Raw genomic sequence first — 115343 nt, 5'->3', positions numbered from 1 at the left:
ATTGGCGACAGCCATTCCTAGATCATCATGGCAATGGCAGGATAATGATGCCTTATGGATATTTGGAACGTTTTCTCTGATATAGCGGAACATGTAACCATATTCCGCAGGAGTTGCATAACCTACAGTGTCAGGTAGATTTATGACGGTTGCTCCAGCGTCTATGACCTTGGTAATGATTTGAACAAGAAAATCAAGATCTGAGCGGGATGCGTCTTCAGCAGACCATTCGATATGAGGGAATCTTTGTTTTGCATAACTCACCATATCGACAGACGTTTGAATTACTTGCTCAGGTGTTTTGAACAATTTATATTTCATATGAATAGGGGAGGTGGCAAGAAAAACGTGCAACCTTGGTTCTGCTGCATCCTTTAATGCGTCCCACGCAATGTCAATGTCCGACTTGGTTGCTCTTGCCAGGCCTGTGACGGAACTATTTTTAATCGTCCGGGCAATTGCTCTAACAGCTTCGAAATCCCCTTGGGAGGAAGCCGGGAACCCGGCCTCCATAATATCCACGCCAAACCTTTCTAGTTGTCTAGCGATTTCTAGTTTTTCGAGCTGGTTTAAATTTACACCAGGAGACTGTTCACCATCGCGCAGTGTCGTATCAAAGATGTTAACGTGAACCATTTACCACCACTTCTTTCTTTTGGTTTACAGGCTTTTTAATAAATGGCATTAAGGCACGAAGCTCACGGCCGACAACCTCAATTGGGTGATTGTTTTCGCTGCGGTTAATCGCATTGAATTGTGGGCGGTTCGCTTGATTTTCAAGAATCCATCCTTTTGCGAAGGCGCCAGTTTGGATATCTTTTAATACATCTTTCATGCGCGCTTTTGTATCTTCGTTAACAACACGTGGTCCAGAAACGAAATCTCCCCATTGAGCTGTATCAGAGATAGAATAACGCATGTTTTCTAATCCTCCTTCATAAAGAAGGTCAACGATTAATTTTAATTCGTGTAAACACTCAAAGTAGGCAACTTCAGGCTGATAACCAGCTTCAACAAGAGTTTCGAAACCAGCTTTGATTAGGGCAGTAGTACCACCGCAAAGAACTGCTTGTTCTCCAAATAGATCTGTTTCTGTTTCTTCTTGGAAAGAAGTTTCCAATACACCAGCGCGGGCTGAGCCGATACCTTTAGAATAAGCTAGTGCTAGGTCACGCGCTTGGCCAGTGTAGTCTTGGTAAACTGCGTATAGTGCTGGAACACCAGCGCCTTCTGTATATGTGCGTCGAACTAAATGTCCTGGTCCTTTAGGAGCAACTAAGAATACGTCTACATCAGCTGGTGGAACAATTTGTGTAAAATGAACGTTAAAGCCATGAGCAAATACTAGTGCGTTTCCAGCTTCAAGATTAGGTTTAATGCTTTCTTCGTATACCTTTGGCTGCATTTCATCAGGAAGTAATACCATTACAACGTCAGCTTGTGCAGTTGCCTCTGCTACAGAAGTAACTTCAACTCCATCTTCAACTGCTTTATCCCAAGACTTTCCGCCTCTTAAACCAACAACTACGTCAAAGCCGCTTTCCTTTAAGTTAAGTGCATGTGCATGACCTTGAGAGCCATATCCGATTACTGCGATCTTCTTTCCTTGTAAAACTGCCTCTTGAATATCTCCGTTATATAATACTTTTGCCATTATAATCATCCCTTCGAAAATGTTTATTTTATTTGAGAGTAGGTAGTTAACTCGTTAACTTGTGGTTGATGTCCGCGTAAGAAGGCGGTTAATCCTGTTCTAGCAATCTCTTTTATTCCATATGGGCGAAGAAGGTCTATCAATGCGTCAATTTTGTCTGGTCGACCCGTGATCTGAATCGTTAAACTGTCTTTGCTTACATCAATAATTAGAGCGCGGAATGGGTCAATAATTCCGTTGATCTCACTGCGAAGCTGTGAACTGCCCGCCACTTTGATTAAAGCAAGTTCACGCGCGACAATCGCCTTATCCGTAATATCGGAAACCTTTAATACGTCAATTTGCTTGTTCAGTTGTTTCGTAACTTGTTCAAGTCGTTGTTCATCTTCAACTTCAACCACTAGGGTCATTTTTGAAATACCTTCGGTTTCAGTCGGACCAACAGAGATACTTGAAATATTAAATTGTCGTCTTTGCAACAGACCTGTTACTCGATTTAAGACACCACTTCGGTCCTGAACGGTTAAGGAAATAATCCGTTTCATGATGGTTTCACCCCAATCATTTCATGTATACCTTTTCCAGGAGCAATCATTGGGAAGACTTTTTCCTGCTGAAGCACTCGGCAATCCATTAAAACAGGACCATCGTAAGCAAATACTTCAGGGAGCTTAGTGATTAATTCTTCTTGGCTTTCAATCTTTATTCCCCTGATATGATAGCTTTCAGCTAGCTTCACAAAATCTGGCTGTGTTTGAAGAATGGACTCGGAAATACGGTTGCCATGTAATAATTCCTGCCATTGTCGAACCATACCTAGGGCACCGTTATTGACGATAATGATCTTAATCGGTAAATTTTGTTCATAAATAACGGATAACTCTTGCAGAGTCATTTGGAAACCAGCGTCGCCGACAATGGCTACAACTGTGCTTCCTGGTGAAGCCATTTGCGCTCCAATTGCAGCAGGGAAGCCGAAGCCCATCGTTCCAAGTCCTCCTGATGTAACCCAGCGATGCGGTTTTTCAAAATTGTAATACTGAGCGGCCCACATTTGGTGCTGACCAACGTCCGTCGTGACAACGGCATTACCATTTGTTACTTTATGAATGGCTTCAATCAACCATTGTGGGGACATTCCGTTTGGATCGTGTTTATACCATAATGGGAATTCTTCTTTATACTTATTTAGTGTTTCTAACCATCCTTCAGTTTCGGGTGATTCTGCTGTCTGATTGATTAGTTCAACCAATGCTTCCTTTGAATCAGAAACAATTGGAATATTTGTTGGAACATTTTTTCCAATTTCAGCAGGGTCGATATCAATATGGGCAACCTTGGCATTTGGAGCGAAGTGCTTTAGATTTCCTGTAAGCCGGTCATCAAAGCGGGCACCTATATTAATTAGTAAATCTGATTCGTATATTGCCATGTTTGCTGTATATGTTCCATGCATGCCGCCCATCCCGAGAGAGAGAGGATTGTTTGCTGGGAAAGTTCCAAGACCAAGAAGAGTGGTTACAACTGGAATCTTGTGCTTTTCAGCAAAAGCTGTTAACTCTGTAGAAGCTTTACCGTGAAGAATACCAGCACCAGCTAGAATAACCGGTTTTCTTGACTTTGTAATCGCATCGGCAAGTTTTTTGATCTGCAGCGGATTTGGCTTTGTTGTTGGCTGATATCCAGGCAGGTGGATCGTTCCTTCCTCAGGTATTTCGAATAATTCTCCTGCAGATATGTCTTTTGGAACATCAATTAAAACCGGACCTGGACGCCCTGTAGAAGCAATATGAAATGCTTCTTTTACAATCCTAGGCAAGTCAGAAATGGATTGTACCTGATAATTATGCTTTGTGATTGGTGTTGTGATAGCCATAACATCTGCTTCCTGAAATGCGTCTGTTCCGATGACACCTCGTGCAACCTGACCAGTGAAAATGACTAGAGGTAAAGAATCCATCATCGCGTCTGTAATTCCAGTAACCAGGTTGGTTGCCCCAGGACCTGAAGTTGCAATTACAACACCGGGTTTTCCAGTAATGCGGGCATATCCTTCAGCCGCATGAATACTTCCTTGCTCATGACGGAAAAGGACGTGTTTAATGGTGTCTCTCGCACGGTAAATCGCATCATATATTGGCAGAACGGCACCCCCCGGATACCCAAAAAGCGTATCAACACCTTCATTAATTAATAAGTCAATGAGCAGGTCTGCACCCGTTTTTGGTGCCGTACTGGTTTGGAAGTCCGGCTTTGCTTCTACTTTCACCTTGTAATCCCTCCTTGTGAATGTTCGAATCTTTTTTTAAAAAATTTATGGATATCATCCCAAAATAGTAAAAGAAGGCCATAATCTCTCCGAATAAACTGCAGTTACAAAAAACATTAGCAGAATATATCGGGGAGAAAAGGCCTTCCTTTTCTCGGTACCACCCGGTTTTACAGCATCCTCACGAATACTGCCTCTTGAAGCGGCTGAAATGAATCATAACCGCTTCTTTTGGTAACAGGTGCTCCAAAAGAACACCCGATTGAGCCTAATAAGTAAGGACTGTTCAGCTCAATACTCAGGGATGATGTCGGAATAAGGTGTATTACTGGGCTTCCAGCAACCCCAGCTCTCTGAAAATACATTTTCTTATTCCTTTATTCCCGTCATCGATTTTGTCTATGAATTTTTCAAATCTACTGAAATGTCTTTAACCTCGGCGATTAAAAGGGAGCCTAAACCCTAAGTAGGTTAAAGTTACAGTAAAATTTTTTGTTTCTATATCTTCATAACCCCGCCTGTATTAGCGGATGTAACTAACTTTGCGTATTTGGCTAGGTAGCCGGTTTTGATTTTTGGTTCTGGCTTTTGCCATAAGCGTCTTCTTTCCGCTAAAACCTCGTCATCCACAAGCAATTCAATGGACCGAGCCAGTAGGTCGATTAGGATTTTGTCACCATTTTCAACAAGAGCAATAGGTCCGCCTTCTGCTGCTTCCGGTGATATATGTCCGATTGAAATACCGCGGCTGGCACCTGAGAAGCGGCCATCAGTTATTAGTGCAACTTCTTTACCTAATCCACGCCCCATAATTGCGGATGTAGGGGCAAGCATTTCTGGCATTCCTGGACCGCCTTTTGGACCTTCATAGCGAATAACCACAACGTGTCCTGCATGCACAGTGCCATTATTTATATTTTCTTGCGCTTCTTCTTGAGACTCAAAAACGATTGCTTCACCAAGGAATGTTTTAATCGATGGATCAACGGCACCGACTTTGATAACACTGCCATCTGGAGCAATATTTCCATATAGGATGGATAGTCCGCCAACAGGGCTATATGGATTGTCTTTGGTACGGATAACATTCTCATTTGTTATTGTTGCATCCTTCACATTTTCTTGAAGAGTTTTTCCAGTAATCGTTAAGCAATCCTTATGCAGTGCACCTTCAACTTTATAAAGCTCATTGATAATGGCACTAACTCCGCCAGCATGATGAATATCTTCCATAGAATAATCGGACGCGGGCATAATTTTTGCTAAATATGGTACCTTTTCAGCAATTTTGTTGATATCCCGTAAATCATATTCAATACCTGCTTCATGAGCGATGGCTAGGGTATGTAGAACGGTGTTAGTCGATCCCCCCATGGCCATATCCAAAGCAAATGCGTTGTCAATCGCTTCTCTTGTGATAATGTCACGAGGACGAATATCATTTTTTACTAATTCCACAAGATGTCTTGCAGCGTGACGGATTAACTCATGTCTTTCCGCTGAAGTAGCGACAATCGTTCCATTACCAGGAACTGTCATCCCTAAGACTTCCATTAGGCAATTCATCGAGTTAGCAGTGAACATTCCTGAGCATGAACCGCAAGTAGGGCAAGCATTTGTTTCAATGTCGAGCAACTCCTGCTGTGTCATCGAACCACTATGGTAAGCACCGACGCCTTCAAAAACGGAGGTGAGGGAAAGATTCTTACCAGTCGTTGGAGAAACGCCTGCTTCCATGGGACCACCTGAAACAAATACAGATGGAACGTTGGTTCTGGCTGCGGCCATTAACATCCCTGGTGTAATTTTGTCACAGTTCGGAATGTAGAATACACCATCGAACCAGTGAGCATTAATTACAGTTTCAGCACTGTCAGCAATAATTTCACGGCTTGGCAGGGAGTAACGCATTCCAATATGCCCCATTGCAATTCCGTCATCTACACCAATAGTGTTAAATTCAAAAGGTATTCCGCCAGCTTCTCGTATTGCTTCTTTTACAATTTCACCGAAATGATTAAGGTGTTTATGTCCAGGGATAATTTCAATAAATGAGTTACAGACACCGATAAACGGTTTTTCCAGGTCCTTCACTGTTACCCCAGTAGCGTATAATAAGCTGCGGTGGGGAGCACGATCAATCCCCTTTTTAATCATATCGCTTCGCATTATTTATCTCCTAACTGACTATGGCATGGTTTGATGATTCAGGATAACAAGCCACACCGTCCGTTGTTACGATTTTTCTGAATTCTTCTAATAAGTCATTTGTAACGTCGCCTGGTTTGCCGCTGCTAATGATCCGGCCATCAACATTAATTACAGCAATGACTTCTACAGCTGTTCCGGTTAAGAACACCTCATCAGCAACATAAACATCATGCCGAGTGAATGGAGATTCTCTAACCTCATAACCTTTCGCTTTTGCTACATCAATAATAGCGTTTCTGGTAATACCTTCTAATGCTCCCAAGTAAACAGGAGGGGTGTAAATAACTCCATTTTTTACAATGAAGATATTGTCAGCGGAACCTTCTGTTACATATCCTTGATCATTGAGCATTAAAGCTTCCTCTACACCAGCTTGATTGGCTTCTAATTTAACTAGAATATTATTTAAATAGTTAAGTGATTTAATTTGAGGACTAAGTACATCTGGTCGATTTCTTCTGCTTGGCACTGATGCAATTTTGATTCCTCGATCGTAATATTCCTGAGGATACATTTTCAATTCCTCAGCGATTATAATAACGCTTGGTTTCGAGCAGGAGGAAGGGTCTAGGCCGAGATTTCCTTTACCTCGTGAAACTACGACACGAATATAGGCGCTGTCTAATTCATTTTTTCTGATTGTATCCACAATTAATTGTGTCATTTCTTCCTGTGTATAAGGAATTTTCAGCATAATGGATTGTGCTGATTCGAACAGTCTTTTTAAGTGAGCATCGAGTCTAAAGACGTTTCCGCTATAAACACGAATGCCTTCAAATACTCCATCTCCATATAAAAATCCATGGTCAAAAACTGAAACTACAGCATCCTCTTTCTTGACGAATTCTTCGCCAAGGAATATCCATTGACTTCCCAACCTAACCACTCCTTTTAGTCATGAAACATTTTTTAGATAATTTAAAGAAAATCCATGCCATATCTCCTATTTAAGGAATGACCGAAGGCATGTAAATTTATTAGAATATTTACTACAAATTATATTTTCAGTAATCTTACACCCAATCTAAATCTTGGTCAATATAAAAAACTGACAATTCAAATAAATCCGAAAAATTGATAGCGTTTTCATTCTTGTCAGATTAAGGTTAGCGAGAAATAAAAATAGTAAAAAAATTTTTTTTGAGGTCTAATAAGAAGAGTGAAAAGAGGTAATTTCATACGGGGATTCTATTATAGTCAACTTATAAAATGGCTTGGATTAATAAGCCGATCAACGGTAAAAAAAGGATCATTAGTTTTTCACTATATTAGTTTTTTACTTTTGCTACTATCTAATTTTCGCAAGATATTCGTATATCTCTCGTAGATTTTTATAACCCATTGATTGGGCAAACTCCAAATAATGACCCCAAATATGCGCTGTCAGTTTCGCATCACCTAGGGCGTGATGACGATTGATTACATCAATTCCACATTTCTTGCAGGCATCTTCGAGTGGAATAGATTTAATTAGAGGATTTGATAGGCGCAGTAAAAAGGTGGTATCAATAATTCTGTGTTCAAATCTAGTTTTTAATAGATCCCATGTCATTTTTTGCATAAAGGCCTGTTCATGCTTGGCGTGGTGGGCAACAAGTGCATGATTTTTAACAAATTTGAAAAAATCCATTAACACTTCAGAGGCAAAGGGTGCACGACGTAATTCTTCTTCACAAATGTTGGTCAAGACTGAGATTTCCTCTGAAAGACTATTTGGAGAATGTACTAGGGAATAAAAAGTTTCAGTTTCTATGATTACATTCCCTGTCATTTTGATAGCGCCGATGGAGATGACTCGATCTCCTTTTTCAGGATAGAAACCGGTCGTTTCTAAATCAAACACAACAACTTTTAATTCGTGAAGGGGCGTGTCAAGGCAGTTATTCACTTTCATTTCTTTTTGAAGCTGTCTAATAAATGAGATATTTTGCATGTTAGTCTGCCCCTGAACTCCTGCATAAATGTTGGGACCAAGTCTACCTGACATCTGCCTGAAAAATTGGATCATATCATTCATTCCCATTAGTAATTCTCCTTTTCTACTAAATTTCTGACATAACGATAAAGGGCAGCCCCGTTTTTCAATATTTCTTTTACTTCTTCCTTTTGTTTTTTTGAAAGGGATGCTACAGGAAGATAATGGCTATTTTCGTAATTGTCAGGTTTTGATAGTGATAGGCGAAGGTTTAGTAATTTCAAAAACTGTTGCTTATATATTTCTTTCTTAATAATAGGTAGTTCAATTTCGGGCAGCTTTTTCAGCCGGGACAGAGTAGAGGTTTCGAGTATATTCCCTTTTATAGCCAATAGACGTATCGCATTTACATATGGAAAAAGGGCTTTTTCTTTTATATTTAGGGAACCCGAATGTGGTCCGTGTGTTTCCACTAGGATTTGCCCTAGCACGCCAATTCCTTTTTTTAGGTGCAGGGTATTATCAAGTACTTTTTTTAAGAGATTCTCATTTTTGATAGTCTGATATACTTCAATCTTTAAGTTTTCTAGAAAGCTTGCTTCACCATAAAGGGATCGACCATCAATAAAAATCAATAGCTGGCGAATCGATTGCCAATTCGAGTCGATGGACCAATTGGCTAATTGCCTCCTCCATTCGGATAGTGATTTACACCATAAGGGATTGCTTGCCATAACAGCTCCATCACAATATTCATAGCCGGCTAGTTGCAAGCCGTGTGAGATTTCTTTCCCTAATGCCAAAAAGTGATCATTTATTTCTGTGCCTTGCTGTTGATAAATAATGCCATGGTCCTGATCGCTCCAGACGGATTGCTCAAACCTTCCAGCACTACCCATCATAAAAAAGGTAAAAGGGCAGGGCAGGGGCCCGTATCTTTCTTCTATTTCTTTAACTGATACCGTGATTACACGATGGATGATTTCATCATGAAGCTGGTTTAACTGTAAATGATTGCGAGAAACCCAAATAATTTGGTCATCACGGAATCTTCTAATCTCTAAATAGCTGGTCATTCATTAAGTTCCCCCTATATATAAAAATACATTTCCATCCCCTTTCTGCCTGAAAGGGGATGGGGGAATGGTTTTAGAAATATGGCTATTAAGCGTTCAACTTTGGCTCTGAACTAATTGTGGTTTTTTCTGCTTTTACCATTTCAGGGTAACCATAGCTTCCATGCTCGCTCATGTCAAGACCAATAATTTCTTCTTCTTCTGTAACACGCAAGCCATTCATGACAGCTTTCATAATGGTTAATAGGATAAAGGAAACGATAAAAGCAAAAGCACCACTGCTTACAACTCCTAATGCCTGAACGCCGAGTTGGTGTAAGCCGCCTCCGTAAAATAATCCTGGCTCTCCAACTGTTGCTAATTCTGGTGTTGCAAACAATCCTGTTGATAAGGTTCCCCAAACACCTGCTGCACCGTGTACAGACAAGGCAGCGATTGGATCATCAATTCCTTTGCTTTCAAAGAATCGAATGCTATAAAATACAAGGAATCCTGCAATGAAACCGATTAGGACGGCAGCCCATGTATCAACAAAAGCACAGGAAGCCGTAATAGCTACTAAACCTGCTAAGGCACCATTTAACATCATTGGGACATCTGCTTTTCCCATCACAATCCAAGAGATAATCATCGCTGCAATGACCCCAGCGCCTGCTGCTAGGTTGGTATTAAGTGCTACGAAACCAAAAAATGCACCGTCAACAGAAACAGTAGATCCTGCATTAAATCCGAACCATCCAACCCATAAAATTAGCACGCTTAGTGCAGTAAATACTTGGTTGTGGCCTGCGAGATTATTTGCTGAACCATCTTTATTATATTTTCCAATACGAGGCTTAAGGATTAATGTAGCTGCAAATGCTGCCATCGCTCCTGTTAAGTGAACAACAGTTGAGCCGGCGAAATCTTGTTTACCATGTTCGGCTAACCAGCCTCCGCCCCAAATCCAGTGAGCAATTGGCGGATACACAATGACTGAGAATAATATTGCAAAAACAAGATATGCTCCGAGCTTTGCTCTTTCAGCAAAACCTCCAAATGCGATTGTTAAGGAAATTCCAGCGAAGGCTAATTGGAATAAAAAGAATACAGCTCCGGAAAGTGATAACCCTTCAATATCATATCCTGAGTAGAAAAAGTCTGAAAACCCAATAAGTGCGTTTCCTGCTCCAAAGATTAATCCATACCCAACTGCCCAAAATACAACAGAGGAAATACCAAATGTAAGTATTGTTTTCCCTGCAATATGTCCAGCATTTTTCATTCGGGTTGATCCCGTCTCCAGTAGTATAAAGCCTCCCAACATGAGTATGACGAGTACCGCTGCAACCATTACCCATAAACTGTTCATTAAGAATAAAGTATCCAATATTTCTCCCCCTTTAGTTCATGTTAATTTTCTTAACATTTGGTGTATTTGTATTTTTACATGGAAATGGAGAAGATTCTACAAATGTGTGAGGTTTTCTAACATGGTTTTTAGGGGGATGTCAGATAAAAAGAAAAATCCATCCTCTGGTTAAGAAGATGGACCTTTTCGTAAACCAAATTGTGCATTCAATTGTCCTTGTATCATCTTTCTTCTAACATCATCCTGATTTTGCTTCTTCTGAGCTCGAAGCATTTCTTTTCTAATTTCATGCGTTTGAACACCATCTTCAATTTTGTTCGCAATTTCCACTAATAATTCAACATCAGCAAAGGAATATTTTCTGCTCCCGCCAGAGGATCTTTCAGGAAAAATTAATTTTCTTTCCTCGTAATAGCGTATTTGCCTTTCTGAAAGACCAGTTAGGTCCCTTACAATTCCAATGGTTATCACTTTTTTATCTTTATAAGAAAAATCATTCGCCATTTTATGATATCACCACGCTCTATTGTGATTAGATTCTATACAATAATTTATGTTAATTTTCCTTACATTGATTGGATTTTGATACTTGGTAACTTAAGATGCTTTCGTTTACTCTTTAGGGGGGAATGTCTTTATAAATATGGTTTGTAGTTCACTTAATGTGAGGGAATGTAGATCATGCTCTGAAGCGTTATAAAGACCAGATTCAAATAGTCTATTAATGTAAAATAGTTTAAGTGTTTCGACTCCTTTACGCAATTGATTAGTCATAGCAATCCAACTCCTCAATGATTTTGAAGTGCTCGTAAAAGTTCATAACCTTTTGTGCCAAGCTTTTTCAATAACTCTTCATAAAGTTCATCTCTTAACTTATCTAACTGTATAATTCTCTCTGCTAATTTTATTTCATTCGTCCGGTACATTCCCAATCTCCCCTTCAAAGTGTGTATATTGTAAAAGTTACTTAAATTTTTTAATATTGTCAGTGTTTGTGTTAGAAACACTGACAATATTTTTGATATGTAAGAGGATATCTTACAAATTGAAAAGAACCAGACGTTAACTGCCTGGTCCTTACAAACTTTTTAATATTCTCCATCAAAAGGAGTGAATGGGAAGTTAAAGCGTCTTTCCACTTGACGCAGGCGTTGATTGACACGTTGTAGACGACGTTGAAGTTGGGTAACGTCACGTTGAAGTTGATTGATTTCTCTTTCCTGACGCTCATTTTGTCTTTCAAGTTGATTGACTCTGCGCTCCAGTTGTTGTGGTTGTCTATCTGGATCATACGGGTCATATTGGTTTTGTTGTGCATACGGATCTAACTGATCATATTGATTGTAATCATACTGCACTTGAGGAACTTGATGATAGCCATATGGATACATTGTGCAACTCTCCCTTTTTTATTTAATACCCTATACATTATGTAGTCATTCGCGGAGAGTGTGGGCAAGTGCCTAAATAGATGATATTTCTTGGCATCGTACTTATTATTCTAGTAAAAACTATTTTCAGATTGTTTTTTTAATCTTTTACAATAGTAAATTAGTAAAGTTTTCTTAATAAAATATTGAATAAGTATCCAAAAAAAGTTATAATCACTTATATTCTAAAAATTAAAAATGTTTCAAAGATTAACTTTTTAAAAAACTTTGGGGGGGAAGTAAATGAAGAAGAATTTTAAATTTTTTACAACGTTCATGGTCATGGCATTTATGTTAATACTCACTGCTTGTGGCTCCAGTGAAACAAGTGGTAATGGGGATGGTTCCGATAAGGAAAAGAAAACTCTCCGCGTAGTTACGGACGCAGCATACGCACCATTTGAATACCAGGATAAGGGTGAAATTGTAGGCTTTGATATTGACTTAATTAAAGCGGTTGCAAAAGAAGCGGGATACGAAATTGATATTGCTCATACAGGGTGGGATCCAATATTCGTAGAATTAGAGAAGAAAATTGCCGATATTGGTATTTCGTCGATTACCATTAATGATGATAGAAAGAAAACCTATGATTTTTCTGTACCATATTTCTTATCTACCAATAAGATTATGGTTCCAGAAGGCAGTGATATAAAAGATGCTGAAGATTTGAAGGACAAAACAGTTGCTGTTCAAAACGCAACAACTGGGCAGGAAGCAGTTGAAGGACTTCTTGGTAAAAACAGCAGTCAGATAAAAAAGTTTGAAAACAATAACTTAGCAATCCTTGAGCTTAAGGCTGGAGGAGCGGACGCGGTTGTTGCGGATAATACAGTAATTGAAGAATATGCAAAAAATAATCCAAATGATAAATTTATCATCCTTGAAGATAAGGACGCATTTGCTCAAGAGTTCTACGGATTAATGTTTCCAAAGGGAAGCAAGTTAAAAACTGATTTTGATAAAGCGCTAAACGAAGTATTTGATAACGGCACATATGCAAAAATTTACAATGAATGGTTTAAAGTAGATCCAGACGTACAAATCTTAAAAAATCAACAATAAGAAGAAAAATTGCGTAACTCTTGTAAAACTAGCAGTTACGCAATTTTTGGTTTAATACCTAGTCTTACATAATTTAACAGAGGGTCAACGTTTCATTAGGAGGATTATTATGGATATTCAATGGGATATTTTAGCTGAATACGCACCCTTTTTTCTGAAAGGGACGCTATTGACAATTGGCCTTTCGTTAGCTGGTATATTAATAGGGACAGTACTTGGATTGTTTATCGGGTTAGGAAAAATGATGAAAAATAAATTTCTATCCTTACCGTTTGGTATTTATATTACCTTTTTCCGTGGTACACCAATGCTGGTACAAATTATGTTAATTCACTTTGCGGTAGTACCACTGTTCACAGGAGGAACGAATGCAATAGCTGCAGCGATTCTAACTCTGTCATTAAATTCGGCAGCATACATTGCAGAAATTTTTCGTGCAGGGATTCAATCGATTGATAAAGGGCAGATGGAAGCAGCTCGTTCTCTCGGAATGACACATGTACAGGCTATGCGTCATGTTATCCTTCCACAAGCGTTTAAACGAATGATACCACCGCTAGGTAATGAATTTATAGTCTTAATCAAAGAATCTTCACTCGCTTCCTTAGTTGCAGCCCCTGAGCTCATGTATTGGGGACGAGCGATGCAAGGTCAATATTTCCGAGTATGGGAGCCATATATCACGGCGGCGCTCATTTACCTTGTATTAACGCTTTCTTTAAGCTTCATATTAAGCCGTCTTGAAAGGAGGCTGGCAACAGAATGATCGAAGTGAAAAATTTAAAAAAGTCCTTTGGAACCAATGAAGTCCTTAAGGATATTAATGTAACTGTTAAATCACAAGAGGTGGTAGTTGTGATTGGTCCATCTGGTTCAGGTAAATCTACTTTCCTGCGCTGTATAAATCTTTTGGAATCCATAACTGATGGACATGTCTATATTGAAGGAATTGATATTACTGACAAAAAGACAGATATAAATAAAGTACGGACCGAAGTGGGAATGGTTTTTCAGCAGTTTAATCTTTTCCCTCATAAAAAAGTGATAGAAAACATCATGCTAGCGCCAATGCAGGTAAGAAACACTTCAGCAGAGGAAGCGAGAAAAAAAGCTTTAGAGCTTTTAAGGAAAGTAGGATTAGAGGATAAAGCAGAAGCGTTTCCTGATTCCTTGTCGGGGGGGCAAAAACAGCGTGTAGCGATTGCAAGAGCGCTGGCGATGGAGCCGAAGATCATGCTTTTTGATGAACCAACCTCTGCGCTTGACCCAGAAATGGTCGGAGAGGTTTTGGAGGTTATGAAACAGCTTGCTAAAGAAGGCATGACCATGGTTGTGGTAACTCATGAAATGGGGTTTGCAAAAGAAGTAGGGGACCGCGTCATATTTATGGACGGCGGGCTCATCGTTGAAGAAAATACCCCGATTGAATTATTTGATCATCCAAAGGAAGATCGAACCAAAGCCTTTTTGAGTAAGGTTTTATAATAATAGGGAGGCTGGCTGCTTCCCTATTATTTTTGCTATCTTTGAAGCTTATGGGTGTTTCTCGTTAAAATCCAGCAACAAACTTTGGCAGTTTTTATAGGTTTTCATGATTATTTACTCCTTTTAATAGGTTCAAAATCGAATACGTCAACGATTTTATCCGCTTTTATACGATTTTGGCAGAGTCTAAATAATTGGTTAAAGAATCCTTCTACTTCGAAGGTAGAGGCAGGAACTTTGATTTGTACAGTAGTCGAGCCAAACATTTGCTTGAAATAGGCTTTTCTTTGATCGTTTTTCCCGTCACGTTTCAATGGTTTGTACATCCACACGATATGTGGGATTCCATCTATTTCTTCGATGACTCTAAGCTCCGCTGCTGTGGTTGATTTATTATGCAGGTAAACGACTAAATAAAAGTTGTCATTGCGGTGCCAATCGATGAATAGAAAATAATAGCTAGTATCGCTATCGACCCGAGTAACATCAAAGACTGCCAAGGTTTGTTTACCATTAGTCCATTGATGAAAACCAGGCAATGTTCCATGTACTGTTTCCATTTTTTTAATATCAAAAGTGGCAGGTCGTGATTTTTCAATCAAATCTGCCAAATAAACTGCTTCGTCCTTTTCCAAAGTTAATGCTCCTTTTGGTAGATTGATTTCATTATACGGTGTAATTGGTTAAAAGTAGAAGCCTAATAAAAAGCATTGTATTCAAATTGAAATATTACTGAAACATGAATTAAAAAATCCTTTGGTAGAATCGATATAATTGGGACTAAAAATGAGTACATAGTTCGTATTGTATAGAGGAATAATTCTGCCTCTTTTCCATATGAATGCATAGAAGTGGTGGTAATAGGAGGGTCAGACATGACATTGGAAAGTCAGTTAATAAAAAAATCATATTATCAAATGTACATAAATGAACATGAAAATGTGCAGCCAATACGTGTGCTAGGTAATGCGTATCAGGAAGAGCTTCAGAAAGACCTGCCCGATTTAACATCTATACGCTTTGCGCAAGGTGAAATCTATTTTCACAATCGTGACTTTGAAGCAGCCATTTTCAAATGGGAAAACATTGCGGGGGAACTCGAACTGTGGGCTAGGAAAAATATTGCTGATGCCTACTATGAAACAGGTCTTCTCTCTAACGCTGAGGATCTTTATCTTTCTATTGATACTAATAATCTTACATTAAAGACAGAAGTGGCACTGCAGTTATTTTCTCTCTTTATTGACCGGGGGAAGCGTGAGGAAGCGGTTGATATTATCAAAAGAACGATCGATTCTAATCCCGATTACCCAAATGTGACCGCTATAGCTAGTGCTTATTTTGAAGACCAGCAGGATTGGGATAATGCCATTGAGCTCGCAGTTAATGAAGCGAGGCGGACAGGTTCACTTGAGTGGTTTGAGACGGTGAATTCTTATGTAAAGAAGGGTGTTACAAAAAGTTTAAATCCAAATTATTTCATACAAGCAATATTTGAATTGTATAGCTTAGACCAGGAAAAGTTTGAAGAGCTTACAACTTCCCTTTGGAACAGTTACAAAAATGAAGAGTCGTATTTTACATGGTTAAAAGAGGTAAATCATCTACTACTGAATCTTGATATTAGCCGAAACAGTAATTTTCAATACCTTTCAGACCTTCATTATCAAACTTATTTTGGTTTAATAAATGGAGACTATTTCATTAAAACGCTAGAAGATCTAGTACCTGACCTTTTAACAAATTGGCTGCGATTAGCAGTTCCAAAGCATACAGTCTTAGTGTCAGCAGCAGTATTGTCATGGAATGAGCTATTTCCAACAAGTATTAGTATGTCGATTGTTAGTGAGGCTGAAAATCTTATTAGTGAAACAGAAAGTCACATTGACGAATTAGAAGAGTGTTTACATCTCTTTGACGCAATCATTAGTTGGGCACAAACACACGATATGGGTGAGAATAACCACTTAAAATGGATGGTTCAGCAATTGAATAATTTTGACACCCACCACCTGTTAATTACAGGTATGAGTGGCAGTGGAAAGTCTACTTTCGTAAATTCAATCCTAGGTGAAGAAATTCAGGATAGCCCAACTTCCTCACTCGTTATGTTTAAAGACTATGACGACTTAAATATCTATGAAATAACTGACCAGGAAACCGTTCGACTTACGGATTTTACGCAATTTCAAGAGCGAATGGATCGACGCCGTAATGCGCTAGAGTCGATTATTGAATTTCAGCAGCCATTCCCATTTTTGTATGAGCAGAAACTAGCACTAATTGAAACACCTGGTTTAAAAGGGAGCCACCAAGATCGGTATGAAGTACTGCAGTATGTTCAAATGGCAGATACTTTATTATTTGTCTTAGATGCCAATGCCCCGTTTGCGGAGACAGAGAAGAGTATTCTTTCGCAAATTCATGAGCTTGCACCTGATATTCCAGTCCATTTTCTTTTGAATAAGATGGATACGATTGTTAATGAGCAGGAAGCAATTAGGATTTTTGATGAAACAAGATCTAAGATACAGTCGTATTTACCTGAGGCAGAGGTATTTGCTTATTCCTCTCAATACGAAAGGGGACAGCAATTAGTCGAATTAAAGGATTTTATCCAATCGATAAAAGATACAAGAAACATAGCTGACAAGCGCTTGGCAAAGCTTTTATTCTTCATACGAACAACCATATCCAAGCTGTTGCAAAAGAGAATTGATGTTGAGAATCAATTAATTGAGTCGGTGCGTTGGAATGAAGAAGTAGTAATGAAGCTAAATGGAGCTCTCAATCAATTAAAGGATGCTGAGTCGCAAAATACAAAAGCAATCACGAGGTCCTACCGCGCCATTAAAGAAACGATTCAAAATGAAATTTCTATTGCAGTTCCGAAAATACTTCAGGAATGTTCCGAGTTAATTAAGGAAGATAGCAATATTAGTACGATTCATTTGGAGATAAATGATGTGATGAACAATCGAATACAAGATTATTTGGAGCGAGAGGTAATGCCGAAATATTATTCATCGCTTCAAGAATGGATTAGCAGCGCTAAAGCGGAGTTTGAGCAAGGGCAGGAATTTTTGAATGAGATGGCTGAAGGCCTAAATAGCTTGTATGGGGAAGAGCGAATTAAGACAGAATGTGACTTTAAAGTGCTGGATGATTGGCATCGTGATACTGATAGAATGACGAGCCGGTTCCAATTAGAAAAGGTTAATATCTTACTTCGCAACACTCCATCACAATTTTTACTAAAAAGTGCAGGGAAACTATTTGGAGCAATATCTCAAAATAAAGCCATGGTATATAAAAAATACAAAGCCTTTGTGAAAAATGATAGCTATTCTGAACCAACTGAGATTGTGATTGAACGCTTTTTCCAACAGTTTGAGCTTTTTGAAAAATCATTAGAACGTGACATTACGATGTTCTTTAGACAGCCATTGAAAATCTTTAATGAAGCAATCGAAGAATCACTGACCCAAATAACGACAAATCAAGATATTTTGAAAAAAATGAATACAAACCCAGAAATGTTCCGTGATCCGTTGACACTATTTGAAGTTAGACTACGTCAATTTGAATGGACCACAATAGCAGGCAAGGGTGTACAAACGATTTACTAATAAATGAAGGGTGCCTCAGGTGAGGCACCCTTTACAATTAAACAAAAGCAGCAATAATAATTCCCATTACCGTCAAGGAAACCACATGATAGCCTGCACTAATGAAGAATAAAGTGTAGTTACGGCTCTCAAAAAAAGTAGGCGATAATTCTCTAAATGCAGCAATTAAACCAATCAAAAATCCGAATAAAGCCCCGTCCAAAATGGTTACCGTATCTAATAACTGAATAAATAGGGAAAGAACAACTGCAGTGAAAACTCCTCCGAGTGTGGTTAAGCCATATCCCACATAAGCCCCTTTTGGATCTATATCCTCCATTTTCTTACCTAGAGCTTTCACCCAAATGTTAGAAAAAAGAATAGGAGAATACCAGAGTGCTCCAATCACCATATTGGCTACAACGGCTAGAATGATGGCTAAAATACTTATATTTGTGAAATCCAATCCAATTACCCCTTTTGTTTTCCTATTTTTGGTGAATTATATCATGATATTTTTATTAAAACAAAACTCTTATAGAAATTGTGCCAAAAAGAAAGGGCAGCTATTTGAAAATTGCAGCACAAGTATCTACAAACCTTTTTCCTCAAGCAATTTGAGCAATAAATCTGGCCGATTTGTCAGTATACCGTCAACACCTGCATCAATCAATTTTTTCATTGTTTTTGGATCATCAATAGTCCAGTAATGGATTTCCATTCCAAGACGGTGTGCCCCATCAATTAACCTTTGGTCTGTTAAATCAAAGCCGCTGTCCTCCACAGGGATTTGGAATGCATCGACTTTTGGAACATAAAGATTTCGTAAAAAGAATTTATGAAAGACAACAAAGCTTTTAACCTCTTGTCTGCCAGCTGTAATGGCGACACGGCCTTTTGCATACTTCTCAAACGTTTGGAGAATCTGTTGGTCGAATGAACCAATTATGATTTTTTCCTCCATTTGGTATTTTTCAATGAGGTCCCATAATTTCGAAGCAATTTCCTCTATTCTTTCAGGAGGGTTATCATCTTTAATTTCTATTTCTATTTTCATGTCATCGAATGTTTGAAACATCTCTTCGACCGTTGGGATATAGACACCCTTACCACGGAAACTATAGTTGCCATCTAAGTCTCTAAAATGATAACCTGCATCAAGCACTTGAAGTTCTGCTAAAGTAAGGTCTGCCACATTGCCTTTTCCATTGGTTGTCCGGTTAACACTTGGGTCGTGGATCGTAACTAAATGGCCGTCCTTTGTAATATGTATATCCGTTTCAAGGACATCCACTCCCATGTTAGCAGCATTCTCAAAGGAAGCCATTGTATTTGAAGGTGCTAACAGCTCACCGCCTTGGTGGGCAATGACCAATGGGCGATTATGATTAAAAAAGCTTTTCTGTTTAATTTGTTTGACAGGAAAAAAATTAATGACTAACAGGAAAATGAACAAAGCAGAAACTATCATTTTTAAAGATAGAAGCACTGTTTTCTTTCTCCGTGTTTTCTCTATTGTGACATGTTGCATAGTGCTGCTCCTCTACTAATAGCCTTTAGAAAAATCAACAAGATTTACCGAAAGCCGGGTACCAGTAATATAGTTTTTTAGGTTCGGTATTAGGATATTTTCAATAACTCTTTGATTATAATGTTCAGTTGAACCTGCAATGTGCGGAGTAATAATCACATTTTCCATATCCCACAAAGGACTATCCACACTTAATGGTTCCTGTTCAAACACATCTAAACCTGCACCAGCAATGATTCCCTTCAGTAATGCTGAAATCAAGTCGTCTTCAACTACGATTTCACCACGTCCAATATTGATAAAGAAAGCGGAAGGTTTCATGAGGTCGAATTGTTTGGAACCAAATAAGCGTTTCGTCTCGTTGGTTAGCGGAAGTGTGACAACGACATAATCACAGTTGGGAAGAACCATATCTAATTGATTGGTGGTGTACATTTCATCGACGAATTCCTGTTGTTTTCCAGAATGGCGAACGCCGAGCACCCTCATTCCAAAGGCTTTTGCAATTTTTGCAGTTTCTTTGCCAATTGTTCCAACACCAATTATTCCAATCGTTTTTTCGTGCATTTCCAGCTTTATACCGGAATGGTGCCATTTTCTTGCTTGTTGATTTTTCACATATGTATGAATCTTTCTTGTTAAGCCAAGCATCAAGGCAAAGATACTTTCAGATATTGGATAAGCATGTACGCCATTCGCACTTGTTACGATTATGTTTTTAGATTCCAGCGACTCAAGCGGCAGGCTATCAACACCTGCACTCCAGGTTTGGAGCCACTTAAGTTTTGATTGGGGGGCTAGACACTCTTTTTCTATTCCCTTTTTCCAGCCTGCTATAATTTCAGCATCATGTAAATGATCCTGCCAAATATCTTTATCTTTACCCGCTATGATTGTCCAATCTGGGATAATTTCTTTTATCTGATCGAAAAGATTCTGATTTAAAGTATTCGTAATAACGATTTTTCTCTTTTGCATATTTTTCCTCCATTTGGACTTATATTACTTATTTTCATGATACCTGAATTTACTGAAAAAGGATAACGATTATACAAGAAAAATAGATGATTTCATATTTCTATTTTCTAAGGTTCTGTGCTATTATTTAGTGATACGAAATAAACAGAATTTTTCCTCAATCTTCTATAAGAAGAGTGATAAGGAGGTGTTTCTTTGAAAGAGCGTTTGTGGACAAAATCTTTTATTATGTTGATGGCTGGGAATCTATTTGTATTTATGTCCTTCCAAATGCTTATTCCAACCTTACCGCCTTACATAAAATCCATTGGTGCAAACGGGCTAGAAATTGGTCTTGTTACGGCATTGTTTTCGATTGGTGCTGTTCTCATAAGACCCTTTATTGGATACATGCTCGAATACAAACAAAGGAAGGCGCTAGTTATAATAGGAGCAGTCATTTTATTAATTATTACCGTCCTATACCCAATTTCAAGAATTGTCGTGATATTCTTGTTTATCCGTTTTATTCATGGTCTTGCGTGGGGCTGGTCAACAACGGTGAATGGAACAGCTGCAGTGGATGTAATTCCATTTTCACGACTGGGTGAAGGGATGGGCTATTTTGGGCTTTCAACCACAATTGGTTTCATTATTGCTCCTAGTCTAGGAATTTTCTTATATAATGTTACCTCGTTTACCAATCTCATTATTATTTCAGGCATATTAGGATTTATTTCCGTCGTTCTGCTTGCACTTGTACATTACAAAACACCGGAAGCTGTTTTAAAAACAAAAAAGGAAAATCTTAAATTTTCCTACCTAGGTTCACTAGTGGAGAAATCGAGCTGGTACCCATCTTTTATTACACTCATTATTTGTCTTGGTTATGGTTCAGTCTCAACCTTTATCGTTATCTATGGGGAAGAAAGAGGCATTGACCAAATCTTTTTATTCTATATTCTTAATGCAATTATTGCCACGGCGGCTAGACCGCTTGCAGGAAAGTGGTTTGATGAAAAGGGTCCTGTCGCCATGGTCTATTTCTGTATTTTTGCTACCTTTGTTGGGTTGTGGGTTCTTTCCTATGCACAAACCAATTTTATGCTTGCCGTAGCAGGAGGATTGTTTGGACTCGGTTTTGGCTGTGCCTTACCAACCTTACAATCCTGGACCTTATCCATGACACCCGAAAATCGAAGAGGTGTGGCGAATGGAATGTTCTTTTCTTCGATTGATTTAGGGATTGGCTTAAGCGGTATTATCTTTGGTGCAATAGCACAATTCACTGATACAGCTAATCTCTTCCGGATAAGTAGTCTATTTTTAATTATTGCCATTGTTTTAACTATGATAGAAGTTAGGAAAAAAAGAGTTGCTCCGAAGGAAAGAGTTGTTTCATAAACAAAAGGTCAGGACCTCTCGAGTAAGAGGGCTGACCTTTTTATTTGGATTAAGCGTCTTGTCTGAGTCTTCTTTGCAATTTTAGGCTAACAAATCCAGCTAAAAGGACCATCGAACCAATTGCAGCAAAATTGTAAGCAGGAGATGCCGTATTTGGAATAGCATGCCCAGTTGCTTTTACTTGAGGTGCAGGTGCAGGTGCAGGTGTATAAAATTTCCTCCAAACGAAATTTTTCTATTGCCAAATTCTATTATAATCTTCTATTTTTCGAATATTCAATATATATAATCCTACAAATTATACAAAAAGACCTATGACTTTATGATTATAGTTTAAAAGACAAATTAATATTTTTTGCTAAAATATTCTAAAAATTCTCTACTTTTGTTACAATAAGTAGGAGTGAATTTTTATTAAAAGTCGGAACAGTAATTACCACGAACATTAGGCTACCACTATTTTGAAAGCGCTTAATCTGGTGGTGAGGATGAACCTGAAATTGATGTTTCTGAACAGAATGATTTGGAAATCTTGTACACCTCAGGGACAACAGGACGACCGAAAGGCGAATTGTTTGATCATAAGAGGAATTTAAATGTAGGAATATCTGTCACTATTAATATGGGATTGCTTCAACATGAGCGTATCCTTCATGTCGCACCAATGGCACCTGAGTTAGTGAAAAAAAGTATTCAGTTATTTAAAAAAGATTGTTCTATAATCTTTGCGGCCTGACCGAAAGGGGACTAAGAGGAATTCTATTCAAAAATTAGTGAAAGCTTAGTAATTGGTTATTAGTAGAAAGTGGGGAGTTCATAATGAAACAACACGCATATTTAACAGGAGACCATGAAATTTTTCGCAAGTCACTAAGAAAATTTTTGGAGAAAGAGGCTGTACCATATTATGAGGAATGGGAAGAGGAGAGAATGATTCCCCGCTCCTTGTGGAGAAAGATGGGAGAACAGGGATTCCTTTGTCCAGATTTAGATGAAAAATATGGTGGCAGTGGAGTCGACTGGGGGTTCTCTGTTGTTATTAATGAAGAGTTAGAGAGAATTGGTTCTGGCCTAGTGGGAATGGGTCTGCATAATGATATCGTTGTCCCATATATCAATTCTTTCGGCTCAGAAGAACAAAAACAGCGCTGGCTTCCACGATGTGTAACAGGTGAATTGATTACAGCTATTGCTATGACCGAACCTGGCACTGGGTCTGACCTTGCCAATATTAAAACCACAGCAAAGCTTGATGGTGACCACTATATATTGAATGGACAAAAAACCTTTATAACAAATGGGATTCAATCTGATTTAATCCTTGTGGCTTGTAAAACGGATCCAAATGCAGAACCAAAGCATAAAGGAGTGAGCTTGCTCCTAGTGGAACGGGATGCTCCCGGTTTTTCAAGAGGAAGAAAACTGAACAAAGTGGGGCTTCATAGTCAGGATACCGCGGAGTTAATTTTTGAAGATTGCCGAGTTCCAAAGGAGAATCTACTTGGCGAAGAAGGCAAAGGCTTTCTATATATGATGGATAAACTCCAGCAGGAGCGCCTACTTGTTGCTATCGCAGCACAAACTGCCGCAGAAGTAATGCTTCAAGTGACGATTGACTATGTGAAGAGTCGTGAAGCCTTTGGAAAACCTGTCAGCCAATTCCAAAATACTCAGTTTAAAATTGCGGAGATGGCGACGGATGTTGAGATGGGAAGAGTGTTCTTAGATCAATTAATAGCTGAACATATGAATGGTCAAAATGTGGTAACGAAGGTTTCGATGGCGAAATGGAAGCTGACGGATACCGCAAAGAAAATTGCGAGTGAATGCCTGCAGCTTCATGGCGGCTACGGGTATATGGAAGAATACGAGATTGCGAGAAGATTCCGCGATATTCAGGTTTCAAGTATTTACGCTGGTACGAACGAAATTATGAAAACGATTATTGCCAAAAATTTAGGATTATAAATTGGAGGAGATTGGATGACAACCACTATTGGACAAATTTTTGACTTAACGGTAAAAAGAAACCCGAACAAGGATGCAATATATGATGTTAGAAAAAATGTCCGCTTTACGTATAAAGAATGGAGTGAGCAGGTTAACCGACTTGCGAATGCGTTGTTGAACGAAGGAGTCAAAAAAGGCGACCGGGTATCCACATTCATGTTTAATACGGAAGAGTTAGGAACAGCATTCTTTGCTTGTGCAAAAATCGGTGCTATCTTCAATCCAATAAATTTTCGTCAAATGCCTGAAGAAGTGGCGTTTATCCTATCTGATGCAACTCCTAAAGTGGTTTTATTTGAAAAAGCGTTGGAGCCTGTAATTTCTTCTATTGAAAATCGTTTTGAAGCTACTTCCTTCTGGTTTATCGACCAAGAAAAACCAGCTTATGCTGCCAGCTATCAGGAGAAATTAGCAGCCGCTTCAAGTGAAGATATTCAGGCCGATGTAAATGAAAATGACATCTACGCGTTTATTTATACAAGTGGGACAACTGGAAGGCCAAAAGGTGTCATGCATAGTCATCGCAATATGGTGGATCAAAGTGTACTCTGTATTGCTTCGCAAAAGTTAGAAGCAGAAGACGTAGGACTTGTGACCGCTCCGATGTTCCACTGTGCAGAGCTTCATTGTGCCTTTTTACCAAGGATTCATGTGGGGGCGAGAAATGTCATTCTGCACCAATTCAACCCAAAAGTTATCCTACAATTAATAGGACAAGAAAAGATAACCAAATTTTTCGCAGCTCCAACTATGTGGAACATGTTACTTCAAGAAGATTTAAGCCAATATAATACGGAAAGTCTAAAGCTTGGTTTATATGGTGCAGCACCAATGGCCCCATCTCTCGTTCATGCTCTACATGATCGCTTTGGAATTGGGCTTGTTCAAGCCTATGGAATGACAGAAATGGGACCAGCCATTACCTTCCTATCGGAGAATGACCAGTTAAGAAAAGCGGGATCGGCAGGTCAAGCCGCTATTAACCACAATATCCGTGTGGTTCGTACTAGAGAGGATGGACCATCTGATCCTGATGATGTAGTTCCAGTTGGTGAAACAGGAGAAATTATTGTGAAAGGTCCATGCATGATGGTAGGCTATTTTAACCGTGAAGAAGCCACGAAAAAATCGATGTATAAAGGCTGGTATCATTCAGGTGATATTGGTTACCTAGACGCAGAGGGCTTTCTGTTTGTAAATGACCGACTGGACGATATGATTATTAGCGGCGGGGAGAATATTTACCCACGTGAAGTTGAAGATGTTTTACATGCACATGAAGGTGTCCTGGATGTCGCGATTGTGGGTCAGCCTGATGATCGCTGGGGTGAAAGTGTGACCGCTTTTGTTGTGAAAAAGGATCCTAAGCTGACTGAGCAAGACCTTGAAGACTATTGTAAAAACAGTGACAGTCTGGCGAATTACAAACGCCCGCGTAAATATGTATTCTGTGAAGCATTGCCGCGAAATGCAAGTGGAAAAATCCAAAAATTCGTATTGCGGAAGCAGCTAGAAGAACTGTTTACACAGGGATAATGATAGGAAAGGTCGCCGAGAAAGTTTCGGCGACCTTTCTTTACAATTTTAGTTACAGATTGCGGAAAATATTGGCAGTTGGCAAGAAATACTGACGAATGGTTGAAAATACTCTCGGAAGATAGCCCAACTTTGTTGTCTAAATCTAGCATGGAACTTTTACCTGTAAGGAATCCACACAACTAAAATCTAATGTATAATAATAGAAGGTCATTTAGTACAAGGGGGAGACGTATTTGTTGTTTGAAAAAGCTCAACGATTATTAGAATCTCATTTCGGTTATTCATCCTTTCGAAATGGGCAGGAGCGTGCCATCCAATCCGTATTAGCTGGTGAAAATACGATTTGTGTCATGCCCACTGGCGGAGGGAAATCGATTTGTTATCAAATTCCTGCACTTGTTTTACCAGGTACCACGATTGTAATATCCCCGTTAATCTCACTTATGAAGGATCAAGTCGATGCCCTCGTACAGGTAGGAATTCCTGCAACTTTTATCAATAGCTCACTAAGTTACAATGAAGCAAATGAACGAATCAGGGAAGCGAAGCAAGGAATGTACAAGCTCCTATACATAGCCCCCGAGCGATTAGAATCCCGTGAATTTATCGAGGACCTTAAACAAATAGACATTCCAATGGTTGCGGTTGATGAAGCCCACTGTATATCACAATGGGGACATGATTTTCGCCCCAGCTACCGGCATATCCAGCAAATGGTCCGAAGCCTTCCACAAAAACCGAATGTAATTGCTCTTACTGCAACAGCAACACCAAGGGTTCGAGAAGATATCTGCGAGACACTCGATATCGATGAAGAGAATTCCATCATTACCGGTTTTGAACGTGAGAATCTTTCTTTTGCTGTGATTAAAGGTCAAGACAGGCTTCCCTTTATAAGAGATTATTTAAAAAAGAATGAAAAAGAAGCAGGCATTATCTATGCGGCCACCCGGAAGAACGTTGACCAGCTTTATGAAAGACTCAAAAAAGAAAATATCAATGTGGCCCGTTATCATGCAGGGATGGGGGACGCAGAGCGCATACGTGAGCAGGATCGATTTTTAAAAGATGAAGCTTCCGTTATGGTGGCAACATCAGCTTTTGGTATGGGAATTGATAAGTCCAATATCCGATATGTCCTCCATTTTCAACTTCCGAAAAATATGGAGAGTTATTATCAAGAGGCAGGTCGTGCCGGACGAGATGGACTCGAGAGTGAATGTATTCTTCTTTATTCCTCTCAGGACGTACAAGTTCAGCGCTTTTTGATTGATCAATCCAGCGACCGAACACGGATTCATGCGGAACTAGAAAAGTTACAGCAGATGGTTGATTATTGCCATACAGAAAACTGTTTGCAAGAGTTTATACTAAAATATTTTGGGGAAACAGAGACCGAGTCATGCGGACGGTGTGGCAATTGCCTCGATTCCCGCTCTAGCATTGACGTAACGAAAGAAGCGCAAATGGTGATGTCTTGTGTGATTAGGATGGGACAGCGATTCGGTAAAACACTAACGGCGCAAGTATTAACAGGTTCAAAAAATAAAAAAGTAACCGAAATGGGCTTTCACAAGCTTACAACATATGGAATCATGAAGGAAAAGGGTTCTAAAGAAGTAAGTGATTTTATCGAGTTCTTAATCTCACAAGAATTAATTGCAATTGAACAAGGGCAATTTCCAACCTTGTATGTTTCCCAAAAAGGGAAAGACGTCTTGCTTGGAAAGAATAATGTTCATCGTAGGGAAACTGTTAAAGTCAGAGAAATATCCAAAGACGACCCATTATTCGAAACCTTACGTGAAGTAAGAAGAGCGATCGCAGAAACGGAAAATGTACCGCCATTTGTGATTTTTTCTGATGCAGCGCTAAAGGACATGTGTGCTAAACTGCCAAAAACAAACCAAGAATTTCTAACAGTAAGCGGTGTGGGAGAGCACAAGCTGCAGAAATATGGACTTGATTTTATTCAAGCAATTCGCGCATTTTGCGAAACACACCCTGACAGACTGCCAGAGCTGGGAACAGCACCTTCTCCGAAAAAGGCAGCAAAAAAGGCAATTGGTGATTCTCACCTTGAAACATTGCAGCTACATCAACAAAACTTAACAATCAACGAAATTGCAGAAAAACGTGAGCTGGCAATGAGTACCGTTGAAAACCATTTAATTCAATGTGCTCAGCAAGGAATGGAAGTAGATTTTACCCAGCTCATTCCTACAGAATACATTCAATTATTAGAAAAAGCAGTTGAAGAGGTTGGTAGAGATCGTTTAAAACCTATTAAAGAACAATTACCTGAAGAAGTAAGTTATTTTATGATTAAAGGCTATCTATATTTTTTAAGTAGAAAGAATAACAACTAATTAATTTGTTGTTATTTTTAGAATATTCACAATCTAATTGTCGTCTGCAGAGTTAATTTGTTGATATTTCCCGGGAATTTGTCGATAAAAACAGCCGTATAACATCATACGGCTGTTTTTATTCTTCCGATTCACCCAAAAATGGTTTGTTTACAAAGTAATACATCCACGCCATTAGTACGCTGCCGCCAAATAAATTACCTATGGTTACGGGAACTAGATTATGAATGACTCCTCCCCATGAAATCGTTCCAGGGTGATTCAGGACTAAAGCAATAGCGAAGGTACACATATTGGCAATACTGTGCTCATATCCGGAGATAAAAAAGCAGAACACAAAAAGTATCATCGAAAACATTTTGGGTCCGTCTCCTTTTAAACCGAGAGGAATAAAAAAGGCTAAGCAAACAAGCCAATTACAAAGGATTGCTCTAAAAAACAGCTCCATTGTAGGAACCTGCATTTTCTTTTCTACTACGCTTAATAAAAAACCATTAACCGACGATTCCTCATAAAGTCCAGTAGTAAAAATGATAAAGGCAAAGACCGCAGCCCCTAGAATATTTCCAATGTAACTGCTAATCCACAACTTAGAGACTTCTAGCCAAGCCATTTTTCGCCGCAATGCAGCATAACTGTAATAGAATGTATTACCAGTAAACAAAACTCCACCAGCATAAGCAATTAATATGATTGCCGATCCAAATGTGAGAGCTGCCATCGGATAAGCAAAAGGGGAATGTACCGTATAAAAGTAGTTTCCCGTTTTAAAAGCAACAATTACACCAAATCCGATAAACATACTAGCAAGCATTGATCTTAAAATATAACGTAATAGGCTTTGCCTAAAGATTTTCACCTTTTTTAACGCTAATTTTTCGACCTCACGTAAGGGTTGACTCTCCATATTTGCACCATCCACAATTTTCGATTCATCCCTTTAGTTTCTATTAATAAGTACTAAATTATGTATAATAAAAGGATTGGTTTCATAAGTTTTGTAAAAAGGAAGAGTAGTTTAAATTAGCCAAAAAAACACTATATCAGCTATAATAAAGTGGTTTTTCTAATACAGATTTTAAGGAGTTTACTATGTCCTATTTTAAAAAAATAACCCCTGAATATGATCCGTGGGAAGCTTACAATGATATAAAGCAATACGGAAAGCCTCAACTTACCAATATCGAATTCACTACTACAACATTATGTAACATGCGCTGTGAGCATTGTGCTGTAGGATACACTCTTCAAACAAAAGACCCGTCTGCTCTCCCACTTGATATGATCTTGCATAGGTTAGAAGAAATTCCAACTTTACGTTCTCTAAGTATCACGGGAGGAGAACCGATGCTTTCCTTATCCTCTGTTAAAAACTATGTGGTGCCAATTTTGAAATATGCTCACGAACGCGGCATTCGAACGCAAATCAACTCGAATTTAACGGTTGATTTAGCACGATATGAATTAATCATTCCATACTTAGATGTATTACATATTTCACATAACTGGGGAACAGTGGATGATTTTGTAGAAGGCGGATTTGCGCGGATGGTGCAGAAACCGGACCACGAGCAACGGGAAAAATATTTTATGAGAATGATAGACAATAGCCGGGAGTTGGTAAAGGCAGGTGTAATGGTATCTGCGGAAACCATGCTTAACAAGCGTACACTTCCACATTTGGAGAAGATCCATCGCCAAATTGTTGATGAAATGCTCTGTCAGCGACATGAGATTCATCCTATGTATTCGAGTGATTTTGCTAGTAATCTCGAAACATTGTCCCTTGATGAAATTAGGGGAGCCATTCATCATTTACTAGATGTTCGAGATGAGATGGTATGGATGCTTTTCGGAACACTTCCATTCTACGCATGCAGCAACAAACCAGAGGATTTAGAGCTATTAAAAAGGCTATATAACAGTAAAAATGTAACAGTTAGAAATGATCCCGATGGTCGTTCCCGTCTAAATGTCAATATCTTTAACGGAGATATTATCGTAACAGATTTTGGTGATACCCCTCCGCTCGGAAATATCCAAACTACCAACTTGCTAGAAGCTTATCAAACCTGGCAGACGTCGAGTCTAGCGCAGGAATTAAGTTGTCATTGTCCAGCTGTTTCATGTCTAGGTCCAAATATTTTAGTTAAAAACAGTTATTATCAGGATTTGGATTTTTCAAATCTACAAAATAAAATAAGCAAATAAAAAAAGCAGGCGATCCCTGCTTTTTTTATGCTGTATGTTTAACAAGCTTTGGATGGCGGTGCATGGAGATAAACAAGATGATTCCACTAACTATCAATAATGCACTAGTACTAATAAACACAGCGGAAAAACCTAAATAACCAGAAATGAATCCTCCTAACATCGGGCCAATGATATTTCCAAGGAACCGCAAGCTAGTATTGTAGCCTAGAACTTCACCTTGCATAGCTATTGGTGCTTCTTGTCGAATGTAAGCAATTCTCACAGGAATGATTCCTCCTATTGCTATTCCAAGGGCAAAACGGATCATAACGAGCTGCCAAAAATCAGTAACTGCAGCACCAGGCAGGTAAATAATTCCTGATACGAATAGTAGAATCACAAGGATTTTAATATAGCCATGCTTATCGGCAATCTTCCCCCAATTTCTCGACATCAGCAGATTTCCTAATCCAGCTGCAGAAAAGGCGATTCCGGAATAAAACGCGATGTTTGTGTGACCATGCAGTTCACTGACAAATAAAGATAGAATCGGCTGTATACTAAAGTGGGCGATTTGTACGAGTGCCGAAATAAGTAAAACAGTTAATAATACTGGATTCTTAACAATATGTGCTAAAACTTCTTTACTGGAATAATGTGATTTAGTTCCTTTTTTCGCTTCAATCACATATTCCCTAGTTGCAAACACAAGCAGGCCAGAAACAAAAATAGCAATAGATGTCCACTTAAAGGTCAAGGAGTAACCCAGTGAATCCGCTAAAACCCCGCCAAGCATCGGACCAAGCAGCGAACCCGTGATACTGCCTGTTTGTAATGTTCCAAGTACACGACCAGCTATTTCCTTCGGTGTTTGTGTGGAAATAAAGGCTTGAGACATTGGAATAAATCCTGTGAAAAATCCCATCAAAAGCCGCAGCAGGAATAGCTGCCAAACAGATTGGACATAGCCCATGAGGAATATGGAGAAACCCATCCCAATTCCACAAATAATCAGAATTTTTTTCCTGCCATACCTGTCGCCAATTTTCCCCCAAATCGGTGAGAAGATAAAAGCTGATACAAATGTTACTGCAAAGGTTATTCCTGACCAATGCTGGACATATTTCTCCGAAAAGTCTCCCAAAGTCTCTATGTATAACGAAATAAAGGGTAGAACCATTGTCATACTTCCAGCAACAAAGAAGTTGGAAAACCACATGATCACAATATTTCGTTTAGCCATCTCCGACTTAGTCATGTAAGTTCACTTCTTTCTGCAAAGTATTTCGTTTCCCTAAATAGTATAATACCGAAATTTTAAAAAAATGAAAGTTATATTACCTGTGATTAGCTTCTGGCATTAGATTAGTTATTATGTAACTTTGTGTAAAAAGTGGTTTAATTTAAAATATTTAGAAAACACTATTGATAAATTGTTAATAGGAGATTAAGTTTAGTTTAATACTTTAAACAAGTAAAAGAATACGTTCTCTTATCAAGGGAGGACGTAATAGTTCTTATACATACATAGGTCATAGATACAGATAGTCCGTAAACGTTGATGTATATAGATTTTTAACGTGGTACAACGCTAAGGAAATACCAATATTAAAAAGCCCTATTTCTCAATTTAATTCTGAGAAATAGGGACTTTTTGGTTACTCCAGAAATGCGCCCGATTGTGGAAGAATCGTAAATTTTATTAAACGCTGTAGAGCCTACTTGCGCTTATCAGGGTACTACCCCTAATGGTGAAGCGGATTATTCAGATAAAGCCTCAGGGGTAGAATGCTTACATCCTGCGGATATAAATAGAAGATGCCCCAAAACATCGCTTTTAGGACACCAACCTTTATTCCTCCTTCTAAAACTCTAGTTCAGACAATTTAAATTCTGCTATTTCTTTTGGAGATGTTAAAATAATCATTGTCTCCCTTCGTTCAATATAATCAAGGGCTCCGATTTTATTTGTAAGAATGTCTTGAAGATGTTTTTGACTTTTCGCCCTTACTTTAATTATCGCGTCATATCTCCCCGCTACTGTATCACATTGTTCAATTTCGGGAATATTTTTTATTCCATTAGAAAGACTTTCAGCTGCTTTTTTCCCTTGTCCGGTAATAAGCGCGACATAGGCGACAACGGTGTAGCCAAGCGCTTCAAAATTAATGCCAGTAAAAAAACCAGTAATTATGCCCTTATTTACTAGCCTTTTAACACGATCATTAACAGTCACCCTCGAAACACCAAGCTCATTTGCAATATCCTGGTATGATATGCGGGCATTTTGTGACAGGGCATTTAAGATGGTTAAATCCATTTGGTCAATCAATTCAGACGCGAGTGGCTCCTCATTTTTTTTTGTGTTGGAATTGTCTAACATATTGGTAATTGTTTTCCTTCCTCATTAAATTTGATTGAGATGTTATCAAGTAATGTAAAGAGTATATTCTTCGATTGTTTAAGCAAGGCGGTTTGATTAAGAATATCTTAAGGTTTTTGCATAAATTCACCATGGGTCTCACCATATTCAGAGTTCTTCAAAATATAATCAATCTGTTCATTTGTTAACTCTGGATGAAACTGCACCCCTATGACACGATCTCGATATATAAACATTTGGTTCTGGCAACCTTTACTTGAAGCGAGGCGAATCGCGCCTTTCGGTAGGTCAAAGGTATCGCCGTGAAATTCAGCAGCCGTAAATTTTTTGGAAAAACCACTCAAAAGATGGGGCATGGTTATTATATAACAAAATCTTTCTACGTTTTATTAAATCACGACGCTTCTATTTTTGAAATATCCGGGTTTAATGAAAACTTTGGTTTGGTTTTAACAGCAATGAAAAATAATAAAAATTGTACAATAGAAAGTATAATAAGAACATTTAGGATCAATCCATATGAATGATTAATATTATAAAGGGCACCTGAAACGATAGGAGTGATTCCTGCACCTAATGAAATAAATATAGATACGGCTCCATAATTTGCTCCATATTCTTTCTCACCATAAAGTGCTCCTGTAATATAGGCAGGTGTAACAGTTATAGCCGTTGAGCCTATTCCCGAGAATATGGAGTAAAGAATAGCTGGAAGTACTACATTTGCTTTCATCAAAAATAGAAAACTTACTAAACTCCCTGCAGATATAAATAGTACAGTTGTAATTAATCCTAACTTATCAAATAATCGTCCGATTAATAGTTTGGCAACGATCACCATTGCTGAACTTAATGATAAGAGCAATGCGGCTGTTTTCGCTGTAGTACCTATTTCATTTAAATATGGAGCAAGACTTATAAGCATACTATTTACAACGATACCGCCTACTAGAATGGCTAAAGAAAGAGCCCAAAATGATAACGATTTTAATAATTCACCTTGAGTTATACCTGTTAATACTTTCTTTTGTGCATTTTTAACAGATTTTCCTTCACCTAGCGGCAAAAGACCTTTGTCAGCTGGATTTAATCTTATAACAAATACAGCCAATGGTACTAATACCACAAATATTAAAATTCCTAAAGTAAGATATGCGGATCTCCATCCATAAGCTGTGATGAGCCAGTTAACAACAGGACTAAGAATTACACCGCCGAAACCGCTCCCCGATAAAGCCAATCCTAAGCTTAAACCGCGTTTATCATTAAACCAATTAGTGATTAAAACTGAAACAGGAATTAATGAACCTCCTACCATACCTGCCCCCATTAGGATTGCAAATAGATAAAAGTGAATTAATTTAGTTGAAAATGAAAACCCAACAAATGCAAGAGCTGTAATTAAGATAAATAAGGTTAAATATAATCTTATATCGATCTTTTTCATTAGTCTGCTTGCAATAGGACCTATAGCCATTCCAGCGAAAGCCATTATGGAAAAATACAGCAAAAACTGAGGTATACCAACTCTAAGTTCTTTCGTAACCGGCAAAATAAATAGGGAAACTAAGTTTGCAATCGTGCCATAGATTAAAGTCATAATCATGAAAGTGGCTACTACTATCCACCAACCATAAAAAATCTTTCCATTTTTATTCATAAACAACCTCCTATTTTGCTTATTACCCCAAACCATAACAAAACAAAGTGATATTAAATTAGTTAATTACAAAGTGATCGTCTGGCTATATTTCTATAACTAAACTGTAAAGGTTGAGTACCTAACTTAATTATTTACAACTAATATAAAATCACTCATACCTTAAATTAATCATATAGGCTCCAATCCAGCATATGACTGGAAGCGTTTACAAAAATAATATTATTCACTATTAGGTACATTTAAGACTGTGTGGATTTACATCGTTAAGATAATTGAAATTTAAAATGTCCGCCTCCAGGGAATTACTTATATACTCCGAGGATTTGTATTCTTTAAAGTAAATTTCAGGAGACTCCCAAATTTTATCGCTTAGCTCGATAATTTCCCCTTTTTTGTTCGATAAAATCAGAAATGATTGTTTGCAATTCCATATTTAGGTCTCTCTTTTATATAAATCTCCTCTTTATTTAAAAGAGTTTATCGTTTTAGATTAAGGTTTTATAAAACACTATCGTTTGTTAGCCGGTAATTGAGGAATAACAAACGATAGTGTGTTAACGTTTGTTTGAACGATAATGAATCAAAACTTGAAGCTATAAACATAAGGTAGTGTTAAGTTCCAATATAAATGAAGCAAAGTCTAGTTTTATCTCAATCATACCGGTAACAATTTCTTGTGCATATCACATTTTCTAGGTTATCCCAATCTTTGTTTCAATTTGAAATTGAAAAATGTAAAGCACTTGAATCGACAAACCTTGCCTACAACATGAAGTATTGATGATTACTATGTTGAAATGTTTTCATTCCAAACATATAAGTTTTCGAACCACCATTATTGTCCAATATATTCTTCTTGATAACCCTTATCTATATTTTCTAATAAGTTAAACAAGAAAGAATGTGCTCCTTCAAGTAGATCATTGCGGTTTAAAAACTCCTCAGGTTTCTGAATAAATGGTCCATCGGTCAATTCATGTCCTAATTTTTTAACAATTTCATTAAGTGTATTCGCTGTGAATTCAGGATGAAATTGCAACCCAATAACCCGATTTTTATACAGAAACGCTTGGTTTAAACACGCCTTACTTTCAGCTAAATGAACAGCTCCCTGCGGTAAATCATAAGTATCAGTATGCAATTGAAAAACTGTAAACTTTTCTGGCAAACCGTCCATAAGTTGCAAGGATTCTGCTTCTTTCCTACATTCTAACTGCCACCAGCCGATTTCTTTCACCGAATGAGGGTAAACAGGACTTCCCAAAGCACTTGCGATTAACTGTGCTCCTAAACAAATTCCTAAAACAAATTTCTTCCTACGAATCGCCTCAGAGATATAATCTTTTTCAAACCTTAACCATGGTTTTTTTTCCTCCTCGTAAGCTCCCATCGGTCCACCTAGAATAATAAGCAAGTCATAATCATCTGGAGAAAGAAAATCAATATCTTCATATACCTGTGTAGTAGTAACAGAATATCCCTTTTTGTTAATCCACGTTTCAATTTCTCCGAGTCCGGCTAAAGGATCATTTTGTAAACAATAAATTCTCATATTTGTCTCCCTCTTTGTGTACTTTGGGCTAATTTAAGGTCGTAACCTAAAATAATTGTAATATCTTTTTAGTTCATCAATAAAACATTTTGAAATATAAATTCATCTTGAATAATTACTATTGTTATAGATTGATTTTTAATTTGGAGAGAAGCTCCAACATATATTTCGTATTTTTCCTGATGTATGGGCTTTCTTCCCAAACAGCAGAGATAGAGCTTCCAGTTGAATACCTTCCAAATCCAAACATGTAATCCCTTTAGAATCGATTAGCTGAAACATATCCATGGGAATACAAAGGATAATGTACTACACCACCCGATTCCGGCTTCACCATACCTAATTCCGCGTATACAAGTCCTACAAGCATCATTGCGATCCCACCAATAATCTAAGCGAGGATGGATGCAGGACCAGCTGTATTTGCTGCTATTGCTGCCCCAAAAAGCCAACCAGAGCCTTAATGCCACCGAGAGATCTGCAGTAAGTGACCAAAAACCCATTTTCTTTTTCAAAAATTGATCTTGATTCATGATGACCCCTCCATTTTTCTACTATTTCACCAAAATTAAATATAATTATAACTTTACAAAGATGATACAATGTTCATTTTAAATTTTCAATGTAAATTTAAAAAAATAAATAAATTATCACTGTAAATATATTATTTAATTTTTATTACGTTTGTTAATTTATCAAAATAGAAGACTTAAGTAGCTTTTAAAACGAAGATAAGAGAAAAGAGTTGATGAAATAAAAAGACTTATTAGAACTAGGGGAAGTGTCAGGAAAATGCAGATTTACAACGTTAAGGAAATTCCAATATAAAAAGATCAATTCCTCTGAATTACAATAGAGTGGAAATTGAGCTCTTTTTCGTTACTTCATTAAAGCGTAGGTAATGCAGTTCCCCTGACGCTACCCCTTATTGAACTAAACTGCTTACGTTAGTACAGTAAGGAAAACTTAACAATTATGTATAAATATTAGCGTTTATGCAGTTTTTTCATTGAGTAATGATTCATAAAAAGTAATAAACAAACTGCCAAAACATACATCAATTAAGGTAACATTACCTTGTGGCTGTTAAACCTTATCAAATAGACCACTAAATACAATAGGTGACGATACTTTATGACGATAGTGACGATACTATTTTTTAACCGTCACCTGTTTTGACCAGTCGTATCAAGGGTTAGTGACGATAGTGTCGCTCAATCGTTGTATTTCCACTTGGCTGATATTATTCCAGGATGGGGTCAATCTACAGTATTTGAAGAAGAATGGATGAAAAACTTAAAAGAGCATTATAAGAAATAGTATTAAAAGATGACCTTAACGCCTTTTCTAATGGGAAGGCGTTTTTTAATTGATAAAAGGCTGGGTTTTGATTAAACTTAGGAAATCATAAAAAGAAAGAATAGTTGTGGTGAAGGTTAGATGGATAACGAAAAAGTACTTACGTATGAAGTAATAGAGGTTTGTTTACTTGCCGGGAAAATTATGCTCCAAAGCGGTGGTGAAACCTATCGGGTTGAGGATACGATGATGCGGATTGCTGCCGCTTTTGGTATTGAAAATTCTCATAGCTATGTAACTCCAACAGGAATCATATTTTCTGCTGAGGGAGATGAGCCTACAAAAACCAAATTAATTCGAATTATGACGCGCTCCACTGATTTGAAAAAGGTTGCTATGGTCAATAGTATTTCACGAAAAATAACCAGCGGTGAGGTCGACCTTCAAGAGGCATTTACCCTATTAAAGGAACTCGATGAACTAAATGTAACCTTCCCATTTATGGTCCAGGTTGGAGCAGCATCCATTGCAAGCGGCTGTTTCATGATCATGTTTATGGGGGAATGGATAGACTTTATCCCTGCGATGTTAACTGGTGGGTTAGGTTATTTTGGCTTTTTATATTTTCATCGCTTTATCCCTGTTAAGTTTTTCTCAGAGTTCTTAGCCTCTTTTATTATTGGGTTACTTTCGGTAATCTTTGTAAAAACAGGATTAGGCCAGCAGTTAGATAAAATAATCATAGGCTCGGTAATGACATTAGTTCCAGGACTCTTAGTTACCAATGCAGTGAGGGATTTAATGGCCGGCCATTTAGTATCAGGCTTATCAAAAGGTGCAGAAGCACTACTGACTGCCTTTGCCATTGGCTCAGGAATAGCTGTAGTTCTATCTTTTTTGTAAAAGGAGGCTTAATGTGGAGATCATTGGACAATTAATCACAAGTTTTATTGCAACAGCAGCCTTTGGAGTCATTTTTAATGCACCGAAGGAAACTTTAGTAAAATGCGGACTTGTTGGAATGGGCGGCTGGATTATCTATTATATAGCGGAAAAGTATACAGGAGATTCTGTTTTAGCCACATTAGGAGCAACCCTATTTGTGGGGATCGTCAGTCAAGAGTTAGCCAAATTCTATAAAACACCTGTTATTATTTTTAGTGTTGCTGGAATTATTCCATTAGTACCAGGTGGTTTGGCTTATGATACAATGAGGAATTTTGTAGAAGATGATTACTATCGAGCACTAGCCTTAGGTGCAAAAGTGACGATGCTTTCAGGCTCTATTGCTTTTGGTCTTGTTTTTTCAGAAGTCATCAATCAGGTAGTAAGAAAGATTAGAGGGAGTAAAGTGTGGAAGGTCTAAAAAATCTCCAAAATTGGACGAAGGCAGAGGATTAATCTCCTCTGCCTTCTTTTGCTTTGATCCTAGATGGACCACTATTGTAACTTGTGAATGGATGTTTCTAATTAACAGCCATCGCAAGGTAAGTATTTATATATAATAAATGGTATTAAAAGACCAATTTGCCGCGGTTACTCTTCCACCTGATGGTTTTATACCTAAACGACGTAAGCCCTACCTCTCTTACATCCTTACGGCTCCGAAGCCGATCCAGCGTGAATAAGTTTTACTTTTAAAACATAAGCAGAATGCCAGAAAAAATTCTTACATTGCGTTATCTCGTCTATTACAAGTTACATAAATGTTAAGCACAATTAATAATAATATATTAAATTCATACATATGTCAATAAATAATTGAGATGTAAATATTTTTGGTAGAGAAAGTGAATTTCTATAATTAAAGGAATAAGCCAATATTTAGTAGAAATATAAAGAATAAATATTAAGAAAGGAGGGGAGGAAATGCTTTTTTTTCGAAAACTGTTCCTAACTGCCTCTCGGTACCGGTATCGAACGGTAATCCTATTTACACTGCTTTTTATCATTGTAAATGCAGAAATAATTCAATTTCTAGAACCGAAGACGTTTGAAAGTAGTTTACATGCAGTTTGGTGGATTCTTACTACGATGACTACTGTAGGCTATGGAGATGTATATCCGACTACGGAAGCAGGAAGAACCTGGGCGATGATTGTCGTCTATACATTAGGAATAGGACTATTTGGAACGGTTATTGGGGTGATTGTAGATGGTGTCGCCCAATATAAAAAGCGAAAGGAGGAAGGGAAATTGTCTTATAAAGGTGAAAATCATTTTGTCATTATCGGCTGGACTGCTAAAAGTAAAAGCACGATTAAGGAACTTTTACTATGTGATGAGAAAACGGATATCTTGTTGATTGATGAATTTGAAAAGACTCCTTATGAGCATGAAAGGTTTCATTATATTCAGGGGAGCCCTACCGATGTAGAGACATTAAGGAAGGCAAGGATTGAAAATTCTCAAGCCGTTTTGTTGTTTGCTGCTGAAGGGATTGCGAATCCTGATTTAGTAGACGGTAAGACTCTTTTAGTTGCTTCCTCTATTGAACGATATGATGATGGAACGGAAAAGAGTATTTATACGATTGCGGAAATCGTAAACGAAAAGCATGTAGACAATTTTAATCATGTTAAGATTGATGAGTTTATTTTATCAAATGGTTCTGTCTCAAACTTGATGGCGAAATCTGCACAAATGAAGGGAGCCAGTCACCTTTTTACTCAATTGCTAAGCAGGCAGGATGGAGACGGGGGTAGTGATCTTTGGGAAGTCAGCGTTAGTCCTAAGTGGAGCACGTATGGTGGGGCATATGAACATCTAAAGGAAAAAGGGGCTCAGCTAATAGCAGACAGGAATGATTTGAACATACTCAAAAAGTGGAATGAACCAATTCCAAAGGAAGCAAGATTATTTGTCATTTGTGATAAACATACATATCAAAAACTTTAAAAAAACGCATCGTTACGATGCGTTTTTTTTTCAATAGGTTAAACATCCTGCAATAACAATCCCTATTGATACGGACAGTAATAGTAGAAAAAGACCAACAGCACGGTTATCTTCTTCAATGCTTTGGGTTACGTTAAAACGGGGTGTGAGCCATTCAGCAAGATAAAAGACGATAATCTGAGCCACGATTCCAACCGCTCCCCAAATGACCATATCTAATAACGAGATGGAGTTAGCAAGAGCGGAATATAAAACAATTGCCAGTCCCAAGAGTCTTCCTCCCAGTACATAGCTTGCTGCTTTATTTCCTTTCGCCATTAAGGAGAATTCCTTTACCTTAGTGGTGATTTCCATTAAAAAGAGTCCTACGAGTAATAAAGCTAGAGAAACCGCTAAATATAGCAAGAAATCTAACAATTAAATTCCTCCTTTTTTAATTCCAACTGGTAAGAAATAAGATTCGTTTCCTGTGATTTTGCCACCCGCTCGAATTCCAATACTGCTCGGTTTCCCGGCGATAAGGAATGAACCAAATACCATTGATAGTTCTTCCAAACCCTTTTCTGTTTCAAGTGAAACAACAGGAAGTGGTACATACGATTGATAGACTGGCAGCTCATTTTTGTACGTTTGTAAGGGATTTTGGGCATCTACATTGGTTTGTAGATCCCATATGGTAATGGTATCTCCTTCCCTGCCGAATGATGGTTTTTGAACATAGGCAGCTGTACCAGTAAATGCATCTGCTTCAAGATAGGTAGGCAGCATAAATGTTTTAATCCAATCTTGTTCGTCCTTCGTATAAAACTCTTCTTTTTCGGCTAATCCCCATATCAGACATTGGATGGTTTTGGGCTGAAGAAGAAATGCTGAAACAGGATTTACAATCGAAATTTTTCGATCCTTAGCAAGTTGTAATAATTCAATTCCTACGAGGTCTCCTGTATTTGGATCTCGATCCTCAAGTAGATGTTCAAGAGGATAAGTCTGCCGATATAAAATATCGATTGGAACCCCATTAGAATCTAATAATGCCTCATCCGTAATCCTTAGTTCTGACATTGGAATGATTTGATTTTTAACCTTACATAACTGACTTAAATAAACCGTGGTATTCCAATCCTCCATATGGTCACTGTGGGCTGTGAACACAACATTAGGGGACTCATGTCCCATTACGGATTCAAGGACAGCCTTTGTGATACCAGAAGCAAGAAGTCTTTCTTGGTTTGCGTTCGGATTACGATAGCCAAATTCTGAACAAACTTCCCCGTTGATTTTGAAACATTCGACGATAAAAGTTGGGGTGTCAGAATTAAACTCAAGCATTTTTACACCATTACTCGTCAAAGCAAAATCAAATCGAGAAATGACTGATTCAGGAAAAAGGTTTTTCATTTTAAGAAATGGAAGGCCGGCAGCAGGGAAACCAAGTTCAAGAAGCTGTTCGTCTGGAAGGCTGCGCAGGAGACCTGCTGTTTTAAAAAATATCCGACCCAACCTTTCTGTAGCTTCCTTCAAAAGGTTATGTGTTTGTTCTGTAATGGTAAATACATGATAAAGACTGTATTCGCTTCCGTATAAGTTCGACCAAAAGTCAGGAAACTTGGGGTAAAATTGGCTCCGGTTCTTTGCGTATGTGGACATGTGATTAACCTCCAAATCCGCCTTTTGAGCCGCTGCCAAATCCGCCCTTAAAACTTGAGGAAGATTTATAAGATTTATAAGCAGAAGAATTTAACAAAGCAGATTTATTACGGTAAAACAATCCTCCATAAAAGAAATGACCATAATAACTTGAGCGAGTATCATCACATTGCCATACTCCTTCTTCATCATCCCATTCCCAGTCTGAACAGTTTGTGTCATCTGGCTCTGGGGGTAAGTCCTGTGCCTGGGAACAACCGGATAGGGTGGTTCCAGCCATAAGAGAAGTAAGAACACCAGTGATTAACCATTGGGTTTTCTTCACCGTCTCACGCTCCTTTTTAAGTTATAATTCTATTATAAAAGTAAATTTTAGGAAAACAATGGTAAGATAAAAACAAAACGAAAGAGGGATTGAAAATGAGGTTGGAATATCGACTCGATGATGAGAGTAAACACTATCCAGCTTTATGGAATTACCAAAATATTTCTCCAATTGAAGCAGCAGCTAGAATGACCTGTGAATTTTTTGTAAAAGATGGAGCGACCTATGCTGTTAGTGCGACTGCGATGGACCCAGATGGAACGGCAGTTTTGTATGTGGAAAAACAAAGCTACACCAACGATTCTTCCGATACTATATATTCTCACATTGGTTTTGAAGTCAGGGAATTGAAAGGAACCACATCTGCTTTAGTTGAAGGAAAAGATGTTTGGGAACATGAAGAGATTTTGACAACACTACATTCTGATTTAATTTACCTTCAAAAGGATGGGAAATTTGCGGAGTTCGAACTTGATTCAAGGGAAATAGATGAAGATCGTAAATGCTATGTTTTTTATGGTACATTTTCTGGTGAAAATCGATAAATAAAAACAAGAAATAAAAAAACTAACCAAACTATCAAGTTGGTTAGTTTTTTTATTAGGTCAGGAAATCTTTTAAATTTTACCAATATAGTAATTATTTTTTGTGGGAAACGATAAATATGACTGGAATACCAGGGATAATGGTATTATTAGGAAAGTAATTTAATTTTTCTAAATATATTGCTTTTTTAAAAAAATAATTATATTATACTGATATAGATTTTTAAGGACTACTTTTTCAGAACATTTCGACTTTAAGTCGTGGAGGTATAGACATGAGTTTATTTAGGAAAAAATCAATTACGGATTTAATTAGGGAAGTTGGACAAAAAGATTCAACTTTGAAGAAAGAGTTAGGAGCATTTGATTTAACAATGCTTGGAGTAGGTGCAATTATTGGAACAGGAATTTTTGTACTTACAGGAGTCGCCGCAGCAGAGCATGCAGGTCCAGCGCTTATTATTTCATTTATTTTATCAGGGCTTGCCTGCGTATTTGCAGCACTTTGCTATGCGGAATTTGCTTCAACCGTACCGGTGTCAGGCAGTGCCTATACGTATAGTTATGCTACATTCGGAGAAATAATTGCTTGGATATTAGGTTGGGTTTTAATCCTTGAATATGGGCTCGCTTCCTCTGCAGTGGCAAGCGGATGGTCAGGTTATTTTCAAGGGCTTCTTTCAGGGTTTGGAATTCACCTTCCAAAAGCTCTATCGAGTGCTTATAATCCGGCAAATGGAACTTTTGTTGACATACCTGCAATTGCGATAATCTTTATTATCACGATGCTTTTGACACAAGGAGTTAAAAAGTCGGCACGGTTAAACACAATCATGGTTGTGATTAAAATTGCTGTAGTTTTACTATTTATTGCTGTTGGTGTTTGGTATGTAGAACCTGCAAACTGGACTCCGTTTATGCCTTTTGGTTTCTCAGGTGTTGCAACTGGCGCCGCAACTGTTTTCTTTGCCTATATTGGGTTTGATGCTGTTGCCACGGCAGCAGAAGAAGTGAAAAACCCACAAAAGAACATGCCAATTGGAATTATTGCTTCATTATTGATTTGTACTACTTTATATATTGTTGTCTCTGCTATCTTAACAGGAATTGTTCCTTACACGGATCTCGGAGTGAAAAATCCAGTTGCTTTTGCACTTAATTACATTAACCAGGATTGGGTGGCAGGTTTCATTTCATTAGGAGCAATTACTGGAATTACGACCGTGTTACTTGTCATGGTTTATGGACAATCAAGGCTGTTTTATGCAATCTCTCGCGATGGTTTGCTTCCTAAGGTGTTTTCAAAAGTAGACAAAAAGAAACAAACACCAATTGTGAATTCGTGGATTACATGCGTGTTAGTAGCGTTCTTTGCTGGTGTGGTACCATTAAATAAACTAGCTGAACTAGTGAATATTGGAACACTATTTGCTTTTATGACAGTTTCCATTGGAATTTTGTATCTTCGTAAAAATAAGCAAGCACCGACTACAGGCTTCCGTGTCCCCCTTGTTCCATGGATACCTATATTGGCTTTCGTATTCTGTGGATATTTAGCGTTGCAGCTTCCAGCAGCTACATGGAAAAGCTTTGGTGTATGGATTGTAATTGGTCTGATAGTTTATTTTGGATATGGTCGAAAACATTCAAAGTTAAATGAAAAAGAGGAAAGAATGAATAAAGCAAGCTAATTCAATAGTGTAATCATAAAAAGGACTTGTAAAATGGCAAGTCCTTTTTATGTTCGGAGTAAACTTTGTCGAATTCCATCGAATTTACAAAAAAATAACAGGTTTTTTCTTAGAAAGGTGGTAAAATGGTAGGAGATAATTTGAATCATTTTTGAATAGAGTACTTAAGGGAGTAAAACAATGAAAGAAACCCCAAATAATCCTAAATTGATTTTGGAAGAATCAAAAACAGTGAAATTATTTATATCACTTTTTTATATTTTTTTCTTTTCATATGATATTTTTCATTACTATATTGTCCCTATATATACAAAAGAAGGCATGATTGGGTTAGAAAAAAATGGCTTAGGTTTTTGGTTTCATACAGCTATTATTGGACTTCTCCCCATAGCTCTATATTTTATAAAAAAGGGCAACCCTTATATTGTAAAATATATATTCCTTTTTAGTTTTGCATTTATCGAGACGGTAAATAGCCTGGTTATATATTTTGGTTCAAATAAACCTTACGGGTCAGGAAATATTGTTGAATTGTTATTTGTATTTTTCTCGCCCATCTTTGTGAATAAAAAATATTTTTGGATAGCAGCATTAACAATGATTGGAAAATACGCAATTATTGGAGGTATCTTGCAAGATACTAATGTAGTAATTCCAATAATTACTTTTTCTGTTCTATCTGTAATAGCGTATTTTTTATTAACACGTTTTACCTCCTATATTGATTCATTAACCTCCGTTCATTTAGAGCTTCGAAAAAAGGAGAAACTTGCAGTGATTGGACAAATGGCAGCAGGTATTGGTCATGAAATACGCAATCCTCTTTCTTCATTAAAGGGTTTTACGCAGCTGCAACAGGAAAGATATCCAAATACAAATGACTTTTATCCAATCATGATTCAAGAAATTGATCGAATTAATTCCATTGTTAATGACTTGATGTACCTTGGAAAACCAAAAGAGATAAAATTTGTTAAAGCGAATATTGAAGAAATAATTGCTTATACTCTTTCGATAACTCAACAACAAGCTGAGAAACAAGGAGTTACGATAAAAACGATGATGGAAGGTCCATTGCCTCCTTTAGATTGTGATTCTCACCAGCTAAAGCAAGTATTTATCAATCTGTTAAAAAATGCAATTGAATCAATGCCTGAAGGTGGAACAATCAAGGTAAATGTAAATGTTTTAGAAGGTAGAAAGATGTCTATTTTCATTGATGATGAGGGATACGGAATTGATGAAGAGAACATTCTCAATTTAGGCGAACCCTTTTTTACTACCAAAAGGGATGGAAATGGACTTGGATTAATGGTTACAAATCAAATTATTAAAGATCATAAAGGTAATATGAAAATTGAGAGTAAGCTAGAAAAGGGTACTAAAGTTACTTTGGTTTTGCCTATAATACAGAAATAAATGAAAAAATAATTCTATAATAATACAAAAATCATCAATATAATATATTTCAACGCTATACTTGATGAGATATAATGTAGGGGAATAAAGAAAATAGTTGTATTTTGTAGAAATTACTTATTTTAACAAAAAGATTGTTGCCATTAGCTATTATTATCGTCCATACTCGAGGCGAAATACCGTAAAATGTACATGTTTTTAGAAACATTGGAGGATAATATGATACCACATGAAGAAAAACAAACTGTTAAATGGTACTTATTAATTTCTTATATTATTTTAATAGGCTACGATGTTTTTTACTATTTTATTGCACCTACCATCATAGTAGAAAGAGAAAGTGGTTTTCCAAGTCATTATTGGATAATCAACTATATAGTATTAACCATCTTAATATTTGTCTCAATTTATTTAAGTAAGATTAATAAACAATCATTGATTAAATATGTTTTTTTTATTAGCTATGTATCCACTTCATTTCTAGTTGATATACTGACCTACTATGATAAAGCTGAATCCTACACTAGTGGGAATGTTGTAGATGTGTTTTTGATTTTATCATTACCTCTATTCCTAAATACCAGATATTATTGGTTAGTAAGTCTAGGGATCGCTTCTAAATATATACTTACAGGTGTAATTTTAAAAATTTCCTTTGTAATTATGCCAATTATTCTACTAATTATTTTAGCGATTATGTCGTACTTTTTATTAGTGCGATTTCAAGGGTATGTTAGAGCTATTAGTACTTCATATGATAATCAATTAGAAGGAATTGTTAAGGGTGTTATTGCGACACTAGAACTAAAAGATCCCTATACAAGAGGGCATAGTGAACGTGTGGCCAGTTATGCATTGTTGTTAGGAAAAGAAATCGGCAAGCTCTCAAAAGAGCAGCAAAAATCCTTTTATTATGCTTGTTTACTTCATGATATTGGTAAGGTTAATATACCTGATCAGATTCTAATGAAACCTGGAAGGCTCACTAATGAGGAGTTTGAGATTATCAAAACTCATCCTGTTGTAGGAGCTGAAGCAGTAAAGAACGTTGAAGGAATTAAGGATAGTATTTGTGTCATCCTTTCACACCATGAACGCTGGGACGGAAAAGGATACCCTAATCAATTAAAGGGTGAAGAAATACCTTTACTTGCCAGAATTTCTGCAATTGCTGATGCCTTTGATGCCATGACCTCTTCACGTTCTTACCGGGAAGCAATGCAGGTTGAAGAAGCATACAGACGTATTATTGATGGAACAGGGTCCCAATTTGATCCGTTGCTAGTAGAAGAATTCAAGAAGATCTACCCAGAATGGGTCAAATTTCATGAGACGTATCCATGGACTAAAAAGTGGGAATTACATAAGGAGGTGGGGTCATGAAAATCCGTAAACTTAAAAAGGTTAAAACAACATGCTGGTGGTGCCCTTGGATCGGAATAAAAGGATAAGAAAATTGGGATGCTAGCAATTGCTACGCATCCTTCTTTTATTATTAATCATAGTTAGGAATGGTGTCCAGATGGCGATAAACCTCCATACATGTCTCACGATGGTCCCAGTCGAGATTCGCAAGGATAAAAAACATTATATTGTTGAGGATAAATTTTCAGGTGAATTTTATGAAATGCCGGAGGTTTGTATTGAGGCAATCCAATTGATTATTCTAGGGGAGCAGCTAGGGGATATTGAAAGAAAATTAAAGAGAAGATTTCCCCAAGAGGAAGTAAAACTACTTGATTTTGTAACACAGCTGTTAGAACTGGATTTGATTGATCAAGTTGATGGCATAAAGGTAGAAAAACAAGAAAAGCAAAAGGATAGCTTAGGTTTTTTATGGATTTCTCCACAAGCAGGAAAATTATTTTTTAATAAGTTTACCTACCCCTTTTATATTACACTTTTCCTACTTAACATTGTTCTTTTTATTACATTCCCTTCTTTACTTCCCCATCACGAGGACATATTTGTACTTGATGTAATGGTAATAAATGCTCTTTTATGGATGTCTTTTACTTTTTTATTAGTCCTAGTTCACGAATTTGGACATATTTTGGCAATGAGAGCACACAATCTCCCAACGAAACTAGAGGTTGGCCATCGCTTGTTTTTTGTTGTTCTTGAAACAGATATGTCTTCGGTTTGGAAATTGGCTCCAAAAGACCGCAATGTCCTTTACTTAGCAGGTCTTTGCTTTGACAATGTTATTCTTTTTACTGCCCTAATTATTCAGTTATTGATTCCATCTGGACATGAGTTTATGAGTGGGTTAATGAGCCTTGTTGTTTTCGATGTTGTTTTACGAATGATTTACCAATGCTGCTTTTATTTGAAAACGGATTTATATTATGTCTTCGAGAATGTAACAGGATGCTACAATCTAATGGAAAATGCCTTACAGGCTATTAGAAAGCAACTACCTTTCCTTAAATCGAAATCAAGTGAACAAGTTAGCTTTATAAGCGAAAGAAAGACAATTACTATTTATGCCATTTTCTATTTTATTGGGATTGCCATAAGTATTGCATTATATTTCATTTTCTATATTCCAGAAGTAATTCATGCAGGAAAACAGTTGCTCCCTGGTTTTGGAATGGTACCAACAAGCCTTGCTTTTTGGGACGCTGTGCTTTTCTCCCTTCAGATTAGTATTTTTTTAATGTTACTATTGTACTCCTATTGGAAAAAGTATCGTAGAATCAAAGTGTGACTAAACTTTGTCTAAAATAAAAATTCTAAGGGTTTTTTCCCCCCTAGATGGGGGAGTTCCCCTATATTGGTAGCACTAACGATTTTCTTACAATAAGAGTAAGAAAACTCGTTTGTGTTATTTTTTTAGGAGGAGCTAAAATGCAGACTAATACGTCAATTAATAAAAAGACAGGACGCTCAATCAATGATGCGTTTGCGTCCAAATTTGCTAAATCAATGTTTTTATCCGTATCTGCACTCGTTATTCTATCTTTTATCGGAACAAGAATGTTTACGCACGTTGATTTAAACTTGTATGGATATATGGTCGGGACGATTGTTTTTATCGGAGGCTTTTTCTATCGCTTTATAGCATGGGGTGAAAGACCGCCAACCAAAATTTTAATTAAAAAGGGTTTAAAGCTTTTAAAAAGAAAAAGCACACCTAAAACTGCCGTTAATCATTTAGGTATCTATGATTTTATTAAAAACCGCGGATTGTACCGCTGGGTACAGCATATTTTAATCGGCTGGGGCTGTGTTCTTGCTTGTATGGTTACCTTCCCGCTCGTGTTTGGCTGGATGTACTTCACAATGGATGACAACGGCCACTATACGATTGTACTTATGGGTCTAAATTTAATGACGGTAAAAGCAGATGGAATCATTGCATGGTTCTCCTATAACGCTCTTAATATTTCTGCTTCAATGGTTATTGCAGGAGTATGTATGGCTTTACACCGCCGTTTGAAAAATATGCAGGCAAGAGCGGAGCAAAAATTTATCTACGACTTTCTGCCACTTTACTTATTGTTATTTATTTCAATTACCGGACTTTTATTAACCGTTCAAAACGTATTTTTACATGGCTGGATGCAGCCGCAAATGTCGTTGATTCACCAGTTTTCAGTTATCGTAACCTTAATATATCTGCCATTTGGAAAGCTTGCACATATTCCATTCCGTCCAGTGAGTGTTTTTGCTAGAAACTATCGTGAGCATTACGGCGATCAGGCAATGAAAGAATGTAAAGTGTGCGGCGATCATTTCGTATCAGTTGAACAATCAAATGATGTCATTAACGTGCTCGGCGTAAATGAAATGGAATTCAATATGCAGGATGGCTTTAACCTTGCTGAATTGTGCCTTCCATGCCGTAGAAAATATCGTATTTCAAGATTCTCAGGATTCGCAACGCACCAAGTTAAGGTTAAGGAGGCAAACCAGAATGCAAAGGGATAATTATAAGAATGAAAGAGATAAATATTTTAAAGAAATCGAAAATTTAAACCATCCCAATGAAACATTGGTCAAGACGCACTGTAGTTATTGTGCCATGCAATGTGGGATGAACCTAAGGGTAAATACAAAGACAAACAAGATCATTGGGGTTGAGCCTCGATATGATTGGCCGGTTACACTAGGAAAGATGTGTCCGAAAGGAGTTACTGCTTACCAACAGGTAAATAATAAAGATCGGTTATTAAAACCGTTAATTCGTGATGATCAATCATTAAAAGGAACGAAAAATGGCTTCCGTGAAGCAAGCTGGGATGAGGCATACGACCTCATAGTGAAAAAGTTCACAGAGCTCCAAACAACATATGGAAAAGATTCACTTTCAGTGTATAGCGGTGTTTCAATGACGAATGAAAAGTGTTACTTAACAGGGAAATTTGCTCGTGTTGGACTGCAAACACGCTACATTGATTATAATGGCCGATTCTGTATGGCAAGTGCAGCAGGTGGTTTAAATCGCTCATTAGGTATAGATAGGGGTTCAACAATTCCATGGACGGATGTACATGAAACCGATTGTATTTTTCTTGCAGGAAGTAATACCGCGGAATGCCATCCAACGATGATGTTTCGGGTTTGGGCAATTCAAGAACGGGGCGGCTATGTAATTGTTGCTGACCCAAGGGAAACGCCAGTCGCCAGAAGAGCTGATCTCCATCTTGATTTAAAGCCTGGTACAGACCTAGCACTTGCCAATGGGATTGTAAATTTACTAATCCAAAATGGCTATGCTGATGAAGAATTTGTAAAAAATCACACAAATGGCTTTGAAGAAACAAAGGAGCTAGTAAAAGAATTCACGCCAGAATATACAAGTGAGATCACAGGGGTGGCACCAGAAAAAATTATCCGCGCGGCCGAATTGTACGGAAAAGCACCGAATGCCATTGTTATGTTTGCCAGAGGGATTGAGCAACAAATTAAAGGGGTAGATAACGTTTCTGCCTATACCAATATGGCACTTGTTACTGGGAAAATTGGTCGAGCTAAATCGGGTGTTGCGACCATTACTGGACAAGGAAACGGTCAAGGAGGACGTGAGCATGGACAAAAAGCTGATGCACTTCCCGGATACCGTAAAATAGCGAATCCTGATCATGTAAAATATGTTTCAAAGGTTTGGGGTATTGAACCGGAAGAAATGCCAAAAGAGGGTGTGTCTGCATTCGAAATGTTCGGATTAATGGAGCAAAAGACCATTCGTTCTTTATACCTATTATGTTCAAATCCTGCCGTTTCTGCACCTGATCAGAATTATGTGCGTGAACAGATGAAAAACTTAGACTTCATGGTATGCGTTGATTTTTTCCTTTCAGAATCTGCTGAATTTGCAGATGTCGTGCTCCCTACAACCACTTGGGCGGAAGATGAAGGTACCACAACAAATGTAGAGGGAAGAATCATTAAGATTAACAGAGCACAAATGCCGCTTGGTGAATCAAAGCCAGACTGGCAGATTCAAATAGAAATTGCAGAGCGTCTCGGCCGAGGGAAATATTTTTCACATTTAAAAACGTCCAAAGACGTGTTTAATGAGCTTCGTGTAGCTTCTAAAGGTGGAACGGCTGATTATTACGGCGTAACTTGGGAAAAGATTGATAAGCAAGACGGCGTGTTCTGGCCTTGTAAAGATGAATCTGATCCCGGAACACCGCATTTGTTCTTAGATAAAAAATTCAATCATCCAGATGGAAAAGCAAAGATTCTCGCATTGCCATACAGACCGTCAGCAGAAGAACCGGATGAAAAATACCCATTACGCTTAACAACTGGACGGGTCGTCTATCATTATTTATCAGGGAATCAAACGAGAAGAATTCAATTCCTTCGTGATATGTGTCCGGAACCATTCGTAGAAGTTCATCCAGAAACAGCAGAAAAATACAGCATTGAACATGAAGAATACGTTCGTCTCTATACTCGCAGGGGGGAAGCAACATATAAAGTGAAAATTACAGAGGCTATTCGGAAGGATACCGTGTTTGTTCCATACCACTGGGGTCATGAAAAATCTATTAATCTATTGACAATCGGTGCACTTGATCCCTATTCAAGGATGCCAGAATTTAAAACTTGTGCAGCGCAGATTGAGAAAATGAAAACAAGGGCGGTGCAGTAAATGAAGAAGAGGCTATATTTAGAACTTGAAAACTGTATAGGGTGCCGTTCCTGTTTGGCTGCTTGTACACAGTGCGGCGGGCACGAAGAGCGTAACCGTAACTACGTTTACGATGTTAACCCGCTTGTTAACCGTCAAACCATGCCTCTTATGTGCCTTCACTGTGTGAATCCAGCATGTGCTAGAAGCTGTCCGGCGCAAGCAATCCAAATCCATGAAACCGGAGCCGTTCTATCGGCTCTTGTAGAGAAGTGCATTGGCTGTCAAAATTGTACGATTGCCTGCCCATACGGAATTCCAAAGTTTGATACAGAACAAAATTTAATGTACAAGTGCGACCTATGTATTGACCGTTCAAAGGACGGTATTCCTCCAATGTGCGCCAGTGTATGTCCGTCCAATACATTGCAATGGTTAACAGATGAAGAAATTGAAGCAAAGCAAAAACAGTTTAATTTAGATAATGGTAAATGGGTTACAAGTATGCCTTATTTAGAAGGTGAAACAAACGTTAGAGTGAATCTCCCTGGTATCCTGCAGGGTGTCACAAAATTGTTTTAGGAGGGATTAACAATGACAGACAAAAATAATAAAATCCCGTTCAATGAAGATAACTATACACATAATATAAACCGCAATAATGAGCGAAAACTAGACCGCCGCGGTTTTATGAAAACATTAGTTGGGGCAGCCGGGGTATTCGCTGTTTCATCACTTCCATGGGGTGTCCTTGCCGCGAAAGAACTTAACGGGCTGGGTGATAAAAAATATCCAAAGCAAAAAATTACCGATGTAAAGTCTTTACCTATTGGGGATGCAGTAGAATTTTCCTTTCCAGGTGAGCATGATAGTGCCATCCTCATTAGGCTTTCAGAAGAAAAATATGTCGCTTATCAAAACGCTTGTACCCATCTTCGCTGCCCGGTATTTTGGAAAAAGGATGAGGGCGAAATGCTTTGCCCATGTCATCACGGGAAATTTGACGTTGAAACTGGTGCACCTACAGCAGGTCCGCCAAGACGTCCGCTCCCTGAAATTTATGTAAAAGTAGAAAACGGATCCGTTTATGCTGTAGGGGTGAAGCGTTATGAAGCGTAGTTACGTTAGTGTTGCACTCCTTTTAGCTGTATTATTTATGAATATTATTGTTACACAATTTATGGTTCATCAGTATTTTTATGAAAATTATACAAACACAATTGTTGCAGCAGTTATCAATGTAATACTATTTCCTGCGGCATTCCTTATTTATAAAAAAGGTGTGAAAATCAATGATTAGTGAAACCTATCTAGATTTTTGTTTTGTACGGGAACAAACAGGTGAATTTGCTGCTGTTATTGATGAATTATTTAAAAACATGTTTGGGAAAAAGCGGTTAAATTGGTTTCTAGAAGAAAAGACCATTGATGGTGCTGAAATGGTGATTGCTGAAGTAAAAGGTATGAGTGACTGGGGCTCAGAAGAAGAAACAATCTTGTTCCTTGAAGATCATGCAGATTCAAAGTTTTGGGAGTATCTGCAAGGTTACAAGATGTTCATCTATCCCGTCAAGAAGGGATGTAACAGCTGTGGAACCCATTAACGTTGATGATTTGCAGAGATTTGTTGGATCAACAATGGAAATAGCAATTGAAGATAAGCAGGGCGGAGATCAAGCCCCTGTTGTAAAAAAAATAATAAAGAAGATACAATACTGTCCTGATCATACACATGTCCGCTTTTATTTTGATACTATGTATTTTTTAGCAGTGCCGCTAAACAGCAAAGTAAATCAAACAGAAGTTATGTTTTCAGCTTCGGACCTAGAAAGTGGTTTAACCTATACATTTCAAAAAGTTTAGATGATGGATAAAAGGTAAAGGGGGGGTAAAAAGTGGTGCATTCTGATTCAAAACAACTAATTCAATCTTATATTATTCAATCACAAGAGGACGAAATTAAACGTATTTCTTTGGAATTGCATGAAGGTGTTGGACAAAATCTATACAGTATTCTTACTGGATTACAATTAGTTGAAACAGGCTTAAATCAGCCCCATTTGATAAACTATTTACGCGAAATGACTCAGTTGATTGAAAAGACGATACAAGAAATCAGATTGCTTTCAGTAGAGCTGCATCCCCCTGCGCTTACCACACTTGGCTTATTGCCAGCTATTAAGAGCTATATAAAATTATATACTTCAACATTTGGTGTTCTTGTTGACTTAGAATCTATTGGGGAAGAAAAACAGTTATCCGAGCAAAATCGTGTTGCCGTTTTTCGTGTTTGCCAGGAGGCTCTTACCAATATTGCTAAACATGCAGATACATCGAATGTGAAAATGAGTTTGATTTGGAAGGAAAACGAATTAAAAATAATGATTGTTGATTTCGGCGGGGGATTTGCAGCAGATGGAATCGAGATTAACCCTTTTTCTTTAGGAATTGCAGCCATGAAGGAAAGAATGCTTCTAACTGGCGGTCATTGTGTCATTTCCTCTAAAATAGGAGAAGGTACATCTGTTGAAATATCTCTTCCTTTATAGGGAAGGGAAGGAGAGTTAACAATGATTAAAATCCTATTAGTTGATGATCATGCCGTTGTAAGAATGGGTCTTACAATGCTGTTAAATTCTAATCCCGAAATGCAAGTGATTGGTGAAGCTTCAGAAGGTAATGAAGGCATAAAAAAAGCGATGAAGCTTAAACCAGATGTTGTTGTAATGGATTTAAGTATGCCTCATGGTAAGGATGGATTATCAGCGACATCTGAATTGAAAAAACTAATGCCAGATGTAAATATTCTAATTCTAACTATGCATAATGATGAGGAATACCTTTTTAGAGCCATTCAAGCCGGTGCGTCAGGCTGTATTCTAAAAACTGCACCACATGATGAGCTTATTGCTGCTATTGAGTCTGTCTCCTTAGGAAATGCTTACTTACACCCAGCTGCCACTAAACGATTAATGGAAGAATATTTAGGAAGCGTTAAGCATGACAGCCATGATACCTATCAACTATTATCCGATCGAGAAAAAGAAGTCCTTACGCTTGTTGCTAAAGGCTATGCAAACAAAGAAATAGCAGAACAGTTAGTTATTAGTGTAAAAACGGTAGAAACTCATAAAGGTAACCTTATGGAAAAACTCCAAATGAAGACAAGGCCGGAATTGGTGGAATATGCCATTAAAAAGGGGTTGCTAGGTTATGGAATATAAGGAGAATACCAGCGAATGACAGAATTAAGAGATATGCCAGCGGTTATGGAGGTTTGTGATCAGTTGCTGAAGGATGTGGGGTGTGACTTTGTTGCCCTTGCCCTCCAAAATGAAGTAGGTCCGGATGTTCGATGGCACTTTGCTTCAGGAAACGAAAATGATAAATATAAAAGAATAACCGTCCGTTTTGGAAAAGGAATCGCTGGAAAAATCATTTCAAGCGGCAGTCCAATGATGATAAGTGACTTTCCGAATGATATTTATGGAAAAGTAACAGATCATCCGATTATGCTTGCTGAAAAACTTGTCTCTTGTTATGCGGTCCCCTTATTCTTTAATGGCTCCCCTAAAGGGGTTTTATTAGTTGGGAAAAGACGTACATACACTTTCATAGACAATGAGCAGGAAATGGTGAAGGAGTCTGCTGAAACACTTGAGCAGATTTTAAAAGGACATATCTTAGGTGGAGGGGCGTAAGTCATGGACTTGGATAGACAGCTGCCTTTAAATGAGCTCACCAGCCTTGAATTGGAATTGAAAAAGTCGATTCAAGAATTGATGGATTTTAAGTTTGCTCTTGATGAATCCTCCATTGTAGCTATCACGGATGCAAGAGGAATCATTACATATGTAAATGAGCAATTTAGTCGAATTTCAAAATATCCTAAAGAAGAATTGGTAGGCCAGGATCATCGAATTTTGAATTCGGGACACCATTCTGAAGGGTTCTTTAAGGAAATGTGGAGAACGATTGGTTCAGGGAAAGTCTGGAAGGGTGAAATCCGTAACCGTGCCAAAGATGGGACCTACTATTGGGTGGATACTACGATGGTTCCATTTATAAATGATAAAGGGAAACCTTATCAATATTTAGCTATACGTTACGAAATAACGGAACGAAAACGAGTCGAACAAGAACTACAAAAAATGATGACGACCATAATTGATGTTCAAGAAGAAGAGCGAAAGCGCTTATCACGGAATTTACATGATGGCATTGGTCAAAATTTATACAGTCATCTTATTACCATCAATCGGTTACTTTCAGAAATGGATCATCCCTTGCTTTATCAAATGCAAACGGAAGCAACCCAATTGATTGAAGAGATTCGCGATATCTCTTGGGAATTACGTCCATCTGTATTGGATGACCTAGGACTCGTTCCTGCGATCCGCTCCTTCCTCGCTCGGTTTTCAGAGAACTATCATATTGACGTTTATTTTGAATGTATGTTAAATCGTCGTCTCGATATTAGTATTGAATTAACCATTTACCGAATCATTCAGGAAGCATTAACTAATATTCGAAAGTACGCAGACGTTTCCGAGGCGGCCGTCACCGTTAGAGAGTTTGATCATAGTGTGAGGGTGATGATTGAAGATAAAGGGAGAGGCTTTGAGGCAGGGACTGGGTCTCGTGGTGTTGGTCTTTTCAGTATGGATGAAAGAGCACGGGCTGTAGGCGGAGAACTTATTATTAACTCTTCACCAGGTAGGGGGACAAGGGTAATTCTAGAAGTCCCAACTAATCCTGCAATGGAACTAAAACCATAAAAATAGAACCAAGCCTTCGTGCCTGGTTCTATTTTTTCTATATTTTAAATGAACTTTTTAAGGATACAATTCGGTTAAAGACGAGTTTATCAACAGTAGTATGCTTAGGGTCTACATTGAAATATCCATGTCTAAAGAACTGGAATTTGTCATGTGGTCTGCTTTCACGCATGTTCGGCTCTACAAATCCCTGCAGTATCACTAGTGATTCCGGATTTACGTTATCGAGAAAGGTTTTTTCCACCTCGTCATTTTCCTCTTCTGTTTTATCGAGGATCAAAGGTTCGTATAAACGAAATTCAGATGGAACTGAATTGGTTGCTTCCACCCAATGAATGGTTCCCTTTACCTTTCGACCAGTAAAGCCAGTACCACTTTTGGTTAGTGGGTCATAGGTGCAACGCAGTTCAATGACTTCTCCGTTTATATCCTTGATAACTTCTTCACACTTAATAAAATAGGCATGTTTAAGTCGAACTTCATTACCAGGGAAGAGGCGGAAATATTTACTTGGCGGATTTTCCATGAAATCGTCTTTTTCAATGTAAATCTCTCTTGAAAATGGAATTTTCCGGATGCCCATTTCTGGAACCTCGGGATTAATCTCTGCATCAAGTAACTCGATTTGTCCTTCCGGATAATTCGTGATGACTACTTTTAATGGATTTAGAATCCCCATTGTCCGAGGAGCCTTTAACTTTAAGTCTTCTCTAACATAGTGTTCGAGCATTTGTGAATCAACAGCTCCAGAACCTTTCGATACACCCGTCTCACGGACAAAATTACGAATCGATTCAGGGGTAAATCCTTTGCGTCTCATTCCAGAAATAGTCGGCATCCGTGGGTCATCCCAGCCATCAACAAACCCTTCGTCTACGAGTTGTTTCAGCTTACGCTTGCTCATTACGGTATTAGTCACGTTTAAGCGGCCAAATTCAATTTGCTGCGGCGTACTGTCCATTTCGCATTTTTCCACAACCCAGTTATAAAGTGGACGTTGGTCTTCAAACTCAACTGTACAAATCGAATGGGTAACATCTTCAATCGCATCCTCTATAGGATGAGCGAAAGCATACATCGGATAGATACACCACTTATCGCCAGTGTTATGGTGTGTTGCACGAGCAATTCGATAAATGACAGGGTCGCGTAAATTGATATTAGGAGACTTCATGTCAATCTTAGCACGAAGAACTTTTTGTCCATTATCAAATTCTCCGTTCCGCATCCGTTCAAATAAATCAAGATTTTCCTCGACCGAACGATCCCGAAAAGGGCTCTCTTTACCAGGGGAGGTCAATGTGCCACGGTATTCACGAATTTCGTCAGCGGATAGGTCATCCACATAGGCAAGTCCTTTTTTTATTAATAGAACAGCGCGTTTGTACATTTCTTCAAAATAATCAGAAGCAAAGAACAAGTCATCCCATTCAAATCCCAGCCATTTTACATCTTCTTTTATGGAATTTACATATTCGATATCTTCCTTTAACGGATTGGTATCATCAAATCGTAAATTGGTTTTTCCGTTAAACTCATCAGCTAATCCAAAATTAATAATGATGGATTTAGCATGACCAATATGTAAATATCCATTTGGCTCTGGAGGGAAACGAGTGATAATTTTATCGTGTTTACCGGATTCCAAATCCTTAATCATAATATCTTTTATAAAATTAGAACCTAGATTGTCCACTCTATTCAACCTCTCTCTTCAATGTCTAAATTTAGGCGTCACCCGCTATGCAGTTACTATTCCTTTAAGACGCCCAAACAGCATTCGTAAATCTACTTATTTATAAATAACATAAATACTGATATTTTTCCATTGTTCCCATTTATTCATTGAAAAAATAAGTCTACAATGAAATTTTATCAAAAAATACGGCAAAAATCTAAAATTGGAAAAGGTAAGCTAAAAAGGCTACAATATATGCTTGAAGAAGTATGGGAAGGGGATTTAATATGATTAATTTAGGTACAGTCGGAACAGGGTGGATTACAGCATCCTTTATAGAGGCAGCAAAACTGAGCGGAGAACTAAATTTAACGGCAGTCTATTCAAGGACAGAAGATAAAGCAAAAGAGCTTGCCCATACATATAACGCAGCACACTATTTCACAGATCTAGATGAAATGGCAAAAAGCTCAGAGATTCAGGCTGTCTATATTGCTTCACCCAATTCAGTCCATTTTGAACAGGCACTTACTTTTTTAAAAAATAAAAAGCATGTTATTTGTGAAAAGCCGATATTTTCAAATCCAGCTGAACTGGAAAAAGCCTATCAAACTGCTGAGGAAAATGGTGTTTATTTATTTGAAGCCATTCGCAATATTCATACTCCAAACTTTCGTATATTAAAGGAAAAACTTCATATGGCAGGTAATCTAAGAAGTACCATGCTTCCATATATACAGTATTCTTCTAGATACGATTTGTTTTTAAGAGGTGAGAACCCAAATATCTTCTCTAGCACTTTTTCAGGCGGAGCCCTAGTAGATTTAGGAGTTTATCCGCTTTATTTAGCTGTGGGGCTATTCGGGGAACCAAAGAAGGTTAGCTATCATCCCGTGATCCTATCAAGCGGTATCGATGGCAGCGGTACGCTGGTGTTAGAGTATCAAGACTTTATCTGTACCATTCTATGTTCTAAGATATCTCATTCGGTTATGCCATGTGAAATTCATGGAGAAAGGGGAACCTTTGTCCTTGGTGATGCGGCTCCGATATCTGAAATCAAATTCATCGACAGTCACACGAAAGAGAGCGAAATCTTAAGTGTGACCCAAGAAGATAAAGACATGGTCTACGAATGCATAAATATCGCTAAAATTATTGAAACGAATGATGATAACCAGTATGAGAATTTAAAGAATATGAGTAAAATCGTACTAAGAATAACGGAAGAAGCTAGGAAACAGAACAATATTGTATTTGGAGTGGAACGTTAGAGTAATTGTAGATAGCTTTAATACTTGTTATTTGAATAATACCTGTAATCGAACAGGCTCAAGCATAATTCGTCTTGCCCTGTCTGAATGGTACCTGCATTGGTGACCACAATTTCGAATTCCCTTGGATATCGGTCACCAGGAGCACTCCTTGGTGACCACTAATTCGATTTCCTATGGATATCGGTCACCAAGAGCACTCTTTGGTGACCACAATTTCGATTTCCACTTGATTCCGGTCACCAAGAGCACACCTTGGTGACCACAATTTCGAATTCCCTTGGATATCGGTCACCAAGAGCACACCTTGGTGACCACAATTTCGATTTCCTATGGATATCGGTCACCAAGAGCACTCCTTGGTGACCACAAATTCGAATTCCCTTGGATATCGGTCACCAAGAGCACACCTTGGTGACCACAAATTCGAATTCCCTTGGATAGCGGTCACCAAGAGCACTCCTTAGTGACCACAATTTTGATTTTCCTTGTTTTCCGTTCACCAAGAGCCTCCTAGGTGACCACAAATTCGAATTCCCTTGGATATCGGTCACCAAGAGCACTCCTAGGTGACCACAAATTCGAATTCCCTTGGATAGCGGTCACCAAGAGCACTCCTAGGAGACTACAATTTCGATTTTCCTTGGATATCGGTCACCAAGAGCTTCCTTAGTGACCACAAATTCGAATTCCCTTGGATAGCGGTCACCAAGAGCACTCCTAGGTGACCACAATTTCGATTCCCACTTGACTCCGGTCACCAAGAATACTGCATTCAGACATCACAAGAGTAATCGACCTAGTCTGCTCCTAATCCGCCATCGGACAACGCATCAATTATGTCTGTTTTAAGTATAGGGTTGTGAAATCTTTATGAAAACGGCATTCTCGATGACTTTTATCACATCCCCAGTTTTACTTCGTTCCTTATATTTAGGGTGAAGAGATTGGAGGCATCGTGATGAAGTCAAAGAACTGGTATAAGAAACAGTTGAAAAGAAAGCCGGTTCAAATAACAAGATACGTTGTTCAAGCGGTATTCCTGTTGTTTTTACTATATGTCGGAGTTCGCTTTTATCATTTTTATATGCATTTTGAAACACTTGGAGAAACACCTTTTGTTGAGAGACCGTCTGCGGTTGAAGGATTCCTGCCAATCAGTGCCCTAATGGCATTAAAGGTATGGTTCGCTACTGGAGATTTTGATCTTATTCATCCTGCCGGACTTGTATTGCTAAGCTTTTTTGTTGGCGGCGCTATTCTTTTCAAAAGATCGTTTTGCAGCTGGATCTGTCCAATAGGAACAGTGAGTGAATGGATTGCAAGAATAGGAAAAAAGCTGTTTAAAAGGAATTTTGAAGTACCAACCTGGCTCGTTTGGCTGTTAACCCCTATAAAATATTTATTATTGCTTTTCTTTTTGGGGATGGTTATCGTTATGCCAACATATGGTGCCATTGCCTTTCTAAACGAACCATATAACAAAATATCTGATGTAAAAATGCTGACATTTTTTATTGATATCAGCGGTTTTGGTTTAGGTTTTCTTATCGTAATGTTTGTGCTTTCCTTATTCTTTAGAAACTTCTGGTGCCGCTTCCTCTGCCCTTACGGCGCCTTCATCGGGCTTGGTTCTATATTTAGAATTACCAAGGTTCGTAGAAATGAAGAGACGTGTACAAACTGTGAAATGTGTACGAAGGTTTGTCCATCCAGAGTAAAAGTACACAAGGTAGAAACAGTAAATCACTTAAACTGTACTGCTTGTATGGCCTGTGTAGAAGCATGTCCTGTGAAGGATACCTTGAATATGACAGTGGCAAATAAAAAGGTAAATAAATGGTTTATTCCGGTTTCATTCTTTGTTGTATTTTTCTTAATCGTTGGATTCGCAAAGATTACCGGACACTGGGAAACGATCATCAGCTATGAGGAATGGAAAATATTAATTCCTGAAGCAAAATATATAGATTAAGAAAAAGAGTAATCTGTTACCCAAACAGGTTACTCTTTTTTTATTCATAAACTTTTCAGATTATTTTCTAAAATAAAGTTGAAAAACCCAAACACGTCACATATAATAAAAATGTACATTTCCAAATAAACAATTTAATTTCCTATTTGGAAATCAAGGGAGGTAAACATCATAAAAAAGGCTAATATTCTCTTAAAGCTTGAAAAAAGTGGTGTGATTGCAGTTTTAAGATCAGACACAAAAGAAGAATCACTAAAAACGATTGATGCACTAGTAAATGGTGGAATTACCGGGTTAGAAGTAACCTTCACTACTCCACAAGCAGATGAAGTGATTCGTGAAACAGTATCAAAATATAAAGATAACTCTACTATTGTCACTGGTGCAGGAACTGTTCTTGACGCGATGACGGCAAGGATTGCGATCATGGCTGGAGCAGAATTTGTCGTAAGTCCAATGTTTGATTCAGAAATAGCGGAGATCTGTAACCTGTATCATATACCGTATTTGCCTGGCTGTATGACGATTACAGAAATGAAAACAGCACTTCGATCAGGTGTAGATATTATTAAACTATTCCCTGCGAGTACATATGAACCTGGTTTTGTGGATGCAGTAAAAGCCCCACTACCACAAGTTAATATTATGCCAACAGGTGGAGTTAACCTAGAAAACATGGAGCAGTGGCTATCTAAAGGCTGTGTAGCTGTTGGTGTAGGAGGAAATTTATTAGCCCCTGCTAAGACTGGAGATTTTGATCAAATTACCATACTGGCAAAACAATATATCGATAAATACCATGAGATAAAGATGGTGAATGAATGAGCAGCATCGTTACTTTTGGGGAAATCATGTTAAGGCTATCAACGTCTACCGGCACACATTTTGGCAATGCAGTAAGCTTTCAGGCTCATTATGGTGGAGCAGAAGCAAATGTTGCCGTAAATTTAGCAAATTTTGATCATGATGTTGCTTTTGCCAGTAAAGTTCCTGACAATGCTTTAGGATTTGCCGTAAAAAGGCATCTTCAAAAATATGGTGTTAAGACAAAAGAATTGCTTTTTGGAGGCAATCGTCTTGGAACCTATTATCTTGATAGTGGTGTAGGTGAACGTTCTTCAGCTGTTATTTACGACAGAGCTAATTCAAGCTTTGCTTCGGTACAGAAAATGGAATGGGATTTCGAACAGCTTTTTGAAAACGTAAACATTCTACATGTTTCGGGAATTACGCCATCACTTTCAGAAAAGTTAGCAGAAATTACGATGAACATGGTGAAAGAAGCAAAAAAGCGGGATATAAAGGTCAGCTTCGATATTAATTTCCGTTCTAAGCTTTGGAATCATGAGCAAGCCTCGAAGGTTATTTCAAACATATTGCCATATGTAGATTATTGTTCTGCAGGAAAAATGGATGCTATTTATTTGTTAGGTATTCCAGAAAATCTGTCAGGTCAAAACGATACAGACTATTACTATCAAAAGATGCATGAGAAATTTAGTAATATTCAAGTCTTTTATTCTACTAATCGTGAGGTTCATTCAGCAACCTCTAATACGTTACAAGGTACGCTTTGGAAAGACGGAAAAACCTATTTATCCAAGGTTCATAAGCTAGAACCGATCATCGACCGGGTAGGCGGTGGAGATTCGTTCTCAGCAGGGATTCTGCATGGTTTACTTACTGGTGCAGACCTCAACTATACTGTATCATTTGCAAACGCATACTCTAGCTTGAAACATACCATTTATGGTGATTGTAATCCATTTACGGTAAAAGAAGTAGAAAATTTAATGGAAAATGGCAGTGCAAAAATTAATCGATAATAGGAGTGAATAAAATGGAAACTCGTTATACACATAGTCCAGAAGATATTCGTCATTATTCAACAGAACAACTGCGCAAGGAATTTTTAGTAGAAAGTATTTTTGTACCAGGAGAAGTTAGATTAACGTATACACATAACGACAGGATGATCTTTGGTGGTGTTACACCTACAGATAAGCCATTAACAATTGAACTTTCTACTGAATTAGGAGTTACATATTTCTTAGAACGTCGTGAACTAGGTATTATTAATATTGGCGGACCTGGATCAATTGTTATCGAGGGCTCTGAAGAACCAATGAAAAAGCAAGACGGTTATTACATTGGAAAAGAAACAAAGGATATTCAGTTTAAATCAGAAGATCCGGCTAATCCAGCAAAATTCTATACCGTTTCTGTACCGGCTCATCATAAATACCCAAATGTAAGAATTAGTATTGATAATATTGAACCTATGGTGACAGGGGATTCATCAACTTTAAATCATCGTTCCATTTATCAATATATTCATCCGAACGTATGTCAAAGCTGTCAGCTTCAAATGGGATATACCATCCTAACACCAGGAAGTGCTTGGAACACAATGCCATGTCATACTCATGAACGCCGTATGGAAACATACCTTTATTTTGATATGAAAGAAGATACTCGAGTTTTCCATTTCATGGGCAAACCGGATGAAACAAAACATTTAGTAATCGCTAATGAGCAGGCTGCAATCTCTCCAAGCTGGTCAATCCATACTGGAGTTGGTTCAAGTGACTATACATTCATTTGGGCAATGTGCGGTGAAAACATTACTTATAATGATATGGACATGGTTCCAATGAAGGATTTAAAATAAATTTTTTCGAAATATCGTTTTAATGTAGTTCATTAAAAACATACGGAGGATTTAAAAAATGGCGTATGATTTACAACAATTTTCATTAGATTATTTTAAATTAGATGGTAAAGTGGCTATTGTGACCGGCGGCAATACAGGACTTGGACAAGGATTTGCGGTTGCGCTGGCAAAAGCAGGTGCGGACCTTTTTATCACTACCCATGGGAATAACTGGGGAGAAACGAAAGAATTAATCGAAAAAGAAGGACGTCGAGTAGAGTTTTTTCAAGGTGATTTAGCAAATAAGCAAGTTTCTAAAGATATCGTTTCTAAATGCTTAGAATCATATGGCAGAGTAGATATTTTGGTAAATAACGCAGGTACTATTCGCCGTTCACCATTACTGGAGTATAAGGAAGAAGATTGGGATGCAGTAATGGATATTAATCTAAATGCTGTTTACTTATTGAGCCAAGAAGCTGCCAAAGTAATGGTGGAACAAGGCAGCGGAAAAATCATTAATGTAGCTTCCATGCTCTCTTTTCAAGGCGGTAAATTTGTACCATCCTATACAGCCAGTAAACATGGTGTCGCTGGATTAACAAAAGCATTTGCGAATGAATTAGCGATAAAAGGTGTGCAAATTAATGCTATTGCACCTGGTTATGTTGAAACAAAAAATACAGCACCAATTCGTGAGGACGAAGTGCGTCATGCAGAAATTACTTCTCGTATTCCAGCTGGTCGCTGGGCAACTCCTGCTGATTTGCAAAGTGTAGTGGTCTTCCTTGCAAGCAAAGCATCTGATTACATGAATGGAGCCATTATTCCAGTCGATGGCGGCTGGTTAGTCCGCTAACGCAAAGGTCATTTATAGATTAAATTACTAAGAATATAGCTATCTTTATATAGCTATATTCTTTTCATTATCTGGGGAGGGAAAACCATTTGTACTACTCTACTATAGCGATCAATAATCGAAGAAAAGAGATTGCAAGCTTAGCAGCTAATAAAGCTCTTGAACTTCCTTTATTGCCAAGTGGATACTGGTTTCATAAAGATTTACGTGATAATTTTTATTACGCTATTCATTTATTTGCCTATTGTGTAGACAAGGAATTTGATTGTGATTGGAACGAGGAACAATCTAAGAATGCTAAAGAAATAGCTCTTACTATGATTCATAATGTATTATCACTTCAGGAGAAAAATCCTCAGAATCCGATGTATGGAAACTGGCCGTTAAATTTGGGTAACGACCCTTCCAAGGCAAAACCAAATTTCCTCCCAGTAGAATTGATGGGATGTTTACTTATATTGTTTTATAACAAATATCAGCATGAGTTGCCCACTGACGTAAAAAATGATTGCTATCAAGCTTTAACGCATATGTATGAAAGTAATGTTTATAAACAACCATTGACTTATATGTATCACCATGAAGCCAAACATACCTCTCTAAAATTATTACTCGGTGATTTCTTTCATAATAAGGAGCTAGTAGATCAGGGACACCAACTTGCAAAAAAACAATTAAATCATATAAGAGAATTTGGATTTAAAGAATATGGTGCGCTTCCGTGGTTCTGGCATTGGGTCCAATCCTTTACCTGTGTATGGGACGTCTTGGAGGATTTAGAAGTAAGAAGCACAATGAGTGAACTTCTTGATTATTTATGGAGGTTGCGAGCTGATTATTACTTAAAGGGAACCTGGGCAGGTCCGCATTCACGTCAGTGGCCTCATGATGCTCCGAAGGATAGAAATACTCTGTTTGATTATATTCAATTTGGTGATTTTCCTTTGCCAAATGATATTGTTAGATTGGAAGGATCTGCATTATTTACGTATGAGGTTTCTGAAGATATTGTTAAGAGTGTTACCAATCGTACACAACCGAATGAAATAAAACGAAAAATCAAATTTTCAAATGCTGATGGTATTGTGACAGAAAAAGCACATACATATGTGTTTATTACGCCTGAATACGCAGTTGGGGGTATCTGGGAAAGAATAAATGAATATGACAATGAACAGCAGCGCTGGGATATCACTCTGCCGTTAACTCAATCAGAAAGTGTGAATCAGGCGTTTTTCTTTCAACCGGGAGAAAAGTACGTCCCCGGTGATGACCGTCATTCAAGCTCTTTTGGAGAAGTGATGTATCATAAGGACACAGTTATTCAAGTTTGGAATATCCCTTCGGATGAAGAAGCGCATCCATTTATTAATGGTTGTCTCCCGAAAGGAGAGTGGAAATTTACTGAAAATAAAGGTTATGGTAAGGTTGGGGACACCTTTATTACATTTCAACTGATGAACGAGTTTAATTGGGAAGAAAAAAATGATAGAATTTCAATCATTAGCCCGATATCTTCCAATTGGAATGGGGTTATTATGGAGATAGTATCTGCTAAGGACGCTCTTGTATGGGGCATACATGATTTGGAAACATATATCACTGCTATGGAAGTAAAGAATAAATCTTGCTTTACTAGTGAGGGCTCTGTTAACAAAACAACCGTATCCTATATAACATGGAGAAATGATGTAATACAATTTAGTTTAGATAACAAGGGGAACAAGGACAGGGTGCTTAACGGTCACAGCATCTCATTTGTCGATTATCAAATCAATTAGATTACTTTATAATAAATTTTAGAGATGAAGGGAGGTCATAAGATGGAGAATGCAAAACAACCCTATGGTACTGTTCTAATAAAGGCTGCTAGTATCCTTGATTTTCTGTCAGCAAAGAAAGAACCACAAGCGTTAAATGTGATTGCACAGGAAACAGGATTAACAAGTTCAACTGCCTTGAAGATATTGGATACCCTTCTTCTAATTGGGTATGTGAAAAAACATCCAGAAACGAAAAAATTTGAGCTTGGCAGTGCCTTAATAAAATACGCAAACAAGTATCTTGCAAATCTGGACATTTCAAAAATCTCTTATCCTTATTTAAAAGAGTTGCAAAATAGTTTAGATGAAACGATACACTTAGGTATTTTAGAAGGCGATGAAATTCTAACAGTTAACAAGTTGGAAACGAATAAGCCAATTGTTTGTTTAAATTCTAGAATTGGTTTATCTAAGCCTCTTTATTGCTCTGCAATGGGGAAAGCGGTCCTTTCAGAAATGACGGAAAGTGAAATATTAGCTTATTTGAACCGGGTGGAACTAAAGGCTTTAACTGAAAGTACCATTACTGATTCGGAGACTTTATTTAAACAGCTAGAGGATGTAAAAAGAAATGGTTATGCAATCGATGATAGTGAAGGCGAAAAGGATGTTTATTGCCTGGGTGTATCACTGGTAATGAACAATCAAACATACGGCGCGTTTAGCGTGAGTGTGCCCTCCTATCGCATTTCACCAGCGGTAAAGGATGAAATCGTTACTGCCATACTGAAAACAAAAGAAAACATCTTGCGAGAATTACAGCAAAATTATGTGTTTATCTAAGTGAAAAGTAAGAATCTATTTTGGAGAATCTCTTTCAAAATAGATTCTTTTTGTTTATAGAAGATAAGCTACTTCCAGCCCATTTTTTCATATATATAATAAAAAATAAAATGGGGTAGTACGGATGTATAGAAGAAATACGGAACAGGAAAATTGGGTTACCTACCTTCTTTCCTTAACCAGAATGGTTTACCTTTTTCCAGCTGAAGTCAAAGAGATTGGCGGAAGTAAGTGGGGATACATTAATGACAAGGGGGCTTTTGTCCTTCCTCCAAATTATGAAATGGCTCGTGACTTTCAGGAAAATGGTTTAGCCATCGTTCAATTAAATAATCTTACAGGTATTATCAACAGTGACGGGTATTTTATAGTGAAACCAAAATATGATACAATTAGTCCTTTTTCAGAAGGACGGGCAACCGCTATCGACGATGAAGGCTTTAAGGTATTGGATGAAAGCGGGAAAGAAATTACCTCTAAGGCGTATTCCTTTATCGGCGATTACCAGGAAGGCAGAGCATTAGTTGCCAATACTAACGAGCATGGCGAATATTTATATGGTTATTTAAATAGAAGGGGCAATGAAGTCATTCCATTGTCCTATGAATCTGCTAGTGACTTTAAAGACGGAAAAGCTTTAGTAAAAATGAAAGAGGGCAGCTATGCTCTCATTGATCTTACAGGAAAAGTATTGAATTCCTACCCTTATTCTTTTGTCGACGATTATGGAGAAGGCATGCTGGCATTTCGTAAAAGTAATGATGGAAAATGGGGTTACATGGACGAATCAGGTAAAGTGCTCATTGAACCACAGTTTACCGGAACACAGCCGTTTGTTGAAGGGAAGGCAATTGTTAATGTAGATCATAATATTTACGGGCTTATTGATAAGCAGGGGAAATTTATTATTAAACCGCACTATAATAGTCTATTAAACCTAGAAGAAAATCGATATGCGCTTGGAAAAGCGAGCGATCCTGAACGACCTTATCTTTTTCCCAAATATGCAATAGCTGATTCTAACGGACAAATTTATACTGGTTTTATTTATAATGGAGTATCGAGTTTTAAGGATGGAATCGCCTCTGCCTATAATGACGAAATTACATTCTTTATCGATAAGCGTGGTCAGAGATTGGATCACCTTCCAAAGGTTAACGGCAGTGGTTTACTAACATTTGATAAATCGTTAATTAAAGGAGATATTGATCTCCGTATTCTCTATTTTGATAAAAAAGGAAAGTTAATTTGGAAGCAAAATACAATCATTCCTTTAAACGACCATTATTCTGTTATCGAAAATAAATATAAACCAAATAAGGATTATTTAGTTTATTATCCACAGATAAAGGGTGTTGAATCTCTGGAGAGCGTTAATCAGACTTTGAAGACTCTATCTGGAGTAAAGCCAATACCTCAACATACACAATTAGAATCAAGCTACGCAGGTGATTTCGACGTAAGTTTTTATAAAAATAACCTAGTAGTCATTGAGATAAATGGGTATGATTATCCTTTTGGTGCCGCCCATGGGATGCCTATAAAAAAATATGCCCATTTAGACCTCAAGTCAGGGAAATTTTATCAACTAAAAGACTTGTTTAAGCCAGGGGCAGATTATGTAAAAGAAATCAGTGAGATTATTGGCAAGCAAATCAAAAATGATGAGCAATATTCCTATGTTTTCCCGGAAACGTATAAAGGGATACAGGCAGACCAGCCCTTTTTTATTAGCGAAGAGGCGTTGAATATATATTTTGAGCCTTACGATATTGCCCCTTATGCTGCAGGCTTTCCAACCTTTACAATTCCCTTTAATGAAATAAGTGATATCATCAATCAAGCTGGAGACTTTTGGCGTTCCTTTCATTAATTGACAACACCAGTGCAGCGATATATTTTTAACATATGATAAAAAATGCTGTCTAGGGAGTGGGATGAATGAAAACAATTGATATTTCCAGAAGGCTTGAAAATGGAATGCCAGTTTGGCCAGGAGATACACCCTTTCATTATGAGGTGTCATGGTCCAAAGCAGAGAGCGGGTCTGTTAACGTAGGGAGCCTTTCAATGAGCACCCATACTGGAACTCATGTTGATGCACCTTTTCATTTTGATGATGATGGAAAAAGAATCATTGAATTGGACCTCGAATTGTATATGGGTCCTGCAAGGGTTGTAGATATGACTGGGAAGGATAGCATTGGAGCTAAGGATTTAGAAGATGTAGATTTAGAGGGTATTCAAAGAGTGTTATTTCGAACACTATCATGGGAAAATGCATCTGAATTTCCAGAAAGAATTCCCCATTTGGAAGCTGACCTCGGTCCATACTTAGCGGAGAAGGGGATTCGGCTTATTGGGGTGGATGTTCCATCGGTCGATCCCATTGACAGTAAAGACCTTTATGCTCACCATAGTTTAAATGAAAACGGAATCCATATCCTTGAATCAGTCCTTTTGGATCAAGTAGAACCTGGTGATTATGAGTTAATTGCCCTACCGCTGCCATTGGTTGATGGGGATGGAAGTCCGGTAAGAGCAGTATTACGTTCACTATAAAAATAGAAGCAGCGAAAATGATCAATTTCCGCTGCTTCTTTCATGAAATACTTAACATAAAACCAATATAGCCTGAAAGGATAAATAGTAGACTCATTACTATTGCTAAAACCTTAGGAGCCTTTTTAATAAAGGTTACAATCACTAATGCCAAGAAAAGTAATGAAATCAAAAATAGGCTTATTGAAACAATTCCAGGTGAAAAATCAAAAGGAAATTCTATTGCACCTGGATGGAAAAAGGTAAATAGCTTTGAAGCCCCTTCAGCAAAAATCATCCTGCTTAGTTCATGAGGCGGTGAGACTTGTCCGAGTGCACCTGTGATGGAAAAAACAATTAAAACAATCACACTTTCCAGCTTCGCCCATGGAAGCGGATTATAAGAGGGATCATTTTTAAGTCTCTTCCGAATTAAAAAACTGTTAACAAAGGCAAAAACCAGTAATGGTAGAATGGCCAAATGTTTGATTAATAGTGTTTGACCATAGGAAATGGCTGTTACATTAACATAATCGGTCAAACTCATGTGATAGGTCATTAATGATATTCCTGTAATGGTCGTGGTGACCAAACATAAAACAGCAACGGGTGAAAACCACTTTAAGAAATTCAGCCAATGATCATGGTTACGTGAAAACCAACTTACCACCAGCAGAATTCCAACCCACGTTGTAATCGCCAAAAAGTGGGCTGAATGTGTGATGAAACCCGACCATTTGGATAAAGACGCTGCGTGGCTGGACCAGCCAAGTAAAGCAATTAAGATAAGTGTAAAAGCTAGACCTGTTATAGAGAATAAAGGTTTTTGTTCAAGTTTAATTGGAATTAGATAAATGAACAGGATCAACGAAATAATCCCCGTACTAATCCATGTCTTACCAACCTCGAAATTCGTTAACACAGACTTAAGAGTATAGCCTAAGCCCAGGTCCTCGTATAAATATAGAACAATTTTTAATACCGGTAAAAATGAAAATATAGCAATACCTAATGCTGCACCTAAAAGCACACCTTTTGGAATCTTAATTTCCGGTCGTGCAGTTTTCGGTATAAGACTAAGAATAAAGCTTCCTAGTAACAACGAAAAACAACAATAAAGTAATGCCTCACTTATAATACCTGCAATAAACATCTAGACTTGTTTCCTCCTAAAAATCAACCAATAGCTTCCGAAGCCCAAAACCATGATCAAACCAATAATGGCAGGGAGTACATAATTCATAATTTTAGGTTCATCTAAAGCAGGGTCATTTGCTTCTGTGGCTTGTTCTTTTATTACTGTTTCAGTGTCTACAGCTGATTTTGTTTCGGCTGTAGTCACATTTGTATTCAATTCTTCTGTCTCAACTTGTTCTGGAGGTGTTATATTCTCAGGAAGCTGCATGGTAAAAGGAACATCGCCCTCAAGCGGGTGCCCATCTTCTCCAATTATTTTCCAATGAATGTTATACGTTCCATTTAAAAGATTGTTTTCTACATTAGCGATTAATTGATTACCGCTAATGGATACTGTAGAAAGTGGAATAGAGATATTGTTTTCATCAAATAAGGTAAAAGAACTTGTTGGTTCTAACACAGTTTCAAAAGTAAGCGTGATAGCTTTAAGTGACTCTGTTACGATCTCTCCATTTTTTGGCGTAGAATCTTCCAAATGGGAATGTGCAAAGACATTTGCTCCAAATAAAAAGAACAACAACGAAGAGAGTAGAATAATTTTATTTAACATCATTATCAACTCCGATATATTGTTATCTTGCTGTTCTTCATTCTACCACCAATTCAAAGAAGTTATATCAAATTAAAGATAATGTTCACAATACGTTCAAATATAAATTATTACTATACTTAACCTATTTTACTATCTATCCTCATTAATATCATAGATGAGAGTGATATAAATCAATTTTTTATAGTGAAAAGGGTGATACACTTGGTGAAAATCATAATCATGAGGAGATGAAATGATGAGCAGCTATCAAATTGAAGGACAAAGAGCCGTCATTGATATTCGCGAAAGGGTCTTAAAGGGCGAACATCCACGACGGGAAATCTTAAATTTTGTAAAAACGGCACCGGTTGGGACTATATTTGAAATTCATTTACCGCATCGTGGCGAACCACTGGTTGCGACCTTTCAATCTATGGGGATGAACGCGATTGTAAATGAAATTGAACCAGGACATTTTCGCCTGATGGCAATAAAATTGAATGAAATTTAACCAAACTCAGAAATTCTTTTTAGCTGGTCCATCTCTAGAATCTGTATCTGCCTTTGACCTTCCATGCGAATTAAATTCTTGGACATAAAAGTCAAAAGCTTTCTACTTACAGATTCTGGAGTTGTTCCAATAAAGCTTGCTAAATCTTTCTTTGTTATCGGGAGCGTAAAAGTCTTGTTCTCAATGTTCATTTTTTCATGAAAAAGAAGAAGCGCCTTTGCAAGCCTTTGCTCCACTTCCATTAGACTTAAATTCCCCAATGACTCATCTGCTTCATATAGACGGTCGTTCATAGCCAGTAAAAAGCGGAACGACATATCAGAGTTACTTTCCATCACTTTTAAAAAGTCTTTTTTTTCTATTGAGCAGATTGTCGTTTGTTGGGCGGTTTCCGCATTTATATAATGTTTCTCATCTCTCAAAAGTGAAAATAGACCAAAGAAATCCCCAGGAAACAGGAGACGAACGATTTGTTCTTTTCCGTCTGCTGATGTTTTCGTTAGTTTAATCAGTCCTTCTTTAACGACAAATAACGTACTAGATCGTTCTCCCTCTCTAAAAATACATTCTCCTTTTTGAGCCATACGGCTGCGCGTTACCTTCCGCAGTTGCTGAATATCCTCCTCATTTAGTCCTTTAAAAACAGGAACTGTGATGAGACAGGATGATTCATGAGAGCAATGTTCACAACACACTTTTCAACCACTCCCTTAAAGTATTCGTTACTAGACAGTTTATCTTTCTTATAAAGACTTTGTCGTGATTCAAATCAAACCTTGATGTAAGTCAAGGTTTGATAGCTGGAATTTCTATAAACTAAGGTAGAATCCATGAATGAAAGGGGATATTCAAAATGAGTATGATTCAGTTGTCTCTAAATGATGTTGCCTGCTCTGGGTGTTTAGGAAAAATCAAAAGGAAAATAAAAAGATATAACGGGATAGAAAAGGTAAAGATCTTAGCTGGAAGCGGAAAAATCGAAATTAACTATAATGAAGCGATTATTGAACCAGAGGAAATAAATTCTACCATTCATAAATTGGCTATTCGAACATTTGATTAATATATTCTTCCTCCACGTTAAATAGATTTTTAAGCATTTGGGTCACTCCAGCCTCCATGGTGAACGGATGAATGGGTTTTTTATGGACACATTTTACTAAATAGGTTAGTATCAGAGGCATGTGTGGATATAATATGAAGAAATGAGATAAAAAAAGGAGTCGAATATGTTAAATACCTTAAGCCCTTTTTTACAAGAAAACTGGGAAAAGTCCGGATTTCAACAACCTACTTCCATCCAGGAAGCAGCAATCCCTCTGATTCTTGAAGGAAAAGATTTAATCGCAGAATCTCCAACTGGCACGGGCAAGACACTTGCTTATTTACTGCCATTATTAAATAAAATTGAACCTAATTCCCAATCACTCCAAGCAGTTGTATTAGCGTCTTCGCAGGAATTGGTCATGCAGGTTTATCAAGAATTTCAAAAGTGGTCAGAAGGCAGTGGAATAAGAGGCACATCCATTATTGGCGGGGCAAACGTAAAACGTCAGCTTGAAAAATTAAAAAAGCGTCCCCATGTTATTTTTGCTACACCGGGACGACTGTTTGAACTAATCAAACAGAAAAAAGTAAAAATGCACGAAGTGAAGCTGGTAGTTTTGGATGAAGGGGATCAGCTGCTGATTCCGGAGCATCTTAACACGGTTCAAAATATTGTTAAATCAACAATGGGCGACCGCCAAGTTGTTTTATTCTCAGCAACGATGAAAGCTGGAACAGAGAAACTGGCAAAGGAAATAACAAAGGAACCTGAAATCCTTCGAATAGAAAAGGATGAGCTGGCTTCCTCTGGAGAGGTTGAGCATATCTATTTCCTTGCTGAACCACGAGATAAGATTAAGCTTCTTGAAAAAATTGTCCGTTTAGATGACATCAAAGCTCTGGCATTTATAAATGATATTGGAGAAATCGAAGTTTTTAAAGAAAAGTTTCACTTTAAAGAATTATCAACAGGAATATTGCATAGTGATATGAAGAAATTGGAACGGCAGGCGGAGTTAAAGGCTTTCCGTGATGGCAAAACGAAAATGCTGATAGCTACAGATGTAGCAGCACGAGGATTGGATATTCAGGGAGTTACTCATGTTGTCCACGTGGATTTCCCGAGAGATATTGCCCAATATGTTCATAGAGCTGGAAGAACAGGACGAATGGGAGCGAATGGGATAGTTATTTCATTAGTCACGGAACGAGAAGAGAGAGAATTAAAACGATATTGCCAAGAACTTAATGTCACGCCTAATAAGAGAATATTTTACAAAGGCCAAATTGCTGAACCTGAACAAAAGGCACGGCGTTAATCAAAGACAGTGGGGATAACTCACTGTTTTTTTGATTGGAGGAATTCAATCATTTTTATAGAATCTTTATCTATAGGAGGGAATAACATGGAAAATCCTAAGTTAAACAAATATCTAAATGATTGGATTGAGGAAGCCACCATCACCCAAATGCAGGAAAAAATGACTAACGGAGAGCTTACCTCAAAAGAACTTGTGTTGATGTATCTACATAGAATTTCGATTTATGATAAAAATATTCACTCGATCCTTGAGGTGAATCCAGAAGCTTTACATATCGCAGCAGCTCTTGATGCACAGCGGAAGGAAACGGGACCACGCAGTGCGTTGCATGGTGTTCCCATTTTGATAAAAGATAATATTGATACAGCTGATAAAATGCATACGAGCGCTGGATCTTTAGCATTAAAGGATTCGATTGCCGTAAAAGACTCTTATGTGGCGGAACAGCTTCGAAAAGCAGGAGCTGTCATTCTTGGTAAAACGAATATGACCGAGTGGGCAAACTTTATGGCTATTGGTATGAAAAGCGGGTATAGCTCACGCGGAGGACAAGTATTAAACCCATATGGTCCAGGACAATTTGAAGTTGGTGGATCTAGTTCGGGTTCTGGGGCAGCTGTTGCTGCAAATTTAGCAGCAGCAGCGATTGGAACGGAAACGTCTGGTTCGATTTTGAATCCATCCTGCCAAAACTCACTAGTAGGAATCAAACCGACAGTGGGTCTAATTAGCAGGAGAGGAATTATTCCGATTGCCCATACGCAGGATACTGCTGGACCAATGGCTCGAACTGTTAGGGATGCAGTCATCCTCTTGAATGCCTTAACGGGTAGAGACGAAGAAGACCCAATAACAAGAACGAATCCACTAGTTGGGAAAGACTTTACAGAACATTTACGTAAAGATGGACTTAAGGGAAAAAGAATCGGAATTGCCATGGAAGGATTCATTGGACAGTTAAGTGAAGAAATGCAAACGGTCTTCCAAGAGACTGTTGCTGTTTTAGAGGCGTCCGGTGCAGAGATTATCGAACATATCGAAATTCCATGTGCGACAGTGAAATGGTCGTACAATGTTTTGACTTATGAATTTAAACCCGACTTAAACGCCTATCTAAACAATCTTCAACCATCTATACCTATTAGGTCGTTAAGAGATTTAATACAATTTAATCATGAAAATGAAGAAAAAATGCTCAAGTATGGACAGGCAGTTCTGATTCAATCAGAAGCAACAAGAGGTTCTTTAACCGAAGGAAAATATGTGCAGTCATTGGAATTTGATTATTATCATTCTACCCAGCAAGGAATTGACTATGCGCTTGAGAAGTATCAATTAGATGCTATTGTTTTTCCAAGTGAAGAGGGTTCGCATATTAGTGCCAAAGCTGGCTATCCGACCATAGCTGTACCTGCTGGTTATACCGCTGAAGGTGAACCTGTCGGGATTACTTTTGCAGGAACCGCTTATAGTGAACCTACGTTGATTGAAGCAGCCTATGGTTTTGAACAATTAACAAGGTTCCGAAAAGCACCAGTTCTTGGTGTAGAATAACTTCATCAATTATCACTCATACTATTTATGAATTTCTCTAAAAGGAGATGATAGTATGGGAAAAACGAAACTTGGTAATGCCAATGCCCAACGAAATAACAATCGTAAAAAGGGAATGAAAACCAGTGCTGAACTTGTTGAGTTTTCAACAGGTGAAGAGTTAAAACAGAACCGTCCGCACGGTAAATAGAGGAAACGCCTCCTGCAGAAGGAGGCGTTTCATATTTAAGCGAATTTGTAGATATCGGTCAAAAGTGTGTAGATAAATTCAAAAAGTGTGTAGATAACGACTTAAAGTGTGTAGATAAAAAGTAGAATTGTGTAGATATCTCACAATGTTGTGTAGATATCCGATTCATATCATTCATCCCCGACATATTTTAGTGCCTTTTTAGCTGGTCCTTCAATGACATCTCCTGAATACGAGTACCGGGAACCGTGACATGGACAATCCCATGACTTTTCGGCATGATTCCATTCACATTCACAGCCTAGATGTGTGCAAGTTGTATCAACGATATACAATTTGCCGTTTTCATCTTTATATGCGCCTGCACGCTTGCCATTATGCATGACGACAGAACCTTCTCCAACCTCCAAATCCCCAGGATCCTTTGGAACAAACTCAAGCTTCCCTTTTATTAAATGTTTTGCCACATCTGCATTGGTTGTCACAATAGATTTAATATCTGGATCAGCGTCAAATCGTGATGGGGAATATAATTCCTTATAAGGATTATCACGATTTAAAACAAAATCAGTAAGTAAATGTGCCGCAAGAATTCCAGAAGTCATACCCCATTTTTTATAGCCGGTTGCCACTAAAATATGCTCTTTACCTGCTGTAATAGGACCGATATAAGGTACCTTATCTAAGCTAACCAAATCCTGAGCAGACCAGCGATAATGATACTCCGATAAATCAAACACTTCCTTCGCAAAGGATTCAAGTGCAAGATAATGATTAAGGGTATCGATACCCTGTCCTGTTTTATGGTTTTCCCCGCCAAGAATAAGGAGGTTACTCCCTTCTATAGGTGTATAGCGAATCGATCTGGTCGGGCTGTCAGCACTAATATACATGCCTCCTGGGTACTTCATATCCGTTTTTATCCCAATCGCGTAGGACCTATCCGCGTACATTCTTGCAAAATAGAGACCCGGTTTATCGTAAAAAGGGAAATGAGAGGCAATCATTACATGCCTGCAGGTAACTCGATGTCCATCCTTAGTGACAACCTTAGGCTGTGAAGAATCTTCATCTTCAATATCAACAGCTGTTGTATTTTCATAAACAGCACAGCCAGCACCAACAGCTTCATCAAGGAGACCTTTTAAAAATTTCAATGGGTGGTATTGTGCCTGATTTCGCATTAGTAAAGCAGATTTTATTTGAATATCAAAGGGAATGTTACCTACTAAATCACCGTCGATTCCAAGTCTTTGGTAAGCTGACCACTCCATTTCCAACTTTTCAGCATATTGATCAGAAGTAGCGTAGACATAGGCGTCTTGTTTGCTAAAATCACAATCTATGCCTGTTTGTTTCACTGTAGTTTCAACGAAATTGATGGCATTTGAGGATGATTCAAAATAAAGCTTCGCCTTTTCCTCACCAAAATGACCTATTAATTCATCGTAAATCAATCCATGCTGAGCAGTAAGCTTAGCAGTTGTATGTCCTGTTGTTCCGTTTAATACTCCGCCTGCTTCAATCACTGCGACTTTTACCCCTTCTTTTGCAAGTAAATACGCAGCGGTAATGCCTGTAATTCCAGCTCCGATAATCGCAACCTCTACTGTTGTGTCTTCATTCAATGTTTCAAAAGTGGGTAATTCTATTTCACGCCAATACGTTCTGGGAAAATGGTGGGTACTTTCAGATGAACTCATTTGTATTCCTCCAGTAATATATTCATAGGCTTAATTTTTCCAAATTTAGCGAAATCATGTGATGGTTTCCATTATTAATGAAATATTATTTGGAAAAAAATTTAGATTGACGAAAGATAGTGGTATTGATATTTTTTAATATAATAACTATTTCGAAAATTAAGAAGAGGGTGCTGAAATGGGGAAGAGATTTGAGACAGAAATTTTACATGGTAATAAGAAAAGTAATAGCAAAATAGCTAGTAAAGTTACACCAATTTATCAGACCTCTTCATTTACCTTTAAAGATCTTGATGAACTAGAAGGATTTTATCATGGGAATGGTCAATATCTTTATTCACTTGTCGGCAATCCGAATACAGATGAGCTCGGGGAATCAGTTGCATATAAAGAACCCTGGAATTCCAGGGTTCGTTTACGTTAATGATATAAGATTAGTCGATTTCTTTTTTTACCGGATCAATACGGGTGGAGTCTTCAGAATTCAGCGTTCCTCTTAAAAAATATACCAATGTACCACCAACAAATCCAAGACAAATGATAAAACCAATGGCAGTCACCCACCATCCAGCCATTCAAATCCCCCCTTTCTAATCTATATGCGAAGGGGGGACCTTTTTTTCATTATTTATTTCTTCTTATCCAAATCAGCATAATAATCTACTTTCTTAATATTTACTCCTACAAACGTTTCAATGATGGATTGCCCGCCTGCAATCGAGAATATCAAAATAAAGACAAACGTAACCCGTGGAAACAGTAAATATCCGCCACCGAGAAATATGGCACTCCAAACTCCAGCACACCAATAACATTTCAATAAATACCCAAACATGCCTTTCGGAATTTCCTTTGTTTCGATTCCATGATTGGTTTCTACTTTAACTTTCTTCATAAATGGCCTGCGTATAAATTCAGTGATTTTATCAAAAACAATTAAATGCGTTAATCGGTAACTTGCTAAAATTAACATGACATAGGTAATCCATGAAATGTCTCTCATTTTCTCCTCCGAATTTCAATGATAGTTATAGTCTGTCGTCTACCATGAACACTAAACAAAAATTTTATATTACTACCTGTATATTTTGAGCCTTAAATCAAAAATATATATCGGAGGAGGCGAAAAAATGAAAAAATCATTTTGGTTTAGTTTAATGTTTTTACTATCGCTAATTAATATACCAAGCATTTCATTTGCCCAGCAGATTTACACAGTCCAGCCAGGCGATTCACTATGGAAAATCGCTGTTCGTTACCAAGTTGGGGTTTCTGAAATCATCTCAGCGAATCCGCAATTTAGGAATCCAAACCTCATTTATCCAGGAGATAAGGTTACAATTCCTAATTTTGATGCAACTAAAAGCATTGAAAGTCAAGTCATCCAATTAACGAATCAGGAACGAGCAAAAAATGGATTAAGAGCCTTAACTTTAGATTGGGAGCTTTCCAGGGTGGCTCGTTATAAGTCCATGGACATGAGGGATAAAAACTATTTTAGTCATGATAGTCCGACATATGGAAGTCCCTTTACGATGATGAAGAACTTTGGAATTTCCTATCGCTCCGCAGGTGAAAATATTGCAGCAGGGCAAATAACGGCTCAGGAAGTGGTTCGAGCTTGGATGAACAGTCCGGGTCATCGAGCAAATATTCTAAGTGGAAATTATACGCATATAGGTGTTGGATACGCGAAAGGCGGATCACAAAGACATTATTGGACACAAATGTTTATCTCCAAATAATCAATAAAAGGGTCAGTTCCTACACAAGGGACTGACCCTTTCTACGTCTTAAGACCGATATGAAAATAAAGCGCTGGTTCGTTATGAGAAAATTAGAATAGAGGTAAGATGAAATCAAGATAAAGAAAGGAGGAAAATACAAAATGAAAAAATTTGGTTTACTACTAGCTGGTGGAATTGCGGCCATCATTTTACTTTCAACAATAGGTCCGATGGTAGGATTACTGGTTGGTCTTGCTATTCTGTACTTCATTTTCAAAAAGTTCTTAAAGGCTGAATCGACCGGAGGCAAGATTGTTCTGGGGATTATCGGATTCTTTGTCCTAATGGCCTCTATTCATAACGCTCCTGCTATCATTGGTGTTCTTGCTGCCTATGTACTTTATCTTGTTTATAAAAACTGGAATAGCAGCAAAAAGACAGTGATAAAAGAGGAGACTGACCCGTTTGTAAATTTTGAAAAACAATGGAATGAACTTAACAATCATTAATCAAAGGAGAGATAATAAATGACAAACTTATTTGCAAGAATTAAAGATACTATTATGGCTGATTTACATGCTGCGGTTGACCAAAAGGAAAAACAAAATCCAATTGCTCTTCTTAACCAATATCTACGCCAATGTGAGCAAGAGACTGAAAAGGTAAGAAAGCTGGTGGAACGTCAATATTCACTGAAAGATAAATTCACTAGGGAATATTCCCAAGCAGTGGAGTTGGCAGAAAAAAGGCAGTATCAGGCGGAAATCGCTTCTAAAGCAGGTGAAACCGAGCTTTATGAATTTGCTTCAGCAGAACATCAGCAATACTCAAGCCGTGTTGAACGTCTTGGAGCTTCTCTTGAGCAAGTTAAAGGTCAGCTCGGAGAATTAGAAAGAAAATATGAGGAAATGAAACATAAGTTAAAAGATATGCAAATCCGTCGATTGGAATTAATGGGCCGTGAGAATGTAACCCGCGCTAATCATCGAATGAATAAAGTATTAGACTCAAATACTACATCTAATAATGCAAACACACGTTTTCAAGAAATTGACAATTACTTAGATCGTTTAGACCATCAAGTAAAAAGTTCTTATTACCGCGATACCATTGATGCAAGAATTGCTCAATTAGAAAAAGAAATGAAATTAGAAGAAAGCAAGTCCATTTAATAACCAAAACATGGTATTCTATAAAGGTGCAGTCCTCTGCACCTTTTTGGCCATAACAGGAAAACAAAAAACAAACAACAAAAAGGGAGGGTGGCCAGATGTTAAAAAATGCAAAGAATGATTATACAGGATGGCTGGTTGTAATTGGGGTTGTCGTTCTGCTGTTAGAAATTCTATTTTTCAACAGTGGTCTTATATTCTCCCTTCTATTTTCTGGTGGTCTCATTTATATTGGCAGAAGAAAAGCAGGGAAGAGAAGTGGAAAAGTTCTTTTCCTAGCAGGAATTATTTTTCTTTTAATTAGTGTATTTAGCATGATGACCTTCAAGTTTTTATTGCTGGCTATTCTCTTACATTTTATTATTCAATATTCTAACTCAAAAAAGAATCTAAATAAGATTACATTAGATATAAAAGAAGCAGAGCAGGCTAAACAGGAAGAGACGCTGATTAAGACCAAGCCGCTTTTTGAAAATATATTTTTCGGACAGCAAAAAACGCCTAGCGGTGTTTATGAATGGAATGACATTAACATCCAATCTGGAATTGGAGATACCATCATAGATCTAAGTTATACTGTTTTGCCAAAAGGTGAAACGATCATCTTTATACGAAATGTCATTGGAAATATCCAAGTCCAAATACCTTATGAAATAGAAGTAAGCGTTCATCACTCAAGTGTTGTTGGTTCTACTACTGTTTTTGAAAATCATCAGGCTCAGGTTTTTAACCAAGCTTTCCATCTTAAGACAGCCGGCTATGATCAGGCAGAACAAAAGGTGAAAATCTTTACATCCTTGTTGGTGGGAAATTTAGAGGTGAGCCGGATATGAGCACCATCCAAAGGCAGGTTGTTTGGAATATTACCTTTTCGGTTATTATTGCCTTCATTGTGGCTGCAACCTTTATAATTGTTTTTCCGATGTCAGATTGGTCTGAACTATGGAATCGACATTTTATGGATATCCCGTTTGTCATTTTTATACCTGCATTCAGTATTGCTATGGGGATACTACTGGGCATCGTTTCAGGTATATTCTGGAGAAGACAGTTTCAGGCTGTTGAGCATTCATTGCACCAGTTAGAGCAAGGGAAACAGATTGGATCAAATGAAAAGCAAACCATTACAGAAATGCAAAGTATAGCCGAACAGATTGATAGAATAGGCAGGCAAATGTCTGAACAAGCCAAGCTTTCACAACGATTGGCTACGGAAAAAGTAGAAGACCAGGAAGCCAGGATTCAAGAAATTATTGAACAGGAACGAAATCGACTCGCTCGTGAATTACATGATTCAGTCAGTCAGCAATTATTTGCTGCTTCCATGATGATGTCTGCCATCAACACAACCAAACAAAGTACGAATGAAGAGGATAGGGAAGCTAAGCAGTTGAAAATGGTGGAAGAAATGATTCACCAATCACAACTTGAAATGCGTGCTCTGCTTCTTCATTTGCGTCCAGTTGCGTTAAAAAATAAAACGCTGCAAGAAGGAATTGAAGAGCTATTAGTCGAATTATCACAGAAAGTAACAATGGAAATTAAGTGGAAGGTAGAAGCATTTCCACTAGATAAGGGAATCGAGGATCATCTTTTCCGTATCCTCCAAGAGTCTGTATCCAATACGCTTCGTCATTCAAAGGCGAACAAACTTGAAGTTTTATTGATTATGCGTGATGACCTTGTAATCCTAAGAATTGTTGATGACGGGATTGGCTTTGAAGTCGATAACATGAAGGCTGGATCTTATGGTATGCAGAATATGCATGAGAGGGCGCTTGAAGTTGGAGGCACTTTAAAGGTAATCAGTGTGAAAAGTAAAGGTACAAGGCTGGAAGTGAAGGTACCGGTTATGATAAATGGAGATGGTGTAAATGATTAGAGTAGTATTTGTCGATGATCATGAGATGGTGAGAATTGGAGTTTCCGCATATTTATCTGCACAGCCAGACATTGAGGTGGTTGGTGAGGCCGCTGATGGAAAAAAAGGCGTGGAACTGGCACTTGAGCTAAGACCTGATATTATTTTAATGGATTTAGTGATGAAGGAAATGGACGGGATTGAAGCAACCAGGCAAATTATTGAAAGATGGCCTGAAGCAAAAGTCATCATTGTCACCAGCTTTTTAGACGATGAAAAGGTGTATCCCGCACTAGAGGCCGGTGCTACTAGTTATATGTTGAAAACTTCAAAAGCAGATGAAATTGCTAATGCTGTTCGCGCTACATATCATGGACAGTCAGTTCTTGAGCCTGAAGTAACAGGGAAAATGATGGTAAAAATGCGCCAAAAACATCAACATCTGCCACATGAAGAACTCACCAGCCGTGAAATGGAAATTCTCATGTTAATGGCAGAGGGAAAAACAAATCAAGACATAGCGGATGAGCTATTTATCGCATTAAAGACAGTTAAAACCCATGTGAGTAATATATTAAGTAAACTTAACGTTCAAGACCGAACACAGGCTGTCATTTATGCTTTTAAACACTCGTTAATTAAATAACACTTCATAAAGGACTGAACCAGTCCTTTTTTTATTGAATCTAGCTCCATAAGAAGAAGGATATTAAAACTATCGCTTTTTATAATAGTTTTTCTAAGGGAGATAGATTCCCTTTGACGTTTTCCAATTTTTCTAGTCATTCTGTAGTCGAACATATTCATCGCATTTTTTTGACATATATAAAATTTATCATTAGTATCATTATCAATTCGATTAATTTACAGGAGAGACAAAGATGAAAATTTATGTTGATGCAGATGCTTGTCCAGTAAAGGATATTATTATCTCAGAAGGTACGAATGCCGCAATTCCAGTAATCCTTGTTACGAGCTTTTCCCATTTTTCTATTGCGGAACAACCATCAGGAGTGGAAACCATTTATGTTGATTCTGGAGCAGATGCTGCGGATTATAGGATTATGAAGTTAGTAAGCATAGGCGATATCATTGTTACGCAAGATTATGGTCTTGCTTCGCTGGGTTTAGCAAAAGGGTGCAGAGTCTTCCACCATAAAGGATTTACCTATACAAATGAAAACATAGATCAATTATTACAAACACGTTATTTAAGTGCTATGGCTCGAAAAAGCGGAAAGCGTACAAAGGGACCAAAGCCTTTTACATCAGAAGATAGGGAGCAATTTAGGGAGCTTTTTAAAAGAGCCATTGCTCACAATACATAACCACAAGGTATATTCTTCAACGTCTATTACATAATTGGCTACGTTATAATATACTCGAATGATATGATCTAGCCCTACAAGAATCAGTGGGTTAGGACAAGGCTCGAGGATTTCCAGTGGTTCCTGTCCGAATAAGCCTCAGATTCGGACAGGGCTTAAGCACTTCCCGTGGTCCTATCCGAATAAGCCTCGAGCATTTCCCATGTTACCTGTCTGAATAACCCTCTATCTCTGAAGTAAACCTGTTAACCTTCCTCCTTTCAAATTTTGTTCTTATCTAAATCCAACTCAGCGAGAATTAAATAAAAAATCCCTACTAATCTTAGAACTTGTCTCATAGGTTTATAAAAGTGAGATTGTTTTAAAGGGGAGTTCTTAATGGCTATCTTTTACAAAGGAATTTTATTTTTAGCCCTTTCTGCTTTTTTAGGGGAAGGCGTTGAATTCTTAGTTAATTTGATTCTAGCAAAAGAGTTGGGCAAGCATGGATTAGGTTTATATATGTCGATACTTCCATCAATTTATTTACTCGTTCTATTGTCCAGCTTCGAACTGCCGGTTTCAATATCAAAGTTTGTTGCTGAAAAAGAGGAAAAGTTCCATCGAAATATCCTTTATCATGCGATTACGATTACCATTATATTTACGAGTATCCTGCTGCTCTTGGCTATGGTGCTAATGCCGTTTATCTCTATATTCAATGGATACCATCCTTATACGAGATGGCTCATCATTTTGTTAATTCCCGTCATTTCCTTTACCTCGGTAGCTAGGGGATATTTTATGGGAAGACACCAGATGGGGAAAATTGCCATTGCTAATTTTATACGAAAATCAGTCCAGCTAGTGTTGTTGTTCTTATTATTTCGGTTCTTTGAATTTGACTCAGAAGCCTCCTTACTAATTGCGATTTCTTCATTTATTGGCAGTGAGATTGCTGTGTTTCTTTATTTATGCTACACATTAATTATTCAATTTCAACAATTAAGGCGAATGCCCTTTTCCAATTTAAATCGTAAGGCGGTTCGTAAAAATTTAATGGCTGTTTCGGTTCCAACAACTGGATTGAGATTATTCTCTGCATTAACAGGTGCAGTACAACCCTTTTTAATTAAGTCGGCACTGGTCCGGTCTGGACTTTCTGATACCATTGCAACCGAACATTTTGGCATGCTAATGGGGGTTGCCGTTTCAATTGGATTTTTCCCTGCATTTATCGCCCATTCCTTAATGACGGTCCTAATACCAGCTGTTTCGAAAACATATTCGTTAAGAGATTACTCTACACTCCAAAAAATGCTTTCACAAGTAATGAAGCTTACCTTTCTTTATGGGGTCCCAGCCGTGTCTATTTTCTATGTTTTTGCCCGGCCGCTTACTTCCATATTCTTTGAATCATCTACTGCGGCTGTATATTTACAAATGCTCTGGCCGTTTTTTCTATTCCATTTTTTTGTGATGCCAATGCAGGCATTTTTAATTGGTTTAGGACTCATAAAGGAGACCTTTATTCATGGCATTTGGTCAACGATTGTTTCCTTTTCAATCATCATTATCCTCGCAATACGCCCTGAATGGAGGATGGAAGGTGTCATTATTTCCATGAATACAGGTGCAGTCTTATTGGCGTTGTTGCATTATTTAACCATTTGCAAAAAAATTGGTGTTTCAATTTTTATGAAAGGCATCATCCAGAAAAATAATTAGGAAAAAATCAGTTGCTAGTGTAGGGGTTAGCCATTTTTATTCCGTCTATTAGTATAAGAAGTGTTGTAGGGAAGAAGGTATCAAAAAAATGCGGGATAAAATGACCGATTTGTTTGAAGAAATGGTAATTGAACATGGGAAAGCTATTTTTAATTATATTTTTTCTTTAGTTAAACATAAAGAACTTGCGGAGGATCTTTACCAAGAGGTTTTGACCTCAGCATATTTAGCCTTTAATTCTGTAAAGGAACCAGCTAAATTAAAAAGCTGGTTATTTACGATTGCGGGCAATAAGTGTCGCGATTATTGGCGAAAGGAAAATAAAGCAAAGCAATTTTGGAAGGAAGAGGTGTATTCCTATTCCTCTATAGTAGAAGCTCCACCTCTCCCGGAAGAGGAAGTTCTACATAAAGATTCAGCTAAAAAAATGGAAGAAACGGTCATGTCATTACCAGAAATATATAAGTCTGCTATTTTTCTATATTATTTTAAAGACTTTACTTTACTTGAAATTTCAAAAAGAAGTAATATCCCAATTTCAACAGTGAAAACAAGGATGAAAAGGGGAAAGGAGCACCTTAGACCAAAGCTCCAATCTTTAGCATAATAAAAAGCCGGGAGATCCCGGCTTTTGCTCATTAATCTTTACTTGATATAATTCCGAAGATACGTAGGATACTAACGAACAGATTGATAAAATCTAAGTATAGATTTAATGCCATCAAAGGAACTTCTTCGGCACTTACACCGTAATGCTTCATCCGGTTGAAATCAAAAAGAACGTATCCGCTGAATACCAATACACCGATGAATGAGAAGGCTAACATAGCTGTAGAACTTAACGGCATGAATATATGCCAAATGGATATTGCAACTAAAGCGAGCAAAGCAGCAAGTAAGAAACCGCCTAAAAACGAGAAGTTACGTTTTGATTTAGTTGCATAAATTGCTACTCCCGTAAAAACGACAGTGGTACTTGCAAATGCCATCATTACCACATTTGCTCCAGCCGTCATTGCATAATAAGAAACAATTGGGTACAACGTTATCCCTGAAATAAAAGTGAAGATATACAGGAACGTATAAGAAATGGCTTTTTTACGTCTAAAGAAAAGGGCAATCATCAACAAAACAAATTCAAGGATAGCTAATGGTAAAAATAATGCAGGTGGTACAAATGTACCTGCCATGGTTCCAACAAAGGCGATGGCAAGTGAGAGAGCGAACGTCCTTATAACAGAAGGTAAAAATTCAGTTGATGTTTGTGTATACAATTTTATTCACCTCAGGAAATTTATTTATATCTAGAATATACGAAGAAGAGGTCAAGATGTTTCATTTTATCGAGAAAAATCTTTTTCTGCTTTCAATAAATCTCTTATTTCAGCAAGAAGTTCTTCTTTCTTGTCAATTTGAACCACCACTTTAGCTTCTTCTTCTTTCTTTTTAAAACGAGAAAGGAATTTTATGAACATAAATATAGAAACAGCAATGATTAAGAAATCAATAATCGACTGGAGAAATACCCCATATTTTACTGATCCATAAGCTAGGTCGGCAACACTAACCCTTCCAATAAGCATTGCAATGATTGGCATAATAATATCTGCAACAAGGGAGGCAACGATCTTACCGAATGCTCCACCTATAATGACCCCGACAGCGAGATCTATCACATTACCTCTCATGGCAAACTTCTTAAACTCATTTAACATAAAAAAACCTCCAAATTTATTTAATCAGTAAAGAGCAGCTTCCAACTAAGGAGCTGCTCCATTTATTATACTATTTAAAAAGCCCAATTGCCTTTTCTAAATACTGGTTCACTTGTTCCATCAGCTTTTATGCCATCGATATCCATTTCTTGAGAGCCAATCATGAAATCGACATGAGTAATACTTTCATTGAGACCATTTTCTTTTAGTTCTTCTGAGGACATTTTCTTTCCACCTTCAATACAGAATGCATAAGCGCTTCCGATTGCTAAGTGGTTTGAAGCATTTTCATCAAACAAAGTATTATAGAATAGGACATTAGATTGTGAAATTGGTGAGTTGAAAGGAACTAGTGCTACTTCACCTAAATAATGTGAGCCTTCATCCGTTTCAACTAAACGCTTTAGGAATTCCTCACCTTCTTCAGCTTTATAATCCACAATTCTTCCGTTTTCAAAGGTAACAGAGAAACGGTCGATAATATTTCCGCCGTAGCTTAATGGCTTTGTACTTGCAACTGTTCCATTAACACCCTCACGATGAGGAACCGTGAAGACTTCCTCTGTCGGCATATTAGCCATGAATTCAAAACCATTTTCGTTTACACTGCCAGCCCCAACCCAAATATGGTTATTAGGAAGTTCGATTGTTAAGTCAGTTCCTGGTGCTGTATAGTGAAGCTTTTGGTAGCGTCTTTCATTTAAGTAGCTAACCTTTTCATGTAAAGTTTCATCATGTTTTTTCCACGCTTCCACTGGATTATCAGCTTCCACACGAACAGCTTTAAAAATCGCATCCCATAGTAATGAAACTTGTTGGTCGCTTGGTGCATCTGGAAAAACCTTAGCAGCCCAAGCAGGAGATGGAGCAGCAATAACGGTCCAGCTGACTTTGTCAGATTGAACAGCTTTACGGTAATTAGCTAACGCAGTTCCAGCTGCTTTTTGGAAGTTAGAAATACGTTCTGGGTTTACCCCTTTTAGTAAGTCAGGGCTGGAAGAAACAATAGCCATAAAAGCGGCACCTTGTTCAACCAAATCTTCTTGTTCTTTTGCGCGCCAAACAGGGTATGTAGTAAAAGCATCATCTGGAGCTAATTCGTATTTTGTTCTGGATACCACATCATCGTTCCAGTTAACTACAACGTTTTGTGCGCCTGCTTCATAGGCTTTTTTCACAACCTGGCGGACAAATTCTGCAGCATCTAACGTCGCATTAACGACTAATGTTTGACCCTCCTGAATATTAACACCAACTTTTACGGCAAGCTCAGCATATTTCTCAAGGTTCTTTTGAAATTCACTCATTTTTTAGTCTCCTTTTTCAGAATCTTCCTTAATTATTTTAGCCTTTTTAATGTTAAAAAGAAACTGATAACAGTAAAAGGATGTACAGCACAAAAATAAGGTAAAAAAATAAGTAGGGATGTGACTCTCTACTGTAATTTGCTTCCATATACTTTTATATTAAGAAAAACGCCTGTAGAAAATAAGACTAGAAAAGTAATAATACCAGACAATGATGTAGGAGACATAAATTGGGACAATTCCATCAATACCACCCTCCTTATAGTAGAAAACGTTTACATATTAATTATAATAGTAAACTACTAAAATGTGAACATTTTAGTACAATTTATTGACAATTTTTTGAACAAAAAAAGGATCCTAATTAGGATCCAACGCGGTTTTCTTTTCAAATGAATAAAACATAAGCCAATACAAGCCTGCACTTGCAAGTGCGAGGAGGCAAAGTACGAAAAATGTCCATTCATATCCTATCCAAACAGTCAATGGGATGGATAATGGAGCGATTGTTCGGCTGATTGTGAATCTTAAGCTGGCAGCAGCAAAATATTGTCCTCTCATATGCTCAGGTGCAAGCTTGGAAACAAAGCTTTGTTGAATTCCTGCTCCCATTAACTCAGCAAAGGTAAAGACAGCCATCGCGATAATAAAGCCCCATATCCAATGGGTTTGACTAAAAAGAAATATGGATATCGCATATATGATTGATGAAAATACAAATACATTTCTTTCTTTATATCTTCCCATCCATTTTGTAATCATAACTGTTAATAAGGCAACGAGGAAGCCATTTTCTGCAAGCACAATTCCAAAGGCTTGCTCACCTTTTACGGTAAATGACCAGTCTCCTATTGAAAATAGAGTTTGTAGGTCAATTACTTCTTTCATATAAACAGGAAATAATAAATCCAATTGCATAAATGTTTGACCAGCTAAGACACCTGCAATAATAAAAAGAAAAAAGGTTTTATCTTTTATAATTAATGTGTAATCCTTCAACTGGTTTTGTAAGAAATAGTACCATTTTCGATCAGCTTCCAGGGCTTCCACTTTTTGAACTGGTGCTGTTTCTCTAGTCCATTTTGCTAATATTAAGCCAAGTAAAATACAAACAATACCAGCAAATATTAATAGTTCAAAACGATGATTCACATAAAAAATCGCACCTAATATAGGACCAATTACGACCGCAATATTTATCGAAGTGTAGAAAATGGCAAATACACTGCTTCTATCCTTTTCGTCAACGACATCTGCCACCATTGCTTGGCTGGCAGGCCAATAAAACGAGCCGAAAACGCCAGCAATTGCGAAAGCGATAAATCCCAACCAGGGTGATTGTAGCCAAGGGGAGCTAGCAGCAGCAAAAGCTAAAAAAGAAAGCCCTTGGCCAATGGCTGAAAGAACCATCATTTTTTTTCGCCCAAAGCGGTCCGCACAGTATCCGCCCATCAAATTGGCAAGCACAGCAAAAACTTGTGAAAACACCAACAAAAAGCCAGCTTTATTTTTACCAAATTCTTCAGCAAAATATATGGTCAAAAACGGAAAGAACATCCAAAACGTAATATTCATCATCGCTTCACTAAACAAGCGAACCTTTAAATTCGGATCCCAATCTCTAATCCTCATGTTGTACCTCCGAAACAAATATGTATGATAGCTTATACATCATACTATCCCAATGGAAGAAAATACAAGAAAAAAGCAGGCACAAAATGCGCCTACTTTGGGATTTAGTCTTGGTCCTTCAATGCTTGTTTTAGTAAATCACCAAGGCTGGTTCCGAAATCTTCTTTTTGCGAATATTTCTGTACTAATTTTTTCTCTTCTCTCTTATTAACAGCTTTTTTCTTTTCTTCCGCCTTTTCAACCACATTACAGCGACGGCATTGAAAATACACTCCTGCCTTTCCTTCGTGGAGTTCCATCTTTTTATGGCACTGCGGGCAGCGTCGATTAGAGAGCTTAGGATCTTTTCGTTTTCGATACGAGCATTCTAAACTTGAACAAACTAGAATTTTTCCTTCTTTTGTGTTCTTCTCCTTTAAAAATGAATTACACTCTGGACACTTAGAACCTGTTAGGTTGTGGGCTCGGTAAGATTTGTCACTGGCTTTAATTTCAGAAACAAACTGTTCTGTCTGGCGTCGAATCTTTTGTAAAAAGACTTTTGGATCTGCTTTTCCTTTAGAAATACTTTCTAGTTCTTGTTCCCACTTAGCTGTTAATTCGGCTGATTTTAATTCATCATTCACCAGCTCAATTAGTTGTTTTCCTTTTTTGGTTGAATGGAAGCGTCCGTTTTGACGTTCAACAACTTCTGTTTCCACAAGCCTTTCAATGATTTCTGCACGGGTTGCAGGGGTTCCGAGTCCGAACTTTTCCATTTGTGCTAAAATGTCAGCTTCAGAATAGCGTTGTGGTGGTTCCGTCCACTTTTGATTGATGGAGGCATTTTTAACCGTAAAGGATTGACCACGGGATAACTTCTGTAACCCAGTCATTGTCTGGTCGGAATCTTCTCTTCCTAAAACCTTTTTGAAACCTAAATCGATGACATTTGTTTCTTTTGTTGTAAATAGCTCACCCTCCACTTTGAAAGTGGCATAAACTGTTTCATATTCATAAGCGGAATAAAACAGTGCAAGGAAGCGTTTGGCAATTAGGTCATATATTTTCTTTTCATCGGAATCAAGCTCACCTAAGTTTAAGCGTTGCTCAGTAGGGATAATAGCATGATGATCCGTTACTTTTTCATTATTAAATACCCTTTTTGCCAAAACTTTTCCATTGCTTGCTAAAAGGGGTCGCACTTCATCTTTGTAACCTGAAGCCATTCCTTGAAGACGATCTGCCATTGTATTGATCATATCCGTTGTTAAGTACCGAGAATCCGTTCTAGGATAGGTGACAATTTTATATTGCTCATATAATCGCTGCAAAACAGTTAATGTCTTTTTGGCTGAAAAACCAAACCTCTTATTGGCATCACGCTGAAGCTCAGTTAAATCATATGGAAGAGGTTGCGGCTCAGATTTTTTCTTTTTATCAATACTTTCAAGAACCGCCTTTGCTTCAGTAATCTTTTTTTGTATGCTTTCAGCCGCTGCTTTATCAAATATTCTCTTTTCGTTGTTCTTCTCCCATTCAGTTGTAAGTGGTCCGATATCCGCTTTTATTGTCCAATATTCCTGTGGGACAAACTTTTGGATTTGCTGTTCACGGTTTATGACCATTGCTAGAGTTGGAGTTTGAACTCTCCCCGCAGAAAGGGGGTCTTTATACTTGGTTGTCAAAGCCCTTGTCACATTAAGTCCAATCAGCCAATCTGCTTCTGCACGGCAAACAGCAGAATGATAGAGGTCTTCAAATTGTTTTCCCGGCTTTAATTGTTTAAAGCCATCTTTAATTGCCTTGTCTGTTTGGGAAGAAATCCACAGTCTTTTCAGTGGTTTATTCCAATGGAGTTTTTCAAGAATCCAGCGGGCTACAAGCTCACCCTCACGCCCAGCATCGGTTGCAATGATACATTCATTGATGTCTTTTCTTTTCGCTAAAGCTTCAATTGCGCGGAACTGGTGGTTTGTTTGCTTCATTACCTTCAATCCCATTTTCTGTGGGATGATAGGGAGGTCCTCTAAATTCCATGTTTTATATTTTGTATCATAGTGCTCAGGCATTTTGAGCTCAATTAAATGACCTAGTGCCCATGTCACAATATATTGATTACCTTCCATATAACTTTTATGTTTTTGATTGCAGCCAAGGACACGTGCGAGTTCTCTGGCTACACTTGGTTTTTCTGCAAGTACAAGAGATTTCATAAATACTCCTTTCTATAACACAAAACTCTTCATTCAGTATAACTGAAATAAAAACTAAATTGTAATTTGGACAACTTCACTGTCCTTTATTATTGTGCTAAAGTGTTATCGTGCTAAAATTCTGACAATTATATTGACAATCAAGCTTTTTATCACATACAATAATTATTAAGTAAATAGAATTTTTGAATGGACTGATAACCTATGAGGCATCCAAAAACAAAATTATATGAACTAATGTTAATAAAAGAGGCTGGACTCCAAATCTAACTGAAATGGAATCCAGCCTCTTTCTTTATTCAATTAAAGTGGTAGAGGTGAGAAATATGATTATGCTAACAGGTCAAAGTTTAACATTGGAACAAATGAAAGGCGTATTATATCGTAAAGAAAAGGTTTTTGCTTCTGAACAAAGCATGGAAGCTGTAAAAAAGAGCCGAGAAGCGGTAGAAAAAATCGTTTCTGAGCACAAAGTAGTCTACGGTATTAATACTGGATTTGGAAAGTTCAGTGATGTGTTAATTGATAAAGAACACGTCAGGGATTTGCAGCTTAATTTAATTCGCTCCCATGCTTGTGGGGTCGGAGAACCTTTTCCGGAAATTGTTTCAAAAGCAATGGTTCTTTTACGTGCAAATGCGCTTCTAAAAGGGTATTCAGGATGTAGACCAATCGTGATTGAGAAACTATTGGAGCTGGTTAATAAAGAAATCATACCGGTAATTCCCCAACAGGGTTCACTTGGTGCCAGCGGTGATTTGGCTCCCCTATCCCATTTAGCTTTAGTGCTGATTGGGGAAGGAGAAGTCTTTTACAAAGGAAATCGAATGGAATCAATTCATGCGCTTCAGGATGAAGAGATACTTCCGATAACATTAGAGGCAAAAGAGGGTCTTGCGCTTATTAACGGGACTCAGGCGATGACAGCAATGGGAATTGTCGGCTATCTAGAAGCAGAGCAGCTTGCATTTGAAAGTGAACTCATCGCTGCGATGACAATGGAAGGATTGACCGGAATCATTGATGCGTTTGACGAGGAAGTTCATGTAGCACGAGGCTATCAGCAGCAGATTGATACAGCGGCAAGAATACGTAAGTATCTAAATGATAGTTTATTAACCACAGTCCAAGGAGAATATCGCGTTCAGGACGCTTATTCACTAAGGTGTATTCCACAGGTTCATGGTGCATCCTGGCAGGCACTTGATTATGTTAAGGAAAAATTAGAAATCGAAATGAATGCTGCTACAGACAATCCATTGATTTTTGATGATGGAGAAAAAGTTATTTCTGGTGGAAATTTTCATGGTCAGCCGATTGCTTTCGCAATGGATTTTATGAAGATCGCGGTTGCCGAGCTTGCGAATATTTCTGAAAGACGGATCGAGCGATTGGTAAATCCACAGTTGAACGATTTGCCGCCTTTCTTAAGTCCTGAACCTGGTTTGCAGTCAGGTGCTATGATCATGCAATATGCTGCTGCCTCGTTAGTATCAGAAAATAAAACACTCGCCCACCCAGCAAGTGTCGATTCTATTCCCTCATCTGCGAATCAGGAAGATCATGTGAGTATGGGAACCATTGCCTCAAGGCATGCGTATCAAATTATCCAGAATGCTAGAAGAGTGCTGGCGATTGAACTGATTTGTGCCATGCAGGCGGTCGAAATTCGCGGGGTAGAGAAAATGGCAAGCCAGACAAAGAAGATATATGAGAAGGGAAGAGAGCTTGTTCCTTCAATAAATAAGGATCGAATCTTTTCTAAAGATATTGAGCGGGCAGCAAAAGGTTTAAAAGAATGGGACTTACGAAAGCTTATTCAAAAATTTGATAATGTTAAATAAACAAAAAAGGCGTGATTCATCACGCCTTTTTTCATTCTATATCTTCGGTTTCCACTCTATTCTTAAATGCTTCTCTAACTACAAGAAATTCTTCGTCTCCAGGGGCTTCTTCCGAACGTTTTTCAGTTAAGTTATCCTTTGGTAAGTTTCCGGGATGACCTTTCTTTTTATGATTAAAATGTTCTCCACGTGCCAAATCAAACACTCCTTTCGTCTACGAATGTATCATTCCCAAACGAAGGAAATTTATTAGTAAGAAAGGGAGGGCTAGAGAATTATTCTTGTTTACTGTTTTTATCAGACTTTGCAGGACTGCACATGAGATCAATAAGGTAACCGAAAAATACCATAAAGGCAATCGGAATAGCGTAATTTAAAACATGAATGGTTGTCATAGACTGGATTCACCACCATTATTTTAATATTTATAATATTTAGTATATTTTAATGGTGTTTATAGTATATGTCAATTGTCACAGAATAGACAAATTTCACAGTATTTTCTAGTCTTTTCATAGCATTTTGCAAAATCTTTCCCTAGGGAAAATAACTCAAATTCGACTGTAAATCCTCTTATTTTCCATTAAACTTCCATTTAAATTGTAAGTTTTATACATTATGCAAAATACTTAAAGGGTATTTTGTAGAAAATTGGAGTAATTTGTGTGAAAAAAAGGTTCGAAAAATTAAAATATTTGACAAAATGCAACACATTACTAAGAAAGTACTATATATAATGAAAATAGAAATTATGGATTAGGAATTGCTGTCTAGCTAATATACAGAATAATCAATATTTATGAGCATTACGAATCAGAAAAAGGCAAACCCATTGAAAAATGGGGACGCAAAGCCGAGGATCTAAGGTATATATTTTACTATGATGGCCGGGTTACCTGGAATACGAATATGTATTTTAGGAGTGAATGAAAGTGGCAATAACTGATAGTATGATGAATGGAATGGACGCAGAATGGATAGCTCTTATTTTAGAAGCAAAGGAGCTAGGGATTTCGAAGGAATCAATCCTGGATTTTCTCCATCAGAATGAGGTTAGAGAGGTACTAGTAAAGAATCGCTAAGATACATAAAAGAACAAAGCATACTACAAAAATTATGGTAGTATGCTTTCTTCTTTAATTATTCATTATTATTTTGACCGATCCGCCACTTATTGAATTCAATAAAATCGCGAAATTGTTCTTTTGAGACACCTGAATCCATCGCTTCTTTTACAATGCTCATCCAATCACTATCTAATTCTTCTTTATTAATCTGTTCATTTATTAGATGATCAACAGGTACGTTTAATACAGAAGAAATCTTTTCAAGGAACTGAATAGATGGATTTCTTTGCAGGTTTCTTTCAAGAGAGCTTAAATAAGATTTAGCAACTCCTGCTTGCTCAGCAAGTTCTGATAATGACATCTTTTTCTCTAACCGTAGTTTTTTAACACGATCACCTATCATTGAGCTCACACACCTAATATTTATATTATTGCTATAATAATTTTATCAGAAAGCATAGGAAAGTTCCATATTAAGAACAACGAAAATTATTACAAGTTTAATACTAAATTTACAAAATCAATTATTTTTTGAAAAAAAGGTCTGATAGAGCTAATATTAAAGAGTGTTTCCAATTTTACAAAGAATACATAAAAATATTAAAAAAGGTTGGGAAGATCATGATTGTTCTTAAATCACAGCGGGAAATCGATGCGATGAAAAAAGCAGGAGAAATTCTTGCCTCATGCCATAAAGAAATTGCAAAAATGATCAAACCGGGTATAACCACTTGGGAGATTGATCAGTTTGTGGATGAATACCTTATTAAACATAAGGCAACCCCACAGCAAAAGGGGTATAAGGGCTATAAATATGCTACCTGTGCTAGTATTAATGATGAAATATGCCATGGTTTTCCTAGACAGGAACCATTAAAGGAAGGCGATATTGTAACCATCGATATGGTTGTCAATTATAATGGCGGGTTAGCTGATTCCGCATGGAGCTATGCGGTTGGAAGTGTGTCTAAGGAGACTGAAGATTTACTAAAGGTAACTAAGGAAGCACTTTATAAAGGTATTGAACAGGCTGTTCCTGGAAATAGGATCGGAGATATCGGTCATGCCATTCAAACATATGTAGAAGCGGAGGGCTTTTCGGTTGTTCGTGATTTTATTGGACATGGAATTGGTGCAGTCATTCATGAAAAACCTGATGTACCACATTACGGGCTGCCAGGAAAAGGACCAAGAATTAAAGAAGGAATGGTGTTTACCATCGAGCCAATGGTCAATGTCGGCATGTATCAAACAAAAATGGATGCTAATGGTTGGACAGCTAGGACCATTGATGGTAAATATTCTGCTCAATATGAACATACCATTGCCATCAGTAAAGAAGGGCCAGTTATATTAACTGAACAAGATAAATAAAAAAACAGATCCTTGAGATCTGTTTTACTTGTTTTTACGAAGGTTTCCTAGTTCTTCTACCAAAGCTTGCATTTCATTAGGGCTAAAAGAAGGTTTTTTAATAACCATCTCATAAATTTCTTTTAATTCCTCGTACATTTCTTCATCAAAGTGTGAAGGTTTAATGGCTCCAAGATTTAATACCTTTAATTTTTCTTTTATTTGTTCAATCATAAACTCAACATTTTCAGTCGTTTTTTCAGATAAATTCATCCTGTCACCCTTTCAAAATTCCTAACTTTATCTTTTCATTTTCACTAGTAGATGTCAATCTAAACTTGTTTTTTTACTTGCATTGTAGTGTTAAAAATAAAAAGGATAGGGTATTGTTTTAAATAATAGGGATATAAATATGCTCGGCTATTGCAATTGACAGTAAGCTTAAAGCAAAATATAAAGTGATGAACGTTGGTATTTTTTTCATAGTGATGAAATGAATGATAAAAACAAAATGGAAGGAGAAGTTAAAAAATGGGTAAAAATTTATTTTTGAAAGGCATTTTCTATGGAGCATTAGCAGGTGGAGCGCTAAGCTTATTAGATAAAAAAACACGACAAGATATGAAGGTGAATGTGAAAAGAGCGTATGAGCAAGTTAATTATGTTGTTCGCCATCCTAGAGAAATCACGGAAAATGTAAAAGAGACGGCAGAAAAAATTAGAAACACCATTGAGCAGGTAAGTGAGGACATTTCTTATATTACTGGAAAAGTGGACGAACTCCGTGAGTTAACTCCCCAAGTAAAAGAAATGGTCAAGGAAACGAAGAACACTTTTTCTCATCAGGAAGATTCAGCACGCGTAGAAGATTTATTAAAAGAGGTTGTTGTGGAAGAAGAACTAATAGAAAAGTAAGAAAAAGGAATCGTGTGTAAAAGGAGAGGTGAGAAATGGAAAAGGTAGTGAATGTTCGCAAATCTTTGTTAAGACTGCTATGGCACCGGATAGAAGAAGATGATATTCCAGGTTTATCTGCACAGCTCGCCTATTTTTTTCTTCTTTCACTGTTTCCACTTCTTATTTTAATTTTTTCCTTATTGCCATATCTGCCCATTCCATACCCTGATATTTTAGGGAGTATTAGAGAGTTTGCACCCCCGCAGACAATGGATTTAATCGAAAAAAATGTTCACTATGTGATGAATAATCGGAATGGAGGATTGCTTTCCATTGGGGTTATTGGAACGATCTGGTCTGCATCTAATGGAATTCATGCACTGGTTAGAGCTTTTAACAAAGCATACAATGTGAACGAAAGCCGTTCTTTTATCGTCTCTAGAGGAATGGCCGTCCTGCTGACCGTAGGAATGATCATTGTTTTTATCGTTGCATTATTACTACCGATATTTGGTCGAGAAATTGGAGTGTTTCTTTTTTCTTATTTAGGTTTTACTAAGGAATTTCTCCGTATTTGGGATATGTTACGATTGGTCGTAAGCGCCATTATTTTATTTATTATTTTCACAGGATTGTATTGGATTGCTCCCAATATCAAATTACGGTGCAGAAGTGCTTTTCCTGGTGCAGCTTTTGCTACTGTTGGCTGGATCCTTTCTTCATATGCTTTATCTTATTACGTGGGAAATTTTAATAACTTTTCACTGACCTATGGAAGTATTGGAGCTATCATTGTTTTACTGATTTGGTTATACATATCTGGTTTTATTATTATTATCGGCGGCGAGATTAACGCTTTTTATACTGAAAAGAATAAATCCAACTGTTAAAAATTTTCTTTTATGAAAACCGCTATTTTGTAAACAATATAGATGGGGAATAAGACAACAAATAGGGGGCTCATCATGACAAAACAAACAAAAAAAGATGGCGGCACAAAACAAAAGGGTAAAGGCAGCAAAGGAAATAAAACATCAGGTTCTGCAAACGGAACCAACGGATACCATTAAATAAAACCGGGCTATCGCCCGGTTTTTTAATTTTTTAGAAGCCTTAAACTGTTTAGAATCACTAGAATGGTACTGCCTTCATGTCCAATAACACCAAATGGCAAATCAAGTAATTGAAAAAAGTTTGAAGAAATTAAAATCATGATCACTGTTATGGAGAAGATCACATTTTGTTTAATAATCCGATTCATACGTTGTGAAAGATGAATGGCTTCGGCAATCCTTGGTAAATCATTTTTCATTAAGACTACATCCGCAGTTTCAAGTGCAACATCCGAACCTTCTCCCATGGCAATTCCAACATTTGCAATCGCTAATGCAGGTGCGTCATTAATTCCATCTCCAACCATCGCGATGGTTTTGTATTTCTCCTTCAACTTTTTAAGATGCTCCACTTTTTCTTCAGGCAGACATTCAGCAAAGAACTGATCCACATGACTTTCTTCTGCAATTGCCTTAGCTGTTTTCTCACTATCGCCAGTAAGCATGACCGTGTAAATCCCTTTTTTCTTTAAATGGTCGATGGCCAGCTTTGTTTCTTGTCTAACAACATCTTTTAAAGCAATCATCGCTGCTAAACAATCGTTAACTTGTATAAATACAAGTGTATTCCCTTTGCTTGCTAGCTCAGAGGCTTTACCTTCAGCGAATGTTAGGGCGGCTTCTCTACCAACAAAATCTGCTTTGCCTATTTTCCACTGTTCACCACATATTTCGGCTTTTATGCCCCATCCAGAAACATCTTCAAGGTTTTCAGGTTGAACAAGGTCACGTTCAAGATTTCCTTTCACATACTTGACAATGGATTGTGCAAGAGGATGATTCGATTGATTCTCAATGGATGCTGCCTTCCATAAAAGCTCCATTTTTTCAAAGTTTTCATTTACAATTATTTCAGTAACTTCTGGTTTACCTTTCGTTAGCGTACCAGTTTTGTCAAAGGCAATTGCTTCTAAGTGGCTTAGATTCTCTAAATGTACGCCGCCTTTGACTAAAATACCTCGTTTTGCACCATTTGAAATGGCAGACAATGTTGCTGGCATAATGGAAGCAACGAGAGCGCAAGGGGAAGCAACAACCAACAAAATCATGGCCCGATAAAACGACTCATTCCAGCTCCAATCAAGTAAGAAATAGGGCAGGAACATCATCATTAAAACGATAACTATTACGGTTTTTACATAGGTACCTTCAAAGCGTTCAATAAACAGCTGTGATGGAGATTTTTCACTTTGAGCAGATTGTACAAGCTCAATGATCTTATGAAAAAGTGTTTCATTACTTGCTTTTGTTGTTTGGACAGTGATGGCGCCTGTTAAATTTACTGTCCCCGCAAACACTTCTTTATCTAGTCCTTTTGAGACTGGCATCGATTCCCCTGTAATGGCAGCTTCATCAATGTTCGTAACACCATTCTTGATGACTCCATCTGACGGAATTCTTTCTCCAGGCTTAACAAGGATATGGTCGCCAACTTTTAGCTCGGTAACAGGTACACGCCTTTCAATCCCATTATTCATAAGAAGTGCTTCTTCAGGCTGAAGCATCATTAGCGAGGAAATCTCTTTGTGACTCTTATTCATCGTATAGGTCTCTAATGCACCACTAACCGCAAATATAAAAATCAAAATTGCGCCTTCAGTCCAATAGCCGATAATCGCAGACCCAATGGCTGCAAAAATCATCAGCATTTCAACGTTTAGCTGTTTGTTTTCATACGTAGCTTCAATTCCTTCCTTCGCTTTTGCAAAGCCACCAATCACAAAAGCCAATAAATAAAAGATAATGGATGCAACATGATCACCCATTTTGTCCGTAATCCAACCTGTGGCAATGAAAACACCACTTAAACCAGCCGCAATAAGTTCAACGTGAGGTTTAATTTTTTCAACAAACCCTACCTTTGGAACCACTTTTGATAATCTCTTCGCATCCGTACTCATTTCAGTTTCCCTCCCCTATCTATTTCTGTCTAGCTACAGCGCCTAGTGGCTCGGGGGCATAAGCCAATCCGTCAAGAAGGTTAAAGAACAACCTTCCTGCCGGCTCGTCTTATGCCTGTCGCCACTGGACAAGGCGCTTCCGCTTTTCTTTTTCTAATTGAGAAAAATAATCAAAATCATTACCCCTAAAAAACACGAAAGCTGTCATCAATTAAGATGACAGCAGCCTTCCAAAAACAATTATTAGATTAATTTAATTTTATCATACAATATATGTTAATTATATAAATATGCTCCAAAAATGCTTAGGAGTTATGCTGCTCTACCATTGAGACTGTCTTTTTGCCGAAAGCATAAATAATGATGGATAAGGTTAATAACATCGTACTAATAATATAAAAGAAACTTATTCTTTGGAAAAATTGAATAAATAACCCGCCAATAATAGGTCCGCTCAAACTTCCTAAGCTAAAGAATATACCGCATAACAAATTTCCCGTTGCTAACAAATTCTTCGGAACTAAATCCGTCATATAGCTGATTCCGAGTGAAAATGTAGAGCCTACAACCATTCCAGATAAGAGGAAGGAGATGATAAGTCCAATAAAGGAATGTTCAAATATGCTCGCTGATGTAAAGGTTATAAATCCAAGAGAAAGAACAATCATTAATATATTTCTTCGTCCAAACGAATCGCTTAGAACACCTAATGGCAGTTGTGTGATGATACTACCAATGGCAAAGGCTGTTAACACTAAGGAAACACTGGCTACATCGATATCCCTTCTTAGTGCATAAACCGGAAAGCTGCCGTTTAAAGAGGATTCTAAAAAACCGTAGCAGAAAGGTGGAAGAAAAGCGACCCAGCCATATTTCATTGTTTTTCTAAAGCGCTTGATTGTGTTGAAAAATGAATTGATTTCTACTTCCTGTTCTGGATACTCGTTCTTTAGTGTAAATACAAACACCCAGCCAAATAAACATAAAATAGAGGAAACGATAAATGGCAATGCTTCATTAACATTAACAAGTGGTGTCATCAAAGGTCCGCTTGCAAATCCAATCCCAAAAAATAAGCCATACAAGGATATATTCCGACCTCTTTTTTCGGTTGGAGAGGAGGATGTAATCCAGGTTTGTGTGGCAAAATGTAAAGCATGGTCACCAATTCCTATTAGGGCACGCAAACAAAACCAAAACCAAAAGGATTTCCACAATGGAAACAGTGCAAGGGCAACAACCACCAGCCCGCCCCCGAGAATTATTGTTGGTTTATACCCATATTTTCGCAGCGGCATTTCCATAAAAGGAGAAACGACCAGGATTCCAATATAGAGTGCAGTCGCGTTTAATCCATTAAGGGAGGAGGATACCCCGCCTTGTTCAAAAATAACGGCAATAAGCGGAAGAAGCATTCCTTGTGAAAAACCAGAAATGGCAACTATAGTCACTAGAATCCAAAATTGAAATTTATTTTTAGTCATGATATGATCCTCGTTATTTGTTAATTAGTACTTCCATGAAATGGCTCCAAAAACGATGGTAACGAGAAAACAATGCATTTGCAAGTAAAATATTCTTCACCCTTTTAATGAATCCGAAAATAGGTTAATCTCTTACTGTAGGAATTTTTATACAATTTTTATATTTTTATCTTCAACTTTTACACCAACTTTAGGAGGGATAACGGTGGAAAAAATATTCATGCTGCTCACATTTATTGGCGTCCCACTTTCAGTCATTGGGACACTCATGCACTGGCCGACCATGATACTCTTTATTGTTTACTGTGTTTCAATTATCGCTTTGGCCAGTTATATGGGGAGGGCAACCGAAAGTTTGGCGATTGTCGCAGGACCACGGGTGGGAGGTCTCTTAAATGCTACTTTTGGAAATGCTGTTGAATTAATCATTTCCATTTTTGCTTTAAAGGAAGGATTGATTGGGGTTGTCCTGGCCTCCTTAACAGGGTCAGTTATAGGGAACCTGCTCCTCGTTGCTGGATTATCCTTCTTTATCGGCGGGGTTAAATTTAAAAGGCAGAAATTTAATGTTCATGATGCAAGGCATAATTCTGGACTACTCATGTTTGCAGTCATAGTTGCCTTTGTGATACCAGAAGTTTTTTCAATGGAAATGAATGAATCGAAAACATTATCATTAAGTATTGGGATATCAGTGATTCTAATCTTACTTTATCTTGCAGCACTTTTCTTTAAATTGGTTACCCATCGAGGGGTCTATCAAAGTGAGAATGCCGAAACACATCATGAGGAAGAACCAGAATGGAGCAAAGGAAAGGCAATTGGCGTTCTATTGGTCGCCACCTTAGCTGTTGCCTATATTTCTGAAAATCTCGTTCATACATTTGAATATGTAGCAGAATCATTTGGCTGGACCGAGTTATTTATCGGAGTCATTATTGTAGCCATTGTAGGTAATGCTGCCGAACACGCCTCTGCAATTGTCATGGCATTTAAAAATAAAATGGATATTGCGGTTGAAATTGCCATTGGATCAACACTTCAGATTGCCATGTTTGTTGCGCCAGTGCTAGTCTTAATTTCGCTTTTCTTTACTGAAGCCATGCCGCTTGTTTTTACAATGCCAGAGCTAATTGCCATGGTAACCTCCGTGCTTCTTATGGTTGTAATTTCGAATGATGGAGAATCGAACTGGTTTGAGGGACTAACTTTACTTGCAGCCTACTTCATTATGGGGATAGGGTTCTTCCTATTATAAAAATGGATACGTAAGAAGACTCTGTACCAGCAGGCACAGAGTCTTCTTATAAATTTTAAATTCGATGTAAGGGTAAATCATGTAATTGTGCTATAATGTTCAAGCATTATGCTATATGGGGTAAAACCAATCGCGTTTCTTGGGCCCATCAATCACCAACCTTCATGTTTAATTTATAATTGAAAAACACGAGTGTTGAATTTTCATATATGAGTGGAATCCCAACCTCCTTAGTGGTAAATGGTTCGTCGATTGATTACTGCCCTCCTTTTTTAAGGTTAAGTATATTATAACTGATTATTCGAATTTTGTAAATGTTCTGATTATTATTTTTTAAGGAGAAATAAATGGCATTATTTTATCGCTTTATATTCTTTATTGCAGGGTTATCCATTATGACCTTTGGTATCTGTTTAACCATAAAAGCCGAACTGGGAGCTGGGGCTTGGGATGCTTTGAATGTTGCTCTTACTGACTCGGTAGGTCTGACGATTGGTACCTGGATCATAATCGATGGAGCAGTGTTAGTAGCAGTAAATTCCTTATTGGTGAAAAGAAGACCTGAAATATTATCGATATTAACCATCATCTTAATTGGATCTTTAGTTGACTTATGGATGTTTTTTGTATTTGATCCATTGGAAGTTAACGGATTACTATTTAAGGTAGTAACCTTAGTTCTTGGAATTTTCATCATTGGGCTTGGTGCGGCCATCTATTTACAAGCAAAGTTTCCTTTAAATCCGATAGATTCTTTTATGATGGCCATTATAGAGCGTTTTCGAGTTAATTTAATGATGGCGAAGACGATTGGAGAACTGATAGCTTTAGTTCCAGCATTGATTCTTCAAGGACCCATTGGTATTGGTACAATCATTATCACTTTTACAATTGGCCCTTTTGTTCAACTGTGTTTTCCTTATTTTGAAAAATTAATGAATAGACTGTTAGAAGGTAATTTTCAGGGTAAATATTGAAATAATATCGAGGATATGGATAAAAGTTTTCAACTCCGAAAACACTATGAGCAGACTTATTACTGCTATATTGTGAAAGGAGTTTTTCTTTGTGAAAAAATTGATCACTGTCGTCATGACGCTGCTATTACTATTAGCTTTCCTGCCAACAGCTTCGGCTGAGAACGCAAATGCTAAAAAAGGACCTGTAAACTATCAAGTTCCACCTTCGGTACGTAATATAACAAAAGAAAATACCTATCCCAATTCAACTCAAGACTTGCCAACTTTGCAGCCTAGTGAGTTAACAAAAAAGCTCATTGACTCTTCCAAGGTGAAAATTGAAAATCCCGATTTAATCCGTATGTTGAATGAGTCAAGCATCAATAGTACACCGTTTGCACTTGGTTATCGAGCAATCGTATACCTTGGTCAGTGGCCATTAAATTATGAATCGACTGAAACGTCCTCGAACTGGGAATATCAAAAGGTTAATACCAACTATTATGATAATCGCGGCGGAAAGGTACCTTACCAGATCCATTATGTTCAAGAAGCGCAAAAAATTATCCGTGGCGGGTTAACAGCAAAAATTGCAAACGCTGAAGATGTAAAAAAGATGATGCTGTTAAAGGCTATGGAAAAAACACATCTTCCACTTTCATTTGATACGATTATCGGTGCAGGGACGAAAAACGACCATGTCTACAATATTCCTGTCAATCGCTTAGGGTACTTATATGCTTACGCACCAGCTGTTAATGAAAAAGGCAAAGTTACCTATGGTGAAGTTTATTTAATGCTTAAGGGAAATAAAAAAGTAATTGTTATTAAAAATGTAACGTCACAGGGAATCGGGGCATGGATTCCGGTTCAGGACCATGTTTCATTTGGTTTTGCTGCTTCAGAGAGACCAAGATGATTTTGGAGAAAGAACTCCTACAAAGGTCGTAGGGGTTCTTTTTTGAAAGGCTGTGTTAAAGCTAATGGTTGATTTTTCACTCTGTTGATTGGAGTGGAAGGCGCGAGACTCCTGCGGGAGACCCCGCAGGCGCTTATGCGCCGAGGAGGCTCCCCGGACCGCCCGCGGGAAGCGAAGCGCCTGGAGCGGAAATCAACAGACAAGTTTAACACAGCCTTTGAAAAAGAGTTGCAGAAAGTGTAGGATATTGGAGTAGAAGGGGGAGAATCAAATTGGGTAGTCCGACACATGATAAAAATACACAAGTTAGTTTTTTAAAGCAAAGATTGAACATGTTTCTAGATGTATTGGATGCTATTGATCCGGAGGATACGGATATTGATGATATTGACAACTTAATCAAAATGATTGATGAATTAGAATCCAAATGTAAGGAATTCAACCATCGTGAAGCACCAGAGTCTGTTTAAATGCAGACTCTTTTTATTTTGAAAACCTTTACCTTTAAATCATTTGCTTATAGGAGTATAATAATAATCGTCTAATAGTTGTAATTTTTAAATAGATTGCGAATCGGACAAGGGGAAAGGGGTACTTTAGGTGAATATCGAGAAATTTCAGGAAAGTATGTACAAGTTAGTAGTTGAAACTTCTACAAAGCTTCCAAAGGATGTGCGCCGTGCGGTTAAAGCGGCAAAGGAGAAGGAAAACGCTGGTACAAGTGCAGCAATGAGCCTTGCTACAATTACAAATAATATTAAAATGGCAGATGATCAAGTCTCACCTATTTGTCAGGATACCGGATTACCAACTTTTAAAATTAAAACGCCTGTTGGTGTAAACCAATTAGAAATAAAAGAAGCGATCAAAAATGCGATTGTCATCGCGACAAAGGAAGGAAAACTACGTCCAAACTCTGTTGATTCATTAACAGGAGAAAATAGCGGCGACAATCTCGGTGCAGGTTTGCCGGTTATGAAATTTGATCAATGGGAAAAAGATTATATCGATGTTCGTCTGATTTTAAAAGGCGGGGGCTGTGAAAATAAAAACATCCAGTACAGTCTTCCATGTGAATTAGAAGGGTTAGGAAGAGCAGGACGTGACCTTGATGGCATCCGAAAATGTGTCATGCATTCCGTTTACCAAGCACAAGGGCAAGGCTGCAGCGCTGGTTTCATCGGAGTTGGTATTGGCGGCGACCGTTCATCTGGCTATGACTTAGCAAAAGAACAGTTATTCCGCTCATTAGACGATGTTAATCCAAACGAAGATTTGCGCGCTTTAGAAGAGTATGTACTAGAAAATGCCAATAAATTGGGAATTGGCACCATGGGATTTGGTGGAGAAGCAACTTTGTTAGGCTGTAAAGTTGGGGTGATGAATCGAATACCAGCTAGCTTCTATGTATCTGTAGCCTACAATTGTTGGGCATTCCGCCGCTTAGGAGTGAGTATTGACCCTGTGTCAGGAGATATTAATGAGTGGATGTATCAGGAAGGCGATTTCATTGATTTCACTGAAACGGAAGCTGAAAAAGAAACAGCAGCAGCTCGTGCAAATGACGTGATTACGCTGCAAGCCCCAATAACAGAAGAACAAATCCGTGAATTAAAGGTCGGCGATGTAGTTCAAATTAACGGTATGATGTACACCGGTCGTGATGCGATTCATAAATACCTGTCTGATCATGATTCACCGGTTGATTTGAATGGACAAGTGATCTATCACTGTGGTCCAGTAATGTTAAAGGATAAAGATGGTATCTGGCATGTAAAAGCAGCTGGTCCAACCACAAGTATTCGTGAGGAGCCTTATCAAGGTGACATCATGAAGAGATTTGGTATCCGTGCTGTTATTGGAAAAGGCGGAATGGGTCCTCGTACGCTGGCAGCTTTAAAAGAGCATGGCGGTGTTTATCTGAACGCCATCGGCGGCGCTGCTCAGTACTATGCTGATTGTATCAAGGGGGTTGAAGGTGTTGACCTGATGCAATTTGGTATCCCTGAAGCAATGTGGCACCTTCGCGTGGAGGGCTTCACAGCCGTTGTTACAATGGACTCACACGGAAACAGCTTGCATGCGGATGTAGATAAGTCTTCATTAGAAAAATTAGAACAGTTTAAGGAACGGGTTTTTAGCTAAGTTTGAGGGTAGACTCCATTGCGGGGTCTACTTTTTTGTGATTTGATGGCTTGATTGTAGAAACTGTATGGTTTTTTGTAGAAGGTGTACGGTTAAATGTGGAAACTGTAGGGTTTTTTGTAGAAGCTGTACAGATAATTGTAGAAACTGTATGGTTATTTGTATGAACTGTACGGTTCTGGAGCAAAATCAATTCAGCCAACCAATATTAGTCAAAAAATGTTCATAATTATATTCAATTTTAGGAAGGAAAATAGGATTTAAAAAAGAAAATTCTTATCAAATGATTAGAGGAGGAAATTTTTTGTTTGATAAAAACCTAACTGTGCCCATACTTTTACTTCAAGCAGAGGCTGTAGAGAGAAGATTAAGTGGGAGTCATGAAAAAGTACAAGAAGTTAAAACCAAGATAAAGATTTTAAAGTCAGGTTATAATGGTGAAAAAATAATCAATTACCAATTAGGTCAAATACCTCATCATAAATACCACATTTTCCACGATCTCCGCCTTCCAATAGGAAAAGCATTTTTTCAAATTGACGCTCTACTCCTTTCTCCCAATATCCTAATGAACCTTGAAGGTAAGAATCATTCAGGAAAAATAACCATTGAAAAAAATCAAATGATTCAAGAGGCTTTTGATACGAGAGAGAGATTTGAAAATCCTGTTTCACAAGCAAATCGACATTCGTTATTATTGAAATATTGTATGGAAATAAACAATGTTCCTAAGATTTTTATTGATAATTTAGTTGTTTTTTCTAGGCCTTCCAGTGAAATTATTATATCTCCAGGTTACAAGGAAGCAGAAAATAAGGTCTGTAAATCACATGATTTAATAAAAAAGATTGAGGAAATTGAGGGTTATAATAAAAAGGTATGGATGAATGAACAAGATATTTTAAAATTAAGCGACCTTCTTTTAAAGAAACACACACCTAAGAGAGTAGACATATTAAAATTGTTCCAAATACTTGAATCGGACATTATTACTGGTGTTCAATGCCCTTTATGTTTAATTGCACCTATGATATATAACAGACATAAATGGGTATGTCCTTCATGTCAATGTATTTCAAAAGATGCCCATATAGGAGCAATAAACGATTATTTTTTGATTAATAAACCCTGGTTTACTAATTCAGAAATACGTCATTTCCTCAACCTTCCATCCCCGAGAGCGATTGCCTACTTATTATCTTTCCTAAATCTAACTCGAATAGGTCATACAAGTGACAGTGTTTACCACCAGCCTCAACTTTTTCCTTAAAATACTAATCATGTTTCCCAAATACAAACAAACACTATAAAAAACAAAATAGGGGGAACATGGATGAAGAAATTATTGTGCATCCTAAGTTTGCTGCTGTTAATGGTGCCTCAGGTTACGTATGGTTACGTTCCTAATAAGCCAATTAATTGGGGGTTTAAGAAAGCTGTTGATGAACAGCCGCCCGATGCTGGAGCAGAGTATGAGAAAGTGCTTGAAAAATACGGAGCTTTCTATAAAGGCGATCCAGACTCAAAGATCTTATATCTTACCTTCGATAATGGTTATGAAGCAGGATATACAGGTAAAGTATTGGATGTATTAAAAAAGGAAAAGGTTCCGGCGACTTTTTTTGTGACGGGGCATTATTTATTATCTCAACCTGAATTGTCGAAGCGGATGGTGGATGAAGGTCATATCATTGGAAATCATTCTTGGCACCATCCTAATATGACACAAATCAGCGATGAGCGAATTCGTGAAGAGCTTAGAAAAGTGAAGAATAAAACAAAAGAGTTAACAGGTCAAAAGAAAATGAAGTATTTGCGTCCTCCTAGAGGCGTTTTTAGTGAGAGAACGATGCAGATTGCAAAGGAAGAAGGCTATACGCATGTTTTCTGGTCATTGGCATTTGTGGACTGGGATACGAATGCGCAGAGAGGCTGGAAATACTCGTACGATAATATTATGAGACAAATCCACCCTGGCAGTATTTTACTTCTGCACACGGTTTCGAAGGATAATGCCGATGCCCTTGAAAAAGTGATTAAGGATTTGAAAAAGAGAGGATATAAATTTAAAAGTCTTGATGAATTTAAACCGGAAAAGAAAGGTCTTTCAAAGATTATACCGAGTTTTTGGAGAAAATAATTTGTAAAAAAGCTGGATTCGTCATGAATTCGGCTTTTCTCTGTTAATAATGCTATAATGCGGAGATATCAAACAGGTATTCGATGACTTTTCGATAAAAAAATTACATCACTTTGAAGCCGAATTTCATTTGAAATTCGGCTTTTTATTCTTTTAAATCGGCCTGAAAACACTATTAATAACTTCAAAATGGTAAAATAACGTTTTTTTACTATATATTTGGAAAATCGATGTAAACCTATTGTCTTAATAGATATATTGAATTTATTTTGGAATTTTACTTTTTTATAATAGTAATGGAATCAATAAATTAGAAATGCATTTATCTAAAGAGAGGGTTAGATCAAAACAACTAAAGCATACTTTATTTTTTATTGGTAACCAGAAATAATAATTTAGGAGGAAAGACGTAATGTTTATTCATAAAAAAGCAATACTATTTTTTTTACTAAGCAGTTTTTTATTACTTTCAGCATGTTCTAATGATGTAACATCAGATATGAACGAAAAAACAGATACATCCAAGACAGCCCAAACGACTATTGAAACAGAGGAATTGAAAGCAAATATTGAAAATGAAGAGTGGGTAATCGTAGATACAAGATCAAATGATGCATTCAACGGCTGGGCATTAGATGGGGTTGAAAGAGGCGGCCATATTAAAGGTGCTGTGGATTTTTCCGCTAGCTGGCTATTAGTAGAGACTGATAAAAAAGAAGAAAAATTAACTGAGGTATTGAAAAGTAAAGGAATTACAGCTGATAAAAAAGTTGTTCTTTACGATGCAAACGGTAAAGATGCACAAGCTGTTTCTGAATATCTAAAAAGTGAAGGCTTCAAAAATATTTATCAATATGATGTGAAAGAATGGGCAGCCAATAAAGACCTGCCATTGGAAAGCTATCCTAATTATGAAATGCTTGTACCGGCAACATGGGTCAACGATTTAGCTGCAAATAATAACGATGGAAATCCTTATAAAATTTTTGAAGTTAGCTGGGGCGAGGAAGCACCGGATTATAAAAAGGGCCATATTCCTGGAGCAGTCCATATTAATACGGATGAAGTTGAAGAAGGTCCAGTTTGGAATCGCTTGAAGGACAAAGAACTTGAAAAATTTGCATTAAATAATGGGATTACAGTGGACACAACAGTTGTTCTTTATGGCAGTGACTCAATGCCAGCTTTTAGAGCAGCTGTAATCTTAAAATATATGGGTGTCAAGGATGTCAGGGTGTTAAATGGAGGATATGCTTCATGGCAAGCTGCAGGTTATGAAGTTGAAAAAGAGGAAAATTCCAAAGAATCGGTTGCTTCTTTTGGAGATGTGGTACCTGCTAATCCAGAGTATATTATTGATTTACCAGAAGCAAAAGAAATTCTTGCTAATTCAGATACCAGTACACTTGTTGATATTAGAAGCTGGGATGAATATATCGGTAAAATATCAGGGTATGATTATATCGAAGCAAAAGGACGTCCAGCAGGTGCAATTTGGGGCCATGCAGGCTCGGATTCTAGTAACCTTGAAGATTTTAGAAGTATAGATAATACGATGCGAAACGGTTCGGAAATATTCGCAATGTGGGAAAAAGATGGGATTAACCCCGATAATGAGTTATCTTTTTATTGTGGAACAGGATGGAGAGCGGCGGAAGTGTTATTTTATGCAGACGTTTTAGGCTTAGAAAATATTTCACTGTACGATGGCGGTTGGAATGAATGGAGTATGGATCCTTCCAATCCTGTTGAAAAAGGAGAACCGAATAAAAATTAATAATATATTGTGGAAAAAGACAATTCGAATGTTGGTAATGTCTTTTTCTATCTGAATAGGAGGATATCATGATAAAAAGATTCCTTTTTTACTTGATGATGTTGATGCTGCAATTTTCTGTTATCATCTTAGCAATTGTTTTAGAGGATTTATCGTCTGAAAAAATGGGAGTTGCCAGATATTTATTATTTAAGAAGCAAGAGTTCGAAGCGTCGTTTTTTACTCCTTTTCTAATGAATCTATATACCTCAATTTTTGTTATCGGAACTATCATTTGTTTATCGATCCTGATGATCAAAGGTAAGAGTAGAAAAATAATCATTTCACTTCTATTTGCTGCTATTGCAAATTTAGTTGGAATCATTTTTATTCGATCTAATTGGCAGCTGGCTGCCTATCACTTCTTTTTAATTGGAATTTTCATCGTTATTGCATTTCAATATGTAGGAATTGTGTTTTCCACTCTTAAACGTCGTCCAGTTTAGCTGATTCTGTTTTTTCTATTAAACATGCTATAATATGGCATTGAATAATTTGGAGTGAACAAAATGAAAACAGATCAATCAATTAAGATACAGCTAAATCAGACCTTTCCCTTAACAATCAAACGACTCGGCATTAATGGGGAAGGTGTCGGTTATTTTAAAAAGCAGGTGGTTTTTGTACCGGGAGCCCTTCCAGGTGAAGAAGTAGTAGTCGAGGCAACCAAAATTAACCCTAAATTTGCTGAGGCAAAAATTAAGAAGATTCGTATTAAATCACCGCACCGTGTTCAGCCGCCATGCCCGGTTTATGAGCAATGCGGCGGCTGTCAGCTGCAGCATTTACAATATAGCCAGCAATTAAAAGAAAAGCGGGATATTGTCATTCAATCGCTTGAACGTCATACCAGGCTTGCCGTGGACAAACTTGATATCAGAGAAACCATTGGTATGGAAGATCCTTGGGGATATCGGAATAAAAGTAGTTTTCAACTAGCAGGAAGAGACGGAAAAGTTTTAGCAGGATTATACGGCTTAAACTCTCACCAATTAATTGATATTGAACATTGCGCCGTTCAGCATTCACAAACGAATGAAGCAGTAAATGCTGTTAAAAAGATTCTCGAAGAATTGAAAATTACAATTTATAATGAAAAATCACGCAAGGGAATCGTTCGGACCATTGTTACCCGTGTCGGTGTGCAAAGTGGCGAGCTTCAGGTGGTACTCATTACAAATCAAAAGGAATTACCGAAGAAAGAGCAGATTATTGAGGAAATCCAAAAACGACTTCCAAATGTGAAATCCATTGTTCAGAATATTAATGAACAAAAAACGTCACTTATTTTTGGCGAGGAAACGCTGCCGCTAGCGGGTGAAGAGTTTATCCAAGAAACATTGGGTGAACTGCAATTTGAACTATCAGCAAGAACCTTCTTCCAGTTAAATCCGATTCAAACCATTAAGCTTTATAATGAAGTGAAAAAAGCAGCAGCTTTATCAGGTAAAGAAAAAATCGTAGACGCCTATTGCGGTGTAGGAACAATAGGGTTATGGCTCGCTGATCAGGCAGCAGAAGTGCGTGGTATGGATGTCATTCCAGAATCGATAGAGGATGCAAAGAAAAATGCTAAACGGCATGGGTTCACCAACACCAAATATGTACCAGGAAAAGCAGAAGAGGTACTTCCAAAATGGGTGAAAAAGGGCTGGAAGCCAGATGTCATCATAGTCGATCCCCCAAGAACAGGTCTCGAAGGACAATTAATCCAAACCATTTTGCAGGCAGCACCAGAAAAGCTCATATACATTTCATGCAATCCGTCCACTTTGGCAAAAGATATTCAAATGTTAAGCGCCAAATACGAAGTCAAATATATTCAGCCGGTAGATATGTTTCCGCAGACCGCACATGTGGAGTGCTGTTCACTACTTATATTGAAAGACAATTAAATGATGTGGCCGTGTGTAAAAAGTCTCTCTGATATTCAGGGAGGCTTATTCTTTTGAGGTGTGATATGATAAAAACAGGAACATATATTCTTGTTTTATTGAAATTTAACAACGGGGATGGTGTGACTAATGGGTGACATAAATATTAAGCAAAAGAAATTTGCAGATTATTATATCGAAACTGGCAATGCCACCGTCAGTTATTTGAGAGCTGGATATGAAGCAGAAGGTAATGCTGCCGAGGTGAACGCCAGCCGCTTGCTAAGAAATGCTAAGGTCATGGAGTATATTAAGGAGCGGAATGAGCAATTGGATGTGCAATTTATTGCGGATATTACGGAAACAAAGCGGTTTTGGACGGAAATTATGCGGGATGAAAATGCTGACATGAAGGACAGGTTGAAGGCGTCGGAGTATATTGCTAAAACGAACGGTGCTTTTGTTGAGAAAAAGGAATTACAAGGTTCTTTTAACAATAAGATAGAGTTTGGGTTTGTTGATCCAACTGTTTCAGATGATTAATTAATCATACTGCTTTAAATGATGGAGAGAATTACAGTCATAATGATTGTATTTCTCTCTATTTTTTTAGCAATAATTATTGTAGCTAAAGTCCTATGCCATGATACAATTATAGTTGGAAAATTAAGGAGATGTATATGTTCTCAGGGGGAGAATAATGAGGAAGAGTTTAGTTGTAGTATTTGCCATGTTATTATTAACTGCATGTAGTAACAGCGTCAGTTCTAATGAAACTGTTTACCAATCTGAAATTGATGATCTTCAATCCACGATTGATGAAATGGAATCGACTATTAATGATATAGATACAAGGATTAGTGATTTAGAATCACAAAATGAGGAATTAACAAGCCAAAACGAGGATATGCAAAATAATTTGGATGATGCATTATCTCGGTTGGATGATCTAGAAATGAATCTATCGTACTGATTTAATAAGATACTAAAGGTGTTGTTATAATTTGTTAAGAGGAAGAGATGCATTATTTTATGGAATTGTTCTAGGTGGTATTGATGATTTTTTAGACTACTTGGATGAATTAGACGATAAAATAAATAAAGAAAAAATTACACTCGAAACAAATGCCGAAGGGTTATCCAAAGAAGACCAATTAGGTTTTTGGTTTGACTTTGCTGATGAACATGATAAGTATGAAAAAATATTTCCTGCAATTTTAAGGAAATCAATATTTACAAGTCTTTTTAGTTATTTTGAACACCAGTTATTTAATATGTGTAAGGACAAAGAAAAACTTAAATCTATTAAAAATGTGTATGGTTTGGATAAAGCCAAAGAATATTTATCAAAGATAGAAAATTTAGGTGAAATATTTAAGGGTAGAGAATGGAATATAATTAAACAATACAGTCAAGTTAGGAACTGTATTGTTCATGCGGGTGGAATTATATACCTTATGTCAAATGACGGTGAACAACAAAGTGTTCGTAATTTTATTAAAGCAACCAAAGGAATTATTATAAATCAAGGTGATGTTATAGAATTGGAAACTAACTTTTGTAAGGAATTTGGAAGTGTAGCTGGTGATTTTCTAGAGATTATTCATATCTCAATGAAAAATCATTAGGAGTTAAGTAAACGATTTGGTTAGGAACCAATACTGCCCACTGATAAATTAAATTTTTTTTGAAAAGTCCAAATGAATTTTTAAGTGATCTTGAAAGCTAAGAACACATAAGGAAATAAAAGAATACTAAGATCGGAAGGGGGGACATATTTTACTTATTTCACTAAACGGGTGCTTTACTTGAAGTTCCAGCTGCCAATCTTGGTGGCTTTTCTTATTGCACTAACGAAGCAGTTGTGCGGCCGAGCATAGGTCGTATCATATAGCGGGTGGGATTCCCGTCGAGAAAGAACTAGCCATTCACT

117 protein-coding genes and 1 riboswitch (1 of these 118 running past the window's edge) are annotated in these 115343 nt (G+C 37.6%); of the genes, 72 read left to right on the top strand and 45 right to left on the bottom strand.

Annotation, left to right across the window (positions count from 1 at the left end; all coding sequences use genetic code 11):
* The 14 genes from TR08_RS29780 to TR08_RS29725 all read right to left on the bottom strand — a co-directional run.
* Positions 1 to 636, bottom strand: partial view of a 2-isopropylmalate synthase gene (locus TR08_RS29780; protein WP_045524586.1) — the 5' portion only. Its footprint begins 897 nt before the window's first position; the window shows 636 of its 1533 coding nt (coding positions 1-636); it begins with the start codon at positions 634 to 636; its stop codon lies off the left edge, out of view.
* Entirely contained in the window at positions 623 to 1654 is a 1032-nt protein-coding gene (ilvC, locus tag TR08_RS29775) for a ketol-acid reductoisomerase (RefSeq protein WP_045524584.1), read from the bottom strand. The genes TR08_RS29780 and ilvC overlap by 14 nt, the downstream gene beginning before the upstream one ends.
* Before the next feature lie 23 nt (positions 1655 to 1677).
* The gene (gene ilvN, locus TR08_RS29770) at positions 1678 to 2199 is read right to left on the bottom strand and encodes an acetolactate synthase small subunit (RefSeq protein WP_034677413.1); all 522 of its coding nucleotides are present in this window, start codon (positions 2197 to 2199) and stop codon (positions 1678 to 1680) included.
* Positions 2196 to 3923, bottom strand: a complete 1728-nt coding sequence (gene ilvB / locus TR08_RS29765) for an acetolactate synthase large subunit (protein ID WP_045524582.1) — start codon at positions 3921 to 3923, stop codon at positions 2196 to 2198. The genes ilvN and ilvB overlap by 4 nt, the downstream gene beginning before the upstream one ends.
* A 170-nt stretch (positions 3924 to 4093) precedes the next feature.
* A complete protein-coding gene (locus tag TR08_RS29760; protein WP_045524580.1) occupies positions 4094 to 4288 on the bottom strand; it encodes a hypothetical protein in 195 nt (64 codons plus the stop codon).
* A 133-nt stretch (positions 4289 to 4421) separates the two neighbouring features.
* Positions 4422 to 6092: a dihydroxy-acid dehydratase gene (ilvD, locus tag TR08_RS29755; RefSeq protein WP_045524579.1), complete on the bottom strand. Its 1671-nt coding sequence runs from the start codon at positions 6090 to 6092 to the stop codon at positions 4422 to 4424.
* Between the two features lie 10 nt (positions 6093 to 6102).
* A complete protein-coding gene (gene ilvE, locus TR08_RS29750; protein ID WP_045524577.1) occupies positions 6103 to 7011 on the bottom strand; it encodes a branched-chain-amino-acid transaminase in 909 nt (302 codons plus the stop codon).
* A 411-nt stretch (positions 7012 to 7422) separates the two neighbouring features.
* Positions 7423 to 8157 (bottom strand): exonuclease domain-containing protein, encoded by a 735-nt coding sequence (locus TR08_RS29745; protein WP_045524575.1) that lies wholly within the window; start codon positions 8155 to 8157, stop codon positions 7423 to 7425.
* Positions 8157 to 9125, bottom strand: a complete 969-nt coding sequence (locus TR08_RS29740) for a DUF294 nucleotidyltransferase-like domain-containing protein (protein WP_045524573.1) — start codon at positions 9123 to 9125, stop codon at positions 8157 to 8159. Before TR08_RS29740 ends, TR08_RS29745 begins: the two co-directional genes overlap by 1 nt.
* Before the next feature lie 88 nt (positions 9126 to 9213).
* A complete protein-coding gene (locus TR08_RS29735; RefSeq protein WP_045524571.1) occupies positions 9214 to 10494 on the bottom strand; it encodes an ammonium transporter in 1281 nt (426 codons plus the stop codon).
* 150 nt (positions 10495 to 10644) lie between these two features.
* Positions 10645 to 10980: a MerR family transcriptional regulator gene (locus TR08_RS29730; RefSeq protein ID WP_045524569.1), complete on the bottom strand. Its 336-nt coding sequence runs from the start codon at positions 10978 to 10980 to the stop codon at positions 10645 to 10647.
* Positions 10981 to 11088: 108 nt separating this feature from the next.
* A complete protein-coding gene (gene fbpA, locus TR08_RS34145; protein WP_081954708.1) occupies positions 11089 to 11250 on the bottom strand; it encodes a Fur-regulated basic protein FbpA in 162 nt (53 codons plus the stop codon).
* Between the two features lie 14 nt (positions 11251 to 11264).
* The gene (locus tag TR08_RS32945; RefSeq protein ID WP_193747884.1) at positions 11265 to 11402 is read right to left on the bottom strand and encodes a hypothetical protein; all 138 of its coding nucleotides are present in this window, start codon (positions 11400 to 11402) and stop codon (positions 11265 to 11267) included.
* 162 nt (positions 11403 to 11564) lie between these two features.
* On the bottom strand, positions 11565 to 11867 hold the full coding sequence (locus tag TR08_RS29725; protein WP_045524567.1) for a hypothetical protein: 303 nt from the start codon (positions 11865 to 11867) through the stop codon (positions 11565 to 11567).
* Positions 11868 to 12149: 282 nt separating this feature from the next.
* Here TR08_RS29725 and TR08_RS29720 point away from each other — a divergent pair, with 282 nt between their 5' ends.
* From TR08_RS29720 to TR08_RS29710, 3 genes are all read left to right on the top strand, one after another.
* On the top strand, positions 12150 to 12971 hold the full coding sequence (locus tag TR08_RS29720) for a basic amino acid ABC transporter substrate-binding protein (protein ID WP_045524565.1): 822 nt from the start codon (positions 12150 to 12152) through the stop codon (positions 12969 to 12971).
* Between the two features lie 109 nt (positions 12972 to 13080).
* Positions 13081 to 13737 (top strand): amino acid ABC transporter permease, encoded by a 657-nt coding sequence (locus TR08_RS29715; RefSeq protein ID WP_045524564.1) that lies wholly within the window; start codon positions 13081 to 13083, stop codon positions 13735 to 13737.
* On the top strand, positions 13734 to 14456 hold the full coding sequence (locus tag TR08_RS29710) for an amino acid ABC transporter ATP-binding protein (protein ID WP_045524562.1): 723 nt from the start codon (positions 13734 to 13736) through the stop codon (positions 14454 to 14456). Before TR08_RS29715 ends, TR08_RS29710 begins: the two co-directional genes overlap by 4 nt.
* Positions 14457 to 14566: 110 nt before the next feature.
* Here the strand turns inward: TR08_RS29710 and TR08_RS29705 are convergent, their stop codons facing one another.
* On the bottom strand, positions 14567 to 15091 hold the full coding sequence (locus tag TR08_RS29705) for a hypothetical protein (RefSeq protein WP_045524560.1): 525 nt from the start codon (positions 15089 to 15091) through the stop codon (positions 14567 to 14569).
* 240 nt (positions 15092 to 15331) lie between these two features.
* Between TR08_RS29705 and TR08_RS29700 the strand changes: the two genes are divergently transcribed.
* Positions 15332 to 18085 (top strand): dynamin family protein, encoded by a 2754-nt coding sequence (locus TR08_RS29700; RefSeq protein ID WP_045524558.1) that lies wholly within the window; start codon positions 15332 to 15334, stop codon positions 18083 to 18085.
* A gap of 37 nt (positions 18086 to 18122) precedes the next feature.
* Here TR08_RS29700 and TR08_RS29695 read toward each other — a convergent pair whose 3' ends face one another.
* The 3 genes from TR08_RS29695 to TR08_RS29685 all read right to left on the bottom strand — a co-directional run bounded on the left by TR08_RS29695 (position 18123) and on the right by TR08_RS29685 (position 20573).
* Positions 18123 to 18530: a DUF1761 domain-containing protein gene (locus TR08_RS29695; RefSeq protein WP_045524551.1), complete on the bottom strand. Its 408-nt coding sequence runs from the start codon at positions 18528 to 18530 to the stop codon at positions 18123 to 18125.
* A gap of 126 nt (positions 18531 to 18656) precedes the next feature.
* Complete coding sequence (locus TR08_RS29690; RefSeq protein WP_052427669.1) at positions 18657 to 19595, bottom strand: glycerophosphodiester phosphodiesterase; 939 nt, start codon at positions 19593 to 19595, stop codon at positions 18657 to 18659.
* A 15-nt stretch (positions 19596 to 19610) separates the two neighbouring features.
* On the bottom strand, positions 19611 to 20573 hold the full coding sequence (locus TR08_RS29685) for a D-2-hydroxyacid dehydrogenase (RefSeq protein WP_045524549.1): 963 nt from the start codon (positions 20571 to 20573) through the stop codon (positions 19611 to 19613).
* 195 nt (positions 20574 to 20768) lie between these two features.
* On the opposite strand from TR08_RS29685, the gene TR08_RS29680 reads away from it, so the two are divergent.
* The 5 genes from TR08_RS29680 to recQ all read left to right on the top strand — a co-directional run bounded on the left by TR08_RS29680 (position 20769) and on the right by recQ (position 27874).
* Positions 20769 to 21956 carry an MFS transporter gene (locus TR08_RS29680; protein ID WP_052427668.1) on the top strand — a complete coding sequence of 396 codons (1188 nt, stop codon included), beginning with the start codon at positions 20769 to 20771 and terminating at the stop codon, positions 21954 to 21956.
* 523 nt (positions 21957 to 22479) lie between these two features.
* The gene (locus TR08_RS33495; RefSeq protein ID WP_045524547.1) at positions 22480 to 22692 is read left to right on the top strand and encodes an AMP-binding protein; all 213 of its coding nucleotides are present in this window, start codon (positions 22480 to 22482) and stop codon (positions 22690 to 22692) included.
* 83 nt (positions 22693 to 22775) lie between these two features.
* Positions 22776 to 23924 (top strand): acyl-CoA dehydrogenase family protein, encoded by a 1149-nt coding sequence (locus tag TR08_RS29670; protein ID WP_045524546.1) that lies wholly within the window; start codon positions 22776 to 22778, stop codon positions 23922 to 23924.
* 15 nt (positions 23925 to 23939) lie between these two features.
* Positions 23940 to 25502: a fatty acid--CoA ligase gene (locus TR08_RS29665; RefSeq protein WP_045524544.1), complete on the top strand. Its 1563-nt coding sequence runs from the start codon at positions 23940 to 23942 to the stop codon at positions 25500 to 25502.
* A gap of 239 nt (positions 25503 to 25741) precedes the next feature.
* Positions 25742 to 27874: a DNA helicase RecQ gene (gene recQ / locus TR08_RS29660; protein WP_045524708.1), complete on the top strand. Its 2133-nt coding sequence runs from the start codon at positions 25742 to 25744 to the stop codon at positions 27872 to 27874.
* Positions 27875 to 27992: 118 nt separating this feature from the next.
* Here recQ and TR08_RS29655 read toward each other — a convergent pair whose 3' ends face one another.
* The gene (locus TR08_RS29655) at positions 27993 to 28781 is read right to left on the bottom strand and encodes a formate/nitrite transporter family protein (RefSeq protein WP_045524543.1); all 789 of its coding nucleotides are present in this window, start codon (positions 28779 to 28781) and stop codon (positions 27993 to 27995) included.
* A 185-nt stretch (positions 28782 to 28966) separates the two neighbouring features.
* Here TR08_RS29655 and yfkAB point away from each other — a divergent pair, with 185 nt between their 5' ends.
* Positions 28967 to 30085 (top strand): radical SAM/CxCxxxxC motif protein YfkAB, encoded by a 1119-nt coding sequence (gene yfkAB / locus TR08_RS29650; protein WP_045524542.1) that lies wholly within the window; start codon positions 28967 to 28969, stop codon positions 30083 to 30085.
* 25 nt (positions 30086 to 30110) lie between these two features.
* Here the strand turns inward: yfkAB and TR08_RS29645 are convergent, their stop codons facing one another.
* From TR08_RS29645 to TR08_RS29620, 6 genes are all read right to left on the bottom strand, one after another.
* Positions 30111 to 31325: an MFS transporter gene (locus TR08_RS29645; protein WP_045524540.1), complete on the bottom strand. Its 1215-nt coding sequence runs from the start codon at positions 31323 to 31325 to the stop codon at positions 30111 to 30113.
* 606 nt (positions 31326 to 31931) lie between these two features.
* On the bottom strand, positions 31932 to 32399 hold the full coding sequence (locus tag TR08_RS29640; RefSeq protein ID WP_193747883.1) for an Lrp/AsnC family transcriptional regulator: 468 nt from the start codon (positions 32397 to 32399) through the stop codon (positions 31932 to 31934).
* A 158-nt stretch (positions 32400 to 32557) separates the two neighbouring features.
* On the bottom strand, positions 32558 to 32806 hold the full coding sequence (locus tag TR08_RS30610) for a type 1 glutamine amidotransferase (RefSeq protein ID WP_052427667.1): 249 nt from the start codon (positions 32804 to 32806) through the stop codon (positions 32558 to 32560).
* A gap of 38 nt (positions 32807 to 32844) precedes the next feature.
* A complete protein-coding gene (locus tag TR08_RS29630; RefSeq protein WP_045524536.1) occupies positions 32845 to 34110 on the bottom strand; it encodes an MFS transporter in 1266 nt (421 codons plus the stop codon).
* An 838-nt stretch (positions 34111 to 34948) separates the two neighbouring features.
* Entirely contained in the window at positions 34949 to 35665 is a 717-nt protein-coding gene (locus tag TR08_RS29625) for a type 1 glutamine amidotransferase (protein ID WP_045524534.1), read from the bottom strand.
* 269 nt (positions 35666 to 35934) lie between these two features.
* Positions 35935 to 36198 (bottom strand): hypothetical protein, encoded by a 264-nt coding sequence (locus tag TR08_RS29620; protein ID WP_045524531.1) that lies wholly within the window; start codon positions 36196 to 36198, stop codon positions 35935 to 35937.
* Positions 36199 to 37105: 907 nt separating this feature from the next.
* Between TR08_RS29620 and TR08_RS29615 the strand changes: the two genes are divergently transcribed.
* The 3 genes from TR08_RS29615 (at position 37106) to TR08_RS29605 (ending at position 39862) form a co-directional block, all read left to right on the top strand.
* Positions 37106 to 37867 (top strand): threonine/serine exporter family protein, encoded by a 762-nt coding sequence (locus TR08_RS29615; RefSeq protein ID WP_045524529.1) that lies wholly within the window; start codon positions 37106 to 37108, stop codon positions 37865 to 37867.
* Between the two features lie 13 nt (positions 37868 to 37880).
* Positions 37881 to 38330, top strand: coding sequence for a threonine/serine exporter family protein (locus tag TR08_RS29610; protein WP_045524526.1), 450 nt, complete (start codon positions 37881 to 37883; stop codon positions 38328 to 38330).
* A 503-nt stretch (positions 38331 to 38833) separates the two neighbouring features.
* Positions 38834 to 39862, top strand: coding sequence for a potassium channel family protein (locus tag TR08_RS29605; RefSeq protein ID WP_052427666.1), 1029 nt, complete (start codon positions 38834 to 38836; stop codon positions 39860 to 39862).
* Between the two features lie 30 nt (positions 39863 to 39892).
* Here the strand turns inward: TR08_RS29605 and TR08_RS29600 are convergent, their stop codons facing one another.
* The 3 genes from TR08_RS29600 to TR08_RS29590 are packed head-to-tail and all read right to left on the bottom strand — an operon-like array spanning position 39893 to position 41789.
* Entirely contained in the window at positions 39893 to 40279 is a 387-nt protein-coding gene (locus TR08_RS29600; RefSeq protein WP_045524524.1) for a DUF350 domain-containing protein, read from the bottom strand.
* Positions 40280 to 41509, bottom strand: coding sequence for a glutathionylspermidine synthase family protein (locus TR08_RS29595; protein WP_045524522.1), 1230 nt, complete (start codon positions 41507 to 41509; stop codon positions 40280 to 40282).
* Positions 41510 to 41513: 4 nt separating this feature from the next.
* Positions 41514 to 41789: a hypothetical protein gene (locus tag TR08_RS29590; RefSeq protein ID WP_370576435.1), complete on the bottom strand. Its 276-nt coding sequence runs from the start codon at positions 41787 to 41789 to the stop codon at positions 41514 to 41516.
* Between the two features lie 140 nt (positions 41790 to 41929).
* Here TR08_RS29590 and TR08_RS29585 point away from each other — a divergent pair, with 140 nt between their 5' ends.
* From TR08_RS29585 to TR08_RS29510, 16 genes are all read left to right on the top strand, one after another.
* Positions 41930 to 42379: a hypothetical protein gene (locus TR08_RS29585; RefSeq protein ID WP_045524518.1), complete on the top strand. Its 450-nt coding sequence runs from the start codon at positions 41930 to 41932 to the stop codon at positions 42377 to 42379.
* Positions 42380 to 42654: 275 nt separating this feature from the next.
* Positions 42655 to 44070: an amino acid permease gene (locus TR08_RS29580; protein WP_045524516.1), complete on the top strand. Its 1416-nt coding sequence runs from the start codon at positions 42655 to 42657 to the stop codon at positions 44068 to 44070.
* Between the two features lie 180 nt (positions 44071 to 44250).
* Positions 44251 to 45489 (top strand): ATP-binding protein, encoded by a 1239-nt coding sequence (locus TR08_RS29575; protein ID WP_045524514.1) that lies wholly within the window; start codon positions 44251 to 44253, stop codon positions 45487 to 45489.
* A 219-nt stretch (positions 45490 to 45708) separates the two neighbouring features.
* Positions 45709 to 46872 carry an HD-GYP domain-containing protein gene (locus tag TR08_RS29570; protein ID WP_045524512.1) on the top strand — a complete coding sequence of 388 codons (1164 nt, stop codon included), beginning with the start codon at positions 45709 to 45711 and terminating at the stop codon, positions 46870 to 46872.
* A gap of 88 nt (positions 46873 to 46960) precedes the next feature.
* Positions 46961 to 48199, top strand: a complete 1239-nt coding sequence (locus TR08_RS29565; RefSeq protein WP_238579282.1) for a hypothetical protein — start codon at positions 46961 to 46963, stop codon at positions 48197 to 48199.
* 140 nt (positions 48200 to 48339) lie between these two features.
* The gene (locus tag TR08_RS29560) at positions 48340 to 49422 is read left to right on the top strand and encodes a membrane protein (protein ID WP_045524508.1); all 1083 of its coding nucleotides are present in this window, start codon (positions 48340 to 48342) and stop codon (positions 49420 to 49422) included.
* Complete coding sequence (locus TR08_RS29555) at positions 49409 to 51598, top strand: molybdopterin oxidoreductase family protein (RefSeq protein WP_045524506.1); 2190 nt, start codon at positions 49409 to 49411, stop codon at positions 51596 to 51598. Before TR08_RS29560 ends, TR08_RS29555 begins: the two co-directional genes overlap by 14 nt.
* Entirely contained in the window at positions 51599 to 52159 is a 561-nt protein-coding gene (locus TR08_RS29550; protein ID WP_045524505.1) for a 4Fe-4S dicluster domain-containing protein, read from the top strand.
* A 12-nt stretch (positions 52160 to 52171) separates the two neighbouring features.
* Positions 52172 to 52696: a ubiquinol-cytochrome c reductase iron-sulfur subunit gene (locus TR08_RS29545; RefSeq protein WP_045524503.1), complete on the top strand. Its 525-nt coding sequence runs from the start codon at positions 52172 to 52174 to the stop codon at positions 52694 to 52696.
* Positions 52686 to 52877 (top strand): hypothetical protein, encoded by a 192-nt coding sequence (locus TR08_RS29540; RefSeq protein WP_045524501.1) that lies wholly within the window; start codon positions 52686 to 52688, stop codon positions 52875 to 52877. Before TR08_RS29545 ends, TR08_RS29540 begins: the two co-directional genes overlap by 11 nt.
* On the top strand, positions 52870 to 53181 hold the full coding sequence (locus TR08_RS29535) for a hypothetical protein (protein ID WP_045524499.1): 312 nt from the start codon (positions 52870 to 52872) through the stop codon (positions 53179 to 53181). Before TR08_RS29540 ends, TR08_RS29535 begins: the two co-directional genes overlap by 8 nt.
* Entirely contained in the window at positions 53168 to 53440 is a 273-nt protein-coding gene (locus tag TR08_RS29530; protein ID WP_045524497.1) for a hypothetical protein, read from the top strand. Before TR08_RS29535 ends, TR08_RS29530 begins: the two co-directional genes overlap by 14 nt.
* A gap of 32 nt (positions 53441 to 53472) precedes the next feature.
* A complete protein-coding gene (locus TR08_RS29525; RefSeq protein ID WP_045524495.1) occupies positions 53473 to 54126 on the top strand; it encodes a sensor histidine kinase in 654 nt (217 codons plus the stop codon).
* Positions 54127 to 54147: 21 nt separating this feature from the next.
* Positions 54148 to 54801, top strand: coding sequence for a response regulator (locus TR08_RS29520; protein ID WP_045524493.1), 654 nt, complete (start codon positions 54148 to 54150; stop codon positions 54799 to 54801).
* A gap of 15 nt (positions 54802 to 54816) precedes the next feature.
* Positions 54817 to 55278: a GAF domain-containing protein gene (locus tag TR08_RS29515; protein ID WP_045524491.1), complete on the top strand. Its 462-nt coding sequence runs from the start codon at positions 54817 to 54819 to the stop codon at positions 55276 to 55278.
* A 3-nt stretch (positions 55279 to 55281) separates the two neighbouring features.
* Entirely contained in the window at positions 55282 to 56355 is a 1074-nt protein-coding gene (locus TR08_RS29510; protein WP_045524489.1) for a sensor histidine kinase, read from the top strand.
* 37 nt (positions 56356 to 56392) lie between these two features.
* On the opposite strand, the gene TR08_RS29505 is transcribed toward TR08_RS29510, so the two are convergent.
* Positions 56393 to 58051 carry a glutamine--tRNA ligase/YqeY domain fusion protein gene (locus tag TR08_RS29505; RefSeq protein WP_045524487.1) on the bottom strand — a complete coding sequence of 553 codons (1659 nt, stop codon included), beginning with the start codon at positions 58049 to 58051 and terminating at the stop codon, positions 56393 to 56395.
* Positions 58052 to 58323: 272 nt separating this feature from the next.
* Here TR08_RS29505 and TR08_RS29500 point away from each other — a divergent pair, with 272 nt between their 5' ends.
* The 10 genes from TR08_RS29500 to kynB all read left to right on the top strand — a co-directional run bounded on the left by TR08_RS29500 (position 58324) and on the right by kynB (position 69962).
* Positions 58324 to 59307, top strand: coding sequence for a Gfo/Idh/MocA family protein (locus TR08_RS29500; RefSeq protein ID WP_193747889.1), 984 nt, complete (start codon positions 58324 to 58326; stop codon positions 59305 to 59307).
* Positions 59308 to 60268: 961 nt separating this feature from the next.
* Positions 60269 to 61282: a 4Fe-4S binding protein gene (locus tag TR08_RS29495; RefSeq protein ID WP_045524483.1), complete on the top strand. Its 1014-nt coding sequence runs from the start codon at positions 60269 to 60271 to the stop codon at positions 61280 to 61282.
* A 171-nt stretch (positions 61283 to 61453) separates the two neighbouring features.
* Positions 61454 to 62107, top strand: a complete 654-nt coding sequence (locus TR08_RS29490) for a bifunctional 4-hydroxy-2-oxoglutarate aldolase/2-dehydro-3-deoxy-phosphogluconate aldolase (protein ID WP_045524481.1) — start codon at positions 61454 to 61456, stop codon at positions 62105 to 62107.
* On the top strand, positions 62104 to 63108 hold the full coding sequence (locus TR08_RS29485) for a sugar kinase (protein WP_045524478.1): 1005 nt from the start codon (positions 62104 to 62106) through the stop codon (positions 63106 to 63108). The genes TR08_RS29490 and TR08_RS29485 overlap by 4 nt, the downstream gene beginning before the upstream one ends.
* 14 nt (positions 63109 to 63122) lie before the next feature.
* Positions 63123 to 63953, top strand: a complete 831-nt coding sequence (gene kduI / locus TR08_RS29480; protein ID WP_193747881.1) for a 5-dehydro-4-deoxy-D-glucuronate isomerase — start codon at positions 63123 to 63125, stop codon at positions 63951 to 63953.
* A 58-nt stretch (positions 63954 to 64011) separates the two neighbouring features.
* The gene (kduD, locus tag TR08_RS29475) at positions 64012 to 64794 is read left to right on the top strand and encodes a 2-dehydro-3-deoxy-D-gluconate 5-dehydrogenase KduD (RefSeq protein WP_045524474.1); all 783 of its coding nucleotides are present in this window, start codon (positions 64012 to 64014) and stop codon (positions 64792 to 64794) included.
* 89 nt (positions 64795 to 64883) lie between these two features.
* The gene (locus TR08_RS29470; RefSeq protein ID WP_238579281.1) at positions 64884 to 66575 is read left to right on the top strand and encodes a hypothetical protein; all 1692 of its coding nucleotides are present in this window, start codon (positions 64884 to 64886) and stop codon (positions 66573 to 66575) included.
* A 42-nt stretch (positions 66576 to 66617) separates the two neighbouring features.
* A complete protein-coding gene (locus TR08_RS29465; protein ID WP_045524472.1) occupies positions 66618 to 67400 on the top strand; it encodes an IclR family transcriptional regulator in 783 nt (260 codons plus the stop codon).
* Positions 67401 to 67524: 124 nt separating this feature from the next.
* Complete coding sequence (locus TR08_RS29460; RefSeq protein ID WP_238579280.1) at positions 67525 to 69273, top strand: WG repeat-containing protein; 1749 nt, start codon at positions 67525 to 67527, stop codon at positions 69271 to 69273.
* A gap of 68 nt (positions 69274 to 69341) precedes the next feature.
* Entirely contained in the window at positions 69342 to 69962 is a 621-nt protein-coding gene (kynB, locus tag TR08_RS29455) for an arylformamidase (protein WP_045524471.1), read from the top strand.
* A gap of 40 nt (positions 69963 to 70002) precedes the next feature.
* On the opposite strand, the gene TR08_RS29450 is transcribed toward kynB, so the two are convergent.
* On the bottom strand, positions 70003 to 71094 hold the full coding sequence (locus TR08_RS29450; RefSeq protein ID WP_045524465.1) for a copper resistance D family protein: 1092 nt from the start codon (positions 71092 to 71094) through the stop codon (positions 70003 to 70005).
* Positions 71095 to 71688: a copper resistance CopC family protein gene (locus TR08_RS29445; RefSeq protein WP_045524463.1), complete on the bottom strand. Its 594-nt coding sequence runs from the start codon at positions 71686 to 71688 to the stop codon at positions 71095 to 71097.
* A gap of 238 nt (positions 71689 to 71926) precedes the next feature.
* Here TR08_RS29445 and TR08_RS29440 point away from each other — a divergent pair, with 238 nt between their 5' ends.
* Complete coding sequence (locus TR08_RS29440; protein ID WP_045524461.1) at positions 71927 to 72181, top strand: hypothetical protein; 255 nt, start codon at positions 71927 to 71929, stop codon at positions 72179 to 72181.
* On the opposite strand, the gene TR08_RS29435 is transcribed toward TR08_RS29440, so the two are convergent.
* Positions 72178 to 72876 (bottom strand): Crp/Fnr family transcriptional regulator, encoded by a 699-nt coding sequence (locus TR08_RS29435; protein WP_045524459.1) that lies wholly within the window; start codon positions 72874 to 72876, stop codon positions 72178 to 72180. The two genes, TR08_RS29440 and TR08_RS29435, sit on opposite strands and share 4 nt — an antisense overlap.
* Before the next feature lie 158 nt (positions 72877 to 73034).
* Between TR08_RS29435 and TR08_RS29430 the strand changes: the two genes are divergently transcribed.
* The 4 genes from TR08_RS29430 to TR08_RS33765 all read left to right on the top strand — a co-directional run bounded on the left by TR08_RS29430 (position 73035) and on the right by TR08_RS33765 (position 76294).
* Positions 73035 to 73244, top strand: a complete 210-nt coding sequence (locus tag TR08_RS29430; protein WP_045524456.1) for a heavy-metal-associated domain-containing protein — start codon at positions 73035 to 73037, stop codon at positions 73242 to 73244.
* Between the two features lie 166 nt (positions 73245 to 73410).
* Entirely contained in the window at positions 73411 to 74547 is a 1137-nt protein-coding gene (locus TR08_RS29425; protein WP_045524454.1) for a DEAD/DEAH box helicase, read from the top strand.
* An 87-nt stretch (positions 74548 to 74634) separates the two neighbouring features.
* Positions 74635 to 76104, top strand: a complete 1470-nt coding sequence (locus TR08_RS29420) for an amidase family protein (RefSeq protein WP_045524453.1) — start codon at positions 74635 to 74637, stop codon at positions 76102 to 76104.
* 55 nt (positions 76105 to 76159) lie between these two features.
* Entirely contained in the window at positions 76160 to 76294 is a 135-nt protein-coding gene (locus TR08_RS33765; RefSeq protein WP_274521065.1) for a hypothetical protein, read from the top strand.
* 170 nt (positions 76295 to 76464) lie between these two features.
* Here the strand turns inward: TR08_RS33765 and TR08_RS29415 are convergent, their stop codons facing one another.
* Positions 76465 to 77997: an FAD-dependent oxidoreductase gene (locus TR08_RS29415; RefSeq protein WP_045524451.1), complete on the bottom strand. Its 1533-nt coding sequence runs from the start codon at positions 77995 to 77997 to the stop codon at positions 76465 to 76467.
* Between the two features lie 178 nt (positions 77998 to 78175).
* Here TR08_RS29415 and TR08_RS29410 point away from each other — a divergent pair, with 178 nt between their 5' ends.
* Positions 78176 to 78421: a PLP-dependent transferase gene (locus TR08_RS29410; protein WP_045524449.1), complete on the top strand. Its 246-nt coding sequence runs from the start codon at positions 78176 to 78178 to the stop codon at positions 78419 to 78421.
* 10 nt (positions 78422 to 78431) lie between these two features.
* Here TR08_RS29410 and TR08_RS32940 read toward each other — a convergent pair whose 3' ends face one another.
* Positions 78432 to 78572 carry a hypothetical protein gene (locus TR08_RS32940; RefSeq protein WP_193747880.1) on the bottom strand — a complete coding sequence of 47 codons (141 nt, stop codon included), beginning with the start codon at positions 78570 to 78572 and terminating at the stop codon, positions 78432 to 78434.
* A 53-nt stretch (positions 78573 to 78625) separates the two neighbouring features.
* Complete coding sequence (locus tag TR08_RS29405) at positions 78626 to 79000, bottom strand: DUF1360 domain-containing protein (protein WP_045524447.1); 375 nt, start codon at positions 78998 to 79000, stop codon at positions 78626 to 78628.
* Between the two features lie 127 nt (positions 79001 to 79127).
* Between TR08_RS29405 and safA the strand changes: the two genes are divergently transcribed.
* The 9 genes from safA to TR08_RS29360 all read left to right on the top strand — a co-directional run bounded on the left by safA (position 79128) and on the right by TR08_RS29360 (position 86399).
* Positions 79128 to 79742 carry a SafA/ExsA family spore coat assembly protein gene (gene safA, locus TR08_RS29400; RefSeq protein WP_045524445.1) on the top strand — a complete coding sequence of 205 codons (615 nt, stop codon included), beginning with the start codon at positions 79128 to 79130 and terminating at the stop codon, positions 79740 to 79742.
* A 143-nt stretch (positions 79743 to 79885) separates the two neighbouring features.
* Positions 79886 to 80233, top strand: coding sequence for a lmo0954 family membrane protein (locus TR08_RS29395; protein WP_045524443.1), 348 nt, complete (start codon positions 79886 to 79888; stop codon positions 80231 to 80233).
* A gap of 18 nt (positions 80234 to 80251) precedes the next feature.
* On the top strand, positions 80252 to 80896 hold the full coding sequence (locus tag TR08_RS29390; RefSeq protein ID WP_045524442.1) for a PspA/IM30 family protein: 645 nt from the start codon (positions 80252 to 80254) through the stop codon (positions 80894 to 80896).
* Positions 80897 to 80994: 98 nt separating this feature from the next.
* Positions 80995 to 81729: a cell wall-active antibiotics response protein LiaF gene (gene liaF / locus TR08_RS29385; RefSeq protein WP_045524440.1), complete on the top strand. Its 735-nt coding sequence runs from the start codon at positions 80995 to 80997 to the stop codon at positions 81727 to 81729.
* Positions 81726 to 82778, top strand: a complete 1053-nt coding sequence (locus tag TR08_RS29380) for a sensor histidine kinase (RefSeq protein ID WP_045524438.1) — start codon at positions 81726 to 81728, stop codon at positions 82776 to 82778. Before liaF ends, TR08_RS29380 begins: the two co-directional genes overlap by 4 nt.
* The gene (locus TR08_RS29375; RefSeq protein WP_045524436.1) at positions 82771 to 83403 is read left to right on the top strand and encodes a response regulator transcription factor; all 633 of its coding nucleotides are present in this window, start codon (positions 82771 to 82773) and stop codon (positions 83401 to 83403) included. The genes TR08_RS29380 and TR08_RS29375 overlap by 8 nt, the downstream gene beginning before the upstream one ends.
* 235 nt (positions 83404 to 83638) lie before the next feature.
* Positions 83639 to 84085: a YaiI/YqxD family protein gene (locus TR08_RS29370; protein WP_045524432.1), complete on the top strand. Its 447-nt coding sequence runs from the start codon at positions 83639 to 83641 to the stop codon at positions 84083 to 84085.
* A 378-nt stretch (positions 84086 to 84463) separates the two neighbouring features.
* On the top strand, positions 84464 to 85792 hold the full coding sequence (locus tag TR08_RS29365) for an oligosaccharide flippase family protein (protein WP_045524430.1): 1329 nt from the start codon (positions 84464 to 84466) through the stop codon (positions 85790 to 85792).
* An 88-nt stretch (positions 85793 to 85880) separates the two neighbouring features.
* Positions 85881 to 86399 (top strand): RNA polymerase sigma factor, encoded by a 519-nt coding sequence (locus tag TR08_RS29360; RefSeq protein ID WP_045524429.1) that lies wholly within the window; start codon positions 85881 to 85883, stop codon positions 86397 to 86399.
* Between the two features lie 31 nt (positions 86400 to 86430).
* Here TR08_RS29360 and TR08_RS29355 read toward each other — a convergent pair whose 3' ends face one another.
* From TR08_RS29355 to TR08_RS29335, 5 genes are all read right to left on the bottom strand, one after another.
* Positions 86431 to 87066 carry a Bax inhibitor-1/YccA family protein gene (locus TR08_RS29355; RefSeq protein WP_045524427.1) on the bottom strand — a complete coding sequence of 212 codons (636 nt, stop codon included), beginning with the start codon at positions 87064 to 87066 and terminating at the stop codon, positions 86431 to 86433.
* Positions 87067 to 87132: 66 nt separating this feature from the next.
* Entirely contained in the window at positions 87133 to 87507 is a 375-nt protein-coding gene (gene mscL, locus TR08_RS29350; protein ID WP_045524426.1) for a large conductance mechanosensitive channel protein MscL, read from the bottom strand.
* Between the two features lie 74 nt (positions 87508 to 87581).
* On the bottom strand, positions 87582 to 88814 hold the full coding sequence (locus tag TR08_RS29345; RefSeq protein ID WP_045524425.1) for an aminopeptidase: 1233 nt from the start codon (positions 88812 to 88814) through the stop codon (positions 87582 to 87584).
* Positions 88815 to 89174: 360 nt separating this feature from the next.
* Positions 89175 to 90446, bottom strand: a complete 1272-nt coding sequence (locus TR08_RS29340) for an MDR family MFS transporter (protein WP_045524423.1) — start codon at positions 90444 to 90446, stop codon at positions 89175 to 89177.
* A 104-nt stretch (positions 90447 to 90550) separates the two neighbouring features.
* A complete protein-coding gene (locus TR08_RS29335; RefSeq protein ID WP_045524421.1) occupies positions 90551 to 92641 on the bottom strand; it encodes a DNA topoisomerase III in 2091 nt (696 codons plus the stop codon).
* Positions 92642 to 92967: 326 nt separating this feature from the next.
* Here TR08_RS29335 and hutH point away from each other — a divergent pair, with 326 nt between their 5' ends.
* Positions 92968 to 94485, top strand: coding sequence for a histidine ammonia-lyase (hutH, locus tag TR08_RS29330; RefSeq protein ID WP_045524419.1), 1518 nt, complete (start codon positions 92968 to 92970; stop codon positions 94483 to 94485).
* A 31-nt stretch (positions 94486 to 94516) separates the two neighbouring features.
* Here hutH and TR08_RS32935 read toward each other — a convergent pair whose 3' ends face one another.
* Positions 94517 to 94681, bottom strand: a complete 165-nt coding sequence (locus tag TR08_RS32935) for a hypothetical protein (RefSeq protein WP_193747879.1) — start codon at positions 94679 to 94681, stop codon at positions 94517 to 94519.
* Between the two features lie 616 nt (positions 94682 to 95297).
* Positions 95298 to 95385, top strand: a riboswitch (cyclic di-GMP riboswitch).
* A 32-nt stretch (positions 95386 to 95417) separates the two neighbouring features.
* On the opposite strand from TR08_RS32935, the gene TR08_RS31670 reads away from it, so the two are divergent.
* Positions 95418 to 95567, top strand: a complete 150-nt coding sequence (locus TR08_RS31670) for an anti-repressor SinI family protein (protein WP_238579279.1) — start codon at positions 95418 to 95420, stop codon at positions 95565 to 95567.
* A gap of 58 nt (positions 95568 to 95625) precedes the next feature.
* Here TR08_RS31670 and TR08_RS29325 read toward each other — a convergent pair whose 3' ends face one another.
* On the bottom strand, positions 95626 to 95955 hold the full coding sequence (locus tag TR08_RS29325) for a helix-turn-helix domain-containing protein (protein ID WP_045524418.1): 330 nt from the start codon (positions 95953 to 95955) through the stop codon (positions 95626 to 95628).
* Positions 95956 to 96173: 218 nt separating this feature from the next.
* On the opposite strand from TR08_RS29325, the gene map reads away from it, so the two are divergent.
* On the top strand, positions 96174 to 96926 hold the full coding sequence (gene map, locus TR08_RS29320) for a type I methionyl aminopeptidase (RefSeq protein ID WP_045524417.1): 753 nt from the start codon (positions 96174 to 96176) through the stop codon (positions 96924 to 96926).
* Positions 96927 to 96950: 24 nt separating this feature from the next.
* Here map and TR08_RS29315 read toward each other — a convergent pair whose 3' ends face one another.
* Positions 96951 to 97178 carry a DUF1128 domain-containing protein gene (locus tag TR08_RS29315; protein ID WP_045524415.1) on the bottom strand — a complete coding sequence of 76 codons (228 nt, stop codon included), beginning with the start codon at positions 97176 to 97178 and terminating at the stop codon, positions 96951 to 96953.
* Positions 97179 to 97436: 258 nt separating this feature from the next.
* Between TR08_RS29315 and TR08_RS29310 the strand changes: the two genes are divergently transcribed.
* Both TR08_RS29310 and TR08_RS29305 read left to right on the top strand, forming a co-directional pair.
* Complete coding sequence (locus TR08_RS29310) at positions 97437 to 97820, top strand: YtxH domain-containing protein (RefSeq protein ID WP_045524413.1); 384 nt, start codon at positions 97437 to 97439, stop codon at positions 97818 to 97820.
* Positions 97821 to 97855: 35 nt separating this feature from the next.
* Positions 97856 to 98692 (top strand): YihY/virulence factor BrkB family protein, encoded by an 837-nt coding sequence (locus tag TR08_RS29305; protein ID WP_045524411.1) that lies wholly within the window; start codon positions 97856 to 97858, stop codon positions 98690 to 98692.
* Positions 98693 to 98898: 206 nt separating this feature from the next.
* Here TR08_RS29305 and TR08_RS29300 read toward each other — a convergent pair whose 3' ends face one another.
* Positions 98899 to 100815 carry a heavy metal translocating P-type ATPase gene (locus TR08_RS29300; RefSeq protein ID WP_045524409.1) on the bottom strand — a complete coding sequence of 639 codons (1917 nt, stop codon included), beginning with the start codon at positions 100813 to 100815 and terminating at the stop codon, positions 98899 to 98901.
* Between the two features lie 305 nt (positions 100816 to 101120).
* Positions 101121 to 102299, bottom strand: a complete 1179-nt coding sequence (locus TR08_RS29295) for an MFS transporter (protein ID WP_045524407.1) — start codon at positions 102297 to 102299, stop codon at positions 101121 to 101123.
* A 205-nt stretch (positions 102300 to 102504) separates the two neighbouring features.
* Between TR08_RS29295 and cax the strand changes: the two genes are divergently transcribed.
* From cax to TR08_RS29230, 13 genes are all read left to right on the top strand, one after another.
* Positions 102505 to 103557, top strand: a complete 1053-nt coding sequence (gene cax, locus TR08_RS29290) for a calcium/proton exchanger (RefSeq protein ID WP_238579278.1) — start codon at positions 102505 to 102507, stop codon at positions 103555 to 103557.
* A gap of 347 nt (positions 103558 to 103904) precedes the next feature.
* On the top strand, positions 103905 to 104534 hold the full coding sequence (locus TR08_RS29285) for a YczE/YyaS/YitT family protein (RefSeq protein ID WP_045524405.1): 630 nt from the start codon (positions 103905 to 103907) through the stop codon (positions 104532 to 104534).
* Between the two features lie 115 nt (positions 104535 to 104649).
* The gene (locus tag TR08_RS29280; RefSeq protein ID WP_193747888.1) at positions 104650 to 105435 is read left to right on the top strand and encodes a YfkD famly protein; all 786 of its coding nucleotides are present in this window, start codon (positions 104650 to 104652) and stop codon (positions 105433 to 105435) included.
* 272 nt (positions 105436 to 105707) lie between these two features.
* Positions 105708 to 105905, top strand: coding sequence for an SE1561 family protein (locus TR08_RS29275; RefSeq protein WP_045524401.1), 198 nt, complete (start codon positions 105708 to 105710; stop codon positions 105903 to 105905).
* Between the two features lie 130 nt (positions 105906 to 106035).
* Entirely contained in the window at positions 106036 to 107580 is a 1545-nt protein-coding gene (locus TR08_RS29270; RefSeq protein ID WP_045524399.1) for a fumarate hydratase, read from the top strand.
* A gap of 304 nt (positions 107581 to 107884) precedes the next feature.
* Positions 107885 to 108850: a nuclease-related domain-containing protein gene (locus TR08_RS29265; RefSeq protein ID WP_045524397.1), complete on the top strand. Its 966-nt coding sequence runs from the start codon at positions 107885 to 107887 to the stop codon at positions 108848 to 108850.
* A 102-nt stretch (positions 108851 to 108952) separates the two neighbouring features.
* Positions 108953 to 109720, top strand: a complete 768-nt coding sequence (gene pdaA, locus TR08_RS29260) for a delta-lactam-biosynthetic de-N-acetylase (protein ID WP_238579287.1) — start codon at positions 108953 to 108955, stop codon at positions 109718 to 109720.
* 412 nt (positions 109721 to 110132) lie between these two features.
* The gene (locus TR08_RS29255; RefSeq protein ID WP_045524393.1) at positions 110133 to 111497 is read left to right on the top strand and encodes a sulfurtransferase; all 1365 of its coding nucleotides are present in this window, start codon (positions 110133 to 110135) and stop codon (positions 111495 to 111497) included.
* Positions 111498 to 111565: 68 nt separating this feature from the next.
* Entirely contained in the window at positions 111566 to 111982 is a 417-nt protein-coding gene (locus TR08_RS29250) for a hypothetical protein (RefSeq protein ID WP_045524391.1), read from the top strand.
* Between the two features lie 63 nt (positions 111983 to 112045).
* Positions 112046 to 113431 (top strand): 23S rRNA (uracil(1939)-C(5))-methyltransferase RlmD, encoded by a 1386-nt coding sequence (rlmD, locus tag TR08_RS29245; protein WP_045524390.1) that lies wholly within the window; start codon positions 112046 to 112048, stop codon positions 113429 to 113431.
* A 129-nt stretch (positions 113432 to 113560) separates the two neighbouring features.
* Entirely contained in the window at positions 113561 to 113953 is a 393-nt protein-coding gene (locus TR08_RS29240; protein WP_045524388.1) for a terminase small subunit, read from the top strand.
* A gap of 157 nt (positions 113954 to 114110) precedes the next feature.
* A complete protein-coding gene (locus tag TR08_RS29235) occupies positions 114111 to 114383 on the top strand; it encodes a hypothetical protein (protein ID WP_045524386.1) in 273 nt (90 codons plus the stop codon).
* Positions 114384 to 114414: 31 nt separating this feature from the next.
* Entirely contained in the window at positions 114415 to 115038 is a 624-nt protein-coding gene (locus TR08_RS29230) for a hypothetical protein (protein ID WP_045524384.1), read from the top strand.
* Positions 115039 to 115343 lie beyond the last annotated feature (305 nt).

The sequence above is a fragment of the Neobacillus niacini genome, from assembly GCF_000759675.1.
Classification (GTDB): Bacteria; Bacillota; Bacilli; order Bacillales; family Cytobacillaceae; genus Neobacillus; species Neobacillus niacini_A.
This window is presented reverse-complemented; position numbering and strand designations above follow the sequence as displayed.

What these genes read in the sequence shown, in the direction of transcription:
- TR08_RS29495 (WP_045524483.1), top strand. Translation starts at nt 60,269, where the DNA reads ATGAAGTCAAAGAACTGGTATAAGAAACAGTTGAAAAGAAAGCCGGTT.
- TR08_RS29365 (WP_045524430.1), top strand. Translation starts at nt 84,464, where the DNA reads ATGGCTATCTTTTACAAAGGAATTTTATTTTTAGCCCTTTCTGCTTTT.
- TR08_RS29615 (WP_045524529.1), top strand. Translation starts at nt 37,106, where the DNA reads ATGGATAACGAAAAAGTACTTACGTATGAAGTAATAGAGGTTTGTTTA.
- TR08_RS29380 (WP_045524438.1), top strand. Translation starts at nt 81,726, where the DNA reads ATGAGCACCATCCAAAGGCAGGTTGTTTGGAATATTACCTTTTCGGTT.
- TR08_RS30610 (WP_052427667.1), bottom strand. Translation starts at nt 32,806, where the DNA reads ATGCCCCATCTTTTGAGTGGTTTTTCCAAAAAATTTACGGCTGCTGAA.
- liaF (WP_045524440.1), top strand. Translation starts at nt 80,995, where the DNA reads ATGTTAAAAAATGCAAAGAATGATTATACAGGATGGCTGGTTGTAATT.
- TR08_RS32945 (WP_193747884.1), bottom strand. Translation starts at nt 11,402, where the DNA reads ATGTACCGGACGAATGAAATAAAATTAGCAGAGAGAATTATACAGTTA.
- TR08_RS29335 (WP_045524421.1), bottom strand. Translation starts at nt 92,641, where the DNA reads ATGAAATCTCTTGTACTTGCAGAAAAACCAAGTGTAGCCAGAGAACTC.
- kduI (WP_193747881.1), top strand. Translation starts at nt 63,123, where the DNA reads ATGGAAACTCGTTATACACATAGTCCAGAAGATATTCGTCATTATTCA.
- TR08_RS29460 (WP_238579280.1), top strand. Translation starts at nt 67,525, where the DNA reads ATGTATAGAAGAAATACGGAACAGGAAAATTGGGTTACCTACCTTCTT.
- TR08_RS29580 (WP_045524516.1), top strand. Translation starts at nt 42,655, where the DNA reads ATGAGTTTATTTAGGAAAAAATCAATTACGGATTTAATTAGGGAAGTT.
- TR08_RS29300 (WP_045524409.1), bottom strand. Translation starts at nt 100,815, where the DNA reads ATGAGTACGGATGCGAAGAGATTATCAAAAGTGGTTCCAAAGGTAGGG.
- TR08_RS29250 (WP_045524391.1), top strand. Translation starts at nt 111,566, where the DNA reads ATGATAAAAAGATTCCTTTTTTACTTGATGATGTTGATGCTGCAATTT.
- TR08_RS29665 (WP_045524544.1), top strand. Translation starts at nt 23,940, where the DNA reads ATGACAACCACTATTGGACAAATTTTTGACTTAACGGTAAAAAGAAAC.
- TR08_RS29760 (WP_045524580.1), bottom strand. Translation starts at nt 4,288, where the DNA reads ATGTATTTTCAGAGAGCTGGGGTTGCTGGAAGCCCAGTAATACACCTT.
- TR08_RS29585 (WP_045524518.1), top strand. Translation starts at nt 41,930, where the DNA reads ATGAGGTTGGAATATCGACTCGATGATGAGAGTAAACACTATCCAGCT.
- TR08_RS29720 (WP_045524565.1), top strand. Translation starts at nt 12,150, where the DNA reads ATGAAGAAGAATTTTAAATTTTTTACAACGTTCATGGTCATGGCATTT.
- TR08_RS29540 (WP_045524501.1), top strand. Translation starts at nt 52,686, where the DNA reads ATGAAGCGTAGTTACGTTAGTGTTGCACTCCTTTTAGCTGTATTATTT.
- TR08_RS29235 (WP_045524386.1), top strand. Translation starts at nt 114,111, where the DNA reads ATGAGGAAGAGTTTAGTTGTAGTATTTGCCATGTTATTATTAACTGCA.
- TR08_RS29590 (WP_370576435.1), bottom strand. Translation starts at nt 41,789, where the DNA reads ATGGCTGGAACCACCCTATCCGGTTGTTCCCAGGCACAGGACTTACCC.
- TR08_RS29405 (WP_045524447.1), bottom strand. Translation starts at nt 79,000, where the DNA reads ATGAGAGACATTTCATGGATTACCTATGTCATGTTAATTTTAGCAAGT.
- TR08_RS29620 (WP_045524531.1), bottom strand. Translation starts at nt 36,198, where the DNA reads ATGAATCAAGATCAATTTTTGAAAAAGAAAATGGGTTTTTGGTCACTT.
- TR08_RS29305 (WP_045524411.1), top strand. Translation starts at nt 97,856, where the DNA reads ATGGAAAAGGTAGTGAATGTTCGCAAATCTTTGTTAAGACTGCTATGG.
- TR08_RS29510 (WP_045524489.1), top strand. Translation starts at nt 55,282, where the DNA reads ATGGACTTGGATAGACAGCTGCCTTTAAATGAGCTCACCAGCCTTGAA.
- TR08_RS29360 (WP_045524429.1), top strand. Translation starts at nt 85,881, where the DNA reads ATGCGGGATAAAATGACCGATTTGTTTGAAGAAATGGTAATTGAACAT.
- TR08_RS29655 (WP_045524543.1), bottom strand. Translation starts at nt 28,781, where the DNA reads ATGGAGAGTCAACCCTTACGTGAGGTCGAAAAATTAGCGTTAAAAAAG.
- TR08_RS29560 (WP_045524508.1), top strand. Translation starts at nt 48,340, where the DNA reads ATGCAGACTAATACGTCAATTAATAAAAAGACAGGACGCTCAATCAAT.
- safA (WP_045524445.1), top strand. Translation starts at nt 79,128, where the DNA reads ATGAAAAAATCATTTTGGTTTAGTTTAATGTTTTTACTATCGCTAATT.
- TR08_RS29515 (WP_045524491.1), top strand. Translation starts at nt 54,817, where the DNA reads ATGACAGAATTAAGAGATATGCCAGCGGTTATGGAGGTTTGTGATCAG.
- TR08_RS29345 (WP_045524425.1), bottom strand. Translation starts at nt 88,814, where the DNA reads ATGAGTGAATTTCAAAAGAACCTTGAGAAATATGCTGAGCTTGCCGTA.
- TR08_RS29295 (WP_045524407.1), bottom strand. Translation starts at nt 102,299, where the DNA reads ATGACTAAAAATAAATTTCAATTTTGGATTCTAGTGACTATAGTTGCC.
- TR08_RS29545 (WP_045524503.1), top strand. Translation starts at nt 52,172, where the DNA reads ATGACAGACAAAAATAATAAAATCCCGTTCAATGAAGATAACTATACA.
- TR08_RS29280 (WP_193747888.1), top strand. Translation starts at nt 104,650, where the DNA reads ATGACGCTGCTATTACTATTAGCTTTCCTGCCAACAGCTTCGGCTGAG.
- TR08_RS33765 (WP_274521065.1), top strand. Translation starts at nt 76,160, where the DNA reads ATGGGAAAAACGAAACTTGGTAATGCCAATGCCCAACGAAATAACAAT.
- TR08_RS29630 (WP_045524536.1), bottom strand. Translation starts at nt 34,110, where the DNA reads ATGAATAAAAATGGAAAGATTTTTTATGGTTGGTGGATAGTAGTAGCC.
- TR08_RS29645 (WP_045524540.1), bottom strand. Translation starts at nt 31,325, where the DNA reads ATGACTAAGTCGGAGATGGCTAAACGAAATATTGTGATCATGTGGTTT.
- TR08_RS29420 (WP_045524453.1), top strand. Translation starts at nt 74,635, where the DNA reads ATGGAAAATCCTAAGTTAAACAAATATCTAAATGATTGGATTGAGGAA.
- TR08_RS29715 (WP_045524564.1), top strand. Translation starts at nt 13,081, where the DNA reads ATGGATATTCAATGGGATATTTTAGCTGAATACGCACCCTTTTTTCTG.
- TR08_RS29465 (WP_045524472.1), top strand. Translation starts at nt 66,618, where the DNA reads ATGGAGAATGCAAAACAACCCTATGGTACTGTTCTAATAAAGGCTGCT.
- TR08_RS29555 (WP_045524506.1), top strand. Translation starts at nt 49,409, where the DNA reads ATGCAAAGGGATAATTATAAGAATGAAAGAGATAAATATTTTAAAGAA.
- TR08_RS29255 (WP_045524393.1), top strand. Translation starts at nt 110,133, where the DNA reads ATGTTTATTCATAAAAAAGCAATACTATTTTTTTTACTAAGCAGTTTT.
- TR08_RS29670 (WP_045524546.1), top strand. Translation starts at nt 22,776, where the DNA reads ATGAAACAACACGCATATTTAACAGGAGACCATGAAATTTTTCGCAAG.
- TR08_RS29450 (WP_045524465.1), bottom strand. Translation starts at nt 71,094, where the DNA reads ATGTTTATTGCAGGTATTATAAGTGAGGCATTACTTTATTGTTGTTTT.
- TR08_RS29375 (WP_045524436.1), top strand. Translation starts at nt 82,771, where the DNA reads ATGATTAGAGTAGTATTTGTCGATGATCATGAGATGGTGAGAATTGGA.
- TR08_RS29625 (WP_045524534.1), bottom strand. Translation starts at nt 35,665, where the DNA reads ATGAGAATTTATTGTTTACAAAATGATCCTTTAGCCGGACTCGGAGAA.
- pdaA (WP_238579287.1), top strand. Translation starts at nt 108,953, where the DNA reads ATGGTGCCTCAGGTTACGTATGGTTACGTTCCTAATAAGCCAATTAAT.
- TR08_RS29730 (WP_045524569.1), bottom strand. Translation starts at nt 10,980, where the DNA reads ATGGCGAATGATTTTTCTTATAAAGATAAAAAAGTGATAACCATTGGA.
- TR08_RS29745 (WP_045524575.1), bottom strand. Translation starts at nt 8,157, where the DNA reads ATGGGAATGAATGATATGATCCAATTTTTCAGGCAGATGTCAGGTAGA.
- kduD (WP_045524474.1), top strand. Translation starts at nt 64,012, where the DNA reads ATGGCGTATGATTTACAACAATTTTCATTAGATTATTTTAAATTAGAT.
- TR08_RS29315 (WP_045524415.1), bottom strand. Translation starts at nt 97,178, where the DNA reads ATGAATTTATCTGAAAAAACGACTGAAAATGTTGAGTTTATGATTGAA.
- TR08_RS29575 (WP_045524514.1), top strand. Translation starts at nt 44,251, where the DNA reads ATGAAAGAAACCCCAAATAATCCTAAATTGATTTTGGAAGAATCAAAA.
- rlmD (WP_045524390.1), top strand. Translation starts at nt 112,046, where the DNA reads ATGAAAACAGATCAATCAATTAAGATACAGCTAAATCAGACCTTTCCC.
- TR08_RS29425 (WP_045524454.1), top strand. Translation starts at nt 73,411, where the DNA reads ATGTTAAATACCTTAAGCCCTTTTTTACAAGAAAACTGGGAAAAGTCC.
- TR08_RS29285 (WP_045524405.1), top strand. Translation starts at nt 103,905, where the DNA reads ATGGCATTATTTTATCGCTTTATATTCTTTATTGCAGGGTTATCCATT.
- TR08_RS29395 (WP_045524443.1), top strand. Translation starts at nt 79,886, where the DNA reads ATGAAAAAATTTGGTTTACTACTAGCTGGTGGAATTGCGGCCATCATT.
- TR08_RS29740 (WP_045524573.1), bottom strand. Translation starts at nt 9,125, where the DNA reads ATGACCAGCTATTTAGAGATTAGAAGATTCCGTGATGACCAAATTATT.
- TR08_RS29570 (WP_045524512.1), top strand. Translation starts at nt 45,709, where the DNA reads ATGATACCACATGAAGAAAAACAAACTGTTAAATGGTACTTATTAATT.
- TR08_RS29340 (WP_045524423.1), bottom strand. Translation starts at nt 90,446, where the DNA reads ATGAGGATTAGAGATTGGGATCCGAATTTAAAGGTTCGCTTGTTTAGT.
- fbpA (WP_081954708.1), bottom strand. Translation starts at nt 11,250, where the DNA reads ATGACTAATCAATTGCGTAAAGGAGTCGAAACACTTAAACTATTTTAC.
- TR08_RS29410 (WP_045524449.1), top strand. Translation starts at nt 78,176, where the DNA reads ATGGGGAAGAGATTTGAGACAGAAATTTTACATGGTAATAAGAAAAGT.
- TR08_RS29430 (WP_045524456.1), top strand. Translation starts at nt 73,035, where the DNA reads ATGAGTATGATTCAGTTGTCTCTAAATGATGTTGCCTGCTCTGGGTGT.
- mscL (WP_045524426.1), bottom strand. Translation starts at nt 87,507, where the DNA reads ATGTTAAATGAGTTTAAGAAGTTTGCCATGAGAGGTAATGTGATAGAT.
- TR08_RS29440 (WP_045524461.1), top strand. Translation starts at nt 71,927, where the DNA reads ATGAGCAGCTATCAAATTGAAGGACAAAGAGCCGTCATTGATATTCGC.
- TR08_RS29390 (WP_045524442.1), top strand. Translation starts at nt 80,252, where the DNA reads ATGACAAACTTATTTGCAAGAATTAAAGATACTATTATGGCTGATTTA.
- TR08_RS29240 (WP_045524388.1), top strand. Translation starts at nt 113,561, where the DNA reads ATGGGTGACATAAATATTAAGCAAAAGAAATTTGCAGATTATTATATC.
- TR08_RS29445 (WP_045524463.1), bottom strand. Translation starts at nt 71,688, where the DNA reads ATGTTAAATAAAATTATTCTACTCTCTTCGTTGTTGTTCTTTTTATTT.
- TR08_RS29415 (WP_045524451.1), bottom strand. Translation starts at nt 77,997, where the DNA reads ATGAGTTCATCTGAAAGTACCCACCATTTTCCCAGAACGTATTGGCGT.
- map (WP_045524417.1), top strand. Translation starts at nt 96,174, where the DNA reads ATGATTGTTCTTAAATCACAGCGGGAAATCGATGCGATGAAAAAAGCA.
- TR08_RS29700 (WP_045524558.1), top strand. Translation starts at nt 15,332, where the DNA reads ATGACATTGGAAAGTCAGTTAATAAAAAAATCATATTATCAAATGTAC.
- TR08_RS29595 (WP_045524522.1), bottom strand. Translation starts at nt 41,509, where the DNA reads ATGTCCACATACGCAAAGAACCGGAGCCAATTTTACCCCAAGTTTCCT.
- ilvN (WP_034677413.1), bottom strand. Translation starts at nt 2,199, where the DNA reads ATGAAACGGATTATTTCCTTAACCGTTCAGGACCGAAGTGGTGTCTTA.
- TR08_RS29485 (WP_045524478.1), top strand. Translation starts at nt 62,104, where the DNA reads ATGAGCAGCATCGTTACTTTTGGGGAAATCATGTTAAGGCTATCAACG.
- TR08_RS32940 (WP_193747880.1), bottom strand. Translation starts at nt 78,572, where the DNA reads ATGGCTGGATGGTGGGTGACTGCCATTGGTTTTATCATTTGTCTTGGA.
- kynB (WP_045524471.1), top strand. Translation starts at nt 69,342, where the DNA reads ATGAAAACAATTGATATTTCCAGAAGGCTTGAAAATGGAATGCCAGTT.
- TR08_RS29605 (WP_052427666.1), top strand. Translation starts at nt 38,834, where the DNA reads ATGCTTTTTTTTCGAAAACTGTTCCTAACTGCCTCTCGGTACCGGTAT.
- TR08_RS29370 (WP_045524432.1), top strand. Translation starts at nt 83,639, where the DNA reads ATGAAAATTTATGTTGATGCAGATGCTTGTCCAGTAAAGGATATTATT.
- ilvD (WP_045524579.1), bottom strand. Translation starts at nt 6,092, where the DNA reads ATGCGAAGCGATATGATTAAAAAGGGGATTGATCGTGCTCCCCACCGC.
- TR08_RS29520 (WP_045524493.1), top strand. Translation starts at nt 54,148, where the DNA reads ATGATTAAAATCCTATTAGTTGATGATCATGCCGTTGTAAGAATGGGT.
- TR08_RS29725 (WP_045524567.1), bottom strand. Translation starts at nt 11,867, where the DNA reads ATGTATCCATATGGCTATCATCAAGTTCCTCAAGTGCAGTATGATTAC.
- TR08_RS29325 (WP_045524418.1), bottom strand. Translation starts at nt 95,955, where the DNA reads ATGATAGGTGATCGTGTTAAAAAACTACGGTTAGAGAAAAAGATGTCA.
- TR08_RS29550 (WP_045524505.1), top strand. Translation starts at nt 51,599, where the DNA reads ATGAAGAAGAGGCTATATTTAGAACTTGAAAACTGTATAGGGTGCCGT.
- TR08_RS29685 (WP_045524549.1), bottom strand. Translation starts at nt 20,573, where the DNA reads ATGCAAAAGAGAAAAATCGTTATTACGAATACTTTAAATCAGAATCTT.
- ilvC (WP_045524584.1), bottom strand. Translation starts at nt 1,654, where the DNA reads ATGGCAAAAGTATTATATAACGGAGATATTCAAGAGGCAGTTTTACAA.
- TR08_RS29690 (WP_052427669.1), bottom strand. Translation starts at nt 19,595, where the DNA reads ATGCAACATGTCACAATAGAGAAAACACGGAGAAAGAAAACAGTGCTT.
- TR08_RS29710 (WP_045524562.1), top strand. Translation starts at nt 13,734, where the DNA reads ATGATCGAAGTGAAAAATTTAAAAAAGTCCTTTGGAACCAATGAAGTC.
- TR08_RS29535 (WP_045524499.1), top strand. Translation starts at nt 52,870, where the DNA reads ATGATTAGTGAAACCTATCTAGATTTTTGTTTTGTACGGGAACAAACA.
- hutH (WP_045524419.1), top strand. Translation starts at nt 92,968, where the DNA reads ATGATTATGCTAACAGGTCAAAGTTTAACATTGGAACAAATGAAAGGC.
- TR08_RS29310 (WP_045524413.1), top strand. Translation starts at nt 97,437, where the DNA reads ATGGGTAAAAATTTATTTTTGAAAGGCATTTTCTATGGAGCATTAGCA.
- yfkAB (WP_045524542.1), top strand. Translation starts at nt 28,967, where the DNA reads ATGTCCTATTTTAAAAAAATAACCCCTGAATATGATCCGTGGGAAGCT.